Annotated in this window: 105 protein-coding genes and 1 pseudogene (1 of these 106 running past the window's edge); 62 read left to right on the top strand and 44 right to left on the bottom strand. The window is 35.3% G+C overall.

Annotated features, from left to right (window positions below):
- Positions 1–174 precede the first annotated feature (174 nt).
- On the bottom strand, positions 175–2,013 hold the full coding sequence (locus OXQ85_RS07685; protein ID WP_267403265.1) for a M1 family metallopeptidase: 1,839 nt from the start codon (positions 2,011–2,013) through the stop codon (positions 175–177).
- 273 nt (positions 2,014–2,286) lie between these two features.
- Between OXQ85_RS07685 and OXQ85_RS07690 the strand changes: the two genes are divergently transcribed.
- Complete coding sequence (locus OXQ85_RS07690) at positions 2,287–2,925, top strand: GldM family protein (protein ID WP_267403267.1); 639 nt, start codon at positions 2,287–2,289, stop codon at positions 2,923–2,925.
- A gap of 79 nt (positions 2,926–3,004) precedes the next feature.
- Here OXQ85_RS07690 and OXQ85_RS07695 read toward each other — a convergent pair whose 3' ends face one another.
- A complete protein-coding gene (locus OXQ85_RS07695) occupies positions 3,005–4,696 on the bottom strand; it encodes a hypothetical protein (protein WP_267403269.1) in 1,692 nt (563 codons plus the stop codon).
- 313 nt (positions 4,697–5,009) lie between these two features.
- Between OXQ85_RS07695 and OXQ85_RS07700 the strand changes: the two genes are divergently transcribed.
- On the top strand, positions 5,010–7,205 hold the full coding sequence (locus OXQ85_RS07700; RefSeq protein ID WP_267403271.1) for a glutamine synthetase III: 2,196 nt from the start codon (positions 5,010–5,012) through the stop codon (positions 7,203–7,205).
- Between the two features lie 340 nt (positions 7,206–7,545).
- Positions 7,546–8,259 (top strand): C40 family peptidase, encoded by a 714-nt coding sequence (locus OXQ85_RS07705; RefSeq protein WP_267403273.1) that lies wholly within the window; start codon positions 7,546–7,548, stop codon positions 8,257–8,259.
- Between the two features lie 511 nt (positions 8,260–8,770).
- Here the strand turns inward: OXQ85_RS07705 and OXQ85_RS07710 are convergent.
- The 6 genes from OXQ85_RS07710 to OXQ85_RS07735 form a co-directional block, all read right to left on the bottom strand.
- Positions 8,771–9,352: a pentapeptide repeat-containing protein gene (locus tag OXQ85_RS07710; protein WP_267403275.1), complete on the bottom strand. Its 582-nt coding sequence runs from the start codon at positions 9,350–9,352 to the stop codon at positions 8,771–8,773.
- Between the two features lie 123 nt (positions 9,353–9,475).
- A complete protein-coding gene (gene rodA / locus OXQ85_RS07715; protein WP_267403277.1) occupies positions 9,476–10,705 on the bottom strand; it encodes a rod shape-determining protein RodA in 1,230 nt (409 codons plus the stop codon).
- Entirely contained in the window at positions 10,702–12,747 is a 2,046-nt protein-coding gene (locus tag OXQ85_RS07720) for a penicillin-binding transpeptidase domain-containing protein (protein WP_267403279.1), read from the bottom strand. The genes rodA and OXQ85_RS07720 overlap by 4 nt, the downstream gene beginning before the upstream one ends.
- Positions 12,748–12,757: 10 nt before the next feature.
- Positions 12,758–13,264, bottom strand: coding sequence for a rod shape-determining protein MreD (locus OXQ85_RS07725; RefSeq protein WP_267403281.1), 507 nt, complete (start codon positions 13,262–13,264; stop codon positions 12,758–12,760).
- Entirely contained in the window at positions 13,257–14,111 is an 855-nt protein-coding gene (gene mreC / locus OXQ85_RS07730; RefSeq protein ID WP_267403283.1) for a rod shape-determining protein MreC, read from the bottom strand. Before mreC ends, OXQ85_RS07725 begins: the two co-directional genes overlap by 8 nt.
- A gap of 27 nt (positions 14,112–14,138) precedes the next feature.
- Positions 14,139–15,164: a rod shape-determining protein gene (locus OXQ85_RS07735; RefSeq protein ID WP_027381028.1), complete on the bottom strand. Its 1,026-nt coding sequence runs from the start codon at positions 15,162–15,164 to the stop codon at positions 14,139–14,141.
- A gap of 394 nt (positions 15,165–15,558) precedes the next feature.
- On the opposite strand from OXQ85_RS07735, the gene hemA reads away from it, so the two are divergent.
- The 6 genes from hemA to hemE are packed head-to-tail and all read left to right on the top strand — an operon-like array spanning position 15,559 to position 20,758.
- Positions 15,559–16,833, top strand: a complete 1,275-nt coding sequence (hemA, locus tag OXQ85_RS07740) for a glutamyl-tRNA reductase (protein ID WP_267403301.1) — start codon at positions 15,559–15,561, stop codon at positions 16,831–16,833.
- The gene (gene hemC / locus OXQ85_RS07745; RefSeq protein ID WP_267403303.1) at positions 16,820–17,728 is read left to right on the top strand and encodes a hydroxymethylbilane synthase; all 909 of its coding nucleotides are present in this window, start codon (positions 16,820–16,822) and stop codon (positions 17,726–17,728) included. The genes hemA and hemC overlap by 14 nt, the downstream gene beginning before the upstream one ends.
- A gap of 23 nt (positions 17,729–17,751) precedes the next feature.
- Positions 17,752–18,333: a DUF1287 domain-containing protein gene (locus OXQ85_RS07750; RefSeq protein WP_267403305.1), complete on the top strand. Its 582-nt coding sequence runs from the start codon at positions 17,752–17,754 to the stop codon at positions 18,331–18,333.
- A gap of 4 nt (positions 18,334–18,337) precedes the next feature.
- Positions 18,338–18,994 (top strand): peptidoglycan recognition family protein, encoded by a 657-nt coding sequence (locus OXQ85_RS07755; RefSeq protein ID WP_267403307.1) that lies wholly within the window; start codon positions 18,338–18,340, stop codon positions 18,992–18,994.
- Positions 18,994–19,677 carry a uroporphyrinogen-III synthase gene (locus OXQ85_RS07760; RefSeq protein ID WP_267403309.1) on the top strand — a complete coding sequence of 228 codons (684 nt, stop codon included), beginning with the start codon at positions 18,994–18,996 and terminating at the stop codon, positions 19,675–19,677. Before OXQ85_RS07755 ends, OXQ85_RS07760 begins: the two co-directional genes overlap by 1 nt.
- 43 nt (positions 19,678–19,720) lie before the next feature.
- Positions 19,721–20,758, top strand: a complete 1,038-nt coding sequence (hemE, locus tag OXQ85_RS07765) for a uroporphyrinogen decarboxylase (RefSeq protein WP_267403311.1) — start codon at positions 19,721–19,723, stop codon at positions 20,756–20,758.
- Positions 20,759–20,863: 105 nt separating this feature from the next.
- Here the strand turns inward: hemE and OXQ85_RS07770 are convergent, their stop codons facing one another.
- The 6 genes from OXQ85_RS07770 to OXQ85_RS07795 form a co-directional block, all read right to left on the bottom strand.
- Entirely contained in the window at positions 20,864–21,496 is a 633-nt protein-coding gene (locus OXQ85_RS07770) for a nitroreductase family protein (protein ID WP_267403313.1), read from the bottom strand.
- A 164-nt stretch (positions 21,497–21,660) separates the two neighbouring features.
- Positions 21,661–22,881, bottom strand: a complete 1,221-nt coding sequence (locus OXQ85_RS07775; RefSeq protein ID WP_267403315.1) for a cysteine desulfurase — start codon at positions 22,879–22,881, stop codon at positions 21,661–21,663.
- Positions 22,882–23,291: 410 nt separating this feature from the next.
- Entirely contained in the window at positions 23,292–23,933 is a 642-nt protein-coding gene (locus OXQ85_RS07780; RefSeq protein WP_267403317.1) for a 50S ribosomal protein L25/general stress protein Ctc, read from the bottom strand.
- Positions 23,934–23,989: 56 nt separating this feature from the next.
- Positions 23,990–24,928, bottom strand: a complete 939-nt coding sequence (locus OXQ85_RS07785; RefSeq protein WP_267403319.1) for a ribose-phosphate pyrophosphokinase — start codon at positions 24,926–24,928, stop codon at positions 23,990–23,992.
- A gap of 85 nt (positions 24,929–25,013) precedes the next feature.
- A complete protein-coding gene (locus OXQ85_RS07790) occupies positions 25,014–26,558 on the bottom strand; it encodes an SGNH/GDSL hydrolase family protein (protein WP_267403320.1) in 1,545 nt (514 codons plus the stop codon).
- Between the two features lie 10 nt (positions 26,559–26,568).
- On the bottom strand, positions 26,569–27,804 hold the full coding sequence (locus OXQ85_RS07795; protein ID WP_267403321.1) for an outer membrane protein transport protein: 1,236 nt from the start codon (positions 27,802–27,804) through the stop codon (positions 26,569–26,571).
- Between the two features lie 274 nt (positions 27,805–28,078).
- On the opposite strand from OXQ85_RS07795, the gene ricT reads away from it, so the two are divergent.
- The 6 genes from ricT (at position 28,079) to OXQ85_RS07825 (ending at position 36,309) form a co-directional block, all read left to right on the top strand.
- Positions 28,079–29,560 (top strand): regulatory iron-sulfur-containing complex subunit RicT, encoded by a 1,482-nt coding sequence (ricT, locus tag OXQ85_RS07800; protein ID WP_267403323.1) that lies wholly within the window; start codon positions 28,079–28,081, stop codon positions 29,558–29,560.
- On the top strand, positions 29,553–30,017 hold the full coding sequence (locus OXQ85_RS07805) for a gliding motility lipoprotein GldH (protein WP_267403325.1): 465 nt from the start codon (positions 29,553–29,555) through the stop codon (positions 30,015–30,017). Before ricT ends, OXQ85_RS07805 begins: the two co-directional genes overlap by 8 nt.
- Positions 30,018–30,023: 6 nt before the next feature.
- Positions 30,024–32,402: a transglycosylase domain-containing protein gene (locus OXQ85_RS07810; RefSeq protein WP_267403327.1), complete on the top strand. Its 2,379-nt coding sequence runs from the start codon at positions 30,024–30,026 to the stop codon at positions 32,400–32,402.
- Positions 32,403–32,477: 75 nt separating this feature from the next.
- Complete coding sequence (locus tag OXQ85_RS07815) at positions 32,478–34,019, top strand: protein adenylyltransferase SelO family protein (RefSeq protein WP_267403329.1); 1,542 nt, start codon at positions 32,478–32,480, stop codon at positions 34,017–34,019.
- An 84-nt stretch (positions 34,020–34,103) separates the two neighbouring features.
- Complete coding sequence (locus OXQ85_RS07820; protein WP_267403331.1) at positions 34,104–34,949, top strand: T9SS type A sorting domain-containing protein; 846 nt, start codon at positions 34,104–34,106, stop codon at positions 34,947–34,949.
- Between the two features lie 76 nt (positions 34,950–35,025).
- Positions 35,026–36,309, top strand: coding sequence for a DUF6080 domain-containing protein (locus OXQ85_RS07825; RefSeq protein ID WP_267403333.1), 1,284 nt, complete (start codon positions 35,026–35,028; stop codon positions 36,307–36,309).
- A gap of 56 nt (positions 36,310–36,365) precedes the next feature.
- Here OXQ85_RS07825 and OXQ85_RS07830 read toward each other — a convergent pair whose 3' ends face one another.
- Positions 36,366–36,905 (bottom strand): SPOR domain-containing protein, encoded by a 540-nt coding sequence (locus OXQ85_RS07830; protein WP_267403334.1) that lies wholly within the window; start codon positions 36,903–36,905, stop codon positions 36,366–36,368.
- Positions 36,906–37,090: 185 nt separating this feature from the next.
- On the opposite strand from OXQ85_RS07830, the gene OXQ85_RS07835 reads away from it, so the two are divergent.
- From OXQ85_RS07835 to OXQ85_RS07895, 13 genes are all read left to right on the top strand, one after another.
- Positions 37,091–38,458 (top strand): c-type cytochrome, encoded by a 1,368-nt coding sequence (locus tag OXQ85_RS07835; protein ID WP_267403336.1) that lies wholly within the window; start codon positions 37,091–37,093, stop codon positions 38,456–38,458.
- Between the two features lie 23 nt (positions 38,459–38,481).
- Positions 38,482–41,550, top strand: coding sequence for a TAT-variant-translocated molybdopterin oxidoreductase (locus OXQ85_RS07840; protein ID WP_267403337.1), 3,069 nt, complete (start codon positions 38,482–38,484; stop codon positions 41,548–41,550).
- 25 nt (positions 41,551–41,575) lie between these two features.
- Entirely contained in the window at positions 41,576–42,973 is a 1,398-nt protein-coding gene (nrfD, locus tag OXQ85_RS07845; protein ID WP_267403339.1) for an NrfD/PsrC family molybdoenzyme membrane anchor subunit, read from the top strand.
- Entirely contained in the window at positions 42,960–43,481 is a 522-nt protein-coding gene (locus OXQ85_RS07850) for a DUF3341 domain-containing protein (RefSeq protein WP_267403341.1), read from the top strand. The genes nrfD and OXQ85_RS07850 overlap by 14 nt, the downstream gene beginning before the upstream one ends.
- Positions 43,474–44,163, top strand: coding sequence for a cytochrome c (locus OXQ85_RS07855; protein WP_267403343.1), 690 nt, complete (start codon positions 43,474–43,476; stop codon positions 44,161–44,163). Before OXQ85_RS07850 ends, OXQ85_RS07855 begins: the two co-directional genes overlap by 8 nt.
- 8 nt (positions 44,164–44,171) lie before the next feature.
- Positions 44,172–45,503, top strand: coding sequence for a quinol:cytochrome C oxidoreductase (locus tag OXQ85_RS07860; RefSeq protein WP_267403345.1), 1,332 nt, complete (start codon positions 44,172–44,174; stop codon positions 45,501–45,503).
- 102 nt (positions 45,504–45,605) lie between these two features.
- The gene (locus tag OXQ85_RS07865; protein ID WP_267403347.1) at positions 45,606–46,625 is read left to right on the top strand and encodes a hypothetical protein; all 1,020 of its coding nucleotides are present in this window, start codon (positions 45,606–45,608) and stop codon (positions 46,623–46,625) included.
- Positions 46,626–46,676: 51 nt separating this feature from the next.
- On the top strand, positions 46,677–47,873 hold the full coding sequence (locus OXQ85_RS07870) for a hypothetical protein (RefSeq protein ID WP_267403349.1): 1,197 nt from the start codon (positions 46,677–46,679) through the stop codon (positions 47,871–47,873).
- Positions 47,873–48,409 (top strand): adenine phosphoribosyltransferase, encoded by a 537-nt coding sequence (locus OXQ85_RS07875; RefSeq protein ID WP_267403351.1) that lies wholly within the window; start codon positions 47,873–47,875, stop codon positions 48,407–48,409. The genes OXQ85_RS07870 and OXQ85_RS07875 overlap by 1 nt, the downstream gene beginning before the upstream one ends.
- Before the next feature lie 247 nt (positions 48,410–48,656).
- Positions 48,657–49,352: a tetratricopeptide repeat protein gene (locus OXQ85_RS07880; protein ID WP_267403352.1), complete on the top strand. Its 696-nt coding sequence runs from the start codon at positions 48,657–48,659 to the stop codon at positions 49,350–49,352.
- Between the two features lie 3 nt (positions 49,353–49,355).
- Complete coding sequence (gene ribH, locus OXQ85_RS07885) at positions 49,356–49,871, top strand: 6,7-dimethyl-8-ribityllumazine synthase (RefSeq protein ID WP_267403353.1); 516 nt, start codon at positions 49,356–49,358, stop codon at positions 49,869–49,871.
- A gap of 124 nt (positions 49,872–49,995) precedes the next feature.
- Complete coding sequence (locus tag OXQ85_RS07890; protein ID WP_267403354.1) at positions 49,996–52,074, top strand: alkaline phosphatase family protein; 2,079 nt, start codon at positions 49,996–49,998, stop codon at positions 52,072–52,074.
- Between the two features lie 116 nt (positions 52,075–52,190).
- Positions 52,191–53,048 carry a neutral zinc metallopeptidase gene (locus OXQ85_RS07895; protein WP_267403356.1) on the top strand — a complete coding sequence of 286 codons (858 nt, stop codon included), beginning with the start codon at positions 52,191–52,193 and terminating at the stop codon, positions 53,046–53,048.
- A gap of 62 nt (positions 53,049–53,110) precedes the next feature.
- Here OXQ85_RS07895 and OXQ85_RS07900 read toward each other — a convergent pair whose 3' ends face one another.
- Both OXQ85_RS07900 and OXQ85_RS07905 read right to left on the bottom strand, forming a co-directional pair.
- Positions 53,111–53,983 carry a GLPGLI family protein gene (locus tag OXQ85_RS07900; RefSeq protein ID WP_267403357.1) on the bottom strand — a complete coding sequence of 291 codons (873 nt, stop codon included), beginning with the start codon at positions 53,981–53,983 and terminating at the stop codon, positions 53,111–53,113.
- A 17-nt stretch (positions 53,984–54,000) separates the two neighbouring features.
- Positions 54,001–54,918 (bottom strand): GLPGLI family protein, encoded by a 918-nt coding sequence (locus OXQ85_RS07905; protein WP_267403358.1) that lies wholly within the window; start codon positions 54,916–54,918, stop codon positions 54,001–54,003.
- 197 nt (positions 54,919–55,115) lie between these two features.
- On the opposite strand from OXQ85_RS07905, the gene OXQ85_RS07910 reads away from it, so the two are divergent.
- The 6 genes from OXQ85_RS07910 (at position 55,116) to sufD (ending at position 60,641) form a co-directional block, all read left to right on the top strand.
- Positions 55,116–55,445 (top strand): iron-sulfur cluster assembly accessory protein, encoded by a 330-nt coding sequence (locus tag OXQ85_RS07910; RefSeq protein WP_267403359.1) that lies wholly within the window; start codon positions 55,116–55,118, stop codon positions 55,443–55,445.
- A gap of 72 nt (positions 55,446–55,517) precedes the next feature.
- Positions 55,518–56,966, top strand: a complete 1,449-nt coding sequence (gene sufB, locus OXQ85_RS07915) for a Fe-S cluster assembly protein SufB (RefSeq protein ID WP_267403360.1) — start codon at positions 55,518–55,520, stop codon at positions 56,964–56,966.
- A 20-nt stretch (positions 56,967–56,986) separates the two neighbouring features.
- A complete protein-coding gene (gene uraH, locus OXQ85_RS07920) occupies positions 56,987–57,400 on the top strand; it encodes a hydroxyisourate hydrolase (protein WP_267403361.1) in 414 nt (137 codons plus the stop codon).
- Between the two features lie 24 nt (positions 57,401–57,424).
- Positions 57,425–58,396 (top strand): S8 family serine peptidase, encoded by a 972-nt coding sequence (locus OXQ85_RS07925; RefSeq protein WP_267403362.1) that lies wholly within the window; start codon positions 57,425–57,427, stop codon positions 58,394–58,396.
- Between the two features lie 64 nt (positions 58,397–58,460).
- Positions 58,461–59,204 (top strand): Fe-S cluster assembly ATPase SufC, encoded by a 744-nt coding sequence (gene sufC, locus OXQ85_RS07930; protein ID WP_267403363.1) that lies wholly within the window; start codon positions 58,461–58,463, stop codon positions 59,202–59,204.
- Positions 59,205–59,333: 129 nt separating this feature from the next.
- On the top strand, positions 59,334–60,641 hold the full coding sequence (gene sufD, locus OXQ85_RS07935) for a Fe-S cluster assembly protein SufD (protein WP_267403868.1): 1,308 nt from the start codon (positions 59,334–59,336) through the stop codon (positions 60,639–60,641).
- Between the two features lie 443 nt (positions 60,642–61,084).
- Here the strand turns inward: sufD and OXQ85_RS07940 are convergent, their stop codons facing one another.
- Positions 61,085–62,014 carry a DUF3078 domain-containing protein gene (locus OXQ85_RS07940; RefSeq protein WP_267403365.1) on the bottom strand — a complete coding sequence of 310 codons (930 nt, stop codon included), beginning with the start codon at positions 62,012–62,014 and terminating at the stop codon, positions 61,085–61,087.
- 283 nt (positions 62,015–62,297) lie between these two features.
- On the opposite strand from OXQ85_RS07940, the gene OXQ85_RS07945 reads away from it, so the two are divergent.
- From OXQ85_RS07945 to OXQ85_RS07970, 6 genes are all read left to right on the top strand, one after another.
- The gene (locus OXQ85_RS07945) at positions 62,298–63,065 is read left to right on the top strand and encodes a rhomboid family intramembrane serine protease (protein ID WP_267403367.1); all 768 of its coding nucleotides are present in this window, start codon (positions 62,298–62,300) and stop codon (positions 63,063–63,065) included.
- A gap of 36 nt (positions 63,066–63,101) precedes the next feature.
- Positions 63,102–64,211, top strand: a complete 1,110-nt coding sequence (dprA, locus tag OXQ85_RS07950) for a DNA-processing protein DprA (protein ID WP_267403368.1) — start codon at positions 63,102–63,104, stop codon at positions 64,209–64,211.
- Positions 64,212–64,401: 190 nt separating this feature from the next.
- Entirely contained in the window at positions 64,402–65,760 is a 1,359-nt protein-coding gene (gdhA, locus tag OXQ85_RS07955) for an NADP-specific glutamate dehydrogenase (protein ID WP_267403370.1), read from the top strand.
- Positions 65,761–66,258: 498 nt separating this feature from the next.
- Positions 66,259–67,794, top strand: coding sequence for a YifB family Mg chelatase-like AAA ATPase (locus tag OXQ85_RS07960; protein WP_267403372.1), 1,536 nt, complete (start codon positions 66,259–66,261; stop codon positions 67,792–67,794).
- A gap of 420 nt (positions 67,795–68,214) precedes the next feature.
- Entirely contained in the window at positions 68,215–71,307 is a 3,093-nt protein-coding gene (locus OXQ85_RS07965; protein ID WP_267403374.1) for an amino acid adenylation domain-containing protein, read from the top strand.
- Positions 71,308–71,432: 125 nt separating this feature from the next.
- A complete protein-coding gene (locus OXQ85_RS07970) occupies positions 71,433–71,738 on the top strand; it encodes a hypothetical protein (RefSeq protein WP_267403377.1) in 306 nt (101 codons plus the stop codon).
- 17 nt (positions 71,739–71,755) lie between these two features.
- Here OXQ85_RS07970 and OXQ85_RS07975 read toward each other — a convergent pair whose 3' ends face one another.
- The 10 genes from OXQ85_RS07975 to OXQ85_RS08020 form a co-directional block, all read right to left on the bottom strand.
- Entirely contained in the window at positions 71,756–72,232 is a 477-nt protein-coding gene (locus tag OXQ85_RS07975; protein ID WP_267403379.1) for a YdeI/OmpD-associated family protein, read from the bottom strand.
- Positions 72,233–72,432: 200 nt separating this feature from the next.
- Positions 72,433–72,684: a hypothetical protein gene (locus OXQ85_RS07980; RefSeq protein WP_267403381.1), complete on the bottom strand. Its 252-nt coding sequence runs from the start codon at positions 72,682–72,684 to the stop codon at positions 72,433–72,435.
- A gap of 1 nt (position 72,685) precedes the next feature.
- The gene (locus OXQ85_RS07985; RefSeq protein WP_267403382.1) at positions 72,686–73,315 is read right to left on the bottom strand and encodes a hypothetical protein; all 630 of its coding nucleotides are present in this window, start codon (positions 73,313–73,315) and stop codon (positions 72,686–72,688) included.
- A 1-nt stretch (position 73,316) separates the two neighbouring features.
- Complete coding sequence (locus OXQ85_RS07990) at positions 73,317–73,934, bottom strand: hypothetical protein (RefSeq protein WP_267403383.1); 618 nt, start codon at positions 73,932–73,934, stop codon at positions 73,317–73,319.
- Between the two features lies 1 nt (position 73,935).
- Positions 73,936–75,093: a hypothetical protein gene (locus OXQ85_RS07995; RefSeq protein WP_267403385.1), complete on the bottom strand. Its 1,158-nt coding sequence runs from the start codon at positions 75,091–75,093 to the stop codon at positions 73,936–73,938.
- Positions 75,094–75,125: 32 nt separating this feature from the next.
- Positions 75,126–75,734 (bottom strand): hypothetical protein, encoded by a 609-nt coding sequence (locus OXQ85_RS08000; protein WP_267403387.1) that lies wholly within the window; start codon positions 75,732–75,734, stop codon positions 75,126–75,128.
- Positions 75,735–75,740: 6 nt separating this feature from the next.
- A complete protein-coding gene (locus tag OXQ85_RS08005) occupies positions 75,741–77,138 on the bottom strand; it encodes a hypothetical protein (RefSeq protein ID WP_267403389.1) in 1,398 nt (465 codons plus the stop codon).
- A gap of 2 nt (positions 77,139–77,140) precedes the next feature.
- A complete protein-coding gene (vgrG, locus tag OXQ85_RS08010) occupies positions 77,141–79,090 on the bottom strand; it encodes a type VI secretion system tip protein VgrG (RefSeq protein WP_267403391.1) in 1,950 nt (649 codons plus the stop codon).
- A gap of 31 nt (positions 79,091–79,121) precedes the next feature.
- The gene (locus OXQ85_RS08015; RefSeq protein WP_267403393.1) at positions 79,122–79,523 is read right to left on the bottom strand and encodes a hypothetical protein; all 402 of its coding nucleotides are present in this window, start codon (positions 79,521–79,523) and stop codon (positions 79,122–79,124) included.
- Between the two features lie 344 nt (positions 79,524–79,867).
- Positions 79,868–82,060 carry a S46 family peptidase gene (locus tag OXQ85_RS08020; RefSeq protein ID WP_267403395.1) on the bottom strand — a complete coding sequence of 731 codons (2,193 nt, stop codon included), beginning with the start codon at positions 82,058–82,060 and terminating at the stop codon, positions 79,868–79,870.
- Positions 82,061–82,145: 85 nt separating this feature from the next.
- Here OXQ85_RS08020 and OXQ85_RS08025 point away from each other — a divergent pair, with 85 nt between their 5' ends.
- Positions 82,146–82,601: an META domain-containing protein gene (locus OXQ85_RS08025; RefSeq protein WP_267403398.1), complete on the top strand. Its 456-nt coding sequence runs from the start codon at positions 82,146–82,148 to the stop codon at positions 82,599–82,601.
- Between the two features lie 103 nt (positions 82,602–82,704).
- Here OXQ85_RS08025 and OXQ85_RS08030 read toward each other — a convergent pair whose 3' ends face one another.
- The 4 genes from OXQ85_RS08030 to OXQ85_RS08045 all read right to left on the bottom strand — a co-directional run bounded on the left by OXQ85_RS08030 (position 82,705) and on the right by OXQ85_RS08045 (position 87,084).
- Entirely contained in the window at positions 82,705–83,133 is a 429-nt protein-coding gene (locus OXQ85_RS08030; protein ID WP_267403400.1) for a hypothetical protein, read from the bottom strand.
- A gap of 9 nt (positions 83,134–83,142) precedes the next feature.
- The gene (locus OXQ85_RS08035) at positions 83,143–85,689 is read right to left on the bottom strand and encodes a collagen-like protein (RefSeq protein WP_267403402.1); all 2,547 of its coding nucleotides are present in this window, start codon (positions 85,687–85,689) and stop codon (positions 83,143–83,145) included.
- 5 nt (positions 85,690–85,694) lie between these two features.
- The gene (locus OXQ85_RS08040; RefSeq protein ID WP_267403404.1) at positions 85,695–86,177 is read right to left on the bottom strand and encodes a T9SS type A sorting domain-containing protein; all 483 of its coding nucleotides are present in this window, start codon (positions 86,175–86,177) and stop codon (positions 85,695–85,697) included.
- A 187-nt stretch (positions 86,178–86,364) separates the two neighbouring features.
- On the bottom strand, positions 86,365–87,084 hold the full coding sequence (locus OXQ85_RS08045) for a LytTR family DNA-binding domain-containing protein (RefSeq protein WP_267403406.1): 720 nt from the start codon (positions 87,082–87,084) through the stop codon (positions 86,365–86,367).
- Between the two features lie 196 nt (positions 87,085–87,280).
- On the opposite strand from OXQ85_RS08045, the gene hflX reads away from it, so the two are divergent.
- The 6 genes and pseudogenes from hflX (at position 87,281) to OXQ85_RS08075 (ending at position 92,907) form a co-directional block, all read left to right on the top strand.
- Positions 87,281–88,507 (top strand): GTPase HflX, encoded by a 1,227-nt coding sequence (hflX, locus tag OXQ85_RS08050; RefSeq protein WP_267403408.1) that lies wholly within the window; start codon positions 87,281–87,283, stop codon positions 88,505–88,507.
- Positions 88,507–89,136, top strand: a complete 630-nt coding sequence (locus tag OXQ85_RS08055) for a DUF4919 domain-containing protein (protein WP_267403410.1) — start codon at positions 88,507–88,509, stop codon at positions 89,134–89,136. Before hflX ends, OXQ85_RS08055 begins: the two co-directional genes overlap by 1 nt.
- A 22-nt stretch (positions 89,137–89,158) precedes the next feature.
- The gene (locus OXQ85_RS08060) at positions 89,159–90,439 is read left to right on the top strand and encodes a sodium:proton antiporter (RefSeq protein ID WP_267403412.1); all 1,281 of its coding nucleotides are present in this window, start codon (positions 89,159–89,161) and stop codon (positions 90,437–90,439) included.
- Positions 90,440–90,725: 286 nt separating this feature from the next.
- Positions 90,726–91,441 (top strand): annotated as a pseudogene (locus OXQ85_RS08065) (DNA alkylation repair protein).
- The gene (locus tag OXQ85_RS08070; protein ID WP_267403414.1) at positions 91,441–91,770 is read left to right on the top strand and encodes a DUF6122 family protein; all 330 of its coding nucleotides are present in this window, start codon (positions 91,441–91,443) and stop codon (positions 91,768–91,770) included. The pseudogene OXQ85_RS08065 and the gene OXQ85_RS08070 overlap by 1 nt, the downstream one beginning before the upstream one ends.
- Before the next feature lie 66 nt (positions 91,771–91,836).
- Entirely contained in the window at positions 91,837–92,907 is a 1,071-nt protein-coding gene (locus tag OXQ85_RS08075; RefSeq protein WP_267403416.1) for an ionic transporter y4hA, read from the top strand.
- A gap of 37 nt (positions 92,908–92,944) precedes the next feature.
- On the opposite strand, the gene OXQ85_RS08080 is transcribed toward OXQ85_RS08075, so the two are convergent.
- A complete protein-coding gene (locus OXQ85_RS08080; RefSeq protein WP_267403418.1) occupies positions 92,945–93,325 on the bottom strand; it encodes a group III truncated hemoglobin in 381 nt (126 codons plus the stop codon).
- Between the two features lie 166 nt (positions 93,326–93,491).
- Between OXQ85_RS08080 and OXQ85_RS20695 the strand changes: the two genes are divergently transcribed.
- The 5 genes from OXQ85_RS20695 to OXQ85_RS08100 all read left to right on the top strand — a co-directional run bounded on the left by OXQ85_RS20695 (position 93,492) and on the right by OXQ85_RS08100 (position 97,663).
- Positions 93,492–93,989 (top strand): ion channel, encoded by a 498-nt coding sequence (locus OXQ85_RS20695; protein WP_346659711.1) that lies wholly within the window; start codon positions 93,492–93,494, stop codon positions 93,987–93,989.
- Complete coding sequence (locus OXQ85_RS20700) at positions 93,929–94,459, top strand: hypothetical protein (RefSeq protein WP_346659712.1); 531 nt, start codon at positions 93,929–93,931, stop codon at positions 94,457–94,459. Before OXQ85_RS20695 ends, OXQ85_RS20700 begins: the two co-directional genes overlap by 61 nt.
- Entirely contained in the window at positions 94,459–94,947 is a 489-nt protein-coding gene (locus OXQ85_RS08090) for a YkgJ family cysteine cluster protein (RefSeq protein ID WP_267403420.1), read from the top strand. The genes OXQ85_RS20700 and OXQ85_RS08090 overlap by 1 nt, the downstream gene beginning before the upstream one ends.
- Before the next feature lie 114 nt (positions 94,948–95,061).
- Complete coding sequence (locus OXQ85_RS08095; RefSeq protein ID WP_267403421.1) at positions 95,062–95,361, top strand: hypothetical protein; 300 nt, start codon at positions 95,062–95,064, stop codon at positions 95,359–95,361.
- A 310-nt stretch (positions 95,362–95,671) separates the two neighbouring features.
- Positions 95,672–97,663 (top strand): M4 family metallopeptidase, encoded by a 1,992-nt coding sequence (locus OXQ85_RS08100; protein ID WP_267403423.1) that lies wholly within the window; start codon positions 95,672–95,674, stop codon positions 97,661–97,663.
- 125 nt (positions 97,664–97,788) lie between these two features.
- Here OXQ85_RS08100 and OXQ85_RS08105 read toward each other — a convergent pair whose 3' ends face one another.
- The 4 genes from OXQ85_RS08105 to OXQ85_RS08120 all read right to left on the bottom strand — a co-directional run bounded on the left by OXQ85_RS08105 (position 97,789) and on the right by OXQ85_RS08120 (position 101,499).
- Positions 97,789–98,757 (bottom strand): T9SS type A sorting domain-containing protein, encoded by a 969-nt coding sequence (locus tag OXQ85_RS08105; RefSeq protein ID WP_267403425.1) that lies wholly within the window; start codon positions 98,755–98,757, stop codon positions 97,789–97,791.
- 118 nt (positions 98,758–98,875) lie between these two features.
- Positions 98,876–100,258, bottom strand: coding sequence for an outer membrane beta-barrel protein (locus OXQ85_RS08110; protein WP_267403427.1), 1,383 nt, complete (start codon positions 100,256–100,258; stop codon positions 98,876–98,878).
- Positions 100,251–100,817 (bottom strand): sigma-70 family RNA polymerase sigma factor, encoded by a 567-nt coding sequence (locus tag OXQ85_RS08115; RefSeq protein ID WP_267403429.1) that lies wholly within the window; start codon positions 100,815–100,817, stop codon positions 100,251–100,253. Before OXQ85_RS08115 ends, OXQ85_RS08110 begins: the two co-directional genes overlap by 8 nt.
- 106 nt (positions 100,818–100,923) lie before the next feature.
- Entirely contained in the window at positions 100,924–101,499 is a 576-nt protein-coding gene (locus OXQ85_RS08120) for a DUF4840 domain-containing protein (protein ID WP_267403432.1), read from the bottom strand.
- A 332-nt stretch (positions 101,500–101,831) separates the two neighbouring features.
- Here OXQ85_RS08120 and OXQ85_RS08125 point away from each other — a divergent pair, with 332 nt between their 5' ends.
- The 3 genes from OXQ85_RS08125 to OXQ85_RS08135 are packed head-to-tail and all read left to right on the top strand — an operon-like array spanning position 101,832 to position 103,230.
- Positions 101,832–102,179, top strand: a complete 348-nt coding sequence (locus OXQ85_RS08125; RefSeq protein WP_267403433.1) for a tRNA-binding protein — start codon at positions 101,832–101,834, stop codon at positions 102,177–102,179.
- A 16-nt stretch (positions 102,180–102,195) separates the two neighbouring features.
- Positions 102,196–102,900, top strand: a complete 705-nt coding sequence (locus tag OXQ85_RS08130) for a 3'-5' exonuclease (protein ID WP_267403435.1) — start codon at positions 102,196–102,198, stop codon at positions 102,898–102,900.
- Between the two features lie 3 nt (positions 102,901–102,903).
- Positions 102,904–103,230: an SUF system Fe-S cluster assembly protein gene (locus OXQ85_RS08135; protein WP_267403437.1), complete on the top strand. Its 327-nt coding sequence runs from the start codon at positions 102,904–102,906 to the stop codon at positions 103,228–103,230.
- A gap of 216 nt (positions 103,231–103,446) precedes the next feature.
- On the opposite strand, the gene OXQ85_RS08140 is transcribed toward OXQ85_RS08135, so the two are convergent.
- The 3 genes from OXQ85_RS08140 to OXQ85_RS08150 all read right to left on the bottom strand — a co-directional run bounded on the left by OXQ85_RS08140 (position 103,447) and on the right by OXQ85_RS08150 (position 105,637).
- Entirely contained in the window at positions 103,447–104,283 is an 837-nt protein-coding gene (locus tag OXQ85_RS08140) for a sulfurtransferase (RefSeq protein WP_267403439.1), read from the bottom strand.
- A gap of 75 nt (positions 104,284–104,358) precedes the next feature.
- On the bottom strand, positions 104,359–104,760 hold the full coding sequence (locus OXQ85_RS08145; protein WP_267403441.1) for an OsmC family protein: 402 nt from the start codon (positions 104,758–104,760) through the stop codon (positions 104,359–104,361).
- 28 nt (positions 104,761–104,788) lie between these two features.
- A complete protein-coding gene (locus OXQ85_RS08150; protein ID WP_267403443.1) occupies positions 104,789–105,637 on the bottom strand; it encodes a hydroxymethylglutaryl-CoA lyase in 849 nt (282 codons plus the stop codon).
- A gap of 320 nt (positions 105,638–105,957) precedes the next feature.
- Here OXQ85_RS08150 and OXQ85_RS08155 point away from each other — a divergent pair, with 320 nt between their 5' ends.
- The 3 genes from OXQ85_RS08155 (at position 105,958) to OXQ85_RS08165 (ending at position 108,005) form a co-directional block, all read left to right on the top strand.
- Positions 105,958–106,179, top strand: coding sequence for a hypothetical protein (locus tag OXQ85_RS08155; RefSeq protein ID WP_267403445.1), 222 nt, complete (start codon positions 105,958–105,960; stop codon positions 106,177–106,179).
- A 111-nt stretch (positions 106,180–106,290) separates the two neighbouring features.
- Complete coding sequence (gene pepT / locus OXQ85_RS08160; RefSeq protein WP_267403447.1) at positions 106,291–107,538, top strand: peptidase T; 1,248 nt, start codon at positions 106,291–106,293, stop codon at positions 107,536–107,538.
- Between the two features lie 179 nt (positions 107,539–107,717).
- On the top strand, positions 107,718–108,005 hold the full coding sequence (locus tag OXQ85_RS08165; protein ID WP_267403449.1) for a hypothetical protein: 288 nt from the start codon (positions 107,718–107,720) through the stop codon (positions 108,003–108,005).
- Positions 108,006–108,049: 44 nt separating this feature from the next.
- On the opposite strand, the gene OXQ85_RS08170 is transcribed toward OXQ85_RS08165, so the two are convergent.
- Positions 108,050–108,478 (bottom strand): hypothetical protein, encoded by a 429-nt coding sequence (locus tag OXQ85_RS08170; protein WP_267403451.1) that lies wholly within the window; start codon positions 108,476–108,478, stop codon positions 108,050–108,052.
- Between the two features lie 229 nt (positions 108,479–108,707).
- Between OXQ85_RS08170 and OXQ85_RS08175 the strand changes: the two genes are divergently transcribed.
- Positions 108,708–110,258, top strand: a complete 1,551-nt coding sequence (locus tag OXQ85_RS08175; protein ID WP_267403453.1) for a DUF3472 domain-containing protein — start codon at positions 108,708–108,710, stop codon at positions 110,256–110,258.
- A 67-nt stretch (positions 110,259–110,325) separates the two neighbouring features.
- Here the strand turns inward: OXQ85_RS08175 and thiL are convergent, their stop codons facing one another.
- Together thiL and OXQ85_RS08185 are read right to left on the bottom strand one after the other, a co-directional pair.
- The gene (gene thiL, locus OXQ85_RS08180; protein ID WP_267403454.1) at positions 110,326–111,387 is read right to left on the bottom strand and encodes a thiamine-phosphate kinase; all 1,062 of its coding nucleotides are present in this window, start codon (positions 111,385–111,387) and stop codon (positions 110,326–110,328) included.
- Positions 111,388–111,468: 81 nt separating this feature from the next.
- Positions 111,469–111,960 carry an acyl-CoA thioesterase gene (locus OXQ85_RS08185; protein ID WP_267403456.1) on the bottom strand — a complete coding sequence of 164 codons (492 nt, stop codon included), beginning with the start codon at positions 111,958–111,960 and terminating at the stop codon, positions 111,469–111,471.
- A gap of 137 nt (positions 111,961–112,097) precedes the next feature.
- Here OXQ85_RS08185 and OXQ85_RS08190 point away from each other — a divergent pair, with 137 nt between their 5' ends.
- From OXQ85_RS08190 to OXQ85_RS08200, 3 genes are all read left to right on the top strand, one after another.
- On the top strand, positions 112,098–113,300 hold the full coding sequence (locus tag OXQ85_RS08190; protein ID WP_267403458.1) for an NAD(P)/FAD-dependent oxidoreductase: 1,203 nt from the start codon (positions 112,098–112,100) through the stop codon (positions 113,298–113,300).
- 109 nt (positions 113,301–113,409) lie between these two features.
- Positions 113,410–114,048, top strand: coding sequence for a DUF2306 domain-containing protein (locus OXQ85_RS08195; RefSeq protein ID WP_267403460.1), 639 nt, complete (start codon positions 113,410–113,412; stop codon positions 114,046–114,048).
- Between the two features lie 49 nt (positions 114,049–114,097).
- Positions 114,098–115,015: a YARHG domain-containing protein gene (locus tag OXQ85_RS08200; RefSeq protein ID WP_267403462.1), complete on the top strand. Its 918-nt coding sequence runs from the start codon at positions 114,098–114,100 to the stop codon at positions 115,013–115,015.
- On the opposite strand, the gene OXQ85_RS08205 is transcribed toward OXQ85_RS08200, so the two are convergent.
- On the bottom strand, positions 115,016–115,343 hold the 3' portion of the coding sequence (locus OXQ85_RS08205; RefSeq protein ID WP_267403464.1) for a DUF2809 domain-containing protein. It continues 65 nt past the right edge of the window; the window shows 328 of its 393 coding nt (coding positions 66–393); the start codon falls outside the window, past its right edge; it ends in the stop codon at positions 115,016–115,018.

A 115,343-nucleotide genomic window follows, 5' to 3' on the forward strand; every position in this document is an offset into this window, starting at 1 on the left:
TAATTAAGTAATGTTAATTCTTATTTAATAAATAATTTTTGAACATATAAAGTGTAGAATCTGCAAATAATATTTTTTTAATCTGTCTTTTGCCGTAATTAAGTCAAAGAGAATTTAAAGAAACAAAAAAATCCCACAGCTAACTGCGGGATTCTATATATTTTAAAAGATCAATTACTTCACTTCTACAAAATTATCTTCCATATTCACATCTGCCAATCGTTGGCTGAAATCAATGCCTAAAACAGATAATTGAGATTTTGTATAAGGAACCGTTACCATATATTCCTTCTGAGTCCAAGGCCAATACGGCATCGTTTTAAACTCACCATACATATCTTTTTCTTTCCAAGTATGCGTCATGTTTAAAGGAATCTGATACGTTACAATTTTCTTATCAGTAGTCATAATACTGAAATCGATCGGCATCGGAACCTGACCTTTATTAATCAATGTAATCGTCGTAGATTTTGCATCATATTTCACATCTTTAATACCATAATCGATGGTTTTTGTGGTGTTGATCCAATAGTTTTGGAACCATTTCAAATCCATTCCTGAAACCTTCTGAGCGATGTGCAAAAAGTCTCTGTCAGACGGATGTTTCATTGCCCACTGATCGTAATATTGCTTTAAAGTTTCAGCTAAATTCTGCTCACCCATAATGTAACCCAACTGCACCAAATACAATTCTCCTTTCACATAAGAAGCATACGTATAAGATGTTCCGTTGTCGTGGTGATCGCCTAACCAAACAGCCGGCTCTTCAATTCCTTTTTTAATGAAACTTCTGTAAGCATTTAATCTTTCCATAAAAGGATTCGGAAGCTCTTCTGGAAACAACTGGTACATCACATATCCTTCCGCATAACTTGTAAAGCCTTCATCCATCCACGGGCGCATCGATTCATTGGTGGCCAACATTTGTTGATACCAAGAGTGAGAACCTTCATGAGCCATCAATCCCATTAAATCTTTAATATTTTTAGATTCACCAAGAATCATGGTACACATTCCGTACTCCATTCCGCCGTCTCCACCTTGGATAAACGCGTATGTTGGATATACATATTTACCAAAATGAGAATTCATAATCTGGAAATATTTCGTCACATACGGTTGAGCTTCCTCCCAAACTTTTGTTTTATCATTGGGTTGATATACAAAGAAAACTTTCGGGCCTTGTGGAACATCAAAACTTTTTACGATATAATCTCTGTCGGCACTCCAAGCGAAATCAAGAATGTTTTTCGCATTCCATTTCCAGGTTGCTTTTTTATTTTTTTCGGCTTTGATCTTTGCATTCGCATCGTAACCTTTTACTTCTGTAGGATTTTCAAGAATTCCTCCCGCTCCCACAACATAATCTTTATTGATTTTAATTGTCACATCAAAATCTGAAAACGGTGCATGAAACTCTCTTCCCATATAATCGAAAGTCGCCCAGCCATCGTAATCGTATTCTGCAATTTTCGGATACCATTGCGTCATCGTCATATCAACGCCTTCTCTATTATTTCTTCCGCTTCTACGGATTTGCTGAGGAATCACCGCATCCCAATCCATCGTGAAAGTAGTGGTTGAATTTGGCTTGATAGGTTCTGCCAAATACACTTTCATAATGGTTTCCTGAACTTCAAATTTCAGGTCTTTTCCGTTTTGCTTAATCCAGTGAATATTTTGTGCTCCTTCCTGATCTTTCGGAATAGAAGCTAATCTTGAAATTCCATCTTTTTGCAATCTCGAATCCCCATTTTTTCCCTGACTGGCCACTCTTTGATCCATCATCGAGTTTGGTTTAAATGCATTCCAATACAAATGGAAATAAACAACATTAAGCTCGTCCGGAGAATTATTAGTATATTCTAAAGTCTGATTTCCTTGATAAGTAAATTTTTCAGCGTTCACATCAATATCCATCTTGTACTTCGCACTCTGCTGATAATAAGGGCTCTGCTGAGCCTGAAACTGAGAAATTATAAACGCAAACAGGATTGCAACCGATTTTTTCATTTAAAATTTTTTATTTTTCTAAAGGTAGTTAATTTAAACAAGAACCTCAAATGTGGAGTTATTGTTGAGGTTTTATCTGTTTATTATAGGTTTAGATGAATTTTTATAACGTTTGTTAAAATTTTATTTTGCATATCTTTTTAAACACTAATATCACAAATATTTACACAATTTTAAAACACAAATAAATTCGTATCGCTCGTAAAAGATTAGCACAAAATATATTTAGTTTAAAAATTAATAATTTATATATTTAACTACAAAGAAATTATCTTGAAAAAAATCACTTATTATATGATTATCTTGCTTCTTTATAACAGCTGTGCATCAAGTAAGATTATAACATCTGATTCAAATATTAAACCTATTATAGAAAATAAACAACTCAACATTCTGTATAGAGGCATTAAAAATTATTTGACAATTTATGTTCCCAAATCCGACAGCATAAAAGTAGATGGAATGGGTGTCCAAAAAGAGAGTGAAAACAACTATTCCATTACTCCTTCCTTAGGTTCTTCATTAGAAATTACAATTACTTCGTTTTTTAATAGAAAAAAAGTCATTGACAAAAGAGAATTTCGAATATTGAATATTGACAAACCTTTTGCAAGTATTGGAAATAGAATAGAGCTCATTTCATTATCAAAAGAAGAACTTGCTAATTCTGTAATAAAATATGTTATCCCTCAATTTGTCATTAATTTGGAAAAGATCGGAAAATTTCGATATCAAATTAATGGTGGAGCATCAGAGATTAACTATGGGGAAGAATTTAGTACCATTGCCAAAGAAAAAATTTATAAAATGAAATCTGGTGACTCTATAGTTATTGATGATCTTCGTTTTAATTTAGAACCACCAAATACTGATTTAAAAAAAATGACAGAATTAAAAGTTTTGATTAAATAAAACCGTTTTTAAAGTATAAAAAAATCCTTCAAGGTTTTTGAAACCTTAAAGGATGGTATTGTTTTGTAAGAATTAAAAATTATTTCTTAGCAGCAACTTCTTTTTTTCCGCTTTGTAAGATCTTTTCTAAGATTCTTAATGTGATCAGATAAGTTGGTTTCACACCCGTCAATCCCAAACCACCTGAAGAAAGCGTGCTTCCCGTTTCCAAAGGATTATCCGAAGCATAATAAGCATACATCACAAAAAGATCCGGTGAGATATGATGTCTGATTTTAGACGCCACCTGAATTGCTTTTTGGTAGTGTGCACCTTCCATTTCAAGCCCAATCGCCTTCCACGAAGTATTCATGAAATAAGAAAGAATATCTCTGTTTTGAAGTGACGTTCCCAAAACGGTAATCATCGGACCTTCGAAAGCTTTCAATTCATCATCATGAAAATCTTCTTTTTTCAAAGCGTTTTCAAAAGGATAATTATCTGCCGTTCCTTCAAAAATATGTGAAGTCGGGATCATAATATCACCTTTTCCACCTTCCAGAATTCCAGCTTTACCCATGATGGAAACAGATTTTACTTTCATCATATAAACTTCTCCTTTATGCTCGTAAGGTCTTAATAATTCATCCATTACCTCATAAGCCTGTTCGCCGAAAGCGTAATCAAAAACCATAATTACATCGTCTCCACCAAATTTAATATCGTGGAAAGGCGTATTTTTAAGGTTTGTTTTGCTTAAATCAATGATCTGAACATCAATATTACTTCCGCTTTTATCATTAATATAAATTAAACCTTCTTCCAAAGCGAATTTTGAAACTTTGTCGCGAAGTTCTTTTTTATCAGAAATTTCTCCGTAAAGCTTATAATCAACCTCTTTGTTATCTTTTTTCTTTAATGCATCGTTGGCGTACAGCATATTTTTCACCGAGTGCATGTTGGCAGAAATAATGTGTAACGGACGCATGTGAAGATTGTTTTCAAATAAAACTTCTTTCACTTTGTCTGCCCATTTTTCACCAAAATAATGGTGCCCTACTCTTTCCTTTAAAATAGCACTGAAATGTATTTCTCTCTCTCTCGTCTGTTTTGCATCTTCCAGACTTACTTTTCCTAAGTTGTAGATGATTTTAAATAAACGGTCAGGATTTGTATCATCACCGAAAGTATTATAAGCGGTTAATGTTTCATCAAAAGTTCTTCCGATTAAAGAAGACAAGTGAATTAAAGCAACTTCTTTTTCTTTTCTGCTGAATTTCTTTTCACCTTTTACTACTTCTTCAATAATTTTAAAAGCACGTGTCGGTTTCCAGTTTTCATCCTGGATGAAAGCCAGATTTCTGATTTTATCGGCTTCTATAAATAAAAATGTAAGGTGAGTAAGAATATCATAAATTTCAGAACGTCCCAAAAGAACTTCAATATTCATTTGGTGTTCGTCGATTCTGTAACAGTTTCTTCTTCTCTTTTTGGGAACGATCGGCTCAAAGCTTCCTTTATCAAAACCTTCGTCTGAAGTTAAATGAATGAAAGCACATTCTTCAATACCTTCTGGAAGTCTGTCTAAAACATACATCAAACCATCCAATTCCAACTTGCTTGGAATGCTCATGGTACCGTAAATTTCCGGATTGATCGTCTTCAACAAACTTCTAATGCTTTCTCCTGAAACTCCGCTCGGCTTGAAAAAACCTCTATAAAACAAATGTCTCATAGATATGTATAGTCTTTCAATTGCTTCGGTAGTTTCTCTTGCTCTAGAATTTGTCATATATTAAAATTTTTATAAAAAGTCTGCTAAGTTACGAAAATATATTTAATATTTTAAATCGTTAAAAATCAATTACATAATTCTTGACCATTAAATAATGATAGGTTTCTAAAAGTACTATATATTAAGGTATCGAGAAAGAAATTCAGAATAATTTTTCTTCACATTAGAAACAATAATTTCGTTTACCCCTATCAAAAATCAAATCATTGTTTAAAATTTAGTTAAAATTCAAAATACCCCTTAAATTTTTGGGGTAAAAATATTTTCAATTCATTTTTTTTGTAAATTTGCCCCGTAAAAATTAACCTATATGTCAACTTTAAGATTCAAAGCGTTAGAAACTTTACCATTTAAGGACTTTAGAAGAGATAACTCTGTGGAAGTTCCTGTAAAATTATCAGAATTATTCTGCCAAAATGTTTTCTCAGAAGAAACAATGAGAGAATATTTAACGAAAGAAGCATTCCAGTCTATTATGGATGCGGTAAAAAAAGGAACTAAAATCCAGAGACACATTGCAGATCAGGTAGCAGTAGCTATGAAAGACTGGGCAATGAGCAAAGGAGTAACTCACTACACACACTGGTTTCAACCTTTGACAGGGACAACTGCGGAAAAGCACGATTCTTTCTTCACGCCAATCGAAGGAGGAAGAGCGATTGAAAGATTCAGCGGAAACTTATTGATTCAGCAGGAGCCAGATGCTTCTTCTTTCCCGAACGGAGGAATCAGAAACACTTTCGAAGCAAGAGGTTATACAGCTTGGGACCCTACTTCTCCGGCTTTCATTATGGGAACTACACTTTGTATTCCTTCCATTTTCATCTCTTATACAGGAGAAACTTTAGATTATAAAGCACCTCTTTTAAGAGCTTTGAACGCTGTAGACGAAGCTGCAACCAACGTAATGCAGTATTTCGACAAAAACGTAACAAAAGTAACTCCTACTTTAGGTTGGGAGCAAGAATATTTCCTGGTTGATTCAGCATTGTATCAATCTCGTCCGGACCTTGTATTAACAGGGAAAACTTTGTTAGGGCATTCTCCGGCAAAAGGACAGCAGTTAGATGACCACTATTTCGGTTCAATTCCTACAAGAGTAATGAACTTCATGAAAGAGTTGGAAATCGAATGTATGAAATTGGGTATTCCTGTAACAACAAGACATAACGAGGTGGCTCCAAACCAATTCGAGCTGGCTCCAATGTTTGAAGAAGTGAACGTTGCAGTAGACCACAACTCTTTGTTGATGGACGTAATGGCAAGAATTGCTCACAGACACCATTTCCACATTTTATTCCACGAAAAACCATTCGCAGGGGTAAACGGAAGCGGAAAGCACAACAACTGGTCTTTAGCAACTGATACAGGTGAAAACCTTTTAAGCCCGGGAAAAAACCCTAAGAAAAACTTACAATTCTTAACGTTCTTCGTTAACACAATTAAAGCGGTTTACGAATATGCTGACCTTTTAAGAGCAAGTATCGCTTCTGCAAGTAACGACCATAGATTAGGTGCAAACGAAGCTCCACCAGCAATTATTTCTGTATTTATCGGAAGCCAATTGTTCAGAGTTTTGGAAGAGCTTGAAAAAGTAACAGAAGGAAAACTTTCACCAGACGAAAAAACAGACCTTAAATTAAATGTAGTTGGAAAAATTCCTGAAATTTTGTTGGATAACACTGACAGAAACAGAACTTCTCCTTTTGCATTTACAGGAAATAAATTCGAGATCAGAGCGGTAGGTTCTGCAGCAAACTGTGCTGAATCTATGACGGTAATGAACACGATTGCTGCAAAACAATTAAGCGATTTCAAAAAAGAAGTTGATGCTTTAATTGAAACTGGTCTTAAGAAAGATGAAGCGATCTTCAATATTTTAAGAGAATACATCAAGCAGTGTAAAAACATTATGTTTGAAGGTGACGGATATTCTGATGATTGGGCAAAAGAAGCTGAAAAAAGAGGATTGAATAACTGGAAAACAACTCCTGAAGCACTTAAGCAGGAAATGAACCAAAAATTCCTTGATTTATATGAAGAAATCGGAGTTTTTAACCACAGAGAAGTTGAAGCCAGAAACGAGATTAAATTAGAAAAATATTCAACAGTTATCGATATTGAAGCAAGAGTTTTAAGTGATATCGCAAGAAACCACATCATTCCTTCTGCTTTAAACTATCAGAACAGATTAATTGAGAACGTAAAAGGTCTTAAAGAGATCTTCGGAGATAAAGAATTCAAATCATTGGCGAAAGAGCAAATGAGCTTAATAACAAGCATTTCTGAAAACGTTGCTACGATTAAACTGGGCGTTGAAGATTTAATTAAAGCAAGAGAAGCAGCAAAAGCTGTATCAGAAAGTCAGAAGCAGGCAGAAGAATATTGCAACAAAGTAAAACCTTTATTTGATGTGATCAGAGAAGCGTCTGATGCACTAGAAATGATGGTGGATGATGAACTTTGGCCAATGACGAAATATAGAGAAATGTTATTTACAAAGTAACATCTGTAAAGTTCCATATTAGTTAAGCTCCCCGGTATTTCCGGGGAGTTTTTTTATCTATTTTTAACAGTAGTGAAAATTAGAGTTTTATATCTTAAACCTCGATTTGTAGAAGAATATCTACAGGTTTTGTTAAAGAATCTTAATAAAAAAAACCGTACACTCACCTAAAATAGGCGGTTACGGTTTATTTTTCTTTAACATACTTAAATAATATGTTAAAATGTGTTAAAAACCAAACCTGACAATAATCATATCAAGGCTCTTTTGGCTGGAATACATACTTTTGTAATGCTTTTGAAAATAAATATTCCTTTTTAACACGGATAATCAAATATATATGAAGAAAAGAGTTTTGTTTTATTTAGTTGCTTTAGTTACTACAGTGTCTTTGCAATCGTGTGCTACTAATTATGTAGTTTCAAAACCAGCAACTTACACAAAAGAATACAAAACAGATGCCAAACTTGCTTCTCTTGATACAAAGAAAGCTGAGCTTGATAAGCAGAGATTAATTGATTCTTTCCTTGCTGAAAAAGCAGCATCTATCGCCAACGCGAAAAACGCAGTTAAAAATTCTGAGATTGCAAAGGCAATCAAACACAATAAAACAATCGACAACATCCTTACGGAAGCAGCAACATACCTTGGAACTCCTTACAGATACGGAGGAACTACAAGAAACGGTATAGATTGTTCAGCTTTCGTTCTTTCTGTTTTCGGTGCAGCAGCAGGGCTTAGCTTACCAAGAGTAGCAGCTTCTCAGGCTCAGGAAGGTGAAAAGATTGAAAAATCTGAACTTCAGAAAGGAGATTTGATCTTCTTTTCTCACGGTAGAAGAATTTCTCACGTAGGAATTGTAGAAAGCGTAGAAGAAGACGGAGAAGTGAAGTTTATTCACGCAGCCACGTCGAAAGGAGTAATGGTTTCTTCACTGAATGATTCTTATTGGGGACCAAAATACAGATTCGGAAAAAGAATGATCAATGAAAACGGAGAATCTTTAAACAATCTGGCTGCAACAACTCCAGCATCAAACGGAACAAGTTTTTAATTTTAAATAATTGATTTAAATAATGAAACCATCAAAATTTTTGATGGTTTTTTTATTGTTCATAATTTTTAACGCTATTAGAATATTTTGGATTAAGCCCAAAACTTGGGGACTACCAAAAAGTTTATATCCGTAAAGTTTGTCGTCCCGTAGGGATCTAAGCATCGTTTTAGAAAAACAAGACTGAAACAATTTTTTATTTTTTAACGCTATCGATCGCTAAAGCTTTGCATCTCATTTTAAATATTTTCAATCGCAATGGCGTTCTACTCAGCAAATGATAGCAATACTTAGCTCGCTTAACTATAAAATTTAAAGTGATCGATTTTGAACACTAAGCTCACAAAGTTTTTTTGAATACTATTTACTTTTAGTTTCACAAAGCCGTTTCACTTATATAAGTTTGAGGGATTGAATTGTCTTTAAATTTTTTCACCGCAAGCTAATAACTAATAACTAATAACTAATAACTAATAACTAATAACTAATAACTAATAACCAGCAACCAGAATCACCCGTTCTTATCAATTTCAATATCGAATTTATATAACAGACCATAGATTTGAGAAAGTGAAAATTTGGCCTTTTTAAGCCTGTTTTGAGACGGATCTATAGAATAGTTGACCGATGTTCTTAAATCTGCTTTTTCGAGGTTTGTTCTATCGAAAACAGCTCCGGAAAAATCACAGTTATTAAATACGGAATTTGATACATCACATTCAGAGAAATCGACTTCTATTAATTTTGAATCTTTAAATAAAGTTTTCTTGATTGAGGTTTGATAAAATATAGAATTGTTTAGCGAACATCCATCAAATCTGAAAGACATTCCAAACTCATTACAGTTATTGAACTGAAGTCCAAACATTTTAGATTCCTTAAAACTCACATCGCGAAAACCTGTAGAAACAAGTTTTACCATGCTTAGATTACAGCCAATAAATTCGCAGTCATTAAAATTAAAACCGGAAAGGTCTTCATATTCAAAATTACAGTTTAGGAAAGTACAGTTTTCGTACTCCCCTTTTTCTATTGGATTTTGAGTAAAGTCTACATTTTCGAAAGTTTGATCCAGAACGTATGCTTCCTTCATAAGATTTTATGATTTAATTACAATTTTTCTCGCTGATTTTGCAGATTTTGCAGATTTTTTGTCTAAAAACTTTAAAACAGAATGATTGTAAACATCCATCATCCCGTTTACACTTCAAGCCTTTTAAACCAAACTATTTTTATCCGAATAATTCAGTTTAAAGAAAATAAAAGTCATCATCGAGAAGGCAAGCAAAGAACTTCCACCATAACTAAAATACGGCAACGGAATACCAACGGTCGGGAAAAGCCCCATTACCATTCCTAAATTGATGGAAAAGTGCATGAGAAGGATCGAAGCAAAGCAATATCCAAAAACGCGATTAAAAGCGGATTTCTGTTTTTCTGCGAGGTAATAAATTCTGCCAATGAAGATCATATAGCAAAGAATCAAAACAGCGCTTCCTACAAAACCCCATTCTTCACCCACGGTACAGAAAATATAATCGGTTTCCTGCTCAGGAACGAATTTTCCTTGTGTAACGGAGCCTTCACGATATCCTTTACCTAGAAGTCCACCAGAACCGATGGCTGTTTTAGAATACAATAAGTTATAACCAGAAGTATCTCTAAACGCCTTTTCACCTTTATAAAGAACCTCAATTCTTTCTCTTTGGTGCTTAGGCAGTTTTTCTAAAATAAATGGAGAGCCGAAAGCCAAGCCACAAAGAATTAAAATAGAACCTGCAATACTTGAAATAGAAATAACATTCCAGGACATTTTATAATAATTCATCGCGATCCAACCGCCTGCAATCACTAAAATCGTAAGCACAACATAAATTGGAGGAACCGCCAAAGAAACAAGGAAAACGCCTGCAAAAAGGAATCCGATTCCAAATAGCAAACCATTTAATCCCTCTCGATATAAGGCGATAAAAAATGCAATGAAAACCAACATAGAACCCACATCGGGAATTGCCAATACAACGGCCGCCGGAATTCCTACAATCGCTAATGTTGTTAAAAGAGATTTGTTATTTTTTAAATTAAATTCCGGGCCTGAAACATAATTCGCCAACATTAAAGCCGTCCCGATTTTAGCAAACTCAACAGGCTGCATGGTAAAACTTCCGAATTTGTACCAGTTTTTCTGTCCGAGAATTTCTTTACCAAAAGGGAAAAGCCCAATCAGAAGCAGAACACCTCCGATATAAATAATTCCCGACATATTTTCGAAGAACTTACTTCTTCCGACAAAAATAATCAGCCCGACAAAAACAGAAATGCAAAAGAAAATCAATTGTTTTTCTCCTAATTTCTGGTCTACACTATAAATATTTGCAATCGCAAAAATGCAAAGCACGAAATAAAGACCGAGACCTAATTTATCTATTCCTTCCGTCCATTTCATTTCTTAGCAGGTTTTGTAGTGTTTTTGGTATTCTTAGTTTCCTCGTCTATTTTTTTCTGCAGTTTAGCTTTTTGTTCTTTGATGAATTTTAAGCTATCCTGTATTCTTTTCAGTTTAATAGAATCCGGTTTCGGATCTACATACAAACCTTTACGTTTCAAATCGAAGATCCACTGTCTTTTGTATTCAGGCATGAAACTCGAAGTAATCATTTTTTTGTAAAGATTCTCACGTTTCAGATCTCCGGTAATATATTTTTCAGCAATTACTGTACACGCCGGACCTGCCCAAGTGGCTCCAAATCCCGCATGTTCCATCACGGCAACGACAACAATTTTCGGTTTTTCGGCAGGAGCAATCAATACAAAAATAGAGTTATCTTTTCCTTGCGGAACCTGTGCAGTACCCGTTTTTGCCAACTGAGTAAAGTCGTTAGATTTCAATCCTCTTGCTGTTCCTCTTAACACTACGGCTTCCATACCTTTTAAAACAGGTTCAAAATATTTTGGATCTACCAGTGTTTGATGTTTAACTTTAAATCTCGGATCAGGATTTGGTTTTCCATCAATTGATTTTACGATGTGAGGGGTATAATACCAACCTCGGTTAGCAATTGCTCCAACATAATTGGCCAACTGAATAGGCGTTACCAAAACGTCACCCTGCCCCATTCCGTTGTAAATAGCTCCGGTTGACATTTCGTCCCAGTCTTTAAAATCTTTTCTTTGCGATCCGCTCGCTTTCATGATGGCTTTAAACCTTTTCTCATAAAAATCACCCGAAGGAATTCTTCCTTTTGCTCCTACCGCGAAGTCGTTATTTAAAAACTCACCAACGCCAAAGCTGCTCATGATCTTTTTCCATTCATCTACCCCTTTGGAAGGATTTCCGGGATATTTTTTAATGATCGCGATAAATGCATAAGTGAAGAAACAATTACTGGAAACCTGAATTGAAGGAATCAAAGGATCTGCACCCCCGTGACCTTTAATTCTTTTTCCTTTATAGAAAAATCCGCCGCCGCAAGGAAAAATAGTTTTATCCGTCATTACTCCCATTTGCATCGCCGCCAAAGCCGTCAACAATTTGAAGGTAGATCCCGGAGGATAACCCGCCTGCAAAGAACGGTCGAAAGTAGGTTTATTCTCGTAAATGGTATCTTTTGATAAAGCGTATAGATTTTTTGATTTGTTCGGACCTGTGAAAAGATTGGGATCAATATCCGGACCGGTTGCCGCAACCAAAACTTCACCATTATTAGGATCTAAAGCGACAATAGCGCCATGCTTATTCACCAACATTTCTTCAGCGGTTCTCTGAAGATCGTAATCAATGGTTAACGTAATATCTTTTCCGGTAATAACATCTTTATCTAATGTTCCGTTTTTATAAGGACCAACATTTCTAAGCTTGATATCTTTCTGAATATACTTTACTCCTTTTACACCACGAAGGTCTTTTTCGTAAGCCTTTTCAATTCCTGTTTTACCGATGAGGTCACCTGGAAGATAATAAGTTGAATCTTTTTTAATTTCTCTTTCATTCACTTCACTCGTATATCCCAAAAGGTTACCTGAAGTTGAAACTTCATATTCCCTTTGCGGACGCTGAACTATGCTAAATGCAGGATATTTAAATATAATTTCCTGAACTCTCGCAATATCTTCTCTGCTTAGATCTTTCAGAAAAGTCATCGGAGTCAGTTTAGAATAATATTTTTCTTTTTTAATAAGATCGATTTTCTTAATAAAATCAGGTTTTGAGATTTTCATTAAACTACAAAAAGCCAATGTATCAAAATCAGGTTTCATCAAGGCCTGAGTGAAAGAAATTTCGTAAGCAGGCTGATTTCCAACCATAATTTTACCATTTCTGTCGAAAATAACTCCACGTTGCGGAATTACATATTCGGTTTTAATGGATGTATTGGCCGCGTTTAAGGCATATCGGTCTGTCAATAATTGTAAATACGCAAGCCTCGCCACAAAAATAAGGGCGATGACAACGAGAACGGAGAAAACTTTTAAATAACGTGTGTTCAAACTCTTCTTTTCAAACTTTTTGTTTGATTTTAAATATTAATGCGTAAATAATGATAAATATAAAGGAAATTATACTAGTCACCAACACATTAAGTAATATTTCAAAAAATCGGCTAAACTTGAAGAATTCGATGTACTGCACCAACAGCTGATGCAGGAAGATACTCGAAAAGAGGAACAGTAAAAACTGCGACCACTGTAAAGACTGAAATGAAAAGAAGTCTGTAGAAGTATCTGTAGATGTCCTGAAGATCAATGTTCTGAAATAAGCAATAAGAGTTGTCGCAAATGCATTGATTCCCCATGAATAAAGGAATGAATCCACCGCTAAACCGATTAAAAAGCTTAATGCCAAAAATTGAAATTTGTTCCTAAAAAAAGGATAAAACATTACAAACACAGGATACAGCACCGGAGTATATTTTCCGAAAAGGGTAATCTTGTACAAAACAAAAACTTGTAATGCCACCAAGAAAATCATGATCAATATGTCGGTAAATAATGTTCTACTAATCATTCTCCTTTTTTATTACAGCCTGCATTGTATCTTGAATCTTTTGAACCTCAGCCTTTTTAAGATTTTTAACAACGAAAACCTTGTTCAAAGCTCCCATTTTTTCACTCAATTCCACTGAAATATCCCAGAAACCTGTTTTATTATCAACGGAATATCCAGCAATTGTTCCAATCATTACACCTTTCGGGAAAATAGCAGATTTACCGTCTGTTTCTACGGTATCTCCTACTTTCAAAGCCACATATTTAGGAATATCAGCCAAGTGCATTACTCTGGAATTATCTCCATTCCAAGTTAACGTTCCAAAATAACCAGAGTTTTTAAGCGCTGCATTAATTCTGATTTTATTTACACTTAAAACCGACTGAACCAATGCATAGCTATCGGTAGAATTAATAACGATACCCGCAATTCCTCGTGGCGCCATAACACCCATCTGAGGAAATACACCGTCTCTCCTACCTCTGTTTATCGTAAAATAATTGTTTCTTCTATTGATACTGTTGAAAACGATCTCTCCATCTACAAATGTATAAATTTGCCCTCCTCCTAATGTATCATGAACTTTTCTGAATTGAGGATCTGCAGCACCTTGCTTTCCGTAAAGCTTCACCATAAGATCTTTGTTTTGAGCAACAAGATCTTCGTTTATTTGCTTTAGCTTAAGGTACGAAACCCCTTCATCAATATATCCCGAAACCCATGAATTCACCGCAGCCGATTGGCCCGCAATCCATGATTTCTGCATAGAGTTTTTAGAGAATATCAGAACAAGAGCAATAATTTGCAGGAATATAAAGAAGACAAATAACGCATTCTTTGAAAATAATCTCAGCAAAAATCCCATTCAGATGTGTATTCGTAAAAGTTAGTATTATTTAATTAAGAAATTGAATTTATCCATATTCTTAAGTGCGATACCTGTTCCGCGAACTACAGCTCTCAACGGATCTTCTGCAACAAATACAGGAAGACCAGTTTTTTTGTGTAATCTATCCGCAAGACCTCTCAATAAAGCACCACCACCAGCAAGATAAATACCTGTTTTGTAAATATCGGCTGCCAATTCCGGAGGCGTAAGAGAAAGTGTTTCCATTACCGCATCTTCAATTCTGATGATCGATTTGTCTAATGCTCTTGCAATCTCTTTGTACCCAACCATAATTTCTTTTGGCTTCCCAGTAATAAGGTCTCTACCTTGTACCGGAATATCTTCGATATCTACATCAAGATCTTCAACAGCAGAACCTACTTCGATTTTAATTCTCTCAGCCGTTCTTTCTCCGATGTATAAGTTGTGATGAGTTCTCAAGTAATAAGCGATGTCATTTGTAAACACGTCACCTGCAATTTTCACAGATTTGTCACAAACGATACCTCCCAAAGCTACCACAGCAATTTCTGTAGTACCACCACCTATGTCGATGATCATGTTCCCTTCAGGTTTCTGAACGTCGATACCAACTCCTATTGCCGCAGCCATTGGTTCGTAGATCAAACGCACTTCTTTAGCGTTTACTTTTTGAGCAGAATCTCTTACCGCTCTCTTTTCAACCTCAGTGATACCAGAAGGAATACAGATAACAATTCTCAACGCAGGTTGAATAAATTTACCTTTAATTCCAGGAATTTTTTTGATAAATTCTTTAATCATGTGCTCAGAAGCGTGGAAATCTGCAATTACCCCATCTTTCAACGGGCGAATCGTTTTAATATCCTCGTGAGTTTTACCCTGCATATGCTTCGCCTGCTCCCCGACGGCAATCGGCCTACCCGTAGAACGCTCAATTGCAACAATTGACGGCTGATCTATAACAATTTTATTATTATGGATAATTAGGGTGTTGGCAGTACCAAGGTCTATCGCAATTTCTTGCGTAAACATATCGAATAAACTCATATTTTCCTTCTGATTTTTTAAAGATTTACAAAGATATAAATTTAAGGCTACTAAAGAAATTCCACAAGCATATAATTTGGTTAAAATTTTATTAAAATTTCTAATATTCTATTAACTTTTACTTTAGATATTTACGAACTTTGATTTAAACTAAATTTAACATTCGCCCTGTAGAGAATTAAATCTGCTAAAAAGCAGGTAAATTTAATGATAAGATAACGCCTTTATCCTTAAAATTTTTAACAAAAACTAATAAAAATTGCGATGCTTAAATATCAAAAATGAAATTGCGCTTTCCGCTATTTAGAACCATCCCAAAATAGTTTTTTACGATAATTATCATATACAGTATCAGAAAATAATTTATTAAAAAAGATGTAAATTTGCCCCGCTTATGTTACAGTATTCCAACATACATCAAACGTCGAATTTTGCCGTACTTTCTATTAGCTACGAAAAAGCTGATGTAGAAACGAGAGGTAAATTTGCTTTCTTTGATGAAAACATCAAAAACTTTGTTACCCGAATTCATAATGAAGATTTAGGGGATGCATTCGTGGTTTCCACATGTAACAGAACCGAAATTTACACCACTACCTCCAATTACCTTTTGGTTGCCGAAGAATATTGTAAAACCATTGGCGTAAATCTGATGGATTTTTTACAGTTTGCCAATATTTTGACCAAAGAAGAAGCGTTGACGCATCTATTCAGAGTGGCGGCAGGTCTGGAAAGCCAGATCATCGGAGATTTCGAAATTATAGGGCAGATAAAAAAAGCATACGCACGTTTTAAAAAGGAAAGAAAAAATTCTAACCCTTATTTGGAGCGATCTATAAATTCTGCAATTCAGATTTCAAAAAGAATAAAAAACGAAACAGGAATTTCCAATGGAGCAGCTTCTGTTTCTTACGCAGCTGTTCATTATATTTTAAATAGCCAGAAAAGAATTGCCGAGAAAAACATTCTTTTATTAGGCGTTGGGGAAATCGGACAAAATACGGTTGAAAATTTGGTAAAACATGTTTATCAGCCAAAAATTAAAATTGCCAACAGAACTCAGGAGACGGCGGCCAAGATATCTGAAAAGTACAATATTCCGAATATTAATTATGCAGATTTTGATCAGGAATTAAAAAGCACCGATATTCTTATTGTAGCTACCGGAGCTAAACACCCGATTGTTAACAAATCTCACTTCCCGAACGGAAAAGAAACTTTGGTAATTGATCTTTCAATTCCGAATAACGTTGAAAAAAATGTAACGGAAAATGAAAATGTAACTTTGATTGATGTTGATGAACTTTCAAAACAAATTCAGGAAACCATTCAGCAAAGAGAAAAAGAAATTCCGAAAGCAGAGAAGATCATCAAGGAAATGACGAAAGACTTTCTGGAATGGGAGAAAAAAAGAAAGCTGGCACCAAATATTCATCATTTCAAAGCGGTTTTAAAGAATATGGAACGCAACGAAATGCACAATTTTTACAGAAAAAATAAATACATAAACATCACGGATATGGAACTTTCCGACAAAATGATTCAGAAAATCACCAACCGTTTTGCAAAATATATAATAGATAATCCGTTAAAAGCCGAAGAAATTAGTAAATTAATGCACGAAATATTAGTTGAACAACCAAACAACGAATTCAATGAAAAGCATTAGAATCGGAACCAGAAATTCCGCACTTGCCCTTTGGCAGGCGAGAGAAGTTGCGAGGCATCTTCAAAATAATAATTATTTAACGGAAATTGTTCCTATTGTATCTTCGGGTGATAAAAATCTTACTCAGCCGCTTTACTCTTTAGGAATCACGGGAGTTTTCACAAGAGATCTTGATATCGCATTACTGAATGACGAGATCGACATTGCTGTGCATTCTCTAAAAGACGTACCTACCTTACTTCCCGAAAAAATAGAACTGATTGCTTATCTGGAAAGAGATTTCCCTCAGGATGTTCTCATCAGAAAAGAATCTGCAAAAAATAAAGAATTCCACGAGCTTAAACTGGCAACTAGCAGCTTGAGAAGAAGAGCATTTTGGCTGAAGAACTTTCCGAATGCTGAATTTTCTGATATCCGTGGAAATATACAGACGCGTCTTCAGAAGCTTGAAGATGGCGATTTTGATGCAACCATCTTATCTTTGGCGGGTATCAAAAGAATGAAAATGGACATTGATCATGAGATGCTTCCGTTTTTAATTCCGGCGCCTTCACAAGGAGTAATCACAGTTGCAGGGCATTCAGACAAACCTGAAATCAACGAGATCCTTAGCTCAATCAATCATAAGCCTACCCAAATTTGTGTAGAAATGGAAAGAAATTTCCTGAATACGCTGGAAGGCGGTTGTACAGCACCAATTGGGGCTTTTGCTGAGATCTTTGAAGATCAGATTCGCTTCAAGGCGGCACTTTGCTCATTAGACGGTAAAAACTGCATCGCGACCGATGAAAGTTTCGTTTATAATGAAGAAGAAAATTTCGGGAAAAAGTTTGCAAAAATTGTTCTTGAAAATGGCGGGAAAGAATTAATGGCTGAGATTAAAAGCCAGATTTAATTAATCCTAAAATTTCGTGCATAATGAGAAAGTATTTCACTATTCTTATCATTATATATTGTGCTTTTACTGCTAAAGCGCAAAATCAGTTTGCTCAGAAATTGTCTGCCGCAGCGTTAAGCTTAACAAAAGACAAGGTTTCATACGATCCTGCTTATTTCGTCATTAATTATCCGAACGGAGATGTTCCGAAAGATAAAGGCGTTTGCACCGATGTTGTGATTCGGGCATATCGAAAATTAGGAATTGATCTTCAGAAGGAAGTGCATGAAGATATGGCGAAAAATTTTTCAGCCTATCCGAAAACCTGGGGACTGAAAAAGCCTGACACGAACATCGATCATCGCCGAGTTCCGAATTTGAGAATTTTCTTTGCTAAATTTGGAAAATCAAAGTCAATAGAAACCAACCCTGAGCTTTATGTTCCGGGAGACATCATAACCTGGCTTTTACCTGGAAATTTAACCCACATCGGAATTGTGGTGAATAAGAAATCGGCGGACGGGAAAAGATATTTAATCGTACATAATATCGGCGCCGGACAAGTGATAGAAGATTGCCTATTTAAATTCACCATTACCGGGCATTATCAATATCCTAAATAAGTTTATGAAGAATATTATTTGCTTTTTGTTTTTATCGATCGTAGGTTTTACATACGCTCAGAAAGGTGATCCCGAAATTATTAAAAAGCCAATAAATTATTCTTCCGAAAGGGTAAATTTAAGCATCGATTACCTTAAATCTCACTATAATATTACCCAAAATACAGCAACCATTTCGCCAAAAATGATCGTTCTTCATTACACAGCGGGCGGAACGGTGGAAACTAATTTTAAATACTTTAATAAAACCCATCTGGAAAGTGCCAGAAATACTTTGAAGAAACAAAGTACGCTGAATGTTTCCTCACAATATATTATCGACAGAGACGGAACGATTTATCAGCTGATGGAACCCAACATGTTTGCGAGACATACCATTGGTTTAAATTATTGCGCCATCGGGATTGAAAACATCGGAAGTAAAAAACAACCGCTCACCGAACAGCAAATTACCGCTAATGCGCAATTGGTAAGATATTTAACAAAAAAATACAATATAGAATATCTCATCGGGCATTCGGAATACGGAGCCTTCAGAAATTCCAAGCTTTGGAAGGAAGTAGATCCTAATTATTTCACCATAAAAGAAGATCCCGGAAAAGATTTCATGAATAAGGTAAGACTCTTAGTCTCCGATTTACATTTAAAAGACAAACCATAATGAAGATTTTATTTACCAAAAACATAGACCAAGCTGTTATCTCTAAATCTTTAGGAGAAGAAGTTTCGATTGATTGTGTTGAGGTAATTAAAACCACTCCTATGCAAGTGGATTCATTTGATCTGAAGAACCATTCTCTAATCTTTACCAGCGTGAACGGAATTATTTCTTTTTTCAAAAACGGATTTCAGCCCAATGAAGATTTTACTGCAAAAAATTACAATAAAATCTATTGCGTTGGCGAAAAAACAAAACGTGAACTCAGAAAACACGGTTTCGGAACTTTTAAAGTGTTGAAAAACGCTGAAACACTTTCGAAATTTATCATCGGAAACTGCCAGCACGAAAGCTTTATTCACTTTTGCGGAAACTTAGCGATTAACGTGCTGGATAATGACCTTCCACTGCAAAACATTCAATATAAAAAAGTTACCGTTTATAATACCGAAGAAACCAATCCTGTAATAACTGAAAAATATCATGCTGCTGTATTTTTTAGTCCGAGCGGAGTTCGTAGTTTTGCAAAACAAAATTCCCTACAGGATATGATGCTTTTTTCGATTGGCGAAACCACTTCCCGAGAGCTGAGAAAGCATACTTCAAAACCTGTTTTTACTTCAGAAGGAAATAATTTGATTTCCGTTCTTGATGTAATAAAAAAGGAAATTATAAACAAAAATTGATATATTTTAATTGTCATTCTTGGCAATATTAGTCTAATAAATTATGATTAAAAACGACCTGTATTTAAAAGCACTTCGCGGAGAAACCGTAGAAAGACCACCCGTTTGGATGATGAGACAAGCCGGAAGATATTTGCCGGAATTCATTGCGCTACGCGATAAATATGATTTCTTCACAAGATGTCAGACTCCGGAACTGGCTTCCGAAATCACGGTACAACCCATCAGAAGATACCCTTTGGATGCTGCGATTTTGTTCTCTGATATTTTGGTGGTTCCGCAAGCGATGGGGATTGATTTCAAAATGAAGGAAAACGTGGGTCCTTGGTTGGATAATCCGATCAGAACAATGGAAGATGTGCAAAATGTTGCAGTTCCGGATGTGAATGATACTTTAGGCTACGTTTTTGATGCGATTGAACTGACTTTACAGAAATTAGACAACGAAATTCCATTGATCGGTTTTGCAGGTTCACCTTGGACGATTCTTTGCTATTGCGTAGAAGGAAAAGGAAGTAAAGCTTTTGATATTGCAAAATCTTTCTGTTTCCAACAACCGGAAGCGGCACATTTATTACTTCAGAAAATTACAGATACTACGATTGCTTATTTGAAGAGAAAAGTTGAAAAAGGCGTTTCTGCCGTTCAGGTTTTCGATTCTTGGGGCGGAATGCTTTCTCCGGCGGATTATCAGGAATTCTCTTGGAAATACATCCATCAAATTGTTGAAGCTTTAAGCCCGTTGACACACGTTGTGGTTTTCGGAAAAGGATGTTGGTTTGCTTTGGAAGATATGGTACAATCTCCGGTTTCAGCTTTAGGTGTTGACTGGACGATTAAGCCGGAATTTGCAAGAACACTGACGAATCATACGATGACGCTTCAGGGAAATTTTGATCCTGCAAGATTGCATTCGACCCCTGAAACCATTAAAAAAATGGTGACTGAAATGATTAACCGTTTTGGAAAAGACCGATATATTGCAAATTTAGGACATGGAATTTTACCAAATATTCCTTTGGAAAATGCAGAAGCATTTATCCGAGCGGTGGTAGATTGGAAGCCGACTGTTGAGTTTTGATTCTCGCAAATTTTGCAGATGACGCAGATTTCTTTTTCTTACATAAAATACAACCACCCTTTCAGTAATTGAAAGGGTGGTTTCTATATGTAAATTAATTAATAATTAGTTGATTTCAGTAATGAAATCTTCTTTCGGTTTTCTCACTTTCGTAAGGTTTACCAGCCAGTCATTCGAAGCGTCTCTGTAACCAATTGGCAACAACAGAACACTTTTCAGACCTTTTTCTTTTAAGTTTAAAATAACATCCACTTCTTCAGGTACGAATCCTTCCATTGGCGTTGTATCTACCTCTTCGAAAGCTGCTGCGATAATTGCTGCTCCAAATCCGATATACGCTTGTTTTGCCGCGTGTGTGAAGTTTTCTTCAGCCGATCTTTGAGGATACATTCCCAATAACATTTGTCTGTAATTTTCCCAGCCTTCATTTTTGAAACCTCTGATATCATTGGTTAAATCAAACATTTTATTGATTCTTTCTTCCGTATAATTATCCCAAGCGGCAAAAACCAAAAGATGTGAGCAATCCGTGATTTGTGGCTGATTCCAAGCGTGAGGCCTGATCTGCTCTTTGATCTCCTGATTAGTCACTACAATGATTTCGAAAGGTTGAAGTCCGCTTGATGTAGGTGCTAATCTTGCCGCTTCCAATATTTTATCCACTTTTTCCTGTGGTACTTTTTGACCGTTCATTGCTTTGGTGGCAAATCTCCAGTTTAGTTTTTCAATTAATTCCATGTGTTATATTTAGACCAGACAAAATTAAATCAAGTCTTACAACTACAGAGAAAGAATTTTCAAATTTGATTAATTGTTAATATCTATTATTTAAAATCAATCTAAACAACATATTAAAACAAAAAACTCTAAATATCAGGAGGTCAATTTATATAATCATTGTTTTATGATAACATTTTCTGAGCTTTTTTCACACCTTCCACCAGCAAATCAATTTCATTGAAAGTATTATAAACCGCAAAACTTGCTCTTACCGTTCCTGCAATATTAAAGAAATCCATAATTGGCTGTGTACAGTGATGCCCGGTTCTTACAGCGATACCTAGTTTATCTAAAATCATTCCCACGTCAGAAGCAATTCCGATGCCTTCAAGATTGAAAGAAACAACACCTGTTCTTTTTGCTTTTTCACCGTAAATTTTAATTCCTTCAATTTCTAAAAGTTGTCTTTGGGCATATTCCAATAAGGCATTTTCATGATTTTGGATATTTTCCTGCCCTACTTTCTGAATGAAATCAATTGCAGCTCCTAAAGCGATATTTCCCCCTACATTTGGTGTTCCTGCTTCGAATTTGAAAGGAAGTCCTGCATACGTTGTTCCATCAAAAGAACACGTTGCAATCATCTCTCCTCCTCCATGGAAAGGCGGCAAATCTTCAAGAATTTCCTGTTTTCCGTATAAAATCCCGGTTCCCATCGGAGCGTACATTTTATGCCCTGAAAACACGAAGAAATCGCAATCCATTTTTTGAACATCAATGGTAAAGTGAGGCGCAGACTGAGCGCCATCGATTACGATATAAGCGTTTGTATTTTTTCTTGTTTTTGAAATAATTTCCTCGATTGGATTTACAATTCCCAAAGCATTTGAAACCTGATTAACAGAAACAACTTTTGTTTTTTCACTTAAAAACTCATCAAATTTATCTAATTGAAGAATTCCGTTTTCGTCGATGGGGATTACCCTAAGTTTTGCTCCGGTTCTTTCACAAAGCATTTGCCACGGAACGATATTCGAGTGATGTTCAAGGTAAGAAATGATGATTTCATCGTCTTTTTTTAATTTCTGCGTTAAAATATAAGCAATGAGGTTTAATCCTTCTGTTGTTCCTTTCGTAAAAATGACTTCGAAATCATGTTTAGCATTAATGAATTTCTGAATCTTTCTTCTTGAAAGTTCCATTTCTTCGGTTGCCAATTGGCTCAAAGTATGAATTCCTCTATGAACATTAGCATTAAGCTCTGTATAATATTGATTCCAAACTTCTAAAACGGAGTTCGGTTTTTGCGATGTTGCTGCATTGTCTAGATAAACCAACGGCTTACCGTTCACCTTCTGATCTAATATAGAAAACTGACTTCTGATTTCCTGAATGTCAAACATTTATTATAATTTTAAATTAAAACGCTCTTATTTAGAACACTTCAAATTTACGGCTTTTTTTCGGATTGTGGTTGAGAGTTGCTTGTTGTAAGTTGATAGAAAGATTCGATGTGAAATATACTTTATATATTTAACACTAAAGGTTGCTAGGAATGGATAATTTTATTGTGAATACTTACGTTCGCAAGGGCATTTTACTTAGCGAATGATAGCTATGAATTTTTTTTAACTGAAATTGTTATTTTGAACACTCAGAGCACAAAGATTTTGATTACTTTATGTTTTTTAGTTCACAAAGGCGTTTCACTTATAAAAGGGTTCGTATTTTTTTGAAGTGAAATATTTAATTTTTAATCATAAAAAAACCTGCCAAAAAATTGACAGGTTTCATATTTTTAAATAAGTAATTCTTATTCTGCTGCAGTTTCTTCTGCTGCAGGAGCTTCTCCTTCAGCTGCAACTTCATCTTCATCCTCATCATCCTGAGCTGCTGCTCCACCTTTCATTGCATTTCTAGACATCTTAACAGCTACAACAACTGCATTGTCTGGGTGCATGAAAGAATATCCTTCAGTTTTGATACCTCCGATGTAAAGTTTGTTACCAATTCTTAATGGAGTAACATCTACAACTACCTCATCTGGCAAGTTTGCAGGAATAGCTTTTACTTTCAATTTTCTGAAAGACTGACGTAAAACACCACCAGCTACAACACCTTTAGAACGACCAGTGATTCTTACAGGAACTTCCATAACAACTGGCTTATCGTCAGCTAATTGATAGAAATCAACGTGAAGAATTCTGTCTGTAATTGGGTGGAACTGAATATCTTGAAGAACAGCAGGAATTACCTGTCCGTCGATTTCAATAGATACCGTGTGTGCTTCTGGAGTATATACCAAACCTTTGAAAGCTCTCTCTTCAGCAGAGAAGTTCAATGGTTCTGCACCTCCGTAAACAACACAAGGAACTAATTCAGCATCACGTAAAGCTTTTGTAGACTTTTTGCCCACGCTTTCTCTTTTTGTACCTTGAATTGTAATAGATTTCATTTATAAAAAATTTAAAAAATTGTTTCAAATTAAATTTGCAAACTTCTAAATATCAATTAAATAACAAATTTACTGCTAATTGATTGATGCTCATGAACCATCTTCATAACGTCCGCAAATAATGGGGCGCAAGATAGCACTTTTATTTTAGATGACAAATTATTTTTCACAGGAATTGAGTCAGTTACAATAACTTCCAATAATTTTGAGTTCTCAATATTATCATAAGCCTTCCCTGAAAGCACTCCGTGAGTAGCCATTGCTCTTACCGATTTTGCTCCTTTTTCCATTAAGATATCTGCAGCTTTGCACAATGTACCCGCCGTATCAATCATATCATCAATAAGGATTACGTTCTTTCCAACTACATCCCCGATAAGGAACATTTCTTCAACTACATTTGCCTTTTTTCTTTCTTTGTAAGCAATTACTACGTCTGCACCAAGGTGACCTGCATAGTTTTTTGCTCTTTTCGCACCTCCCATATCCGGAGAAGCGATAGTAAGATTTTCAAGATTCAGATCTCTGATGTAGTCTACGAAAATTGTAGATGCATATAAATGATCTACCGGAATTTCGAAAAATCCTTGGATTTGGTCTGCGTGAAGATCCATCGTCATTACTCTTGTTGCACCTGCAGCAGTCAGAAGATTTGCCACCAATTTCGCTCCGATTGGGGCTCTTGGCTTGTCTTTTCTGTCTTGTCTTGCAAGTCCGAAGTAAGGAAGTACTACCGTAATGCTTTTTGCAGAAGCTCTTTTCGCTGCATCAATCATTAAAAGAAGTTCTAACAAATTGTCTGCTGGAGGGAATGTAGATCCGATTAGGAATACTCTTCCACCTCTTACAGATTCGTCTAAAACGGGTTCAAATTCACCGTCGCTGAACGTCTGAAAGTTGATTTTTCCTAATTCTTTCCCATAGTGATGGGCAATTTTTTCTGCCAAGTCCTTACTCGTTCTTGTGCAAAATAGATAACTTAACTGATCGGCCATTTTTACTTTTTAAAAGATTTTGCAAATTTAAAAAAAAACCACAAGAATCTATCCTGTGGTTTCTAAGTTTTTATTTTATCAATTATTACGGGAATTTTATACCTGAATAATTGTTCGCATTTACCTGTGGCAATGTAGATTTATAAGTCGCGTTGATTGATTTTATAAATTCATTGGCAATAATAGCATATCCTCTACCAGTAAGGTGAACTCCATCTAAAGAGAATGCACCACCAGTTACGAAGCTAGCCGTATATTTCACACCATCCCAATAAACTCCAGACTTAGAGCCAAGCTCGTTCATTTTCTTATTAGCATCTACAAAAGCATATCCTTTTGAAGCCGCCGCAGCCTTGATAGTCACATTATAAGCATCAATAGTCGTATTGATATCTGCAATTTCAGAAGGAATCAAAATGTATTTATCGGCAAACGGATAAGCAACTCCTTTTGCAGAAAGCGCGGCTAAAGCGGTAGGTTCAGCTTTTCCGATTTCTGCTTTTGTTGTTAAAGGAACCAAATCTCCAGCTTTTGCCTGTCTTGCCTGCCCGTAAGTATTCCCAAGATAAGTAGCCAAAGCCACCAACTGAGCATTTCCTGAAGCAGCCGCAGCAGCCGTAATCTGAACTTTAAGATCTGGCAACGTTTCATCTTTAATCAACAGAGGATTTGCTGCTGTTTTAGAAAGAGGTTTAATTCTATCTCCAGCTCCAAATGCTGTTAAAATTTGATTTAAAGGCCCATATAAACTTGCATTTAAATTATCAATATTCGCTTCTCCAGCAGCAACATTTCCGTTTCCTAAAACTGCAGCAGTTAAAGGGTTTGTAGGAATTGTAGTTAATGAAGGAATAGACGTTACACTCGGAATATTAGCAATGACACCTTTCGCATTTGTTGTTGCAATTTCAGCAATTAATGCATTATAATATTGTGCAAACATCGCCGGAGGTGTTAATGTTTCAACCGAAGGATCTGCACCTGCCAAAGCATATAACAAAGCATCATTATTCCCGATCCATAAAGAAAAGAATGTAGGACTCTGCGCTTTAAAATCTTTAATAACAGAAGTTGTAGGGCTGGATGCAAATCTTACAAAATAAGGGTTTGCCGTTTTAGGAATTACTCCTGCCACATTTCCATAATTATCTGCTAATAAGTGCGCTACTTTTGCCCCCGGAACTCCAAGATTATTAAACGGACCAGGAAGAACAGTATTTGTTAAAGTAGTTGCTACACCTCCATTGGCATTTTTCAGATCTGGAGAACCATTAATAAAACTATCAATATAAAGTTTTGTGTTTGCAATCTGAAGATTGGTGCTTCCACCAACATTTAAAAGCAAACCTCCGTTATTATCCGGCATCATAGGCTGCTTGAAATCTCCACCGCCTACTAGTTTCATCTGCTGGGCAATCATGGAAGGGTAAGATTCATTCTGCCCGTCTGCATAGAGCGCTCCGTCTCTGTAACCTGACGTCAAAGAGTTTCCTAATGCTACATAGGTTTTAAAATCTGCTTCACCCTTACTTACAACAACATCTTTTACGTCTGTATCAAAATCATGCTCGCAACTCGTTGTGAATAGTAACGCAGAAACAGCGATTGTAGAAATTATAATTTTTTTCATAGTCTTTCAATTAAAAAGGGTTATAAGATAAACCTAAACCTACATAAAATGCAGTCGCTGTGGATTGTCCGTAAAATCCTAAGTTCGCATTTTTCACATCTCTTGCCTGAGGCATTGCATATCCTCCTGCTAAATCTACTCCGAATTGTTTCAATTTAAATCCAACACCACCAGTAATTACATAAGTATTGTAAGAAGGTGTTTCTGGAATGAAATTCTCTTCGGTGTACGGAGCTTCATCATAATAAGCACCTAAACGACCATAGATCATATCTGTGAATGCATACTGCGTTCCTAATCTGAATGTTTTAGAATTTTTAAAGTTTTTAGGAGAAATAGACTTCGTAGGATCTGATGGTGAATTTCCAACAGGAGCCTGACCAAAATCTAACGTCAACTGACTGTATCTTTCCCAACCGTGGTAATTAAAATCTGCCGAAACCAACCATTTTGGTGTAATTTTATAGGTTAAACCTACCGTATATTCTTCTACCAAAGGCAAAGTTGCGGTAAAACTATCTTTCCCTGATGCATCTAAACCTAATAATGGATAAATTGTAGATGTCGGGAAGCTGAAGGTAGCCTTTCCGTCTTTAGCCTTCATATCAACTGGTGAACGGTAAGCAATACTTACATCCAATTTAGGATCTGGTCTGAAGTAGAAACCGAATCCATAACCGTGTCCGCTGGCTTTACTGTCAAGATTCAGCTGTCCTCCGAATTGAGTAATAGCCTTATCCCATTTCACATCTCCTCTTGCATAGATATAGCTTGCCCCAAACGCAAACCATTCATTGAATCTATAAGAGATCATTGGCTGGAAGAAGAAACTTTTAAGCTCTAGCTTCTGCACCATTTCTTTTCCTTCCCAATCTGATGGATATTGTATTGTACTACCAAAAGGTGTAGAAAAACTAAAACCAACAGATAATTTGTCTACTGGTCTGTAGGCAATTGCAGCGTAAAGCGGAGTTCCGATAGGATTATCCGTTTCTGTACTTTGTAGCGTATTCGTATTTTGGAAAGTCACTTTGTTACCTGCCGCAAAACCTCCTACCGCGATACTAAACTTGGAAGGAATGAAAGACATACCCGCCGGGTTGAAGAATGCTACACTCGCATCCTCAGCATGCGCACTCGTGTGTGCCATTGCCAATTGCTTTACCCCTTGCAAAGACACTCTGAAGCCTCCCGCGTAAGATAAAACACCCGCCAATAATGCAGTTGATACTAAGATTTTTTTCATAGACTATTATTATATAACCCAAATATAAAATTATTTTAGTTACACCTGTTAATAAATCTTAAATTTTTAAACATTATAGCCAAAGAAAATTATGTTTAAAATAATATCTACGCTTGAATTACACCTAAAACAATCATTATTAAATATTTAATAAAAATTAAGTTAATACCCTTATCATTTGTTTAATATTAAACAATCGAGTTTCTTAATATTTGATTATTTTAGACCTCATAAAGATAAAAATCATAAATTTGCAAGATTAAATATATAATATATGAGTTGTGGATGTAAAACATCCGGCGATTCTGCACATTCTTGCGGTCCCAAGAAAACCGCGAATGGCTGTGAAAATGTAAATACCTGTGGTAATAGTTATAAATTAAGTGTTTTTGACTGGCTTTCTAACATCAACAATCCCGCATCGAACAGGTGTGATTTTGTGGAAGTTAGATTTAAAAATGACAGAAAATCGTTTTATAAAAATGTAAACAATATCCCATTACATATAGGTAGTGTAATAACAGTAGAATCTAGTCCCGGACATGATGTAGGTGTGGTAAGTCTCACCGGCGAATTGGTAAAGATTCAGATGAAAAAGAAGAAATTTTCTGAAGAATCTGCCCTTAAAATATACAGACAGGCCAACCAAAAAGATCTTGAGGTATGGCAGGAAGCAAGAAAAAAAGAAGACAACGTAAAGATCGACGCAAGAAAGATTGCTCACAGGCTGGGTCTTGAAATGAAGATCACAGATGTTGAATATCAAGGTGATGCCTCTAAAGTTACGTTTTATTATACCGCTGATAATCGTGTAGATTTCAGAATGTTGATTAAAGAATATGCGGGTGCCTTCCGTACGAAGATCGATATGAAACAGATCGGTTTCAGACAGGAAGCAGCGAAAGTAGGCGGAATCGGATCTTGCGGAAGAGAACTTTGCTGTTCTACATGGTTAACAGATTTCAGATCGGTAAATACCAATGTGGCAAGATATCAGCAATTGAGCATCAATCCTCAAAAATTGGCTGGGCAATGTGGTAAATTGAAATGTTGTCTAAACTACGAATTAGACAGCTATTTGGATGCTTTAAGCAACTTCCCGTCTTCATCCACTATGTTGGATACTGAGAAAGGAAGAGCTTTTTGTATTAAAATCGACGTTTTCAAAAAGAAAATGTGGTTTGCCTATGTAGATAGCTCTATGGCTTGGTATGACTTTGATATTGATTTGGTTAAAAAACTGATTGCTAAAAATAAAAGAGGCGAGAAAACGCTTCCTCTTGAAGATTTAAAGCAACCGGATATTCCTTTGGCAACCATCGATTTGATTCAGGAAAACAGTGTTGACCGATTCGAAAAGAAAAACAGAGGGAATAACAAAAACAGAAATCAGAACAGACCGAGTAATAATCAGAACAATCAAGGTCAGCAACAAGGTCAAAATAGAAATACAAGACCTAATAACCGACCTGAAAGACAAGAACGTTCAGAAAAAACCGATCGTCCTGAGAGAGCTGAAAGAACGGAAAGATCCGACAGACCGACGAAACAACCTCGCCCGGAAAGACAGGAGAAACAGGACAGACCGAATGCAAATGCTCAATCTAACAATCAACCACGACAGCAAAAGCCTCAACAGCCAAAAGCTCAAGTGGAAAAGGTAGAAACAGCATTTTCTGATTCTGAGAAAAAACCAAACCCAAACAAGAAAAAATTCAAAAAGAAGTTTCCTCCAAAAAAAGATAATAATGCGTAAAATTTTAGGATTATTTACCCTTATCCTTTTCTTTAGCTGTAATTCTTCCTCAGAAGGAGAAGTAACGATGAATTCCGTTGATAATAAATGGAATAAGAAGAGTGAACAAAAATTTAATCTTGAAATTTCAGATCCGCAGAATCCTAAAAATATTATATTTGTTGTAAGAAATAACAATGAATATCCTTACAGCAATATAAGATTCATTGTAAATTTCACGAATCTTCAAACGAAGAAAAAAGAGACCGATACAATGAACTATGTTTTGGCTAAGCCCAACGGAGAGTGGCTTGGTACAGGATTTGGTGACACGAAGGAAACTCTTTTTCAGTATAAACTGAATTATAAATTTCCGGCAAAAGGAAAGTATGAAATTGGCTTGGTACAGGCCATGAGAAACGATAACCTTCCCGGAATTGAAGATATTGGAGTAAAAATAGAAACGGCTAAACCGTAACCCTACATGGAAGTAAACAAACAAAATGCCGGAAGCAAAGGAAAAAAATTTCCGCTTCCTCCTAAAAAAAAGAAAGACAGCTCCTGGAAAAAGTGGGTAAGGCTTGTATGGCTTGGGCTCATTGTTGTAGTTTTAGGAATTTCAGGACTTTTCTTTGCGGTTTCCCAAGGTTTTCTTGGAGAAATGCCCGATGTAAAGGAACTTGAAAATCCGGACATCTACGTTGCCTCGGAGATCATTTCGTCAGACGGTGTATTACTGGGTAAATTTGAGAAAGAAAAGACTCAGCCAATCACCTATAAACAACTTCCTCCTTATCTTATTTATGCTTTACAAGCTAAAGAAGATGAGCGATTCAAAGAGCATTCGGGGATTGATTTAAAATCTATTTTGAGAGCTCTTAGATATGGTGGAGACAGAGGTGGAGGTTCTACAATTACTCAACAGCTAGCTAAACTTTTATTTACAAAGGAACCATCCAAAAATCCAGTAAAAAGAGTTATTCAAAAGCTAAAAGAATGGTCTGTTGCAGTGAGCCTTGAAAAACTGTACACCAAAGAAGAAATTATTACTTTGTATTTCAATAAATTCGATTTTACATATAATGCGAATGGTATTGAAATGGCATCTAAAATATACTTCAATAAGACAACTTCCGAATTGACTCTTCCGGAAGCCTCTATGTTTGTCGCAATGCTTGAAGCACCTATTGCTAATAATCCCATGAGAAATCCTGAAAGAGCAAAAAGAAGAAGAGATGTTGTTTTAACTCAGATGCTTGAAACAGGTTATATTGACAATGCAACATACGAAAAAGCAGTATCAACTCCTGTAGTGGTAGATTATCACCCGATCAAAAATATCAGTGATGATTATTCTGCTTATTATAAGTTTTATCTGAGAAAAGAGATTGATAATTATCTTAAAGATTACGAAAAACAAACCGGTAAAAAATTAAACCTTTACAAAGACGGTTTAAAAATATATGTGACGCTTGATTCTAAAATGCAAAAGTATGCAGAAGAAGCAATCCGTGAACATTTAACAGATCTTCAGAAAAGATTTGATGCCGAACAAAGAGGCAGAAAAAACAGACCTTTCTATTACCTAACCAATAAACAGGTAAACGATGTAATGACTCAGGCGATGAAAAGAACCGGGCGTTACAAGCAGTTGAAAGCGGCAGGAGTTTCTGAAGATTCAATCTTACTGGAATTCCATAAGCCGATCAAAACATCTCGTTTCACTTGGGGCGGAGAAGAAGAGGTAGAAATGTCTCCTTGGGACTCTATCAGATATCACAAACAAATTGCTCAGGCAGGTTTGATGTCTATGGTTCCGGGAACTGGTGAAATTAAAGCTTGGGTTGGAGGTATCGACTGGCAACATTTTCAATACGATCACATTAAACAAGGAAAAAGACAGGTTGGTTCCACATTCAAGCCTTTCGTATATGCTACGGCTATTATGAAATTAGGAATGACACCTTGTTCAGCAGTTTCTAACGCAACGTATGATCATAAAGGATGGCACGTTCCGGGAAGAGGGGGAATGTTAACTTTAAAAGATGGTTTAGCACACTCTCAAAACCCGATCGCAGCAAGGCTTATCGAAATGACAGGTGTTGATGCAGTAATTCAAACGGCAAGAGATTTAGGAGTAACGGAAGACATCCCTAGAAACAATACAATTGCATTAGGTTCGTCAGATATTACAATTTTTGAAATGCTTGGTGCTTACAGTACATTTGCCAACTATGGTAACCACAATAAACCGGAAATGATCTGGAGAATTGAAGATGCCAATGGTAGAGTAATTAAAGAAGTAAATGTAGAACCGAAAGAAGTGATGAATCCTCTGTATGCTTACACGATGATCGAATTGATGAAGGGTGTGGCACAATATGGAACAGCTTCCGGAGAATTGGGAAGAAGGGGAATTTCAAAAGCAGTGGAAATTGCAGCAAAAACAGGTACTACGCAGAACAACTCCGATGGTTGGTTTATGGGGATTACTCCAAAACTGGCAACAGGAGCTTGGGTAGGCTGGGAAGACAGAGCAACCCACTTCTTTGGAACCGGTGAAGGTCAGGGTGCGAAAATGGCACTACCAATCTGGGCGATCTACATGAAAAAAGTCTGGGCAGATAAAACACTAGGCGTTTCACCAGACGATAAATTCACCAAACCATCTGAATGGAAAGACGGCTGTTCAGGATTAAAAGGAATTGGCGGAGGTTATGGAGACGATGGAGGTCTTCAGACAATCGACGAGATCAAAAATCCGAGACCTGTAGATCCTACTCCGAAAAATAATTCAGGTAAAAAAGAAGACAACGTAAACGAGAATTTAAACACTTCTGAAGAAATAGATTTTAATAAATAAATTCTCTTTTAGAAATACATCAGACCTTTCAAACAAATTGAAAGGTCTTTTTTTATTATCACTATCTTTGAGATTATGAAAATTGAAAACATTCAACAACCCTTTATAAAAATATTTCCGGGAGATTTTTCAGGAAATACCCTGCAGAGAAATACGCCAAAAGTTTTATTTTCCACCGTTTCACCTGTTGGTTTTGATCAGCCTAAACTGATTGCTTTTAATGAAAAACTTTCAGAAGAAATCGGATTGGGACAATTTGAAGAAAAAGACCTTGACTTTTTAGTTGGAAACAATTTACCTGAAAATATAAAAACCTATGCAACAGCCTATGCCGGACATCAGTTTGGAAACTGGGCAGGACAATTGGGTGACGGAAGAGCTATTTTAGCTGGAGAAATCACCAATAACTTAGGTCAGAAAAACGAAATCCAATGGAAAGGCGCCGGAGCAACTCCTTACTCACGACACGCTGACGGAAGAGCCGTGTTGAGGTCTTCAGTTCGCGAATACTTGATGAGTGAAGCCATGTTTCATTTAGGAATTCCAACCACGAGAGGATTAAGTTTATCATTCACGGGAGAAAACGTGATAAGAGACATCATGTACAGCGGAGATCCAAAAGCGGAAAAAGGAGCCGTTGTTGTAAGAACCGCAGAAAGTTTTCTTCGTTTCGGACATTTTGAATTGATGTCTGCGCAAAGAGAGCTCAATACTTTGATGGATTTGGTTGATTTTACCATTGAAAATTACTTTAAAGAAATAACTTCCGAGGGAACTCAAAAATACAAAGACTTCTTTTCAGACATTTGTAAAAGAACCGCCGATCTTATGGTGGAATGGTATCGCGTAGGATTTGTGCATGGCGTAATGAATACCGATAATATGTCAATTTTGGGATTAACGATCGATTACGGCCCATATTCAATGATGGATGAATATGATCTGAATTTTACTCCAAATACAACCGATCTGCCTGGCAGAAGATACGCTTTCGGAAAACAAGGGCAAATCGCACAATGGAATCTTTGGCAGCTTGCCAATGCACTTCATCCAATTATTAAAGATGAACAGTTTTTAGAGAAAACATTAAACGATTTCGGAGATTATTTCTGGAAAGCTCACGATCAAATGCTTTGTAAAAAATTCGGTTTTGATACTCTTTTAAAGGATGATGAAGATTTCTTCACCAATTGGCAAGGCCTGATGCAGGAATTGCAGTTGGATTACACTTTATTTTTCACTCAACTGGAAAGATTTGATCATACAGCTGATTTAAAATCTCAGTTTGAAAATGTTTCTTATCTATTATTGGATGAGGAAAAACTTTCCAAGCTAGATCATTTTTTAACAGCATATCAAAAACGACTTGAAAAGAATGCAATCTCAAAAGAAGAATCTCTGGAATTGATGAAAGAGACAAATCCGAAATTCATCCTGAGAAATTACTTACTTTTTGAATGTATTGAAGAAATTACTATCGGAAAAACAGAACTTTTAGAAAAGCTAACAAAAGCATTGGAAAATCCATACCAAGAAATCTACCCTGAATTTTCTAAAAAACGCCCTTCAAAATATGATGATGTTTCGGGATGTTCTATGCTTTCTTGTAGTTCATAGATCAAAAAATCAATTTTAACACTCTTTTTTCACCAAATCACAATATTAAATCAATATTTTTTATTAATTTTATAAAAAAATATTATGAAAAGAATTCTACTATCTTTAACATTACTATCTTCTTTCTTTGGTAGCGCACAAACATTGCTAAATGAAAATTTTGAAGGAACAACTTTTCCACCTACAGGATGGACTAGATCTTCAACAGTATCAACAAGACCATGGGACTTCACAACAGTTAACTTCAATGCAGCTGGTCAAGCAGAATATACAATTGCCGGAACCAAATCAGCATCTGTCAACTGGACAGCAGCATCTAATACTGCAGATTTAGTAAGCCCAGCATTTAGCTTAGTAGGAACAGCCAGCCCTGTTTTAAGATTTAAAGCAGTTGTGGGTTACTCTTATATGATTGCTCAGGATGCCGGAGACCTATTAGCTCAGATTTCAACTGATGGAGGAACAACTTGGACAACCGTTTGGAATGAAGATGATGAAACAGGATTTATAGATGATGGAGATGGAGATGAAGACACTGATCTTTACAACCTAAACATTGTACAAGTACAGGTAAGTCTTTCAGCATACAGTACACAGTCAAATGTAAGAGTTAGATTCCGTTATGTTGCTGCGGACGCTGATATTGTTTCTATTGATGATGTACAAGTTTTAGGTTCAGTTCTTGCTACCAATGAAATTTCAAAATCAAAATCAGAAGTTTCTGTTTATCCTAATCCAACAAAAGGAGAAGTAAATATTAAAACAGATAAAAAAGTTAAATCTTCTACAATTGTTGATATGACAGGAAGATCTGTATTAAAATCAGATACTGCAAAAGCTGACTTATCTGCGCTTCCAAAAGGAACCTATTTATTACAGGTAGAATTTGCAGATGGAACGAAAACTTCAGAAAAAGTTATCAAGCAATAATTTCAATTATTATAATCTTACAAACTCACCAATTTTTGGTGAGTTTTTTATTTTACTTTTGTAAAAATTTTCGAAGGTGTTTATTCCGACTATAAAATCAAAATTCAACAGCTTTTTCAGGCTTATTCTTCCCGCTTCTTATTCGGAGCTCGGGGTATTCACGTTTTTTCTTATTATGTACGGAATTTTAGGCTGGTATATCGCGTTAGATTATCGAATTATTTATGACGAAAGAATTCCTTGGGATGCCTATTTCAGCTTTGACAATAAAGCGATTGTGATGACCGGTGGAAGCTTTGAAAGACATCCACTATCCTATTATTTTTTTAATTGGATCCGAGAAATTGCTTTATATCTTTCCGACGATAAAACAAATGCTATTTTTAGACTCGCATTAGCCTGGATAAGCAATTTAATGGTCAGTTTAAGTATTTTACAGGTTTTTAAATATTTAAAAAACATTATTAACCTCCCCAATTACATCAGGCTCTTATTGATTATATTTTTCGGAGTTTTCTCAACTAATATTTTACTTTCATTTACTCCGGAAAACTTTACCTACACGTTTTTTTTATTAACATTGTTTAATCACTATGCTGCCTCGAAAATTAAAGCAGATAAAAAAATCCCAGCCATACCTTTAGCATTTGCAGGAGTTACCATTGGAGGATTAACTGTCACCAACATTGTAAAAGTTTTCATTCCCATACTATTTGAAAAAGACCTTTTTAAAAACTGGAAAAAGTTATTGAATGCAGCCATAAGAGTGCTCATCACGTGCATTTGCTTTATTTTATTGTATCTGAATAGAATTGATTTTAAGTACAAAACAATTTTCAGCAAAACAAGTCAGCAGTACGAAAAATTTTCAAATGTAAAAAGCACTCCGACTTGGGATATGATTTCTTCTTACTTTTTTGGTGGAAATATTTTATTTTCAGATTTAATTATCAGAAATAAGCACAATATGAAAGGTTTTCATTTTAAAGCCATACTTATGGATGTGTATTCATCATGGATTCCTTATATTTTTATTGCCATTTTATTAGCTTTAATAAGTTGGAGTTATTATAAAAACTTTAAGAATAAATTGGTACAGATGTTAATGATTTCTTTTTTTGTAGACATCATTATCCATTGCTTTATGAAATTCGGACTTCACACCGCATTTATCTACGGCGGACACTTTGTTTTTGTATATCCTTTATTGATTGGCTGGCTATTTTTCACCTACCGATCATCTGTTAAAATAACTTCTATTTTAGTGGCAGTAACAGGAATATTATTTACCTATTTAGTCTTCAACAATTACTTTAGAATGACCGAATTTTTTTGGTTTTTAAATCAATATTATCAATAAAATAAAAAAGCTGAGAATCGATGTTCTCAGCTTTATTTTTTTATGTTTTGTTGAAACTATTTTGCCTCTGCGCAGAAAATTCTATACTGAACAGCAACTGCAGATTTAAAATATTCTCGGATTCTTGATAAGTCTGAAGATGCACTTTGTTTCGTGAAATAACTTCCTGCCAAAATTTTATAATTCGGCCTCAAAGAAGCATCCGTCTCTACTTTCAGATTCGGAAATCTTTTTCTGAAATACGCCTTTACTTCATTGGCTTCATCATTACTTTTCACCGTCGTGATCTGAATTTTATATCCTAAAATTCTAGGATTTTTTCTACAAATTTCCGCATTCGTAAGTTCTCTGCTCGGAACATAGATTTTGGTAGGTTTCGTATAGTCATTATCACTATCTGTATCTCTTGAAGGCGTACTCACAGCCACTCTGGAGCATTTATCTTCAATGCTTCCCAAGGCAGCATCTACCTTTGGATCCATAGAAATAATAAGCTCTGTTCCACTTAAAGTATCTCTCTTTACAACCTGTTGTGCATCAATATGATAAAAACCTAATAATGATACTACTGAAAATATTTTGATTAAATTTTTCATTTAAACTTGTTTCCGCAAATTTATACAAATTAAAAAATTATACCAAACACAGTTATTTAGAATAATTACAAATTAAACAGAAATGACATATTCACCTTTCCATAAGCCGTTAAATTCCTGTTAAAAATATTATTTTTGCGGGATTGATTGAATGTTCAATATTTTACTAACATAAGATAATTTAAATGATTAGTTGGAGAAAGCATTATAGACAAACGTTGATCGCAATAGGCTTATTGCTATCAACCAGTGCTTCAATTTACGGGCAAGACGGCGATCCTAAGAATGGAGAGAAACTTTTCAAGGCAAATTGTACGGCATGTCACGCTTTAGACAAACAAGTTGTAGGACCACCTTTGAAAGGGGTTGTAGAGCGAGTGAAAACTGAAGGTGGCGTAGATACAGATTGGTTGCATAAGTGGATCAAAGACAACAAAGCTCTTAGAGCTTCTGGGGACAAATACGCCAATGAGATTTTTGAAAAGTATAACAAAACTGAGATGCAGGTGTTTCCTAACCTTACGGATAAGGACATCGATGATATCTTAGCTTTTACAACTAATCCACCGGAGCCGGCACCTACTGACGATAAAAAAGCAGGTGCAGAAGCTGGAGCAGGTACCGCACAAGCAGCTCCTGCAGACAAAACTACTACAAACGTAGTAATCATTTCACTTTTAGCAATCGCAGGTTTATTAGTTTGGATCTTGTTAAAACTAAGACAATTAGTAAAACTAGGACAATCTGAAGACTTAGCGGGATTAAACGAAACAAGAGTAAAATCTTTCAGCGAAATCTATGCTAAATACCACTATGTAGGTAAAGGATTAATCGCAATCTTAGCGCTTTTGGCAACATACGGAATTTGGAACTGGATCATGTGGATCGGCGTTTACAAAGGATACAAGCCAGAGCAGCCTATTTACTTCTCACACAAAATTCACGCTGGAGAACAGAAGATTGACTGTCAACTTTGTCACTCTAGTGCTAAATACGGTAAAGTATCTGAAATCCCATCAATGAACGTATGTATGAACTGTCACAGAACTATTTCTGAATACAACGCAGATCATTACATGGAGCCTGGAAAAGACAAGGCATTCTACGATGGAGAGATCCAGAAAATTTACGCAGCTACAGGTTGGGATCCTGCTAAACAACAGTACACAGGAAAAACACAACCGGTAGAATGGACAAGAATTCACAACATGCCAGACTTCGTGTACTTCAACCACTCTCAGCACGTTGTAGCAGGTGAGCAAGCAATCATCAGTTCTTTCAACAAAAAGAACCCAGACAACAAAATTGATGTTGTATGTAAAGCTTGTCACGGAAAAATTGACACAATGAATGTTGTTCAAATGGCTAATGACTTCACTATGGGATGGTGTATTGAGTGCCACAGAACTACTGAAGTTGATATGAACAACGGTTATAATAAAGAATACTTCAAGAATCTACATGACAAGCTTAAGAAGCAATACCCTAAAGATGGTGGTAAGATTACTGTAGACGCAATTGGAGGTCTTGAGTGTGGTAAATGTCATTATTAATAACTAAAAAATTAGAAGTATAAATGGCTTCAAACAAAATACAATTTAGAAGTATTCATGAACTTAAAGACCCAGCTTTAAACAATAAGCTGGCTCAGAAAGAGTTTCAGGAAGAAATTCCGGTAGAAGATTTCCTTGGAGATGCTGAACAGAACGGATCTAGTACTTCAAGAAGAGATTTCTTAAAATTATTAGGATTTTCTACAGCAGCGGTTACACTTGCTGCTTGTGAGGCTCCGGTAATTAAAACGATTCCTTACGTAGTAAAACCTCATGATATTATTCCTGGAGTTCCTAATTACTACGCTTCAACATATTTTGATGGATTCGACTTTGCTAGTGTTTTAGTAAAAACTAGAGAAGGTAGACCAATCAAAATTGATCCGAACCCAGCAGCTGGTGATTTAGGTAAAACTAACGCAAGAGCTCAGGCAGCAGTACTTTCTCTTTATGATAATGATAAAGTAAAGCAGCCTAAATTTGAAGGGAAAGACGAAACTTTCGATAAAGTAGATAGTTTTGTTATTAAAGGATTAGAAGAAGCTAAGGCAGGAAACAAAAGAATCGTATTATTATCACAATCTTTTGCTTCACCTACATTCAAAAAATTATTTGCTGATTTTAAAGCTAAATATCCTACAGCAGAATTAGTAACTTATGATGCTTATCCTCATGCAGCAGCATTGGATGCAGCTCAGGAAGTATTCGGAACAAGAGCATTACCTGTTTATAACCTGAAAGGGACAGAATTGGTAGTTTCTTTCCAGGCTGATTTCTTAGGAGATTACAACGCAGCAAGTTTAGAAACATCTTATGCAGAGGCTAGAAAACCGGGAGCAAACATGTTGAGACACATTCAAGTGGAATCTAACATGTCTTTAACGGGTGCTAACTCAGATTCAAGATACAGACTAAAACCAAGTGATGTAAACAAAGCTTTAGTAGATGTTTACAACGCAATCGTTACAGGAGCAGCTCCTACAAACAAAGCTGCTGCTGAGATAGTAAAAGAGTTACAGGCTAAAGGAAGCAAAGCGGTAGTATTCGCTGATGGTTCTAAAGGTGCTCAGGTTTTAGCTCACTTAATCAACCAAAAATTAGGTTCAGTTGCTTTCACTGGTAAAGCAAACTTCCTAAAAGAGTTTGATAAAGTAAGATATCAGGAATTTTTAGGATGGGTAAATGCAGGACAGGTTGGTGTATTGATTACAAACAACGTAGACCCTATTTACTCTCACTACAAAGGAGCTGAGTTTGAAAAAGCGATTAAAAACGTTCCTTATGTAATTGCAGTTGCTGATAAGAAAAATGCAATGTATAAAGCAGCGAAAGCTGTAATTCCTGTAGCTAACTGGCTAGAATCTTGGGGAGATATGCAACCTCAGAGCGGAGTTTATGCATTAATGCAGCCTACGATCCAAAAGATCTACAAATCTAGACAGATTGAAGAATCTCTATTGGTTTGGAAAAACGGTAAAAACAATTCTGCTAACAACTACTACGATTATTTAAAAGCTAATGCTGCTTCTCTTTTAGGAGGAACTTCATTCAACAAAGCTTTATATAATGGCATCGTAACTACTGAAGGTGGTTCTACTCTAGCTTACGCTGGTGGAAACGCTGCTCAGGCTGTTGCAGAATTAGGAAGTTTCAAAGCTTCTGATTTAGAATTGGTATTATACACTAAGACTTCTATTGGTGACGGAACACAGGCAAACAACCCTTGGTTACAAGAATTGCCGGATCCAATCACGAGAATGGCTTGGGATAATTATTTAACGATTTCTCCTAAAGATGCAGAAAGATTAGGTATTGAAAACGATCTTAACGCAAGAATGCAGTTAGACGGTTCTATCGTAAATCTTACTGTAAACGGAGTAACAATAAAAGATGTTCCTGTATTCATCCAGCCAGGTCAGGCAGACGGTTCTGTAGGTCTTGCACTTGGATATGGTAAAAAAGATTCTGGAGCTACTGCAGATACTGGTGTTAATGCTTATCCTTTATTTGACGGATCTAACCTTGTTGTTTCAGGGGCTAAGATCGAGAAAACAGGAGAAGATCATGAGTTTGCAGGTATTCAGCTTCAAAATACTTTGATGGGACGTTATGAGATCGCTAAAGAAGTTCCTTTGGCAGATTACTTAAACGTAGCATTCGATGATGAGCACAAAGGATGGAACAAACCTTTGGAATATCACACGATCAGCGGAGCTCTTCCTGCAAGAAAGATTGACCTTTGGGATGCTTTCGATGATACAGATGGGCCTCACTTCAACTTATCAATCGACTTGAACTCTTGTACTGGTTGTGGAGCATGTATCATTGCTTGTCAGGCAGAAAACAACGTTCCTGTTGTAGGTAAAGAAGAGATCAGAATGTCTAGAGATATGTATTGGTTAAGAATTGACCGTTACTACTCTTCGACTCAAAAAGTAGAGGTTTACGAAGGATTAAAAGAAGGAATGGCAGTTCCTGAATTATACGGAACAGCATTTGGTGGTGAAGGAGCATTAAACAATCCTGCTGAAAACCCAGATGTGATCTTCCAGCCGGTAATGTGTCAGCACTGTAACCATGCTCCTTGTGAAACTGTATGTCCGGTAGCGGCTACTTCACACGGTAAGCAAGGTCAAAACCACATGGCTTACAACAGATGTATCGGTACTAGATATTGTGCAAACAACTGTCCTTACAAAGTAAGACGTTTCAACTGGTTTACTTATAACCTAAACGACAAGTTCGATTTTAACATGAATAACGACCTTGGGAGAATGGTTCTAAACCCAGATGTAGTTGTAAGAACGAGAGGGGTAATGGAGAAATGCTCTATGTGTATCCAGGAAACTCAAGCTACAATTTTAGCTGCTAAGAGAGAAAACAGAAAAGTAACAGACAATGAATTCAAAAATTCTTGTGCTTGTGCTGCTGCTTGTTCTACCGGAGCAATGACGTTTGGAGACATGAATGACAAAGAATCTGAAGTAAGAGAATTATACTCTAGCAACAGAAGATATTATTTACTTGAAGAGATCGGAACAAAACCAAATGTGTTCTATCACGCTAAAGTAAGAAACAGAGTAGAAAAATAAAGTTTAAATAATAAATAGGTAAAAAATGTCAGGACATTACGAAGCTCCGATAAGGGAACCTCTAATTATTGGTCACAAAACTTATCACGATATTACGGAAGATATCGCACGACCTATCGAAGAAAGAGCAGGAAAATTATGGTGGGTATCACTATATGCAGCCTTAGTTCTATTCATCTATGGATTCGGGTGTATTGCCTATACTGTCGGAACAGGTATTGGAGCATGGGGGCTTAACAGAACTATTAACTGGGGTTGGGATATTACCAACTTCGTATGGTGGGTAGGTATCGGTCACGCCGGAACCTTAATCTCAGCGGTATTATTATTATTTAGACAGAGATGGAGAATGTCTGTAAACAGATCTGCAGAGGCGATGACGATCTTTGCGGTTGTACAGGCTGCAATCTTCCCTGTAATCCACATGGGTAGAGTTTGGGTAGGATATTGGGTATTCCCTCTTCCTAACCAGTTTGGTTCTCTTTGGGGGAACTTCAACTCTCCTCTACTTTGGGATGTATTTGCAATCTCTACGTATTTCTCAGTATCTACAGTATTCTGGTTCATGGGTCTTATCCCTGACTTTGCAATGATCAGAGATAGAGCAAAAACTCCTTGGACTAAGAAAATTTATACATTCCTTGCATTCGGTTGGGGTGGTAAAGCAAAACACTGGCAAAGATTCGAAGAACTTTCTTTGGTTCTTGCAGGTTTAGCAACTCCACTTGTATTCTCGGTACACACCACCGTATCTTTTGACTTCGCAACTTCGGTTATTAAAGGATGGCACTCTACAATCTACCCTCCTTACTTCGTTGCCGGTGCGATCTTCTCAGGATTCGCGATGGTACAGACTCTATTGTTAATCGCAAGAAAAGTTTGTCACCTAGAAGACTATATTACAATGTATCATATCGAAATTATGAACATCGTAATCATCTTAACAGGAGGTATGGTAACTGTAGCTTACGCAACTGAATATTTCATCGGATGGTATTCTGGATCTAGATTCGAAGACTTTACTTATCTTTCTCCGGGTGCTGCTGTTGGACCTTACTGGTGGGCTTTCTGGTCACTAATTATTTGTAACTTGGTAATCCCTGCATTATTCTGGTTCAAAAGAATTAGAACAAACATCATCGCAACATTTATCATTGCTTTGATCATCAACATCGGTATGTGGTTTGAGCGTTTTGATATCATCGTTATCAACCTTTCTAGAGACTACTTACCAGGATCTTGGACTATGTTTAAGCCAACGATCATTGATGTGGGTGTATACTTAGGAACAATCGGGTTCTTCTCTGTATTATTCTTATTATACGCAAGAACATTCCCTGTAATTGCACAGGCAGAATTAAAATCGATTTTGAAAATCTCAGGTGAAACTTATAAAGCAAAAGAAGGAGATGAGCACCACTAAAATTGTATACGGACTTTATGCTGACGACGACGATTTAATGAACGGCGTTAAAGCATTCAACGATAAAGGAATCGCTATAAACGAGGTTTATACTCCGTTTCCGGTTCACGGACTTGATAAAGCTTTAGGTTTAAAGAAAACTAGAATTTCTGATGCTGCTTTCATCTACGCTCTTTACGGTGTTACGATAGGTGCTACGGTAACTTGGTATGTGATGAATCACGACTGGCCTCAGAACATCGGTGGTAAACCAGCTTTCGACTGGGCACACAACATGCCGGCGTTCGTGGTACCAATGTTTGAGCTTATGGTATTCTGTGCTGCTCACATGATGTCATTAACTTTCTTAGTAAGAAACAAAATGTATCCTGGAGCTCCTGCACAAAATCCTGATCCAAGAACAACGGATGATAAGTTCCTAATGGAATTCGTAACTGAAGATGTAGAATCTGTAAAACAGTTGCTAATTGAAACTGGAGTTGAAGAAATAACTGTTAAAGATGCTTAAAATGAAAAAGAATGTATTAAGAATTACAGCAGTTTTAGGTTTAACTACAGTGTTACTTAATTCTTGCGGACCGAAAGAAAATGCACCATTGGTATATTTCCCAGATATGTATTTTCCGGTAGCTTATGATCCTTTGATGAAAGCTCAAGATGCTTATTCAGATCATGAGAACGAAATTCCTGCTTTTGTTAAAAATAGTTTTGCAACAGGTCTTTCTCCTGTAGAAGGATCAGTAGCTCAAAATAAAGACGGTATTTTTGAAGAAGGTTTACTTCCTAAAACTCCGGATGAGTACAACGCAGGTTATGATGCTTCTAAGAAGTTAACTGTTTCTCCTTTGAACCCTGCTAATGCTGAAAAAGATATTGAAAGAGGTAAAATGCTTTTCGATAAAACTTGTGCAGCATGCCACGGAACTGGAGGTGATGGACAAGGACCAATTGTACAAACAGGTGCTTTCTCTGGTGTACCAAACTACGCTGATAGAGAAATTACTGTAGGATCTGTTCATTATGTATTAACAAACGGTAGAAACGCGATGGGGTCTTATGCGGGACAACTGAACGCAGGAGATAGATGGAGAGTGGCAATGTATGTGATGAATGCCTTCAAAAAAGGAGCAGCAGCACCTGCAGCCGCAGCAGCGACAGCAACAACTGAGACTACCGAAACTAAAAAATAAGAAAAGAAATGTATAGTTTTTCACCAAAATTAAAATCAACTTCTATAATACTTCTTGTTGTAGGTTTAGTTCTATTTGCTATTGGTTTCTTTATGAACAAAGGAATTTCTAGCGAGAGAATAGAGCACATGATGGAAGCAGTACATTCTGCAGGTCATAATGCTCCTACACACTCAAGTGAAATGGTAGGACCTCAGGATCACGCTGCACATTTAGAACACGCTACTATGCAGGTTCATAATTCGCCGTTAGCATCAATACATTTTGTAGCTGTATTTTTCTTCGGAATCAGTTGTGCAGTATTGTTTTTCTACTGTATTCAGCATGCTGCTCACGCAGGATGGCCAATTATCATTACGAGAGTTATGGAAGCAATTGCTTCTTACATCCCTTACGGAGGGGTAATTTTAGTAATCATCATGTTATTAAATATCCTTCACCAAGGTCACCTTTTCCACTGGATGGATCCGGATCTTACAGATCCTAACTCTGCTCATTTTGATGTGATCTTGTTTGAAAAGAAAAGATTCTTAAATATTCCTTTCTATGCAATCAGAACTTTCATTTATGTAATTGGAGCTTCTTTCTTTGCTTGGAAACTGAAAGCACAATCTAAAAAAGTAGATGATACAAAATCTTTGGTAGAGTATCAGTTCCTTTACAGATGGGCTGTTGGATATATCGCATTCTTCGGGTTTGCTTCTGCAGCTTGGGCTTGGGATTGGTTGATGTCTATTGACCCTCACTGGTATTCTACAATGTATATCTGGTATTCAATGGTTAGCTGCCTTTCAAGTGGTATCGCAGTAATCATCCTTTTAAGTGTTTACTTAAAGAAAAACGGATTCTTACCTCAGTTCAATGACAATCACTTACATGATTTAGGAGTATTCCTTTTCGCTACAAGTATGCTTTGGACATATACATGGTTTGCTCAGTTTATGCTTTATTGGTATGCAAACGTACCGGAAGAGGTAAACTACTTCTTTGGAAGATTCCAACACTACGGTGTTACTTTCTTACCAATGTTAATCGTGAACTTCTTATTACCACTATTGGTATTAGTAAGTAGCAGCATCAAGAGAAACTATAAAGTGGTTACAACAATGGCTGTAGTAGTTATCTTAGGTCACCTTTTAGATTACTTCAACATGGTAATGCCGGGAACAGTAGGACCATTCTGGAACACTCCAGAAGTATTCATCTTAGTGCTTGGAGCTGTGTTATTCGTAGTTGGATTATTTATGTTTACAGTGCTTTCAGCATTATCTAAACTGAAATTGATTCCTACAGGTAACCCATTCTTACACGAATCTGAAATTTATGAGTATCCTTTCTAAGGACTTGTAACAAAATAATATTGAAAAAGACTGATTGTAATGATCAGTCTTTTTTGTTTTTAATGCAGATCAAAAGATTTAAAACACATAAAAAAATTTACAATGAAAAAGAAACTTCTCATTTTAATCGTATTCTTATTAGGATTAAATTTTGCTTATTCCCAAGCCATCACGTTCGTTTCAGAAAAAACGAATAAACCTTTACCTAAAGTTTCTGTATTTGGCAAAGACGGAAACATTGTTGCTTTTTCAGACATTGATGGTAAAATTGATAGAAAAACTATAAAACCCGAACAGGAAAAATTCCAGTTGGTGTATGATAACTTTCCGGTGGCCACACTCTCCTATTCTGATTTTGATAAAGAAATCATTACAATCAATGATCGCGTAAAAGACATCGAAACCGTTGTCATTAAAAGTAAAAAACCTGCAAAATATGTTTTTATAAAAGGGAACTTCAACACGTATGTTACCGTGAACAACAAATTGAACTGTTATGCCGACGGAATTATTACTTATGTATTCGACAATAAATCAAAAAAATTAAAGAGAACTAAAGTTGAACAATATCGAATCTTCCGTTTAGAAAATCCTGAAATGGATCGAAAGAAAATGTCTTCCTGGGATTATGATCAGTTTTTAGAAATTCCAAAAATAAAAGATGTCGGAAATGTAGATGAATATAAAAAAAATAAAAATACTGTTTTCAAAGAATTAAAAGGAGATCGAAAAGATGAAGTAGAAGTAACCGGAGAATTTTTGCAAAAACAGGAATTCGCTTTGTTCGGCTATCGATTTTTCGATTTCAGAACCATCTTAAATATAGCTTATGAACAGAACTCAAAAAAAACATTGCAGGATCTTTTAGAATACAATGAAATTGAATTTTTAAAAATGAAGCATAAAAGCGAAGCCGAATTTAATTCCATCGCAACTTACAGTAATTTTTATCCAACAGAATTAGATTTAGGAAACGATGATTCGGTTGAAAAAGTAAAATTCAACACCGATAACAGCAATTATACTTCAAAATATTGGGAAAACAAAGACTTCCCGAATATGCAGCAGATTTTCAGTTCATTTTTTAAGGATGATCTAAAAGAACAACAAAATAAAAAATAAAAAACGGCTATTAATAAAGGTTTTATTAAATTTGTACCAAACAGAATAAAAATGAGAAAGTTATCTTTTCTTCTAGTTTTCAGCTTGTTGCTTTTCACCGCTTGTAAAAAAGACTCGGTGGATGCTACCAGTACCAAAACTTTACAGTCAAGTATCAACGATATGACGTCTAGTTTGCCAACCATTAAGCAGATCAAGTTTAATGAAGCGCTTTACATTCTAAAAACATTTGGAGTGGAAGCCGATGGCGACGTTGCAGAATTAAAAGCACTCGGACAGCTTGTCAACGGGAAAAAAGTTCCTGAAATTATGGCAATGGCTGACGAAGTCGCACAAAAAAACGGAATTGAATGGGCAAGTACAGCTCCACCTTCATTAGGTGAAATGAATATCTTCGGCGACGAAAAAGCCAAAGAAAGTGACCCGAATGATGTAAAAGCAAACTCGCTTTCTATTATCACAAGACCATCTGCAGACGACGGAAACGGCGCAACGGCAATTCAGATTATTCCAAGGCTTGTGGATAACGCTGGAAACCCTGTTTCGTTTACAGGTGCTGGTTTAGAAACAACATTAGAAGTTTTCAGTAATGGAGTGAAGCTTTCAACCGCTAAAAACTTAATGACGGATAACAATTTTAAAGGATTCAATTTAAAATTCTCTTCTATTCTTGCTGAAAAAGTGGTTGATAATAAAATTGACATCACTGTTTCAGTAAAAACAACAGCTAAAACTTTCAAAATGTCTAAAATCGGGTTGGATGTAAATCCTTCTGCATTGAAAGTTCCTGCTCCGCCAAAAGTAGATTCTACAGCGGTTATTCAGGATCCAAGCGCAGTAGATCCGAATAGCCCGGTAAATACAACAAATCCTTCTACATCTACAGATCCAAATGCTACAACAACTCCTGCAACGCCAAAACAACCGGCAGCAGATCCAAAAGCTACGGTAAGCAAGTTTTTAAATAATGTAAGTTCTCAGAATTTAAAAGCGGCATTTGATGCATCCAACAACCCAAGTTGGGGAAGCTATGAATCTTTCTCTAACCCGACTTCAGGTTTTGGTTCTGTGAAAAATGTAAGTGTGAAAAACATCAACAGTAATGCAACAAACGCTAACAGCGCAAGTGTAAATGCAACATACGATGTAACAGATAAATCTGGAAAAACAACTTCTTTGAAGGTAACTTTCGGACTTAAAAATGTAAACGGAGACTGGAAAATTTCCAGCTACAAAATAAACCCTTAATGGCTTCACAAGAACTTATCAAAAAACTGCAGGAGACGATTGAAAATATCCCTGATTTTCCGATTCCGGGAATTCAGTTCAAAGACATCTCGCCTATTTTTCTTAATCCAAAATTATACGAAGAAGTAATCGAGGATCTGGTAGCTTTCAGCAAAGGAAAAGTAGATGCAGTTTGCGGAATCGAAAGCCGTGGCTATCTCTTCGGGATTGCCATTGCCGTTGCTTTGGAAGTTCCTTTTATCTTAATCAGAAAAGCGGGAAAACTTCCTCCCCCCGTTATTTCCGAAGAATATGACTTAGAATACGGAAGTGCCATCATCGAAACCCGTGAAGAACAAATAAAATCAGGACAAAGAATTCTTATTCACGATGATTTGTTAGCCACAGGAGGAACAACTGAAGCCGCAGCAAAATTGGTGGAAAAACAAGGTGCAACCGTTACTCAGTTTAGCTTCTTAACCGCTTTAAAGGGTTTACATGGTGATGAAAAACTGAAGAAATTCAATGCGGAAATTTATCACATTTTAGAATATTAAACTTTTCATTCAAAATAAATGCTTCGACTCCGCTCAGCATGACACGTTTAAAACAGTCTGTTTTATTTCATTGTAAAATGAAACAAATAGTATTAGAAATGTCATGTTGAGCGGAGTCGAAGCATGTTTTTTTAAGAAATTCATCAATCACGATTAATAATTCTCAATATTTCGTCAATAATACTCACAAAGTATTTTGTAAATCATTCAGAAACAATTAAATTTGCATTTCAATTTTTAAGAATTTATGGCAAAACTTACAAACGATCAAGAAGGTAAAGAAACAGTTGAGTTTTTTAAAGATCTTGACAGAGAGGCTTTAAACACAGAAAGATTCCTTGAAAAATATTCTAAGCAATTAGGGATAGTTTTCGGTGCTTTGGTATTGGGAGTTTTAGGCTTTTTCGCATATAAGCAATTCGTAGTGGCTCCTAAAAACGCCGAAGCGGTAAAAAGTTTCCTTGCAGCACAGAAAAATCTTACCGCTGGTAAAGATAAAGAAGCCCTTGGTGGAAATTCTGCTGCAAACCCAGGTTTTATCGGGACAGCTAACGAATATTCTTCTACTTCTATCGGTAAATTGTCTGCTTATAACGCAGGTTTATTGAAGTTTAAGGAAGGAAAATTCCAGGAGGCATTTGATCTTTTAGACAAGTTTTCATCAGACAACAAAACAATGATGGCAATGAAATACGGAGCTATGGCTGATGCTAAATCAGGTCTTAACAAAAATGATGAGGCTTTACAATTATTAGACAAAGCTTCTACCGCTTCTGATGATCCGTATACTACTTATTATTTTACAAGAAAAGCAGGTATTTTAGCTTTAGGTTTAAAGAAAAATGCAGATGCTAAGAAATATTTTGCTGCAATCAGCGAAAAATATCAGGACTACGACAACGGAATGTCTGATTCTTATATTGAAATGACTAAATATTATTAAAAAATGGCAACAGTTAATCTTTCAGATTACAAGCCACTGAATATAACGAATGCCGAAGATTTTTCTATCGGCATTGTTTTTTCTGAGTGGAATGATTTTGTAACCTACAATCTTCGCGACGCAGCTCTGGAAATCCTTGAAAAAGAAGGCGTAAAAAAGGAAAACATTAAACTTTTCCCGGTTCCCGGAGCATTTGAACTGAACTATGCAAGCATGCAACTTTGTAAAGAAAGAAAGTATGATGCAGTGATCTCAATCGGATGTGTGATTCGTGGAGAAACTCCTCACTTCGATTATGTTTGTTCCGCGGTAGCACAAGGAATCAAAGATTGTAATATCTTAACAGATACACCTACGATCTTCTGTGTTCTTACGGATGATACCAAAGAGCAATCTATCGCGAGAAGCGGTGGTGATCAGGGAAATAAAGGTGTAGAAGCAGCCGTAACCGCTTTAAGAATGATTGATTTCAGAAGAAATCTTTCAGGAAAAAAAGGAAATATCGGTTTCGGACAATAATCCCGGAATTCAAAAAAATATTGAAAAGGATCATCTCAGGATGGTCTTTTTTCATATATAAACATTTCATACCCGATAGTAAATAAAAACTATCTTTGCAGTAAATTAATACACAGTTAATAAAATGTTTACGCAAAAAATTAAACCTTTTCTGTACTTAGGAATTTTCTATCTTATTATTTCATTATTAGTAAGAATTGTATTTTTCTTTCATCCGATAACGAATGTAAGTTTTGGATTTTTTGAAGTAATAAAAGTTTTATCCATCGGGCTTGTGAATGATATTTTCGTTTTCATTCTGGCTAGTTCTATTTTAGCGCTTTACTTTTTATTTCTGTCAAACTCAAAATACAATAAACCTTACGGATACATCATTTTCGGGGTTCTTTTGCTTTTTTTCCTGTATATTTTAGTGATTCCGAATAATATTTTCAAACAATACGGAGGCTCGGTGACAAAGATTGCCTTAATTTTTGTTGGTTTGAAAACCCTTCTTTTTGGTTTGATGCTTTTCTTGCCTTCAAAGAGAATAAAAATTCGTAATACCTTATATTTTATTACCATTTTTCTCTATGTTTTATCCATTGTTTTCAATGCAGTAAGCGAATATTTCTTCTATAACGAATTCGGATTGAGATACAATTTCATTGCAGTAGATTATCTTATTTACACCAACGAAGTCATCGGGAATATCATGGAAAGTTACCCTGTTGTTCCGTTGTTTTTAGCCATTTTTGCCGTTACTTTTGGGATTACATGGTTTATCTTTAAAAAGACAAAAGAAGAGCTTTTAACGCTTCCAAATTTCAAACAAAAATTAGTTCTGTTGGGAACATTTGTTGTTTTGGTTGGCGCAAGTTTATTGGTGATTCCGGCGATGATGCAGATAAAATCATCCAATGTTTTTGCCGAAGAAATTGAAGCCAATGGAGTTCCTAAATTCTATTGGGCATTTACCCATAATGAGCTTGATTTTTTTCAGTTCTATTCTCAAATCGATCAAAATCAGGCTGAGAAAAACTTTTTAAGCCAATATCCTCAACAGACTTTAACCAGAAATATCGTTGCTGAGCAGCCTGAGCAAAAGAAAAATGTAGTTTTAATCTCTATTGAAAGTTTATCTGCAGATTTTCTTGAACATTACGGAAATACCCAGAAAATAACGCCGTTTTTGGATAGCTTAGCAGACAAATCAATGATGTTTACCAATCTTTATGCAACCGGAAACAGAACGGTTCGCGGACTGGAAGCTTTAACACTTTGCATTCCTCCGACTGCCGGAGAAAGCATCATCAAAAGAGAAAACAACAAAAATAAATTCACTACAGGAAGCGTATTTAAATCAAAAGGTTACGATGTGAAATTCCTATACGGTGGTTACAGCTATTTCGATAATATGCAGGATTTCTTTGAAGGAAACGGCTATGGAATTGTAGACCGAAATAATTTTAAGCCTGAAGAAATCTCATTCGCCAACGTTTGGGGTGTTGCCGATGAAGATATGGCGAAAAAAGCCATTCAAACCATGAATGCCGAAGCAAAATCTGGAAAACCATTTTTCAATCACTGGATGACAGTTTCTAACCACAGACCTTTCACGTATCCTGACGGAAGAATTGATATTCCGGGAGATGCAAAATCCAGAGAAGGGGGTGTAAAATATACCGACTACTCCATCAAAAAATTCTTTGAAATGGCTAAAAAACAGGATTGGTATAAAAATACTATTTTTGTGATTGTTGCCGACCACTGTGCTTCAAGTGCCGGAGGAACAGAATTACCGATGGATAAATACAGAATTCCGGCGATGATTTTTTCTGAAGGATTCGTTCAGCCACAGAAATTTGATAAGCTGATGTCTCAGATCGATTTAATGCCTACCCTTTTCGGATTGTTGAACTTTAATTATCAATCTAAATTTTTAGGTCAGGATGTTTTGAAAGACTATTTCCAGCCGAAAGCTTATATTGCCACTTATCAGGATTTAGGTTTTGTAAAAGATGATCATTTAACTATTATTTCACCCGTAAGAAAGGTTAAGCAATACACACTTAAGCAGCAGGAAAGCAAACTGGCTCCAGAATTTAATATTTACTACGACGAAAATGCGGTAAAAACGCCACAACAAAATTTGGTAGACCAAACCATTTCAGCATATCAATCGACTTCTTACTGGTTGAAAACAAATAAGCTTAATCGTTGATTAATAAATCATTTTTACAATAAGTTTTAAATTTTTATCAATTCACATTAAATTTTCAACCAAAAAATCAATTAGCTTTAATATTAATTTTAAATTTACTTACAAAATTTATTATTATGAAATGGACAGACGACAGAGGTGGTAATGTGGAAGACCGAAGAGGTTCTGGCGGTGGCGGAGGTGCCCTCGTTGGGGGTGGTTTGGGTACCCTTATTATTGCTGCGATTATATTTTTCTTAGGCGGAGACCCTTCTTCTATTCTTTCTTCAGGAGCTGGAAATAACGCTCCCAGAACGGAACAGAGACAACTGACTGCCAATGAGCAGAAAATTGGAGAAATGGTAGATATGATGGGAAAATGGAATATTGAAACCTGGGATAAAATCTTCCAACAAAACGGAATGACCTACAGAGCTCCTAAGATTATTCTTTTTGAAAATACCACCCAATCTGGCTGCGGTATTGCACAATCTGCTATGGGACCATTTTACTGTCCGGCCGACCAAAGTGTATATATGGATATGAGCTTTTTTAATGAACTACAATCCAGATTTGGTGCAAAAGTTACGGAATTTACCATTGCTTATGTATTGGCGCATGAAGTTGGGCATCACGTTCAAACGCTGTTGGGAACTACGCAGGAAGTTGATAATATGAGAAGAAGCGGAAGATTTTCTGAAGCAAAAATGAATCAGGTTTCTGTTGCGACAGAGCTTCAGGCAGATTTTTTTGCAGGAGTTTGGGCAAAACAAACCGATAGTCGAGAACATATTTTAGAGCCGGGCGACATTCAATCAGCGATTGAAGCTGCAGAAGCTGTGGGTGATGATAATATTCAAAAAAGATCACAAGGTTATGTGAATCAGGAAAGCTTTACGCACGGTTCTTCTGCTCAACGTAAAGAATGGTTTATGAAAGGCTATAACACCGGAGACATCAAGCAAGGTGATACTTTTAATCAACTTTTGAGATAATTTAAATTATTTAAAAATCAAATAGAAAAAATCCCTGAAGAGCTGCTTCAGGGATTTCTTTGCTATTTTAATTCAATCGGATTGCTATTATTTTTGGCTTCCTCTTTCACTCGGTCTTCCATTCTTTTTCTGAAATCTCCGCCATTTCCACCACGGTTTCCTCCGCCACCACCGGATCTTGGAGGAGCAATTCCACCGCCGCCACCGCCCATTCGGGTTTGGCTAAATCCACCTCCTTGATTACTCATAAATGAGACAGGATCTGATTTAAATTTTTCCTGCTGCTTTACAAAATCTGTTCTTTTTACTTTAATGGTATTTCCAAACTGATTCATCGATGGAAAATCTGAAATTTTATAGTTTTTCATCAAGTCAAAAGAATATTCTCCCTGAGCATCTTCTACTTTTACGATCAGTCCCGGAAGCCCACCGAATTTATACGGACCGTCCTGATAAGGTAAATCTGTGGTAAACCAAGCCGTCCACTTTCTGCCACCGAAATCAGTTTCTGCTTTTTGTACTTTATAATCACCAATTTTCATCGTTTCAGATAAAATTTTCCAGCTGATCGGGCGATCTTCTTCATATTGATATACATCTCGACCCAATCTATCTTTAAAGAACGTTTTTTGGTTTGCTTTATCTTTTTCAACCGTATAATTGATATTCGATCTTAAACTTTCCATTTGATCTCTGTTGAAACCTCTCGCTCCCCCACTTTGGAAATTCTGCTGCATGATAGAATCTCTTTTAATTCTGTTTTCAGAGTAAAAAAGTGATTTCTCTGCCGAAATATCTAAATATGCATTCTCCGTTTTCACGTCGTTTTTATCTGCTGCATTAGGTTTCATAGTTACCTGATACACAAATCTGTTCGTTTGTGCAAAAATGGTCTGCATGAACAGCCCCAAAACAATAATTCCTATTTTTTTCATTTTATGTATAAATCTTGTTATTTTAATTCAATGGGATTTTGGCTTATTTCATTATTAAAAGCCGCCGGAGCTCCTAAATTGGCATTTGGCATTTGCATCATTCCATCACCGTCATTTCCTGGGGGCATTCCCATTCCGTTAGGAGGCCCATTTCCTCTCATACCGCCACCTGGCATTCCGCCACCGCGTTTTCCTGCCCGATCACTTGAAGAGAAAGCTTTTCTGTTACTTTTTGCTTCCAACTCTAAAGCGGCTATATCTCCTTTAAAATCAATCCTTGTGCTTACTTTTGCATCAGAATTCACAGGCTCTTCAAAGGCGTTTTTAATCATGATTTTTTTAATTAAATCAAACTTATAATCTCCTTTATCATCTTCCAGTTTCACAATCAATCCCTGTAAACCAGAAAATTTATACGGGCCGTCAGAAATAGGAATATCTTTTGTAAACCAAGCCGTCCAGATTCTTCCTCCGAAATTTGCGGTTGCTTTTTGAGACTGATATCCGTTTTGCTTTTGAATATCATTCGTTACCTCCCATTTTATCGGTCTATCTTCCTGATAATAAATTTGTTTATTAAACACTTTCTCATGATAATACACTTTTTGATCTGATATATTTTTGGTAATATAATAATCAAAAAATGTTTGCTCCAAGTCTTTTTTAGCTCCTTGCTTTGAAAGTTCTTTCTTCTCTTTTTTATTTTCTTTTTCTTCAGGTTTGAAAGCAGCAAAGAGAGAATCTTTAATTAATTTATTTTCACTAATAAATAATGATCGATTTTCTTTAACATCCAGAAATGTTTTTTCACTCTTCAAACTCACCAGATTAATCGAATCCGGATTAACCGAAGTCTCATAGACGAATCTTGTGGTTTGCCCATAAACCGCCGTCACCAAAAGCAACGCAAAAAAGAAATGTAGCTTTTTTTTCATTTATACTTTATAGATAAAAATTGTAATTCAAAGTTAAATCAAAAACAGAATCACAATATTTACAAAAAAGAATTTATAGAATTTTTAACACTCATAAACTTATCTGAACGTAAAATCGTTAAAATAGACATCATCGATTTGAGATTGCGGAAATTAGTTTGTATTTTTGCATCATTAAATCATTCTAAATAAATACAATGATAAAAGTATCAGATCAAGCAAAAGTAAAAGCAATCCAGCTGATGACAGAGGATGGCTTCAACGCTGCTGAAGATTATATAAGAGTTGGAGTAAAAAGCGGAGGATGTTCTGGTTTAGAATATGTTTTGGGGTTTGACAATAAAAAGTCTGATGCAGATCAGATTTTTGAAGATAACGATATCAAAATTGTTGTAGATAAAAAATCCATCCTTTATTTAGCAGGAACAACTCTTGAATATTCAGGAGGTTTGAACGGAAAAGGGTTTGTTTTTAACAATCCTAACGCATCCAGAACATGTGGGTGTGGAGAAAGTTTTTCTTTGTAAGAAAAAGACATTAGAAGCTAAATATCAGATGATAAACTTGGTATTTAGCTTCTGAAATCTTAAAAAAAAATAATGAGCAAATATACAGAGGACGATTTACGCGTCGACTTAGAAAATAAAAAATATGAATTCGGTTGGGAAACCAAAATCGATTACGAAGATTTCCCGACGGGTTTAAATGAAGATATCGTCCGTGCGATTTCTGCAAAAAAAGAAGAGCCGGAATGGATGACAGAATGGCGTTTGGAATCTTTCAGAATCTGGCTGAAAATGGTGGAGCCAGAATGGGCAAACATTAAATACGAAAAGCCAGATTTTCAAGCGATTAAATATTACGCTGCGCCGAAAGCAAAACCGGAACTGGAAAGCTTAGACGAGGTTGATCCTGAATTATTGAAAACCTTTGAGAAATTAGGAATCAATATAGAGGAACAGAAAAGACTTTCAGGAGTTGCGGTAGATATCGTAATAGATTCAGTTTCTGTAAAAACTACTTTTCAGGAAACCTTGATGGAAAAAGGAATTATTTTCTGTTCTATCTCTGAAGCGATTAAAAATCATCCTGATTTGGTAAGAAAATATCTTGGAAAAGTAGTTCCGAGAGGAGATAATTTTTATTCAGCATTGAATTCCGCAGTTTTCTCTGACGGAAGTTTCTGCTATATTCCAAAAGGGGTAAAATGTCCAATGGAATTATCTACGTATTTCCGTATCAATCAAGCCGGTACAGGTCAGTTTGAAAGAACACTTGTAATTGCAGATGAAGGAAGTTATGTATCTTATTTGGAAGGCTGTACAGCACCCTCAAGAGATGAAAACCAGCTTCACGCAGCAGTTGTTGAGTTGATCGCAATGGATAATGCTGAAATTAAATATTCAACCGTTCAGAACTGGTATCCTGGAAATGAAGAAGGAAAAGGTGGAGTTTTCAATTTTGTAACGAAAAGAGGACTTTGCGAAAAGAATGCAAAAATCTCTTGGACTCAGGTTGAAACAGGTTCTGCTGTAACTTGGAAATATCCTTCTTGTATTTTGAAAGGTGACAACTCAATCGGTGAGTTCTACTCCATTGCCGTGACGAATAATCATCAATATGCAGATACAGGAACAAAGATGATTCACATCGGAAAAAATACGAAATCTACGATTATTTCTAAAGGTATTTCTGCAGGAAAATCTCAGAATTCTTACAGAGGTTTGGTAAAAGTAATGCCAACTGCAAAAGGAGCGAGAAACTTCTCTCAGTGTGACTCTTTATTGATGGGTAACGAATGTGGAGCACACACTTTCCCTTACATTGAGATTAAAGATCCTACTGCACAATTGGAGCATGAAGCAACGACTTCAAAAATTGGAGAGGATCAAATTTTCTACTGTAACCAAAGAGGTATCGATACGGAAAGAGCTATCGCTTTGATCGTAAATGGTTTCAGTAAGGAAGTTCTTAATAAATTACCAATGGAATTTGCTATTGAAGCTCAGAAATTATTGGAGATTTCATTAGAAGGTTCAGTAGGATAAAATTGACAATACATAACTCGATGAGAAAGTTTTTATTCATATTTTTTTGTGTTTTATGTTTGAGTCTTTCGGCTCAGGAGAAAAATGGTTTTCAGGTTTCCAGTCATATTTTAGATATTTCACAGGGGCATCCCGCAGGAAATGTAGATGTTGCATTGGAAAAGTTTAATGAAAATACCAAACAATGGATTCCTGTAAGTAAAAAACAAACGGACAGCAATGGCAGAATCAGTGATTTTTTACCTTATGCCAAAGGAACCGAAAACAACGGAAAATACAAATTGATTTTCTCAACAGGAGATTATTATAAAAGTAAAAAAATAGAGACCTTCTATCCGTATATTGAAATTATATTCCAGATTAAAGATAATGAGCATTATCATGTTCCGATTACTTTATCACCGTTTGGATATTCAACATACAGAGGAAGTTAGTATAAAAATTGGAAGTTTTTTTAAATGAATTACAAAAGCTTTTTCTTATTATTTGCTGTAAAGGGTAGCCTACTTTTATCACAAAAGGTAAAAATAGGAATTTGGGAAAGATTTGATGTTAATTCACTTCCGAAAAATAGTGTTTATATAAACACAAAAGAAAACATTAATGCTAAAGATGATGATGGAAACGGTTATGTAGACGATATTCACGGAATTGGCTTTAATGAGTTTGAAAAATTGGTTCCGGAAACATTTGTGGCCAACGAAGGAAATCAGGAGGATTATGATCATGGAACGGCAATCGCCTCGGTAATTCTTCAGCAAAACCCAAATGTAGAATTATACGGAGTGGGCTTTGTTTACACAACGGAAAGACTTGAGAAATCAGGTTTGCTACAACTTTCGGTTGAAGAAAGAATAAAACAGTTGCCACAGGAGCTGGAAAGAATGGATCAGTTTATTCAACAGTCTATTGACTATTTTAGTAAAAATAAAGTACAGCTTGTGAACATCAGTTTTGGGCAGACCCTTGAAGGAATTATAGAAAAGAATCCTAATTTTGGAAAAAATTTGGAAGAACGAACTCAGAATTCCCAAAAGTGGATCAACAGTTTTAAAAACTCTTTAGAAAAGAATTTTAAGAAACATCCCGAAATAACGTTTGTTGTAGCTTGCGGAAATGACGGAAAAAATATAGAAACATCTCAGGATGTGCCTGCCAATATTGTGCTGCCCAACGTAATTGTGGTCGGCGGTCTTGATAAAGATCTGAAACAAAAAGCAGACTTTTCCAACGAAGGAAAAAACATAGACCTCTATGCACCTTCTGAAGATATTGCCGTAACAATGGCACTTAATAAAAAAGAAACGGTTTCCGGAGTGTCTGTAGCGGCACCTTATATTACTGGGAAACTTTCAAAACTTATTGTAAAAAATAAGGTAAATAAACAGAATGTGAAGAAGATCTTGGAAAAAGAGACTTCTGATCATTAAAGAATTGAAGTGAAACATAGACGCATTGAAGGTTTAGCTTTGCGATAATTTTATATAAATTAAAATGTTAGAGATAAAAAACTTGCACGCCAAAATTGAAGATGGCGCAGAAATTTTAAAAGGAATCAATCTTGAAATAAAACCGGGTGAAGTTCATGCGATTATGGGGCCGAACGGAGCCGGAAAATCTACTCTTTCTTCTGTAATCGCGGGGAAAGAAGATTATGAAGTAACAGACGGAGAAATCATTTTCAGAGGTGAAGATATCATCGAAGATGCTCCTGAAGACAGAGCGCACAAAGGTATTTTCTTATCTTTCCAGTATCCGGTAGAAATTCCGGGGGTTTCTGTAACTAACTTCATCAAAGCAGCGATGAACGAAAACAGAAAAGCAAACGGTTTGGAAGATATGCCTGCAAAAGAAATGTTGGCTTTAATCCGCGAAAAATCTGAGCAATTGGGTATTAAAAAAGATTTCCTTTCAAGATCATTGAACGAAGGTTTTTCGGGAGGTGAAAAGAAAAGAAACGAGATCTTCCAGATGATGATGCTTGATCCGAAATTGGCTATTCTTGATGAAACAGATTCAGGATTAGATATTGATGCATTGAGAATTGTTGCAGATGGTGTAAATGCTTTCAAAAATGAAGGAAATGCAGTTCTTTTGATTACTCACTATCAGAGATTGCTCAATTATATTCAACCTGACTTCGTTCACGTTTTAGCAAACGGAAAAATCATCAAAACTGGTGACAAATCTCTTGCTTTAGAGCTTGAAGAAAAAGGGTACGACTGGCTTCTTAATTAATTACAAAATTAAGATATTCAGAGATTTAGATATTATTTAAATTTCAACCTTGAAAATTTCGTTCTTCGGAATGATAGATTTCAGCCAAACAAAAAAGAAAAAATGGTGCAAACCACAGATATACCAGTAATGGCATTACAACAACAGATTATTGAAAACCATAACGAATTTTTGGAGAGTCTTCGTCACAGATTTCTGGATGATGATAGAAAAGCTGCTCTTCAAAGATTTGAAAACGTTGGTTTTCCTACCAGAAAAGACGAAGAATATAAATATACCAACTTAAAGGAGATTACTGAAAAAGGATATAATTTTTTCCCGAAAGAAAGTCACAACATCACCAAAGAGCAGTTGGATCAGTTGCATTTAGGTGAAGAAAATTTTGACTGGATTACTTTCGTGAACGGTAAACTTCATAAAGAATTATCAAAAGTTTCGATTGAAAATGTTGAATTTCTTTCATTTAATTATGCATTAAATGACGAGAAACACAGAGATGTTTTCGAAAAATATTTCAATACAATTGCTGCGGACAAATCGGCTTTCACGAATTTGAATCAGGCTTATTGCAAGTATGGTTTCTTTTTGAAAGTTCCTAAAAATGTTGTGATTGAAAAGCCAATCCACATCTTCTATATTTCTCAAAATCAAGAAGAAAACACGTTCTACAACACGAGAAATTTATTAATCGTAGAAGAAGGTGCAAAAGTGGAAATCATTGAAAGTCACCACAATTTTGACAATACGTATGTGTTGACAAACTCTGTGACGGAAATTTTCACATATCCGAATGCAAAAGCAGATTGGCATAAATTGCAGAACGATAACGATACTTCTTATTTAGTTGATAATACTTTCGCGAAACAGGAAAAAGACAGTTTAACGACTGTAAATACATTCTCTTTCGGAGGTAAATTGGTAAGAAATAACTTAGATTTCATTCAAAACGGATCGAATATCAATTCATTCATGAACGGAATCACGATTATCGGGAAAGATCAGTTGGTAGATCACCACACGGCGGTTCACCACAATCAGCCGAATTGTGAAAGTTATCAGAACTACAAAGGTATTTTCAGCGGAAAATCTCACGGGGTTTTCAACGGGAAAGTATTTGTAGATAAAATTGCTCAGAAAACGAATGCTTATCAGCAAAATAACAACGTTTTATTAAGCGAAGGTGCAACAATTGATACAAAACCTCAGTTGGAGATTTTTGCAGACGATGTGAAGTGTTCTCACGGTTGTACGGTTGGGCAATTGAACGAAGATGCATTATTCTATTTAAGAGCAAGAGGTATTTCTAAAAAAGAAGCTCAGGCATTGCTTTTATATGCATTTGCTAATGATGCGATGCAGAATATCGATATTGAGCCTTTAAAAGAGAAAATTTCAAAGCTTTTGGCGGAGAAACTTGAAGTAGATATAGAGTTCTAACAATATATAATTGATAATAAAAAAGCACTTCTTTTGAGGTGCTTTTTGTTTTTTCGTGGTGTTTTCCATTTTTTGACGCTAAAGATTGCTAGGATTTTTTTGAAATGATTGAGAATATTTTTTGTTCGCAAGGGCGTTTTACTCAGCGAATGATAGCTGAAAATAGGATAATAAACTTAAGTTTTTGAACACGGAGGTCACTGAGTTTTTTTTACTGCTAAAATATTTTTGGTTTCACAAAGCCGTTTCACTTATAAAAGCGTGATAAAAATCAATCGTGTTATTAATTTAAATATTTGTCCTATTTGTGTTTAGAAAATATTTAAGTTTTGGCTAAAGCCGAGATTATTAATCATAAAAAAAGCGGACTAATGTCCGCGGCTATTGATATATTGATATTTTCAATTTACTATTTAAAATTATTGAGCTTACCACTTAAATAATTATTTTTTCAACCACCATTGGCTGTCTTTTCTATCAGAACGTTTTACACCGTTATTCAAAGTATAGGCTAAACCAACTCCAAGCGTTTGTTTAAGCTGCGTTTTCTGGATCTGATTATGATCATACAAAACATCCACCGTAATATTGGAAGAAATGAATCTGTTTACCTTTAAATTCAGAACCATTCCGTATGCTAAAACTAATCTATCAGGATGATCCAAATAATTAGAGAAAACAGAAGCCGTATTCGTCATGTTTACATTTTCCATGATCTTCAATTTATAAGAAGCCGTTCCCAAGAAACCGAACTGCAATAGAGAAGTATCTCCGTCAGCCTTTAAACCATAGCTTCCTGCTGTTTGAAGGTCTTTATCCAATACAAACGTCCATCTGGCGTTGGTAGGTCGTAAAGAGACGTTAATATTATCATTTGGTCTGTACGTAATACCGAGACCGAGATTCAGATATCCCGGAGCCATAAAATTAGATAGCTTTTTAGCAGCCGGATTGTTACCATCTTCATATCCTACCGCAAACTGGGACTGAAAACCCGCTCCTGCAGAAAGATACCAGCTTTTTGCAATTTTTCTACCGTAGTTGGTAGAAACGTTGATAACATCCTGAGTTTTTCTTACCCCAATTCCTTTCGTATCATTTTGACCATAATTTAAAAGGATAATATTTTCCCAAAGATCTTTGTCGTTTTCATAGGTGATATTATAATCAATCGCAGCAAGCCAACCCACGTTGTTTGCTCCACCCCCTACCCAATTCGAGAAGGCAGCCTGATTAATCATTACTGATTGTTTTCCTAAAACCGACCAATGTTTTATTGTATCAATTTTTACAGATCCGGTATCAATGATTACCACCTGAGCACTGGCAAAAATTCCCAACGCAAGGGAAAGAATAAATAAAAACTTCTTCATAAGACTAAAAGATTATCAATTACAAAAGTATAAATATAATTTTTGTTTGAAAGAAAGAACAACTACTGTAAATATTAAATTATTAGTAAACTTTTCTTTAACCAGCTAAAAACAAGCCACTTTAGTCAATCTGAATGCCAAAATATTGATTAAAAATTTAAAACTAATAAAAATCATTACCTTTTGTCTGAAAATAAAATTTCGTAAAGGAAATTCATCGCCAAATTTTCCGAAATTTATCATTGGCTTTTGATTTGTGATCTTCTAAGCCAATATATAAACTATGTTTAAAAATATAATATCCAAAAAAGCGATCCTCAACCCGGTGCTTATGTTAGCAGCGATGTGGTTCGGGTATTTTCTGCAAACGCAGGGCTTTTTTGATAGTTGTTTCGGCGCCATCATTCCTTTAGTTCCTGAAGGCTTGCTAGGTATCGTCACATCTCCCCTTTTACACGGAAATTTAGATCATATCATCGGAAATTCTATCCCGATTGCAGCGTTAATGTTTCTGCTTTACCAGTTTTATCCTTTAGTGGCCAATAAGGTATTTATTCTCGGCTGGCTGGCAACAGGTTTATTGGTTTGGATGCTTCCGCCTATTGATATTCATACCGGAGAATATATGTACACGTGTACCATCGGAGCCAGTGGTGTAGTCTACGTTTTAGCCTTTTTCCTTTTTTTTAGTGGTGTTTTTAAATGGAATATGAAACTTCTTACCATTTCGTTACTTGTCGTTTTGTATTACGGAAGTTTGGTTTGGGGAATGTTTCCTGAAGAACTTTTCTATAATTTACAGGAACCAAGTAAAATTTCATGGCAGGCTCACCTTTCGGGTGCAGTCGTGGGAAGTATTCTTGCTTTTATGTTTAAAAATGTAGGTGATAAAAAGAAAAAATACATCTGGGAATTTCCTAATTATTATAGCGAAAGAGACGATAAACTTTGGCAGGAATACAAGGAAAATCATCCGGAAGATTTTATGGAATTACCTTACAAAAAACGAGACGATATTTGGGATCATTTGGAAGAATTGAGAAGAAAATAAAACTAAATTGCTACATTTGTTAAAAACAGAACACAAATGTATTCCGAAGAACATCTTTACTCCATCGCCTTGCGAGAATGCAATCTTATCGGTGATATTAATTTCTATAAACTTCTAAACACCTTCAAAAGTGCAAAAGAAGTCTGGGATCACGCTAAAAAAGAATACAGCAAAGTAGACGGCATCGGCAGAAAAACCGTTTCCGATATCGGAAATCCTGAACATCTGAAATTTGCAGAAAAGGAATTAGAATTTTGCGAAAAGAATAATATCCAAATCAATCTTCGACACCTCGGAAACCTTCCGAATTTGCTTAAAGAATGCGATGATGCACCCGCAATTCTCTATCAAAAAGGAAATTTTGATGATAACCTAACCGCCGTAAGTATTGTAGGTACAAGAAACATTACGCCTTACGGAAAACAATTCATCGATGATTTTTTTGAAGAAACACAACATTCAAACTTCATATCTATAAGCGGTTTGGCATTGGGAGCCGACAAAGAGGTTCACGAACAATCTCTTCATTATCAAATTCCTACAACCGGAGTTTTAGCGCATGGCTTCCATACTTTTTATCCTTCAAAAAATAGAAAGCTGGCAGAAAAAATGCTTGAAAACGGAGGTGCTTTATTCACCGAATTCAATTCATCTCAAAAACCGGATCGCGAAAATTTTATCCAAAGAAATAGAATTGTAGCAGGCATTTCTCCGGCAACCATTGTTGTAGAAACCGCATTTGGAGGAGGCTCCATCAGCACAGCGACGTTTGCAAACAATTATAACAGAGAAGTTTTTGCCCTTCCCGGAAAAATAACGGATAAATATAGTCAAGGCTGCAATCAATTGATCTATCAAAATAAAGCGACTGCCATTTCAACGATCAAAGATTTAGTCGATTCTTTGGGATTTAATAAACCTAAAGATAAAATAGAAGAATTATTTCCTCGAAGCGAAATTACCGTTCAATTCACTGAAAATCAAAAACTAATATATACCACCATTGCAGCTCATCCGCAGATCAGTTTAGACGATTTGGCGGAGAAAATTTCAATGCCTTCTCACAAAATTTTACCGATAATTTTAGAGTTGGAACTTTTGGGGAAAGTAAAATCATTTTCCGGGAGGCAATTTGCGGCAATTTGACAATTAACGATTTCTTAATATTGCATTATTTGAGAGATAACTTTTAATTTTTAATAAAATTTGTATAAAAATTATCAATTTAATAATATTTCGAAACATTATTATTAAATTTTTAATAAAGTTTAAATAAGGTATTGTGAATTTTGAAAAAAAAATTAAATTTGTTGACAATAATATTCAACCCTAATATATGGAACAATATAATATTGACCAGAAAATACAAGAGTTTATTGCAAAAATTGAGGCAAAAAACCCGAACGAACCGGAATTTTTACAGGCCGTAAAAGAAGTTGCCGTTACCGTAATTCCGTTCATCATGACAAGAAAGGAATATACCGGCATGAAGCTTCTTGAGAGAATGGCTGAAGCTGAAAGAATTATTATTTTCAGAGTTCCATGGGTTGACGATAAAGGAGAGATCCAGGTAAACAGAGGTTTCAGAATTCAGATGAACTCTGCCATTGGACCTTACAAAGGAGGAATTCGTTTCCATCCTACGGTAAACCTTTCAGTTCTTAAATTCTTAGCTTTCGAGCAGGTGTTTAAAAACTCGTTGACTACGCTACCAATGGGTGGTGGTAAAGGAGGTTCAGACTTCGATCCGCAAGGTAAATCTGATATGGAAGTTATGCGTTTTTGCCAAGCTTTCATGACGGAACTATGCAAGCATGTAGGTCCTGAAACAGACGTTCCTGCAGGAGATATCGGTGTTGGTGCAAGAGAGATCGGATATTTATTCGGGCAATACAAGAAAATCAGAAATGAATTTACGGGAGTTCTTACAGGAAAAGGATTGGCGTACGGAGGTTCATTAATTCGTCCTGAAGCTACTGGCTACGGAGTTGTTTACTTCGCTGAGCAGATGCTTAAAACAATCGGACAAACGTTCAAAGATAAAACAGTAACTGTTTCAGGTTTCGGAAACGTAGCTTGGGGAGTTATTAAGAAAGTATCTGAGCTAGGCGGTAAAGTGGTAACACTTTCTGGACCAGACGGATATATTTATGATAAAGATGGTATCGATGGTGAAAAAATCGATTATTTATTAGAGCTTAGAGCTTCTGGAAACAACAGAGCTGAAGATTATGCTAAGAAATATCCATCTGCAGAATTCCACGCTGGAAAACGCCCTTGGGAAGTGAAGTGTGATGTTGCCATCCCTTCTGCAACTCAAAATGAGCTTGATCTTGAAGATGCTAAAATCTTGGTAGAAAACGGATGTGTTTGTGTAACTGAAGCTGCAAATATGCCTTCAACTTTAGATGCCATCAACTATTTCCTAGACAACAAAGTATTGTTCTCTCCAGGAAAAGCGTCTAACGCAGGTGGTGTAGCTACTTCAGGTCTTGAAATGACACAAAACTCTATCCGTCTGAACTGGACTTCTGAGGAAGTTGATGCAAGATTGAAAGAGATCATGATCGGAATTCACAAAGCATGCAGAGACTACGGAAAAGAGGAAGATGGCTATGTAAACTACGTAAAAGGCGCCAATATCGCCGGATTCGTGAAAGTTGCAGAAGCAATGTTAGCTCAAGGAGTCGTATAAAAATACAAAGGTTGGGAAATCCCCGACCTTTTTTGATACAGCCTGTTCCCGGGATTTATAAATGGGATAAAAGTAAAAAGTGAAAGGAGAAAGCGTTGATTATTCAACGCTTTTTTTATTTTTTAGACCCTGTTTAAAATTTTATCTAAAATTTTTTGTGTCATTCTGAAAGGAATTTTGCGCAGCATTATGAAATGAAGAATCTTTTAAAATTCAGATATTTGAGATTTTTCGACTCCACTGCGTTTCGCTCAAAATGACACTGTGTAAAATTGAAATTAGAAATTTAAAACAGACTCTTAGACTTTTGTAAAAGTTTAATATAATCTAGAAAACAAATTTTTTACGCCAATTAGTTATTTCTAAATTATGTTTAAATACTTTAAGCTTAAAATTAAAAATATTTTAAATTAAATTCTACAAAATTAAGATTATCAAACACTTGCAAATTCAAATCAAATAAAAAAAAATAAATTACATTTACATTAAAACACAATCATGTTAATAAAAATTTACGGAAGTGCCATCTTCGGAGTTTCAGCGCAAACGATCACGATTGAAGTAAATGTAGATACCGGCGGCGTAGGCTATCATCTCGTAGGCTTACCCGATAATGCCATTAAAGAAAGTAGCTACAGAATTTCTGCTGCATTAAAAAACGTAGGTTACAAAATACCCGGAAAGAAAATTACCATTAATATGGCTCCCGCAGATTTGCGAAAAGAAGGAGCGGCTTATGACCTGAGCATTGCTATGGGAATTTTGGTAGCTTCTGACCAGATTATCGCGGAAAATATTAATGAATATATCATCATGGGCGAACTTTCTCTTGATGGAAGTTTGCAGCCGATAAAAGGCGTTTTGCCGATTGCCATTCAGGCGCGGGAAGAAGGCTTCAAAGGTATTATTTTGCCCAAACAGAATACACGGGAAGCCGCTATTGTAAATAATCTTGACGTTTACGGAGTTGAAAATATTAAAGAAGTGATCGATTTTTTTAATGAAGGAAAACCATTACAAAAAACGATTTTAGACACGAGAAAAGAATTTCAGGAAAGAATCAATGATTTTCCGTTTGATTTTTCAGAAGTTAAAGGTCAGGAAACCGCAAAACGGGCGATGGAAGTAGCCGCAGCCGGAGGTCACAATATCATTTTGATTGGCCCTCCAGGCAGTGGAAAAACTATGCTTGCAAAAAGAGTTCCGAGTATTTTGCCTCCGTTGACATTGAAAGAGGCACTGGAAACCACCAAAATTCATTCGGTGGCGGGAAAAATGGGAACCAATACGTCACTCATGACCATAAGGCCTTTTAGAAATCCGCATCATACGATATCTGACGTAGCCTTAGTCGGCGGTGGGGGCTATCCGCAACCTGGTGAAATTTCGCTTGCTCATAATGGGGTTTTATTTCTAGATGAAATGCCGGAATTTAAAAGAACCGTTCTCGAAGTGATGCGTCAACCGTTGGAAGACCGTGAAGTTACGATTTCACGAGCACGATTTACGGTAAATTATCCTGCAAGTTTTATGCTCGTTGCCTCGATGAATCCTAGTCCGAGCGGTTATTTTCCAGACGATCCGAATAATACTTCATCAACTTTTGAAATGCAAAGGTATATGAATAAACTTTCTGGGCCACTACTCGACCGAATTGATATTCATATTGAAGTTCAGAAAGTTGAATTTGAACAACTGGCAGAACGAAGAAAAGGTGAAAAAAGTGAGGATATCAGAAATCGTGTTTTAAAGGCTCGCGACATTCAACAGGAACGATATAAAGATTTAAAAATCAGCTATAATGCTCAAATCGGGCCTAAAGAAATTGAGAAATATTGTAATTTAAATCAAGCTTCTTTTTATTTGATAAAAATGGCAATGGAAAAATTAAACCTCTCTGCAAGAGCCTACGACCGAATTTTGAAAGTTGCCAGAACCATTGCTGATCTTGAAGATTCTGAAAATATCCAGTCCGAGCATATTTCTGAGGCAATACAGTATCGAAGTCTGGATCGTGAGTTCTGGAATGTGTAAGAAGATCTATGGGAATTAATAGTATAAGATTCTGAATTATATTGAAAATTTAAAAAATCTTTAATATAAATTCTTGTTTGTGTTATATTATTATGTTAAATTTGAAATACTGAATTGATTAATATTTAAAAATAAAATCATTATACTATTGACAGTTGTTTATTTTTACCTTAAATTTAATTAAAAACCAATAAAAATACTTATTTATTAAATGTCATTTATTTGTGACAATTTAATAAAGTGCTTTACACAAAACTAAAACTAATATGAAAACACACATAGAAATCTCCCACACCTACCCTTGATTTAGATCTTTTTCTTTATAAAGAAAATCAAACTTTTTAGATCTTTTACTTTCGCTATTATTTTGTGAAAGACTATCTCTTATGATCATTTTTAACAATCAAAATATTAATTAAAATGCCAAACACAACTTCATCAGAACTGTCATTTAGTTCTGCCATTTCGCTATCTCAGCAAGACAGAGAAAAACTATTACAAGAGTTTAATAATACTTCATGGAACTATCCTCATGAGAGTACAATAATTTCGCTTTTTTACGCACAGGTAGGTTTATATAAAACTAATGAAGCTGCCGTTTTTAAAGATCAGAAAATAACGTATCAGGAATTGGATGAAATGAGCAATCAGATTGCCAATGCCCTTATTGTGAAAGGGGTTCAGGAAGGTTCCTTTGTTCCGGTATGGCTCGATCGCTCGTTGGAGTGGATTGTTGCCATCGTTGGAATTTTGAAAACCGGAGCCGCCTATGTTCCGATAGATCCGGCTTATCCTGTAAAACGTGTAGAATTTATTCTTTCGGATACCCAAGCAGAACTTATTATTACGAACGAAAACTTAGGCCGACAATTATCGCCACTTACTCCGAAATTTTTTTTCAATACATTCGATGATGTAAAAGATTATTCAACGTTACGTCCGGAGCCGATTATTCATAATGATGCGTTGGCGTATACCATTTACACCTCAGGTTCTACGGGAAATCCGAAAGGGGTGATGGTCACCCATCATAGCATTCAGCATTTGGTGACTTGGCATAATGATTATTTTAAGGTAAATCATCAATCAAAATTAACCTTAATCGCAGGTTTAGCATTCGATATTTCCGTTTGGGAAGTTTGGTCTGCCCTTACTTCGGGAGCAACGCTTTTTATTGCAGACAGTGAAGAGCGCATTGAAGTAACTGCTTTAATCGATTTTTATCGTAAAAACAAAATTACTCATGGTTTTGTGCCCACTGTTTTGGCACCAGCTTTTGTGGAGGCAACCAGAAAATATGATGATCTTCCATTACAATATCTTTTCACGGCAGGAGAAAAATTAAAACCCGTTCTTACAGACGGATTAAGCTATGAATTAGTCGATTATTATGGCCCCACCGAATGCACGGTTTATTCCACTTTCAAAAAAATAAAAGATGTAAACGGTGAATATGTTTCTACCATAGGAAAACCTATTGCGAATGCGCAAGCTTATATTTTAGGTGAAAAAATGGAACTTTTGCCTATTGGTGCTACGGGAGAATTGTTTATTGGAGGTACTTTGCTGGCTAAAGGTTATCTGAATAATGATGAACTGACATCCGCGAAATTTGTTGTCAATCCTTTTAACGAGAATGAAAAAATTTACCGCACAGGAGATTTGGTACGATGGTCTGCCAACGGAGATATTGAATTCTTGGGAAGAATCGACAATCAGGTGAAAATTAGAGGTTTCAGAGTTGAATTGGGTGAAGTGGAACGTACGATTTCTCAATTAAATGAAGTGAAAGACGCTGCGGTAATCACCAAAGATTATTCGGGAAATAAATACTTGGTGGCTTTTGTTGTGTTAAAAGAAGGGGTAGAAAAAGACATTACCATCATAAGAAATCAATTAAAAGAAGAACTGCCAGGATATATGATTCCTGCACAAATTGTTTTCATTGAAAAAATTCCACTTACAGCGAACGGAAAAACAGACGTTCAGATGCTGAAAAATTTGGCAGATCAGCAAGCTAAAGAACTTGTTTCCCACGAACCTCCGACTAATGAAACCGAAAGAATTATCGCTGATATTTGGGCTGAAGAACTGGAACGGCCTGTTATTAATATTTCAGATAATTTTTTTGATATTGGCGGAAATTCATTGTATGTAGCCATTGTTGCCACTGCAATGCAGGAAAAGCTGGATGTAAAAGTTTATATGAGAGATATTTATCAATATCCTGTGCTTCAGCATTTATCTGATTTATTAATTGCCCGAGCAAAAGAAGAAAGAGAAGCACTTCCTGTAGAAGATATGGAACCGTATGTAGAACTTCAAAATGATGTTTATCTGAATCCGGGAACGGTTTTCGCCGGAGGTTTCGATCCTGAGCAGCTCGAAAATCCTAAAGTGATATTCTTAACGGGTGTTACAGGTTTTGTGGGAATTCATTTAGTTCAGGAGCTTTTAGATACTACCAGTGCAGATATTTACTGTTTGGTAAGAGCTCAGGATGAATTTCACGCATTAGAAAAAATTGAAAAATGCTACGTTCAATATAATATTTCTCAAAATCCTTCGCAAAAATCGAGAATCATTCCGGTGTTGGGAGATTTGTCATTGCCTTCTCTTGGATTTTCGAATGAACAGTTTAAAAATTTAGCCCAAACCATTGATCTCATTTATCATTCAGGAAGTTCTGTGAATTTTATTGAACCTTATTCTTATATGAAAGCTCCCAATGTGGAAGGATTACGTGAAATTATCCGTTTGGCAGGCGCTGAAAGAACAAAATGTTTAGCTCTGCTTTCCACGATTTCTGTTTATAGTTGGGGACATATTTTTACCGGTAAAAAGGTAATGCTGGAATCTGATGATATTGAACAAAATATTATTTCTGTGAGTAAAGATATTGGATATGTACGAAGTAAATATGTGATGGAAGCAATCGCTGATCTGGCGGCAAAAGAAGGATTACCGCTTATCACGTACCGTTTGGGCTATGCTATGTGCCACAGTAAAACGGGAGCCAGCGCGCCTTACCAATGGTGGTCTGGTTTGGTGAAAAACTGTATTGAGTTTAAATCTTATCCTGCTTTAACGGAGTTGAGAGAAGGTTTGATCACCGTAGATTATATGACGAAATCGATGGCACATATCACCAAAAATAAAGACGCTATCGGAAAGAAATTTAATTTAATTGCGAGTCCGGAAACGAATCTAACATTGGAAGAATTTTTTGCGTTGCTTAAGGAATATTATCCACATGAACTGCAGCCACTTTCGTACAAAGACTGGAGAAAACAATGGGAACACGACAGTAAAAACCGTTTGTATCCGCTGACGAGTTTGTTTAAAGATAATATGCATGAAGGATTGTCTACCGTTGAGCTTTATCAGCATACGTATGTCTGGGATTGCTCCAATGTTATTGAATTTTTGAAGGGTTCGGGAATTGAAGAACCTGTATTTGATAAAAACTTGCTGGATTCTTATTTGGAATATTTGGGTATTCCTATTTCTTAACAGATTTTTTATTGATGGGTTTCGGGGCAGCTTCGCTGCCCCGAAACTTTTTATTTTTAAATATTCCATTTTAATACGACGAGTTTTGTCGCATTAAAGAAAGATTTTTGTGAAAAACCAAAGTCTTGAATACAATCAATACCAATCAGCCCATTCAGATTCTCAGAAAAACATTTACTGCTCATGAAAGCTTTATCGTTAATATCGAGGAGTTTGACTTTAACAATACCCTAAAATCTCTAACGATCGAAAGCAGCACAGGATTATGGGCAGAATTTCTATGGCAAAGAAATGAGAGTTACGAATCTAAAGGATATTTTAAAGAGTCCCGAAATGATTTAGGTGCTACGATTGCGCATCACGACGGCATAATTGCTATTACAAACGGCGGCGTTCAGCAGGATCTTGAAGTAGATTTACGACTTTTATAAACAGCTATTTATTGTTTTTAAATTCCTTTTTTTCCATCCAAAATCATTTGGATCATTTTTGTTTTCCTATTTTCTCTGGTTTCAGGTTTTTTAGCTTCTTCAATCCAGCGGATATATTCTTTTCTGTGCGTGTAGCTCATTTTGTCGAATAGCGCTTTTGCTTCAGGATTTTCATTAAAAATAAATTGAATATCATCCGAAATTTCAACAATTCTTTCTTCTGTATCCTCAATAACGCTTACCGAAACCTCATCACCAAATGTTTTTCCCAATTGCTTTCTGACATCCTGCGTTAAGCCTAAAATATGACATTCTGATTTCATTTTGGCTAAACTTCCCCGATATTCAACCGTGTTATCAAATAACGCTTTAATTTTTACTTGCCCTTTCTTCCCAAATAATTCTTCTGTAGAAAAAGGAAATTCTACAAACGCAGCATTGATTTCTCCGTTTTGTTGGATGATGGCTTGGAAATTAACTGGTTGAGGTTTCATTTTTTTATAGTGTTTAAATTTAATATTTTTATAACTAACTAATAAACAATGATTTGTATTTTTTAGTACAAAATAACCTATTAAATATTATTGTAAGCCAACCCTCTAATCTTTCACCTGGTTGTATTTAATTTGTAGGATTTATTTTTTTAATATTTAAAAATTTCTCCACATGCTCATTAATACCTTATTAGTAAAACTTAAAAACTAAATACTCTAGCTGGAATAACTTTATTATACATTAATTGCTCTTCTTTTTGTTCTCTAGACATATTTTCTAATTTTAGGTCTGACATTCCTCTTGGAGAATAAAAATACCACTTCCAAGTAGGATAGCTTTTAATGAAAAAATATTTTTCGTCAAATTCATCATCTTCGTAGATTCCAGTGAATAATCTTACAAGAATTAAAGATGTTATTATTACACTAGAATATTTTAATATCTTTTTCATATTAATAACTATCGTAAGGAAATTCTTCTCTCTTAATTACCTTTCCCGTCTGCCCATCCAAAGTAAGCTTTACTTCTTTTTCCTGCTTATTGAAAGAAATGAGATAAGAGATTTTCCAGACTTTTTTGCCGTTGAGCTCACTTTTATACACACTGGTTTGATAGCCTTCGCTTTCATGATATCCTTTAGAAAGTTCAATATTATTCTTTTTACAATATTTTACAAGATCTTCGGGAGTAAAAGTGTAACCTTTGTCTGTATTTTCTTCTTTTATCAATTTTCCGGCTTCATCAAAGTGATACCAAATTCCAATCGGTGAACCTTCGTTAAAAGAAATACCTTTATCTTTTATATTTTTATTGTGATAATATTTTTTGATAAGTGTAAAGTATGTTTTTTGATAAAATACCCTATCAATAAATCCGTAGCTTTGATCTTGTAATTGTCTTACAATTGTACTCTCGTTATTATATGAAAGAAAAAATGTATCAAGTCTATTTTTCTGTTTTAGAATTTTAATATCAAATTTTTCAGAAGAACTATTGACTACAGGAATTGCAAAACTATCTTTTTCCTGAACCTGGCATTGTATAAATATACTTAACCAAATAAATATTAATATCTTTTTCATATTAATAACTATCGTAAGGAAACTCTTCTCTTTTAATCACCTTTCCTGTCTGTCCATCCAAAATAAGTTCTACTTCCTTTTCCTGTTTATTTAAAGAAATAAGATGAGAGATTTTCCAGACTTTTTTGCCGTTGAGGTCATTTTTATACACACTGGTGTGATAACCATCACCTTCATGATAACCTTTGGCAAGTTCAATGTTATTTTTTTTACAATATTTTACAAGATCTTCGGGAGTAAAAATGTAACCTTCGTCAGTATTTTCTTCTTTTATAAGATTTCCGGCTTCATCAAAGTGATACCAAATTCCAATTGCTGAACCCTTATTAAAGGAAATACCTTTTTTACTAATATTACCATTTTCATAAAAAAACTTATCTAATATAAAATAATCATCGTTTTTATATAACTCTTCTAAATAGCCGGGATTTTGTGAGTCTTTCCGAATAATAAAATTTTCTCCTTTAACAACATAACTTCCTCTAATTGATTCTTTTTTAAATTTTTCAATATCAAACTTCTCAAACTTATTATCTACTATTGGTATAATTTTATTTGTATTTTGCGTTTTACATTGAATAAATATACTTAACCACAGAAACATCAATATCTTTTTCATATTATTTTTGTATTGAATTATTTATTATTTTCCATTGCCAATAGTAAAGAGAATGACGCTTATTTTTAGATTCATATTCCGCATAATCCATAAGGTTATCAGTCATTTGATACATATAAGTGAATAATGCTTTAGAATCGGTATATTTATTGGTAAAGGTATGTCCTAGTCCCATTGAATGAAGAAACTCATGGACTGCCGTTTGATTATCTCTACTACCAAAAGCTATTACAAAGTCTGCATTTTCTGCAGAATATCCTCCCAAAGATTCTCCTCTACCTTTATGCCCTGTTTCAGCAAAATAGAAAGCTTTAAAGTGATTATTGTATTTATCTCCATACTGCAATTTTAATTTGGTTTTCAAATAGATCTCCAAATCTAATCCTCCGAACCGCTTTTCTTTATCAATTTCGTTATTTGTCACAAAATTGTAAAAATCTTTATCTGTTGATATGTCTAATTCTACTATATCAGATTGATCAGATAATTTTATATAAGCTTGTCTTAAATAATGATTAATATTTACTTTTTCATTATCTACAATGGGTTTATTTTTTTTACCATTTATTTCAGGCGTTTTTATCTCTATAAAAACCACATCCTTTTCTTTCTGTTTAGAAATATCATTAGCCCAAACACTTATATTTCCAGCTATGGCTTCCATGGTTTCTCCTTTAGCATTGTTTTTAAAAGCCTTTAGCTCTATCGCCTGGTCATTTTCAAATTCTTTTATACATTTTATGATAATGTTTTCTTCATCTAAAGCTACACTTTTTTTGCCCTTAATATCTATTCTGTTGGGAGTAAATGTAAAATAATCTGATGGAGAAAACTCTAAATAATCGGCCTCTTCCTTCATCTCAGCGATAAAGGTAATTTTCACCTCTTTATCTTTTAAAATGCTTAACCACGGAATGAAATATTCTTCGGCTTTTGCCTTTCCCGTTTTAGGATTTTTAGTAGTTTTCCATGGGATGGTATAAGGCTTATAAAGTGCTTTCAGTTCATTCAGCATTTTTTCATCCGGCTTGAACTGTCCGCTATGCATATTCAGATTATCCGGTTTTGAATTATCTACAATTTTAGTGAATTCGTAATCACTATACTGATAAGCGACAATTCTTGTGAAAAGTACATATATGAGCCAGTCCCATAGCATGTAAAAACTTATGAACAAATGTCTGAATAAGCTTAATTATTAATATAGGGGGTCTGTTTTTTACGAATAAGTTTTCCAGTTTTTCCATCCAGAATTATTTCCTCAATGAAATCTTCTCTCTCTACAGTAGTTGAATAAGAAATTGCCCACACTTTTTTACCGTCGAGTTCTCTTTTTTGAACGCTTGTTTGATAACCAGAATCTTGATATCCTTTTGGAAGCTTTATTTTATGAATTTCACAGTATTTGATCACATCTTCTGGTTTAAAGTCATACCCTTCATCTGTATTTTCTTCTTTGATTAATTTACCAGATTCGTCAAAATAATACCAAACTCCAATTTGGGAACCTTCATTAAAAAGAAGGCCTTTTTTTTCAATATTTCCATTATTATAAAAGAATTTGTAAACTTTAAAATAAGAACTTGCCTTATAACTTCTTTCTCTATACCCAGGTGATTGATCATCTTGAAGAATAATACCAGTATTACTTGTAATTAAATATGTTTTATCAGAAGAATTTTTATTAAATCTTGAAACATCAAATCTTTCAAACCATTTATCTGTCATAAGTGTAATTTTTTTTTGAGATTGACATTGTGTAAAAATATTTAGTAGTGATAAAATAATTAGCTTTTTCATATTGATTTATTTTATAGATTCATTAGCAATTTTCCACTGCCAATAGTAAAGAGAAGCGCGTTTATTTTTCTCTATATCGGGTACATAATCCATCAAATTATCTGTTCTTTCATAATCATAAGTAAATAATGCATTATGATCACTGTTTTTATTGGTAAATGTATGAGCCAATCCCAATGAATGTAAAAACTCATGAACAACAGTTTGGTTATCTTTGGTAGAAAATGCAACTACAAAATCTGAATTAGGTCTTGAGTATCCGTTGAGGTTAGATAATGCTCCTCCATATCCTTTTTCGGCAAAATAGAATGCTTTAAAATGGGATGTATATTTTTTAGGATAGCTCTCCTCCAGTTTCATTTTTAAATAATCATCCAAATCTCTGTAAAGGCTTTTTTTATTATAATCTATGCAGCCATTCGTTATAAAATTAAGAAAATCTTTATCTTTTGTTAAATCTAACAATACAATATCTGAATTCTCTGATAACTTTATATATGCTTGACCTAAGTATTGATCGATTACTTGTTTTTCATCATTTATATTTGGTGTATTTGTACCTGTACCTAGAATTATCTCAGGGGTTTTTATTTTAACAAACACCACATTTTTTTCCTTTTGCTTAGAAGCGTCATTTGCCCACACATTTATTTTTCCTACAATGGCCTCTGTATCTCCTTTTTCTGTTTTTTTGTGGGCTTTTAGCTCAATAGTCTGGTCATTTTCAAATTCTTTAATACATTTAATGGTAATATCAAAGTCGTTTAAAGAGAGTTTCTTTTTTCCTTTTAGGGCTATTTTGTTGGGTGTAAAAGTAAAATAATCAGACGGAGGAAATTCTATATAATCGGCTTCTTCTTTTATATCTGCAAAAAAAGTAATTTTAGCTTCCTTATCTTTCAAAATCGACATCCAAGGGATAAAATACTCTTCTGAAACCAATTTTCCTGATGCGTTTTTTGTTTGTTTCCAAGGGATGGTAAAAGGTTTGTACAGTTTTTTTAACTCTTGAAGCATTTCATTACTCGTCTTGAAATAGCCATTGTGCTTATTCACATTTTTAGAATCTGAATTATCCACAAGTTTGGTTAATTGGTAGTCTGAGTACTGATACGCTACCACATCTTTAAATGCGACATCATGAAAAAGCATGGTATCTCCCAATCTAAACCAGTCAAAACCAAACTCTCCTTTCCAGTCTTTATGCGGTCTGAACTGTACGATAATCTTAATGGGCTGTTCAGACATGGGCGGAAACTCCGGCTCCCCATAGCTAATCCCTTCTTTCGCATTAAAAATAATCTCTTTCCCTGACGTTATTTCATAGCCCTCTTTGGCGAAAATCTTGTAAGACCCGCCTATTTCTTCAATCAGATTACCTCCGATGTATGTAATTTTACTCATGATTAATGGTTTTTAGATTGTTCGGCAGAATTATGCTGAATTTCTTTCTGAGAATGAAACTCATGGTTTTGAGATGATTGAGTACTCCCTTTACCATTGATTGTCGTCTGCTTGTCTTTCTCTACCTTACTCTCCTTATTTCCAGTGATATATTCAACCATTTTGCCCATCACGTTGGTTATAAAATCTGTTCCTATGGTCATCATACTCATCATCCCAACTCCCACAGATTTGTTCATTCCTATTGTCTCTGAAGAGTTCATTCCCACATTCGTATTCATATTCTGTCCTACATTAATATTCATATTTTTTCCAGCCGTGAAAGTAATATCATTCGGTGCATTCACCTCAATATTTCCCTGTCCGTCCATCAAATACGTATTCCCGCTCGGGTCTTCAATAAAAACACTTCCTTCACCATCATTCAGGATAATTTTCGTTCCTGATCTTGTGTGAATTACCTTTTTATCGTTTCCGGAAGTATGATAAGAACTCGTTTCCTTTCCATTATAATGCGTGCCCACTACGAAAGGTTTTTCTGCGTTTTGAGATTCAAAACCAACCATCACTTCCTCTCCAATTTCAGGGATAAAATGAAAACCTTTTCCACTTCCCGAATGCGGCTGAATGAGCCTTATCCACGGCGATTTCTCACCCTTTCTTTCCTGCCACTGAAACTGCACCCTCACCCTTCCCATGCCCGAAGGATCGTTATTATCAACCACTCTGGCCGACTGCTCCTCCCCAAAAGGAACCGCGTCTGAATCCTGATACGGCGCGTTTTCCAGATCCGGAATGCCCACAAATTCATTATAATATTCATTGCCGTCGTGATAATGCTTAAGCTCAATGATGCGGTAGGTTTCCATCGGATTATCATTAATGTCGATCAGCTTCGCCAAACCTCCGATTTTCAATAAAGGATCCCTACTTTTCCCTTTAATCATAATTAAATTTTCACGGTTTTCGCGCTCTCTTCTCACCGAATCTTTCAGCTCTCTCGAGGTATTATTCGAAATTCCGGTATGATTGTAAAACATTTCGGATCTCTTTTTATAAACACTTTCCGAAGCATTGATCGCCACCGCCTGAAACGGATTTTCTTTATATTGATGTTGAACAGCATTCGACTGATAATCAATATTTTCACCCGCCTGAACATCATACGCAGAATAGCTGAAATGCTGTGGTTTGATATTCATTTGAAACTCAACTTCAATCAAATTTTTATTTTCCTCCAAATCCAACATATCCTGCACTTTATTGCCGAATAAAAGCTGCTGACCGTTGTAATAAAAATATTCACCAAACCTCGTTGCGAGCCTTTTAATAAACTGATAATCTGACTCTTTGTACTGAACCGTGTATGGAAGCGAATACTCCGTATTGGGATGATGCACCAAAATATGGGCTTCATCGGGATATTCCGAAACGATTTCCTTGATGATCTGCTCCAGCGATTTTCCTTCAAAGCTGCGGCATTTTTTTCCACTTTCCATCAGCACCGTCGGAGAATATCCGGTGATATAAAGCTCTCCGTAACCATTTTCTTTTCGGTTTCTAATATTCGCGATAATGCCCACAAAAACCTGACGGATATTGCCATACCGATGAATATTAATGGTGATGGTTTTGCCTAAAATATTCTTAGAATTTTCCATCACATAGCCTTTGAAACTATCCAAAGCATCGTCGGGAACGGTGATCGTGAAAGTATCGTGCTCGTTGGTAAACTGGTTCAGCTCAACGGAAAAGGAAGATTTTTCCAGAAAAGGCTTTCCATCCATGCTTAAGGTTGTATAGACAATCGGGTTGGTAGGATCATTGAGAAAATCCTGAAAACTCCGCATCGAAAAGTATTTTTTTAGATCATCGGGATGGTTCAGCCTTCCAAAATCGGAGTTATAATATTTTTCGCTGTCTTCTTCGTGATTGTTGTTGTTTTCTTCCATGTGTGTCGTTTTTTATGGGTTAGTTAAATAGTTACCATTTTAGTAAAAGTAATTCGTCTTTGATGAAATCATAAAACCGAGGTTGATGAGGAAGAAAGAAGCATGCTTCGAGTAATTCTCTAAGATCTTTTTCTTCCAACATCATAGCAATACTACCATCATCATAATTAATTGAATCTCCTACATACCGTAAGGGATAGCGCTTCCCGGTCAGTTGACAGGTAGAATTCTGCCCTTTATTGGTGATGATATTAGGACCATCACAAAAGATGAGGTGCCTACTCTGCATATAATAGGAGAAGTGTTTGTTGGCGAAATGATTATTAATAAAAATTTGCGCACCATTATACGCCTGAATATTAATTTCAGGACCTTCATATAATTTGTTCTTTCTATTGGGATTGTGCCATTGAAATTCTTTATCGTCAGTCATCGTAAGTGTTTTTAATAGGTAGTAAATAAGAAAGCTAAAGTCTGTATCGTCTAAGAACTGACAACTGAAATCAGACTAATTAATTGATTGAATGTCATTTGGTTTTATCATTTGGTTAATATCCCAAATATAGGAAATACATTAATTGAAAATTTGCTTTACGTAAAACTTTTCGACATACATTCGCTTTTAAGTGCTTATTAATGAAATAAATATTAATAAACTGAATTTTAAATTATTATTTTATTGTAAACGATAAAACTTATTGAAATTATTTTACAACAACATACAAAAAAACCGCGAAAGTAAACTTTCGCGGCTCTTGAAATATCAATAAAGATTTTTTATTTCTTTTTAGGCTCAGCTTTTGGAGCTTTAGATTTTGTATCAGCAGGAGTATTTTCATCTCTTACTAATTTCAACTCATCAACGATTCTTCTTGCACCTGCATATTTATCGATTGTCCAAAGAACAAAACGAATATCTACGTTGATCGTTTTTTGCCATTCCGGTTCGAAAACGATATCACCGCTTAATGCTTCGCTGTTTCCGTCGAATGCGATACCGATAAGGTTTCCGTCTCCATCGATTACCGGAGAACCAGAGTTACCTCCTGTAATATCGTTGTTTGAAAGAAAATTAACCGGCATATATCCTTTAGCATCAGCATACTGACCGAAATCTTTCATATTATAAAGATCAATTACTCTCTGAGGAAGATCAAACTCTTCATCACCTTTCTTGTATTTTCCAACAAGACCAGTCATATCTGTATAATAATTATCTGTAACTCCGAAGTAGTTTCTATCATTTCTGATTGGTAATTTATCTACAGTTCCGTACGTTAACCTCATCGTAGAGTTAGCATCCGGATAGAATTTTTTCTCAGGCATTGCTTTCATTAAACCAGCTAAGAAAAGACGGCTGTTTTTAGCAAAATTATCATCGATTTTTACAAATCTTTCGTTAGATCCTTTTTGATCGGCAACAATTCCGTTAGCGATTTTTAAAAGCGGATCAGCATCTAATTTTAAACGGTCTGGGTTTAAAATAAAGTTAGTAACCGAAGTTTTATTAGCGAAAATAGATGAGTAAGCTACGTTTGAAAGATTTTTAGCATCTAATCCCATAATTGTAGCAGAACCTACATCTTTAGCAACTTTAGACTGATAAAGACCAACCATAGAATTCATCATTTCACCTTCAAGGTTGGTATTGATGTTTTCATAAGCCGCTTTTACAGCTGCATCTACTTTTGGTTTCATAGCCAGTCTTCCAGCCATATCCTGCTCTGCATAAGATTTAAGAACCGAACCAACCTGTAATGCTAAAGAGAAATACTTAGAATTTCTCATCAATTGAGAATAATAGTTTCTTTCTACATTTCTGTCAGATGATTGCTTGTAATACGTTGCAATATCATCTAAAACCATCTCATACTGAGCAATATTTTCCGGTTGTACTGCCCAGGTTCTGAATTTGTCTTCAAGTTGCTGCTTATCCGTAATTGTTCCGTTTTTGATAACAGCATCAATAGTTCCCTGTCTGTTTTTCCAGTAGTTAGCCACTGAAGCGTATTGAGAAGCATAGTTCAATTGAGTTCCTTTGTCTTTATCCATGTACTTCTTCATTACATCCATTGCTAATTTAGAAGCCTGAACCCAAGCCGGATAATCTTTACCTACCATTTGCTGAATTCCATAAGAAGTCAAATAACGGTTTGTTCTTCCAGGATAACCCATGATCATAGAGAAATCACCAGGTTTAATTCCTTTTAAAGAAACAGGTAAGAAATGCTTAGGCTTTAATGGTTTGTTTGCAGGAGAATATTCAGCAGGATTTCCTGCAGCATCAGCATATACTCTGAAAACAGTGAAGTCAGCTGTATGTCTTGGCCACTCCCAGTTATCTGTATCGCCACCGAATTTTCCTAATGATGAAGGCGGTGCACCTACCAATCTGATATCTTTATAATCTTGGTAAACGAAATAATAGAATTCGTTTCCGTTGAAGAAATCTCTTACTACTACTGTATATTTTCCGTTTTCAGAATTTTCTGTCTGGATAGCTTTCGATTCAGCTTCAATAACAGCTTTTCTCTCGTCAGCAGACATCGTATTGTTTAGTTTAGAATTGATTCTCTGCGTAGCATCATCCATTCTTACTAAAAATCTTACATAAAGATCTTTTGCGTTGAATTCATCTTTTTGTTTCATTGCCCAGAAACCATTCTTCAAATAGTCTTTTTCAGGTGTAGAAGCCGCCGCCACAGCACCGTAACCACAGTGGTGATTGGTAAAGATCAATCCTTGGTCAGAAACGATCTCTCCCGTACAGAAACCACCGAAACTTACGATAGCATCTTTCATACTGGAGTTGTTTACGGAATAAATTTCCTCAGGCGTCAGGTGCAAACCTTCTTTTTGCATGTCGACACCGTTAAGTCTTTTGATGAGCATTAACAGCCACATCCCCTCATCCGCCCTCATCTGAGCGAAGCCCAATAGAAAAGTGAATAGTAGAAATAGTCTTTTCATTTTATAAAAAATTTTTGTGTCGCTAATTTACTAATTTTTACGATATTCTGTTTTCAAGTGGTACAAAAATGGAATACTGTGACTTATGAAAAAACTGCTTTTATCAATTTTTACGATTTTAGTTTTACAACTGTTGCTAAACTGCTCTTCATTGATGAATGGAAACTCAGTAAGCAAGGCAAAAAATCCTCATATTCAACGGGAATGGATGATGATTTCTTTCGAAAATTTTGCTAAGGCTGATTTAATTAAAATGAATGCTAAAATAAATTTAACCGAATCCGCGAAAGATGGAAAAATTAATGGAAAAGCATTGATGGGGTGTAATGAAATCTTTTTTAGTTCTGAATTTAAAAATAACGGAAAAGTGAAAATTTCAGAAATTAGCTCAACAGAAAAAGCTTGCCCGGATATGAAACTGGAAGATGATTTTTCAAAAACATTTAAAAACATAACAAATTTTAAAGTGGAAGGTCACTTTTTAACATTAAATGACAATCAGGGAAATTCAATGAAATTTATTGCTGCAGATTGGGATTAATTTAAGCTAAAAAATGTTTCGTCTTGGCTCAAATAATAAAACAAAAAAAGTCCGCGCTCTTGCGGACTTTCTCTTAATTGAAAAATCTAGTTGGTTTCGGTTATTAGTTTTTAGGAATTGTTCTTTTTATGTCTTGTATTGTTAATTCAGGAGTGGATACCAACCCCTGTGTTGTGCCTGGTGTGTTTTTAGAAATCGTGGCTTTACGTGATTTTCTTCCGGGAACTGTTGCTAAAATTTCATCAAGACTTGCGGTATTGGGAAGTAATTTTCCCGAATTAGTTGAGGCTTCCTGTTTGGGAGCTTGCATTTGTTTTACCTCAAGACCTTGTTCTGAAGCCAACGTTACGGTAGAAGGCTTTTGCGCAGTTCTTTCCTGAGCTTCCTTCATCATTTTAGCTTCCAATTCTTTTGATTCTTTATAATTGGTGGCTTCCTGTACGTTTTCTTTTGTTTCAGAAACTTTCTTGTCCTGCTGAGCATACATATTGATGCTTACTACTAAAAAAGCGATGATATATAATGATTTCATGGTTGTTTATTATTTAATGTTAACTAATACTTTAATCTTTCCGATTTCGTTTTGATCATAATCCTGAAGCGCTTTTCCGATAACCTGACCAATTTTCACCTTTTTGATATTGGCTTTCATCGCAACTCCTGATTTTGATGAAGTCACCAAAAGATCACCTCTTTTAATTTTCCCTCCTTCTAGGCAAACTTTAGTAGGAATTACCCCGATTACTCCCATCGGCACTTTCCCGATTAATTCTGAATCTATATTTTCTTCCGTTAAAAGAACTCCCGGTTTTGTCGCGTAAACACCGGCTACCAAATTAGAATATGGTTTTGAAGATTTTTCTACTGTTCTGTCGGAATCCGTTGAAATAATTAAAATATCTCCCGGCTCGTATTCAGAAGTATTTCCTTCCACATCGAATGCTTCGGCAACGTCGGCTCCACTATTTTGAGTTCCACCATTGAAAAATCCTGTTCCAGATTTGTTAATTCTTGCCACATTGGTACTTGCACTTTGATAAACCGCAATGTTTCCTGATGGCCCTTGATGATTAACAAGCAAAGTAGATCCCGTTCCCGTAGTTGTTATATGAACCACAGGCTGACCATTAGAATTATTAAAGTTTCTGAAATATCCCGCTTTCCCTGTTCCAAAATTAGGAACCCAGCCATAAACAGCCGCACCAGATCCGTCTACGGATGCTTCAATACCATCTCCGGTGCCTCCGGCATTGGCGGTAATTGCATTGCCATTACCGTCAGTAAGAGCAAGTAAGGCAGGCCCGTTTCCGCTGGCGTTACTGGAATAAAATAAACCTGCATATCCTCCCGTTCCAACAGATTCGCCATAGATACCCGCCGTTCCGAAATTGGCAAAAATAGAATTTACTTTACCGTGCACTGCAGCAGATGTTCCGTTGGTATTATCTACAAAAAAATCTCCTGCCATACCGTTTCCGATTGTTTTTGCAGTTACTACAGTATTTGTATTGGATGTGTTAAAATTTTGAAATTCAGCTGCTTTTCCTAAACTGAATGAAGGCGTCCAGCCATAAATCGCACGACCGGCTCCATCCACATTGGCTTCAACAGCGTCACCATCTTTTCCGGCATTGGCTGTTATTGCATCACCATTACCGTCTGTTAAAGCTACCAAAGCGCGTCCGTTTCCGGAAGTATTTGATGAATAAAACAACCCTCCAAAACCACCTGTTCCGGAAGAAACGCCAAAAATGCCCGCCGCTCCGAAGTTTCCAAAAATGGTTTTTACTTCACCTCTTACGGCTGCACTCACGCTGTTTGTATTATTTGAAAGGAAAGATGAAACGTTTCCTAGTGTATTATCCGGAATATTTCCGTTTCCATTAGATTCTACTTCGAAAGTATTTCTATCATTTGATGCATTGAAGTTTTCAAAGCGTCCGGCTCTACCTTTACTATTGTTAATACCAACTTGCCCTAAAACACCCACAGAAGTTCCCGTTGTATTTGTTGCAACAAAACCTCTTACTCCGTAACCGCCGCCATCGTTTCTACCGACAACAGCTCCGGCAATGTCACTTGTATTTCTTCCGACTATTGCTTCACCAGCTCCGTTATTGTCGCCAACTATTCCGGCAGAAGATTGTGAGCTTGTTACCCCTTGCACCCCAAATCCTCCTGCTGTAGAACTAAAAACCCCAGCTCCGTTTCCTGTTGTGGAAACATTTATTACTGTTCCGTTTCCTACGGTGTTGGCATTGAGAACATTATTATTGTTAGCATTATTAAATATGGCAATATTTGCCGCAATACCATTGGTACTGGTTGCGTTTAGACCTGTTCCGGTATTACTATTTGCATAGACTCCATATCCGGCAGCTGATGCATTTCCGTAGACACCAAGGCCTGCAGGAGTAACTCCATAAATGCCCCATCCACTTCCATTTTGGCTTCCCCAGACACCGACACCTAAACCTCCGGTTCCATTGTTGACCCCTCTTACACCCGAAGAAAATCCTCCCGGAGCTGTGCTGTTTACAATACCTCTTACTGAAGCGATGCTTGATGTAGTTGTATTATTTACACCTTCGACTGAAGTTCCGTCGCCGTCATTTGTTAAAGAAAATAAATTTCCAGCATTATTTACGGTATTAGTATAAGGAATAGTAAAGTTTCCTCCTGTTCCGCCAGCAGATTTGGCATACATGGCAAAGGGAACGCTTAAAAGCTGGCTTGTTCCTGTAATCGTATAATTCGTTCCTCCCGAAGGATCTGTTTCAGTTTTTAAATAATAGTTTCCTGAGGCCCAGTTGATGGTATTGAATGTTCCTGAAAGTACGGTTCCGGCTCCTAGTTCTAAAGTAATCAACCCGTTGACATTTGTACTTCCTGTTAATCTTTCAGAATACACAGACGTTCCAGCCGGAGATCCCTGAAGAATACTTACCCGTACTCCTACACTTTGATTAGCCAAAACTTGTCCGCCCGCATTTCGAACAATAGCCTGATAGCTCATTTTTTCAGGAACCTGTGCAAAGGCTGAAAATGTGCCTAGCAGAATTCCCATCGATAGTAATATTTTTTTCATGGTGATTATTTTTTAATGATTTTGAATGTTTTGATGTTTTCTCCTTTCTGATTAATGCGAATGATATACATCGCTGAAGGCAGATCCGAGAAGTTGAATTCTGATTTAGATTCGGTGATCTTGCCCGATTTTACTAATTTACCTTGAGAATCAAAGAGCTGATATTCAGAATTTCGGTAATCGTTGCTGGTAAAATCCAGATATAAAAAATCTTTAAACGGATTAGGATACAGTAAAATATCCTTTTGATTGTCAGTGATTTCTCCTGTTGCCAGAACCACGGTAATTTCATAAGGTTGCTGTATTCCTTCCAGAATCTGGTTGCTTCCCTTCACAAGATAGGCGACCTGGCCTACGCTGTAAGAAACCGAACCATTGCTTCCCGTGGCATTGCCTCCGGAGGTCATTACAGCACTTTGGGCATGCAATACACCGGGGACAAAACCGAGCACAATAAGGAAGAAACATGGAATAGATCTTCTTTTCATGTCAAGTAATTTTGCGGTTATTAATTGGTGAATTCCCAACTGAATTCTCTTCTTTTTGGGAAGACTAAATTACCACAAATGCCAATCTGAAATTTTTAAAATAGATAAACGACAAAAAAAATCGACTAACGACAAAAAGTAGAGTTATTATGAAATATGAATTGAAAATCCTTTGTTTAAGATTAAATTATATGTTAGGATTAGGATTAAAAAAATCTAAATTTTCTTTAAACGTTCGCCCAATGGGAAGCTTTATTTGATGAACAAGTTCCACTTCATGTGTATTTTTACTTCGGATAAGATGTCGCGGAACTGCATAGCTTTTATGAATTCTCACAAAAGATCCAAAGGAAGTTTTATGCAGAAGATTTCCAATAGAATCTAAAATGCAGTGCCTTTTTTCGGAAGTGATGATTCGGGTATAATCTTTCAGAGCTTCAAGATAAAGAATATTGGAGATTTTAATCTGATGAATATTGCCGCCTTCTTTTATTTTGATGCTGTTTTCACCAAAAAGAGCATCAAACGACTCACATTTTTCTTTCATTTCAAAAAAATCTGAGAGTTTTTGCATCGAATAATGAAAACGTTCAGGCTTAAATGGTTTTTTAATGAAATCTAATGTATCTAATTCAAAAGCCTGAATCGCAAATTCGGGATGAGAACTCACAAAAATACAAGCCGGAATTTTATGGGCTAACTTCCTGTATTCTACGCCGCTCATCTGAGGAAGATTGGCTTCGATGAATAAAAGATCAACAGGAAAGTCAAGAAAAGGAATTGCTTTTTCCGCAGAATCAAAAGACGCCACGACCTCAATATTTTTATATTGTTTGATGTGATGATGAAGCACAAGCCTGTCGAGCTCATTATCATCGATAATCATACATTTTATATTAGCAATCATGGTGTGTATTTTAAGCAAATTTTAAAATTTAAGACTTAAAACTTTGAAATTCACTGTATAAAGTTATTAATTTTCTATAAATAGAAACTATGATGAACTTAAATTAACATTAAAATATTTTGTTTCATAAAATTTGATTTTGATTTTTCTTTCTAAAATGTTAACTTGTAAAAATCACAAACATAGATAGAATTTAATGCTAGAAAAGAAAGAACATAATTACGAGAAAGCAGTCTTGGTAGGTGTTGTTACCCAGCATCAGGACGAAGACAAGCTTACCGAATATATGGATGAACTGGAGTTTTTGGCCTTCACGGCAGGAGCTACGGTAGACAGACGTTTTACTCAAAAATTAACTCAGCCAGATTCCAAGACGTTTATCGGGAGCGGAAAAGCTCAGGAAATAAAAGAATATGTAAAGGAGCATGCAATCGGAACGGTAATCTTCGATGATGAATTATCTCCTTCCCAGCTTAAAAATCTGGAGCGAGAAATGGAAGTGAAGATTCTCGACAGAACCAACCTTATCCTTGATATTTTTGCCCAAAGAGCAACGACTTCTTATGCAAGAACACAGGTAGAATTGGCTCAATATCAATATCTTTTGCCTCGACTGACGAGAATGTGGACTCACTTGGAGCGTCAGAAAGGGGGAATCGGGATGAGAGGTCCCGGAGAAACGGAAATTGAAACGGATAGACGTATCATTCGTGACCGAATTACTTTATTGAAAGAAAAACTGAAAACCATCGATAAGCAAATGGCGACCCAGCGAAACAATCGTGGAAAAGTGGTGCGTGCAGCTTTGGTGGGATATACCAATGTGGGAAAATCTACGTTGATGAACTCTCTTTCGAAATCGGAAGTTTTTGCTGAAAATAAGCTTTTCGCAACGCTTGATACAACCGTAAGAAAAGTAGTGATCGGAAATCTTCCGTTTTTGCTGACGGATACGGTAGGGTTTATCAGAAAATTGCCGACGCAATTGGTAGAATCATTTAAATCTACTTTGGATGAGGTTCGTGAGGCGGATTTGTTGATTCACGTGGTAGATATTTCTCATGAGAGTTTTGAAGATCATATAGATTCTGTGAATCAGATTTTAATGGAAATCAATGCGCATCAAAAACCGATGATCATGGTTTTCAACAAAATTGATGATTTTAGTTATGAGAAAAAGGATGAAGACGATCTTACGCCTTCTACCAAGAAAAATATTTCTCTTGAAGAATGGAAAAATACATGGATGGCAAAATCTAAGTACCCAACTGTATTTATTTCTGCTCTTACGAAAGAAAACTTCCCGGAAATGAAGAAAATGATCTACGATGAGGTAATGAAAATACATATTTCAAGATTTCCTTACAACGATTTCCTTTTCGAATATTTCGACAACGATGAGGAAGATAACAACAAAGAGTAATGAAAAAATACCTTTTCTTTTTGCTGCTTTTTATTTCGGTTTTGAGTTTTGCTCAGAAACTGAAGCCGGATTTTAAAAGTATAGAGAAAAATCTTACCAACAAGCAGTCTCCTTATAATTATGATAAGCTGATTTTCAAATATAAAGCGTATCCGAAATCTTTGGATAGTCTTGAAGCCCAATATCTGTATTACGGAAGAAACTTTCAGGAAAATAAAGTTTCAACCTTGGATGATGATTTCAAAAAACTGGCCGAAGCTTTCAAAGAAAAAAATGCTGATGAATGTGTGAAACTGGGAACTGCTTTGTATCAAAAAGATCCTACCAATCTCGATGTTTTACTCATTTTGCTTCGTGCCTATGATTCGAAGCAGGATGCAAGTAATTTTGCTCATCATGTGAGCCAGTTTCGATTGCTGACGGATGCCATTAAAAAATCTGGTGACGGAAAAAGTGATAAAACTGCTTATTTGGTAAACTCTGTAGGCGATGAGTATATTTTACTTAATATCTTACAAATTGGAGAAGATTTTACAAGAGAATCTAAACCGCAGAAAGATGGGATGATGGACGTCTGGGAAAAAGACGGTAACAAAGTATATATCAAAGTCCTTTATTTGGATTTTTAACCATAAATTAAAAAACACTTTAGTGGAATTATATTATTCATTTTCAGCCTTAATCGTTTTAGCATCCATATTCGCCTATCTCAATTACAGATTTCTTAAGCTTCCGAGCACCATCGGGATTATGGTGATTGCCATTGTAGTTTCTATCATTTTGGTGTCTTTCGGAGAAACTTTTTTGCCAAGAACTTTCGGGCATCTTCATAATTTGATGAGCAGCATCGATTTTACAGAAGTTCTGATGGGCGCCATGCTTAATTTTCTTCTCTTTGCGGGAGGAATCCATATTAACATTGATGATCTCAAAGAACAGCTCAGGCCTGTGGTTATTTTTTCTACGTTAGGAGTTGTTATTTCCACTTTTGTGGTCGGCTTCGGAATGTTTTACCTGCTGCCGTTATTTGGGATTAAATTACCCTTTATTTACTGTCTTCTTTTCGGAGCTTTAATTTCGCCAACCGATCCTGTTGCGGTTTTAAGTATACTAAAGCAGGCTAATGTTTCAAAATCATTAGAAACAAAAGTGGCTGGAGAATCTTTGTTTAACGACGGTATGGCGGTTGTAGTTTTCTCGGTTGTTTTACAATTGGCAATCGGAAAAGAGATCGACCTTGGAATAGAAAATATCGGGCTTTTATTATTGAAAGAAGCCGGTGGAGGATTATTCCTTGGAGTCGTTCTGGGTTGGATTACATCGAGATTGATGCGTGAGGTAGACGACTATATTATTTCAGTTTTAGTAACACTTTCTGTGGTAATGGGCGGTTACCTGATTGCCAGACAAATGCATATTTCAGGACCACTAACGATGGTGGCAGCGGGATTATTCATGGGTAATTTTAATGTTAAATTTAAAATGAAATCTATCACTCAGGATTATTTAATTAAATTCTGGGAATTGATCGATGAAATCCTAAATGCTGTTTTATTCTTATTCATTGGTTTTGAATTATTAATGATTAAAGATCTAAAGCATTTTGTAGTTCCGGGATTGGCAGCGATCGTTATCGTTTTATTGGCGAGAGTAATTTCCATTTGGGGACCAACGAAATTTATGAGAACTACTTTCAGTCCGCAAACTGTAAAAGTTTTGGTTTGGGGAGGTATTCGTGGCGGTGTTTCCATTGCCTTGGCGATGTCGATTCCTAAAAGTGAATACAGCGAAATTATTTTAAGTATCACTTATTGTGTGGTTGTATTCTCAATTATTGTTCAAGGACTTACGATTGCGAAAGTAGCGAATCCTAATAAGATTGCAAAAGAAGAACAGGAGCTGGAAAATATTGTTGCTGAAGAAGGACATTAAATTGAGTTAATTAATAGGTCTATTTAAAATAGTTTTAAATTTAACCGCAAAAGAGACAAAAGACTTTGGATTTATTTAAAGGAGTTCAAAAATCTGCAAAAAGAAAAAATCTTTGATTTTTTAACTTATGTGCTCTTTTTACATTTAATTATTTAACTTAAAATAACTAAAGTGTAAAAATCTTTTGCTTCTTTTGTGGTAAGAAAGTTTAAACAAGTTTAATGATAAAATAAATAGAGTGAGCGAAATGTTTGCTCTATTTTTTCTTAGTTTTAAAAGCATTTAGATGAGCATAATTAAAGAAATTCACGAAGCATTAGCTGTTTTATCCATTCCTGAGAAAGCCGCATTTTTTCCTAAATTTTTTAAAACAGGAAAAGGAGAATATGGTGAAGGCGATCTGTTTCTTGGCGTAAAAGTTCCGGATCAACGATCTGCGGCGAAAGAATATTATGTTAAAATTTCATTAGAAGAATTAAGCGAATTGCTTTCTTCAAAATATCACGAACATCGTTTAACAGCTTTATTTATTTTAATTTATAAGTTTGAAAAAACGAAAGACAAAGCTGTAAAAGATGAAATTGTAGAATTTTATTTAAACCATTTGCATTATGTAAATAATTGGGATTTAGTAGACTCCAGCTGTTACAAAATCTTGGGAAGATATGCTTTTGAAAATCAAAGAGAAGATTTGCTTAAAAACTTATCAGATTCCGAAGAAATGTGGCATAAAAGAATTGCCGTGTCGGAACGATGCATTACGTAAAGAAAAATTCATTCTATTTAACTAAAGAATTTGTGACGAAAAATTTAAAACATTCTCACGATTTGATGCACAAGGCAAACGGCTGGCTGTTGAGAGAAATGGGACAGAAAAACGAGGAAGAACTCATCAATTATTTAAATCAATATTACAAAGAAATGCCAAGAACATGTTTGCGATATGCGATTGAAAAGCTGGATGAAGAAGTGCGTCAGGATTATTTAAAAGGTAGAATATAATGGATTGTTTCTTCTGGAAAACCGTAACGCACTATTTTCTACATTTAGGGTTTCCTCTATTTATCGCATTGATTTTTTACCGTGAAAATTGGAAAAAAACGTATTTTATTCTTTTGGCAACGATGTTGGTAGATCTCGATCATTTATTTGCTAATCCTATTTTTGATCCGAATCGAGGAAGCATAGGTTTTCATTTTTTACATTCTTATTATGCCATTGCGGTGTATTTTTTGCTGCTCTTTTTTAAAGGAAATATCAGAATTATTGGCATCGGACTTTTGTTTCATATGTTGACGGATTTTCAGGATTTTCATCTTTGGTGTCATTAAAATATTATTAATATTTTCTTTTAAAATTGTAAATCTCATAGATTTTTTGTATTTTAGAGACGCTTTATGAAATTAAAAGAATTCCTACATTACACGTACATTTTCCCCGTTCTGGCGGTAATTTATTACTTCTCCGGATTTATGGGAAATGGCGTAGTGTCTGATGTAATCGCAGGGCTTTTACTTACAGGAAGCGTACTTTCAGCAGTTCATCACGCGGAAGTAGTTGCCCATAAAGTAGGCGAACCGTTCGGAACAATCATTTTAGCATTATGTATCACGATCATTGAGGTCGCTTTAATTATCTCGCTGATGGTCGCCGGCGGAGATCAGGCAATCACGCTGGCCAGAGATACTGTTTTTGCAGCAGTAATGCTTATTCTCAACGGAATTTTAGGAATCTGTATTTTGGTAGGCGGAGTGAAATATTATGAGCAGTTTTTTGCACGAACTTCGGCTACAACTTATTTGGTGAGTATTGTTTCTATCCTGATACTAACGTTGGTTCTTCCCAATTTTACTTCAAGTGTAAATGGGCCTTTCTATAATCAGGCGCAGTTGATCTTTGTTTCGATTGCCTGTTTGGTGATTTACGGTGTATTTTTAATGGTTCAAACCATTCGACATAGAAATTATTTCATCGTTCCGGATGAGCATCCAGAGGAAAGTTATATTCCGAATATGACGAAAACTTTTGTAAGTTTTGGTTTTCTGATCGTTTGTTTGGCAATTGTGGTGATGATGGCGAAAGGACTTTCAACAACTATCGAAAATATGGTTCAGAGTTTTGGAGCACCCAAATCTTTGGTTGGCGTCATTATTGCGGCGGTGGTATTACTTCCTGAAGGGGTTGCAGCAATTCGCGCGGCGAGAAGCAATCAGATTCAATCGAGTTTAAATTTAGCCTTAGGATCAGCCTTAGCGAGTATTGGGTTGACGATTCCTGCCGTTTCCGTGGTTTGTATCATGTATGATATTCCGTTGGTGCTAGGTTTGGATAAGAAAGATATTATTCTGCTTTCGCTTTCGGTGTTTATCGTGATGCTTTCTTTAAGCCGTGGAAAAACAAATGTACTTTACGGAACTGTTTTATTGGTGAATCTTGCCGCTTATATTTTCACAGTTATCGTTCCGTAGTTAAAACTTTAAACATTAAATTCAGAACTTTAAACCATTAAAGTCTTCTTGCCAAATCCATTTTAAAAGCCATCAGTTTAGCAATGTTTTCGGCTTTATAAATGGCTAAATCTGCATTTTCGCCCACGAAATTTTCTTCAACAGTTGAAGTCCACATTTCAAGCCATTTGTCAAAATGTTTCTGCTCCATTGCCTGTATTTCATTGATCGGGAAATGAACGCCCATCGGATTTCCTTTATACGTCATCTGTCCGAAAAGAATAGATTCCCAAAAAGAATACATTTTAGGCAAATGTTGGCTCCAGTCAACTTTGGCAATATCATTAAAGAAAAACCCAATAGTCTCATCTTTAATTACTTTGTCGTAAAAGGCGTTGACAAGGGTTTCAATATCTTCTCGTGTTTCCAGCTTTTTCATATTTCAAATTTAGCTTAAAATCAATTTAAAAATTCAATAGCGAAGTTGATAAATTTCATGAAAACAATATTTTATCTTTGTATGTTTTTTTGAACATAAAAAAGAATATTCATACGTTTTGAATATTCTCAACATTTCATACGAAAACAAACAAATGAGATAAAAAATGGCAAGAGGTTTAAGAAAAAGAATTCGACAGAAAAATTCTGAAAACAGTGGCTTTGGAACGAATGCTTCCGGAAGATTCATTAAAAAAGATGGTCTTCCGAACGTTGAAAGAAAAGGGGTGAATATTTTTAATAGATTCAGTTGGTATCATACAATGCTGAATCTTTCTACTTTTCAGTTTCTTTCTTATTTAGTTACGGCTTATATTTTGGTGAATTTATTTTTTGCTTTAATTTATTATGTAATTGGTGTAGAACATCTTACAGGAATTGATAAAAGTGATCCTCTGAACGAATTTATTGATGTATTTTTCTTTAGTTCGCAGACTTTTACCACAGTTGGATACGGAAGAATCGCTCCGGTAGGCTTTATGGCAAGTTTGGTAGCGACTTTTGAAGCTTTTTTAGGATTGCTTACCTTTGCCTTGCAACAGGTTTGTTTTATGGGAGATTTTCCCGACCGCGAGCGTATCTTAAATTTTCAGACATCGCTGTAATTGCTCCTTTTCAGGATGTTACAGGATTGATGTTTAGGCTGGCTCCTTTTAAAAATAATGCATTAACCAATGCCGATGTTGTAGTTTCAACAGCGATTGAAGTAAGTGAAAATGGTGAGACGAAGACGAATTTTTATACTCTAAAAACTCACTTGAGCCATATTAATACATTAGCTTTAAACTGGACAGTTGTTCATAAGATTGATGAAAATTCGCCGTTTTTTGGTTTTACAAAAGATGATTTTTACAATACACCCATCGAAATTATTGTGCATGTGCGCGCTTTTGATGAAGTATTTTCAAATACCGTAGTGCAGAGAGCATCTTATGTTTCAAAGGAAATTGTTTACGGGGTGAAATTTGTTCCGATGTATTATCCTGCAAAGAATAAGGAGTTTACGCTGCTGGATTTAGATAAAATAAATGATTATATGGCTGTTGATATGCCAAATATAGTGGAGGAAGTATAATGAACTTAGAATCATACAAAAAACAGGCTTTACAAAAGCAAAAAGAGCATAAAAAATTTCTGGACGGATTGAAGAAAAAACCGCCCAAAAATCTCGATTATATTGTTCAGGAAACACATGATGAAGTTTTTGAGGAAATTGATTGCCTTCAATGCGCGAATTGCTGTAAAACGACAGGACCTTTATACACCGAAAAGGATATTGAGCGTATTTCTAAACATCTTCGCATGAAAGCCTCTGATTTTGAAGCGAAATTTCTTCGTGTAGATGAAGATAACGACAAAGTGTTGCAAAATCTTCCCTGCTACTTTTTGAATACAGATAATACATGTTCGATTTACGAGGTTCGCCCGAAAGCATGTAGAGAATATCCTCATACAGATCGAAAAAAAATCTATCAGATTAATAATTTGATGGTAAAAAATACCGTGATTTGTCCAGCAGCTTATGAATTTGTAGAGAAAATTATGAAGAATTTGGCAAAATAATTTACAATTCCAAAATCGTCTTAAAAGATTATAAAGTACGTTAAATTAGACATTTACATATACTATTCGATAAAGTGGCGGCGTTTTACTTAAACAACCATTTAAAATATTATCATGAAAAAGTTAATTTTCACAGCAGCGTTCTCATTAGTCGGAGTAATCGCGGTATCGGCGCAGACAACAACACAAAGTCCTGCAGAAACTACTAACCAGACCACTCAAAATCAAACTCAGAATCAACAGTTGCAGACAACAGATCCTAACGTTGTTTCAACGCAACAAAATACGCAGACTCTGGATCCTTCGGTGCAAAATCAAACCACTGTAACCACTACAGATCCTAATCAGGATGCCACAAAACCACAAGAAGTAACAAAAGAAGAGCGAAAATCTAAAAAGAAAAAATCGAATTAGAGAGAACTAATCTAAATGTTTAAAGTAGAAATGAGATCCTGAAACGTTATGTTTCAGGATTTTTTTAAATAATTTAAATTATATTTCTTTTCAACAGAAAATCGTTTGCTTGTTATTTTTTTTCATTTAATAAGAAGTTTTAATTAATAAAACCAGATTTAATAAATATTAAAATAAAAAAATATCATCTTAAGAAAATGGAAAACAACTATTTAACATAATAATTCGGCATCGTTTTTGATAATAATCTGAAAATCATTTAGCATGATAATCATGCGGATAATTGATTAAGATTAATTCAACACAAATTATGACAAAAAAAATTACTCTAAGCATTCTGCTTACGGCTGCTGTTAGTTTTTACTTTCAGCCTGCTCTTATTAAAGCACAAGAAAGAACTCCTAACGAACAGACATCTTCAACCAAAAATCTACCAAAATTCTCAACAGATTCTTCTCTGGGAACGTTCCACTTCGATTTTAACGGTAGAAATGTTACTCCTAACTATCTTGTTACTCATTTTAACGAATGGTTTGGGGCAGACAATGATCATTCTTTAAAATTAGTCAATGAAAATACTGATGAACTGGGAATAAAGCATTCTGTTTATCAACATTTTTATAAAAATACCAAAGTACAGGACGAACTTGTACTTCTGCATGAGAAAAATGGCTATCTCACTTCTGTAAATGGTGAATTTACGAATACCATTAATCTTACGCCTACACAATTGTCAGAAAGAGAAGCACAAAACGCTATTTCAAAAGATTTTCCAAAAAATACTCAGATTAAATTTTCTACTTTGGAAACTGTAGTGGCTAAAGTAAGAAAGGGAGATGAAGTAAAAACATACTATACTTCGAAAATTGGAGTAACCGCTATGAGCCCGATGAAAGCTGCAACTTATTATGTTGATAATTCTTCCAGAAAAATAGTTAAAAAACTTTCTAAAATTTATAAATCAGATACGCCTTCTACCAGTGCTACTCTTAATAGAGGAAACCAGCAAATAACCGTAGACTCTTATAATGGAGGCTATCGTTTAAGAGATAATGCAAGAAAAATACAGACTTTCAACGGTACCAATATCAGCAGTGCTAATACGAATGCAGACGGAACCTTAGAAGGATACACAGAATATACAAATAGCAGCGCAAATTATACCTCTAATGCCACTAAGCCATCAGTAGAAGCACATTGGGGGATATCAAAAACGTATGATTACTATTTATCAAGACACAATCGTAACAGCTATGATAATAATGGCTCTGTTATCCGAAATTATTATAATGTAAATATGAATGCTCTAAGCGGAGATTCTGGCTATGATGGAACCAATGCCATGGCAATAGATGAAGATGGTCTTGTGGCAATGGTTTATGGAAACGGGAAATATAATAACACACAGATACTTAACCCTATCGTAATGCTTGATGTCGCAGGTCATGAATTTTCTCATTTAGTTATTGGCAGAAACTCCCATGGAGGTTTAAATTACGAAGGAGAATCTGGCGCATTAAACGAATCCATCGCTGATATGATGGGTACTTCAATAGAATTCTATACAGGATTAAACCCAAATTGGACATTGGGTGAAGGAGTATTTGTAACTCCCCCATCCAACGCTCCAAACTATTTTAGAAATATGGCAAATCCAAATTCGGCTTTCCAACCTCAACCAGACACTTATATGGGAACTTATTGGGCATCTACCAGTAATCCATCAGAATCAAACGATCAAGGAGGTGTACACACCAATAGTGGTGTAGGAAATTATTGGTTTTACTTACTATCACAAGGAGGATCGGGAACTAACGATATTGGAAATGCATATTCTGTAAGTGGAATCGGAATACAAAAAGCAGAGAAGATTATTTACAGAGCATTAATGAACTATTTCACACCCAACATGACGTATATGGATGCTTATAATGCTACTAAAACGGCTATTAATGATCTTTACGGAGCCAATAGTAATGAAGCTATTCAAAATGCAAAAGCATGGTATGCGGTAGGTTTCGGAAACGGAAATCTGGCAACCAGCGAAACTGTGAAAGCCTCAGAAAATGATTTCAGAGTATATCCAAATCCTGTTTCTCAAGGGTATTTCACGATAGAAACAAAAGCTAAAGGAGATTCTAAATACGAATTGTATGATCTTTCCGGAAAACTTTTAATTCCTTCTCAAAAATTGAATTCAGGAGTGAATAAAGTTCAGGTAAATGGCGTACAAAGCGGAGTTTATTTACTGAAAATCAATTCAAACGGAGAGACACTTTCCAAAAAAATCATCATTAAATAATCAACTTTTCAATAAATTTTCTTGCAGTCCGTAATTCACTTTACGGGCTGTTTTTTATTAAAAGAAACCGGCACAGAAAAACATTCTGCACCGGCACTCCATATCAAATAACATTTATAATGCTATTATTTTTTAATCAATTTATTTTTATAAACTTTCCCGTCAACACTTTTAGAAACAATAAGATACGTTCCGGTTGTTAATCCACTCACATCAATGGCTTCTTTATATTGATGATCTTTCTTCTGAAGAACCAACTTTCCTGTCATATCAATAATAGAAACTTCTGCATATTTTTTATCAGCTTCTTTTCCGATATATAAAAACTGTGTGGTCGGATTTGGATAAATACTTAAACTATTATCCTTCGGTTTCGTTTCGCCTGTTGCCAATGTACAACTACTCCACTGTCCGAAATTCAGGGTTAAAAATGCATTAATACTTAACATTTCGCACATATCCGGGCAATATTCTGTGCAGGCATAGAAGCCATACGTTCCCGACTCACTCGCAATAAAAGTATCATCTGCCGCTCCCGGAATAATACAAGGATCGGTTGATGAAGGCGGATTGCTGCTCGGAAGACATTTAAACCAAGTATGCTCACCATAAACCAAAGGGAAACCATCGTCAAGCTTTACCGTTGCTCCTTCACAAACATTGTATTCGCCAGGACCGATCTCCTCAAAAGTTCCGGGTGTAAAATCAGCCATCATAAAAGGTAAACCATACGCGTAACCATCTGCCAAAATCGGAGTACTTTCTGCAGAACAATCTGCCTGCGTAACGGCAACTTTAAAATAATACAGCATATCATCTGTACCATTGATCGTTAAAGTCTGTGACGTAGCATTTGGAATAGCAACCCAAGGATTTGTATTGGGAGTTTGCCAGTCCCACTCCTGTTTGTACCACTGATAACTGTCATAAGTTTGTGTAGTAGAAAGCGTTTCAGTTTCTGAAGTACAAAAAACGATCTTGTCTTGAAACATCGTTCCCAATCTGGGGCTCGTAATGGTGGGATTGCATTGTGCATCAATTTTTAAAAGGTTTAAAAATAAATAGCACACTAAAAAAATTAGTTTTGTTTTCATATAAAATAATTATTTATTGGTTGTTTTGTAAGTTTTTATTTAAAAATTAGGACGTATTTATCCTGAAGACTGTTCTATAACCTTCTAAAATGTTGATCTCTAATTAATGTTTTAAGCTTTAATCAATCTGCACCCTGATCCCGAATTTTACGTTAAAATTGAATGGTTTTTCTTTATAAATCGTATTCAGCTGACTGTCATCTTTGAAATGATATGCAACTCCCGGTTCCGCATAAACTCCAATATTATTAATGATCTTAAATTGAACGCCAACCGCACTGTTCACAGAAAACTGCAATGGTTTTACATCAACTTTTTCTGTAAACTCTTCTTTCACCTCGTTATTTACCACATATTGCGTTTTTTGCTTTCCTGAAACTGCTTTTTCCGCCAAAGCACCCGCGGTCACATATCCTGTAAGACGCCCTTTTTTCACCACATTATAATTCACCTGAACCGGCACCCCTATATAATGAACCGATTGATCTGTTTTAATGAAATTATCATCACTTCCCGAATGAATTTCAGAAGATAATTTCGTGTAATTAACCCCCATTCCGATGCCCCATCTTTTTCCTAAATTGTAATACATCGACAAACCGAAACTCACCGGAGTTTTATGTCTCACTCTTGCTTCAATTTCTTTATTTTGATTCGCTAAAAGCACTTCCACAAAAGGATTCCCTTCCGAACTCTGATAAACTTCACTCACGCTCATCGGTTTTCCCATAGCCGTTGCATATCCCGGAAACTGTTCTGCGGCACCAGAAGAGGCATTCCCGGTTAACATACTCAGCATCCATTTTTTAGAAGGCTGTTTTTTAAGTTTCTTTTCAGCAATCGTTGAAGTACTTGAAAGTATTTGATTATCCGCAATAAGTTCCTGAATTTCCTCTTTTTCTTCAGAAGATTTTTTGTTTTCAGAAGTCACCTCTTCATTTTTCTGAGCAATAATTTGATTTTGATTGAATAAATCTGTCGTTTTAAACTCGTTTTGACCTTTAAAAAATATCTTGTCGTTGTTTTCTTCTCTATTTTTTTGACCTAAACTATTTTTTATTGTATTTTGAGTTAATTTATTATTATTCAATTGAATATTTACATCAAATAAACTTTCAGAATTCGTATTTTCATTCACTCCTGAAGTTGATTGATTTTCAGAAACTTGATCGCCAGATTTTACTTTATGATTAGAATATGTATTTTGATGGGAAGGTTTGTTTTGTTCTGAATGATTGGTATTTAATAATTCTTTAGCCACAAAAAAGAATACAGCAATCGCCGCCGCAACTCCCACAGCACGGTAAATTTTCGTCTTAAAATTGATTGGGATTACTTGTTCCTGCGCCTTCGTTTCATTTCCCAAAACCAATCCCGCACTTTTATTTTCATCATCTCCACGGAATAATTCATCGCTGATGTCATCCCACAATCCGTCCGGAACATCCTCTGAGTGATCTTCCATCTTATTGCGCAGATTATTTAACCATTGATCATCCATATTGCGCTTTTTTTGACATTTTATATTCTTTTACTTTCTGAACGAGCATTGCCTTTGCTCTGTGAAATTGTGAGGCTGAAGAATTTTCAGCAATTCCTAAAGTCTCTGCAATTTCTTTATGACTTTTTCTTTCAAACACAAAAAGATTAAAAACCGTTCGATAGCCGTCCGGAAGCCCCCGAATCATATCCATAATTACAGATTTTGGGATTTCTTCAAGATTAGGTTCTTCTTCATTCGCCAAATCCGGAATTTCCTCTACATCTGCAAAATTTCGGCTGTCTGTATTTTGTTTGATGTGTTTCAAAGATTCATTCACCACAATTCTTGTACTCCAAGCTTTCAAAGATCCTTCGCCACGATATTCAAAAGAGTCGATTGATTTGAACATTTTGATAAAGCTATTCTGAAGCACATCATGCACATCTTCCCGATCGATAATATACCGCGAACAAACATAGGTAAGGTTACCTGAATAGGCTCCAAAAAGCTCTTTCCAAGCAGTTTCGTCCTTTTTCAAAAGACGGTTTACCAAAATTTGTTCTTTACTGATCTCCATGTATAACTTTCAGGAAACTATTTACTTAACGATTTTTATTTAATTAAAATACAAAAATAGGTTGCCTTTTTGCAAAGCACAACCTATTTGGGGCTATAAACATTAATTAATACTTTAAACTGTATGGAAAATCATATTTTATTTTTTCATAAGGAGTCAAATCCGTACCGTCTACCGTAATTTTATCTGCTACAAAACCAAATCTTAAAGACCAGTCTTGTCCTACAAAGTATCCCTTGTCTACTGCTGCGAAAGTTACCACAGCATTTTTTGTTTGTCCGTCTACCGGGATCTGCAGCGCTAGTGTCTTTGGGGCAAATGTAAATTCAATCACATTTTGCTCAGGCATTAATTTGGGGGTAAAATTCAGTTTATATTCAATTTTTCCCATGGCTGTCATCGCGGCATCCGTTTTTGCGGCATCTTTCACCACCGATTTTACAATTTCTTTAATTGGAAACTCTTTGTAAGTAATCACAGAATCTTTCACGGTAAAATCCATTATTTTTTCTGTTCTACTATTGCCTTGTGTTGTAATCAGTTTTGTTCTGTAAGTTCCGTTTTCATCTCCTTTTTTTACAGGAATTGGTTCGTAGGTATCATTATTACAAGAAGTTAACGACAATCCTAAAACGGCGATAAAAGCAACTATAAAAGCTTTAAGTACTGTTAATTTTTTCATTAGTTCAAATTCAATTCATTATACATTTAGTTATTGTGAGTACTCATTGATATAAATCCACTTTTTGCAGAATCTTGCATCAATTTTTAAAAATTTTTAACTAATTTTTTATAACTAATTGATTTTAAATGAGAAAAATTTCAAGCTCATAAAAGCATTTTGAAGTTTTTATTATTTTAATACATTTGTTACAACCTATTTTTGAAGGAATTTTGAAGAAATCAATTGATACATCAAAAGCTTTTCAAATATTATCTTAGAACAGATAAATTTGAGTTTCAACAAAATATGTAAAGAAAAAAAGAATTAAAACAACTAATCATCACATTATCATGAATATAAAACCCGATATTTCCTGGGCTGATTTTGAAAAAATAGACATCCGATGCGGAACCATCATTTCAGTAAACGATTTTGAAAAGGCAAGAAACCCGTCTTATCAACTGGAAATCGATTTTGGAGATTTAGGAATCAGAAAATCTTCCGCACAAATTACTTCACTATACGAAAAAGAAGAATTAATCGGCAAACAAATTATGGCAATCGTGAATTTTCCTAAAAAACAAATCGCTAATTTTTTCAGCGAATGTCTTGTTTTGGGAGTTTATGGCGAAGATAAAAAAGATGTAACGCTCTTAACGCCTTCATTACCAACAAAAAACGGAATGCAGGTTGGCTAACTTTTAATAAAAACACATGATACAAAATATTCCTTTAGAAAAGATTTTATTCATTGATATTGAGACGGTTCCGGGGGCAGGAAACTGGGACGATCTTACAGAAACAGAGCAAATGCTTTGGGACAAAAAAACCAGATTTCAGCGAAAAGATGATTATTCTGCAGAAGAATTTTACCCCGAAAGAGCCGGAATTATGGCTGAATTTGGAAAGATCGTCTGCATCACCATCGGAATGCTTGAAAAAAATGAAACCCTGAAAATTAAAAGTTTCGCCCATCACGATGAAAAAAAATTATTGATGGAGTTTGGCGAAATTTTTAACAGTTCGCGACTTCGTGATGTTATCCTTTGTGCGCATAATGGAAAGGAGTTTGACTTTCCTTGGATCGCCAGAAGATTTTTAATTAACGGAGTTCAACCGCCGGTACCTTTTCAGATGTTTGGAAAAAAACCGTGGGAAATTCCACATATCGACACGATGGAACTTTGGAAATTCGGCGATTATAAAAGTTTTGTTTCACTCGAATTATTGGCTCACCTTTTCGGAATTCCGACTCCGAAAGACGATATCGATGGCTCAATGGTTTCATCAATCTACTACATAGAGAAAGACTTGCAAAGAATAGTTGACTATTGTGAAAAAGATGTCTTAACTTTGGCAAATATTTTCCGACGCATGCGCCAGGAAAATTTGTTGAAAAGGTACATCAATTTAGATTAAAAAATGAAATTTACAGACGATCAGATCGCTGACATTGGTGAGGAAATCATCGGTGTCTTAAAAACCGTGTATGACCCTGAAATTCCGGTAGATATCTACGAATTGGGCTTGGTTTACGACGTACAGATTTCCGATGATGCGGATGTTAAAATCATCATGACACTTACCACACCGAACTGCCCCGTTGCCGAAACACTTCCGCAGGAAGTAAAAGACAAAGTTGCAGAGGTAGAAAACGTGAAAAGTGTAGATTTAGAGCTTACTTTCGAGCCAAGTTGGCACAAAGATATGATGAGTGAAGAAGCGAAATTTGAGCTGGGAATGCTTTAATATTCGGATTAAAATAAATCAGGCTGTCAATTTTGGCAGCCTTTTATTTTGTTTTTCAAGTACTATCTTTATGAAAATTTTGAAATCTACTTTAATTTAACCATTAAGATCAATTAAGTTGTTAAGAATAATAAGATTGTGTCATCTAAAGAATCAAATATTTACTTAAGTAAACTTAACTTCTTAAATCTCCTTAATGGTTCAAGAATATTTCTATTAAATTTCTCTCGCAACTTCTTTTCCTTCCCTTCTACTCCATTCGCTCCAGGAACCGACATATAAATTAGGAATATCAAAACCAGCGTAATGTAGCGCTAAAATTGTATGACAAGCCGTCACTCCAGAACCGCAATGAACGATTAAATTCTGAGGTTTATCTGCTAACAATTTTGAATATTTTTCTTTTAAAATTTCAGGTTTCAGGAAATTTCCATTTTCATCTAAATTTTCAGAGAAAGGAATATTAATCGCTCCCGGAATATGTCCTGCAACCAAATCGATGGGCTCAGATTCTCCGTTATATCGATAAGCATCCCTTACATCGATTACTGTTGAAAAACGGTTTGTTAATTCATTTTCAACAGTTTCCAAAGACGAAGGTGGAAGAAGCCAGTTTCCTTTTTTAATTAATTTTGCTTTTTCAAAATTTTCTTGACCTGAAGAAAATTCTAAACCTTCATTTTCAGCATTTTGAAATCCCCCATCTAAAACCTGAACATTTTTTAACCCAAAAGACCTTAACATCCACCAAGCTCTTGCAGCAGCGTTTGAACCGTTTTTATCATCATAAACAACAATATGAGCGTCTTCCGAAATTCCAAGATTAGAAAGGGTTTCAGCAAATTTTTCAATACTTGGAAGCGGGTGTCTACCTCCAAAAGCTGCGTTTTCTCCAATTTCCGCCAGATCTTTATCTAAATCGATAAATCTTGCACGTTTAATATGTTTACTTAAATAGTTTTGATGAACTTCTTTTCCTACTCTTGCGTCTAAGATGATTAGATTTTCTATGGAAAGATTTTTTAATTCGGAAGGTGAGATTATTGGGGACATATTTAATTCAGTTAAATAATTTTGAAACTCTTAAACAAAATAAAATCTCAGAAAATTCTAAGGTTTTAAAATATTTTACTGATAAATGAAAATCATAGTCTGTACCAAATCCGGATGAAGACTTTTCGCTACCGGACAATTATGTGCTGTTTCCTCAATAAAAGCTTTTTCTTTGTCCGAATATGAATTTGAAAACACAAAATTGCATACAATTTCACCAATTCTTCTTGGCTCACCTTTCATAATTTTTTGAAGATTACAATAAGCTCCATCAATATTAATATTTTTTTCTTTGCCTAAAATGGCAATTGTGGTAAGTGCACATTCGGCTAAAGAAGTCGCACATAGATCTGTGGGAGAAAATTTCTCCCCTTTCCCGTGATTATCTGTCGGAGCATCACTTTCAATAATGGTTCCTGATTGTAAATGTTCCGCTGAACATCTTAAATCGCCTATATAAGTTATTTTTGAAGTCATAATTATAAAAAATAAAAGAGACAATGTCTCAAAAATGAAAAATATCCTTCGCTTTGTTATAAGAACTTTCGAAGTTTAATAAATTCAGTTTGTGGTCTGCTTTTTCTACGCTCATAAAGTTGATGACCTGTTCTGTCGGCATATTCCCAACCAAATCGTCTTTTGCCATCGGACAACCTCCAATTCCTTTGATCGCACTGTCAAATCTTGTACAACCTTGGTCGTAAGCAGCCTTTAACTTTGAATAAGAATCTTCATAACGGTTATGAAAATGTGCTCCGAAATTAATTTCAGCATATTTTGAAGGTATCTTTTCAAATAAAAGAGAGATCGATTGTGGCGTTGCAACTCCCGTTGTATCAGACAGTAAAACATCTTTAACTCCGATTTCTGAAAAACGTTGCGCCCAAAAATCTACATCTTCCCACTTCCACATTTCGCCGTAAGGATTTCCAAAAGCCATTGAAAAATAGATATTTAATTGTCTATTTTCACTTTTTACCAATTCCAACATTCTGATGATTTCTTCAAAAGCCTCCTCTTGATTTTTATTGGTATTTCTATGCTGAAAAGTTTCAGAAATAGAAAACGGAAAACCAATAATATCCACCGATTGATGCTTCAATGCTTTTTCGGCACCTCTGTAATTGGCAACAATCGCAGAAACCTTGGTATTGGAGCGGGATTTATCTATATTTTTGGCAACCTCATCAGAGTCTGCCATTTGGGGAATTGCTTTTGGAGACACAAAACTCAGACAATCTAATACATCAAAACCAACATCCATCAAAGAGTTGATATAATCTATTTTTTTATCAGTGGGGATAAATTCTCCCCAACCCTGCATTGCATCACGCGGACATTCAGTAAGAAACATTTTACTTTTAGATTTTCTCAAATATAATAAAACTAAACAATTTGGAATACGGTATATACAAATCTAACATTATTTTGATTTTCAAAGGATTATATTCAATTTAAAATTTCAATAATAAATATTAAATAACAAATACTTGAAGTACTTCTTATCAAATTCTTTTTCATTAAAAATTAAATCATAACCTGATTCAAAAATTTAATATTAAATTTCATCACCTTTAACACCTTTTAATAAAGGAAAAATAAAAATGTGGTATATTTTTTATTCAAATTGGTAAACAAATTGTATATGCTTCATTGCCAATAAAATTAATTACTATGAATATTTCTTACTATGACTTCAAAAATTTGCCGGATCAGCAGTCTCAATGCAATATGGTAATGACCAACGGGCGCGTGATGAACGAAAGAACCGTAAACACGCTGAAATATGTTCTTTATGAAATTTCATGTTTTACTGTGGAGATCGTTTACAATACGTTTACCAACAAAATGGAAGGAATGACTGTTTTTCAGAATAAAGCGGCTTACGCAGTTTAATATTTACTTTATTTTGATTTTCAGTGAATTATGATTAATGATTTAATTCAAGGATAAATCAATTATTCTCCGCATCAAATTTGCTAACTTTGTTGGAAATTTAATCTAATAATGAGCGCAATAGAATTCAACCAATTGTGGAAAGAAAAGTTACTGAACCGTTTTCTTAGTTATGTAAAAATCTATTCAACCAGTGATGCCGAAAGCGAGGCAACCCCTTCCACAGAGAGACAGTGGGATATCGCCAATTATATCACGGAAGAATTGAAAACGATCGGTCTGGAGAATGTATCGATTGATGAAAACGGTTATATCATGGGCTATGTGCCGTCAAACCTTGAAAGTGATGATAAGCCGACCATTGGATTTATTTCACATTATGATACTTCACCAGACTTTAGTGGTGAAAATGTAAAGCCGCAGGTTTGGGAAAATTATGACGGAAATGATTTGCTTTTAAATCAGTCGACAGGTTTTACCTTATCTCCTTCAAAATTCGAAAGTTTAAAGAAATATATTGGTCAGACGTTGATTACAACAGACGGAACTACGCTTCTTGGAGCTGATGACAAAGCAGGTTGTGCGGAAATCGTGACGGCTGCGGAATATCTGATCGCTCATCCCGAAATTAAACATGCAAGAATTGCTGTAGGATTCACCCCTGACGAAGAAATCGGAAGAGGTGCTCATAAGTTTGATGTAGCAAAATTCGGAGCAGAATTCGCTTATACAATGGATGGCGGTGAAGTTGGAGAATTAGAATATGAAAACTTCAACGCAGCTGGAGCTGTGGTAAAAATCCACGGATTGAGCGTTCACCCAGGTTATGCTTACGGAAAAATGGTAAATGCTGTTCTTTTGGCTTCTGAATTTGCACAATCTCTTCCAGCAAACGAAACGCCGGCTACAACTAAAGGTTTTGACGGATTCTATCACTTAATGGATCTTAATGCTGATATCTCTGAGGCTAAATTGCAATACATCATCCGTGATCATGATGCTGAAAAATTTGAAGCTAGAAAGAAATTCATGGAAGAAAAAATTGCTGAATTTAATCAAAAACACGGTGAAGGAACCGCTGAAATCGAGATTAAAGAGCAATACAGAAACATGAAACAGCAGTTTGAAGGAAAAATGCACATCGTAGATTTAGCTGCTGCTGCTATGAAAGAAGCTGGAATTGAGCCGAAAATCAAAGCTATCAGAGGAGGAACAGACGGCGCGCAGTTATCTTATATGGGACTTCCTTGTCCGAATATTTTTGCAGGAGGAATTAATTTCCACGGACCTTACGAATATGTAGCGTTAGAAAGTATGCAAAAAGCAATGGAAGTAATTTTGAATATTGCTAAAGCGTAATTGCTATTTTTATATATACTAAAGACTGTCTTTGAGGCAGTCTTTTTCTATTCACTTTAGTTTTGCCTACATTTAATAATTATAAAACAATCAAAATCAACGCCTTATTGTTTTAGTTTTATTTTTGAAAATTAATGGTCTGATTTTTGAAAAATACCTTAAAACAAAAAAATTTAAAAATGAAAAAGAGATTATTTTCAGCAGCCGTGATTCTTTTATTGGGAATCGGAGTATCTGCACAACAAAAAGAGACTGTAAAGCAAGAAGTTAAAAAAGATGCTAAGAAAGTAGGAACAGCCGTTAAAGATGGCGCAGAATGGACCGGAAAAACTGCAGAAAAAGGTTACAATGCCACCAAAAACGGTGTAAAAGATGCCGCAAAATGGACGAAGAAAACGGCAAAAAAAGGCGCAAAAGCAGTAGACAAAACCTACCAAGAGGCAAAAGCCGACATTAAGAAAGACTAGAATTATAAATACGTAAAACCACTGTAAACGCAGTGGTTTTTTATTTAGACTTTTCTCCAATTAAAATAAACCTCTGTAGATTCATATTTTTTTCTGACAAAATAAAGAGATTTATTATCTAAAATTTTCATTACTTTTTCCATTATAATTTTAAAATTTTTAATGGATTCATCAGATAATCCCACATCTGAAATCATGATAATGTCATGCTTCATCAATAAAGCATAAGTTACAATTAAGGATTTTTCAAATGCTTCCTTTTCCTCAAATGCCCGTAATTCATCATTAGAAAATTCAATAAGATTTTGAATTTCGTTTGAAAGTTTTTCTATTTCCTTGCTCTTGATCTTATAATAGTAAGAATTAATTTTTATAGCTTTTTTGACAGGAAAATTTATCAATAAAAATCGATCATCCACAATTAATCTACATTCATCCTCAGAAATTTCTGTAAAACCTTTTTTGATAACCATACCTAATTTTTAGTAGCCTTTTATATTTTCAAATTCAAAAATAATTAAATCGTCATCAAATTTACCATAAGGTCATATTATTAACATTTTAAATAATTATTTTCAAAATAAAGAATGGAATTCATAAAAAAACACCTTGGAAATCAAATGTCATTCAAAATTTTAAAAATTAAAAATATATCAGATTATTTGCATTAACAGAATCTATATTTGATTCAAAATTCAAATAATGAAAACAAAACTACTTTTTATTACGGTAATTTCATTTTTCTGCTGTAAGAATTTTAATGCAGCAAAAAAACCGAATTACAAATTAGATCAAGAAGTTCCATTGGCAGGAAATGCATTTGTAACATCTGCTCCACCTGGGGCTCCGGAAGTGATTACCAATAACGGATTGGGTAATTGGATCAATCCTAACACTGTCGTAAGTACTTATTTTAAAGTAGGTAATTCGGGAACTTTAAATTTAAGTTTAAAAGCAAAAGTCCCTTCTGGAACCAGCACGATAAAAATAACGGTGAATGGAGTTTCTCAAAATATTTCTATTACAGGATCTACTTATGCTATTCATCCTGTTGGTAATTTTTCGGTAACTGCGGGTTATGTAAAAGTAGATTTGCAAGGCATCACCCAAACCGGTGGATATTTTGCAGATGTTTCTCATCTTATTTATTCGGGAGACGCTTCTAATGGCACTAATCTTTTCTGTAACGACCCGAATTATTATTACTGGGCAAGAAGAGGTCCGTCGTGTCATTTATCGTATGTTTTACCTTCTAACACAGACACTTCATACTATTATAATGAAGTTACGATTCCGACGGGTGAAGATAAAATAGGCTCATATTTTATGGCCAATGGTTTTGCGGAAGGTTACTTTGGGATTCAGGTAAATTCAGCTACGGAAAGAAGAATTTTGTTCTCGGTTTGGAGCCCTTTTCCGACAGATGATCCCAACAATATTCCTGACGATCATAAAATAAAGCTTAATTGTAAAGGCGAAAATGTAATTACCGGAGAGTTTGGAAATGAAGGCTCTGGTGGTCAAAGCTATTTACAATACAATTGGCAGGCTGGTGTTACTTACAAATTTCTTTTAAAAGGTGAGCCCGACGGAACAGGAAAAACAGATTATACCGCTTGGTTTTTCGCTCCCGAAGTGGGAACCTGGAAATTGATTGCCAGCTGGAAAAGACCTTATACCAATACTTATCTCAAGAGTTTTTATAGTTTTGTTGAAAACTTCCTTCCAGATTATGGCTATTTAGGAAGAAAAGCAGAATATGGTAATCAATGGATCAGAACAAAACAAGGGTTATGGATGCCGCTTTCTCAGGCAAAATTCACTGCAGATGCTACCTATACCGCTAATCAAAGGATTGACGCTTTTGGTGGGACTAATAACAATAAGTTTTATCTAAAAAATGGAGGCTTTTTTAATCAATCGTTGCCATTACATTCAACATTAACAGTTACTACACCTACAACGAGTCCTGCTATTAATTTGAATGACTTACCTGGTTGTAGCAGTTCTTTATCAACTTTTGATATTAAAAAATCGAATGCTTTAAAAGTATTTCCAAATCCGGCGTATAATTCCATCAATATTAAAGGTTTAAATGAAAAAAATTCATCTTATAAAATATTTAATTCTGAAGGACGAATAATGGCTGAAGGAAAAACAAAGGGGGAAAATATCTCAGTTTCACATTTATCAAAAGGAATTTATCTTTTAAGTATCAATAATAAAGAAAATTATAAATTCATTAAAAATTAAAATCATCATCAAACAAAAAACCACTGTTCAAAACAGTGGTTTTCAAATATATAAAGTAAAATATCTTTTATTCCTGATTATTTCCTAAAAAAGCATCCCAACCCTGCGCCGTTAAAGCAATCAACTGATTAGAACCTCTCGCGACCATAAAGTTTCCTTCTTCTTTTTCAACGGCATGACCAATAATCGTGAAATCCGGATGGTTTTTGATTTTATCAAAATCGTTTGGAGAAATCGTGAACAACAATTCATAATCTTCACCACCACTTAAAGCGGTTACAACTGGATTTAAGTTAAATTCATCTGCTGTTTCAATGGTTAGAGTATCCATCGGAACTTTCTCTTCATACAATCTGAAACCAACGTTAGACTGATCAGAAAGGTGAAGAATTTCAGAAGCTAAACCATCAGAAATATCAATCATAGAAGTCGGTTTGATATCCAATTGTTCCAAAATTCCTTTCACGTCGGTTCTTGCTTCCGGCTTCAATTGTCTTTCCAAAATATAGTCGTAACCCTCCATTTCGGGCTGCATATTTGGGTCAGCAAGGAAAACAGCATGTTCTCTTTCCAAAATTTGAAGTCCCATATAAGCACCTCCCAAATCACCGGTTACAACAAGCAAATCGTTTGGTTTTGCAGTACTTCTTTTCACAATATTTTCTTCGTTTTCAATTCCGACAGCGGTAATACTCATCACCAACCCAGCATTAGAACTCGTTGTATCTCCGCCGATTAAGTCAACTTTATACCTTCCGCAAGCCGCCTGAATTCCTGAATAAATTTCTTCCAGTGCTTCTACCGGAAAACGATTAGAAACTGCCAAAGAAACCAAAATCTGAGTCGGAGTTGCATTCATTGCCGCAATATCACTAAGATTCACAACAACAGCTTTATAACCCAAATGTTTCAACGGAACATATCCTAAGTTAAAATGAACGCCTTCTGCCAAAACATCCGTCGTTAAAACAACTTTTTTATTTTCAGGATTAATAACTGCGGCATCATCTCCCACTCCAAGCTCCGAAGAGGCATTAGCCAAAGGAAAATGCTCTGTTAAATGTTTAATTAACCCAAATTCTCCCAATTTCGAAATCGGCGTTAATTCCTGTTCTTTATCTTCAAACATATCTTTTAATTATAAGTAATGAATAATTGGTAATGAGTAATGCTTGAACTTTAAACTCAAAACATTAAACTTAAAACCATTTTAATTAAATACTGCCGGATCTATATTTTCCGGACGGAAAGGTAATTTTTTAAAATCTTCTCTCGTCAACACCACAGTATTCGGGGTTTTATATTTATTGATTGCCTCAACCACATCATCCGGCGGAGTTGTCATTTTTCTCAACATTGTATCGATCCAAACACCTGTTGCTTCAGAAGTTGCACAATGCTCTCCTTCCGGCGTATAGAATTTGTGAACGAAACGGTAAATCGAACAATCATCTGCACAAGCATCAACCTCAAGACTTACAATAACCGTCTGATCAGCAAAAATTTCCTTGAAAAAAGAAAATCTTTCGTGCATAATCACAGGACCAATTCCCCAACGGCTCATTTGCGTAACGCCCATCTTTTCAAGCTTCATGAAAGCCATTCTCGTCTGAGCGCAATATTGAACATAAGATGAATTTGCTAAATGTTTGTTGGCATCAAGATCGCTCCAACGAACTTCGAATTTATGGTAGAATATCATTTAAATTTTGTTTTAAAATAGTTGATAATTTTCACTTTAAAGATGAAAAATTATATTCCTCAAAATTACTCAAATAAGATGGTTTATAAAAATTGTAGTTTTGCAAAAATAATCTTGAGCATAAGATTAATAACATTATGAAACAAATTATCATTATCGGAGGCGGTGCAGCAGGCTTTTTCTGTGCATCCAATCTAGACGAAACCAAATATAAAATTACCATTCTTGAACAAAATTCGGACGTACTTCAGAAAGTGAAAATTTCAGGAGGCGGTCGTTGCAACGTGACTCATGCCTGCTTTGATCCAAGAGAATTGGTTCAGTTTTATCCCCGAGGGAATAAGGAATTATTGAGTGTTTTCACCAAATTTCAAACGGGCGACACGATGGATTGGTTCGATCAGCGAAAAGTTTCATTAAAAATAGAAAATGACAACCGAGTTTTTCCGGAAAGTAATTCTTCACAGACGATTATCAATACTTTTTTGAATGAAATTCAAAAGAAAAATGTTGAAGTAAAAACAAAATGTTCAGTAAAAGAAATTGAAAAACTTGATAAAAAATATCTTGTGAAAACAAGTTTGGGAGATTTTCAAGCAGATTTTGTAATTTATACTACCGGAAGTTCTCCGAAATCGTTGAAGATGATTGAAAATTTAGGTCATAAAATTATTGATCTAGTTCCTTCTTTATTTACTTTTAATATTAAAGATGATTTGCTGAAAGATATCGCCGGAACAAGTTTTGAAATGGCGGAAACCTCGATTCCGAAACTGAAAACTGAAGAAAGCGGACCGATGATGATTACGCATTGGGGACTTTCGGGACCAGCGATTTTGAAGATTTCGGCTTGGGAAGCGATTAATTTGGCGAAAGCGAAATATAATTTTGAAATCGAAGTTAATTTTATTTCAAAAGAGATGGAAGATGCTGAAGAATTATTTCAAAATTTCAAACAATCGAATCCAAAGAAAACGATTGGCCAATCGAAAATATTTGAAATTACAAATCGTTTTTGGCAGAGAATTTTAGACGTTTCAAAAGTTGATTTAAACAAACAGGTTGCACAGATTTCCGGAAAAGAAATGCAGACAATTTTAGAGAATTTATGCAAAAAGAAATTCAATGTAACCGGAAAATCAACTTTCAAGGATGAATTTGTAACAGCAGGAGGTGTTGATTTAAAGGAAATTAATTTTAAAAATATGTCTTCGAAAATTTTGCCTAATTTTTACGTTGCCGGAGAAGTTCTGAATATTGATGCGGTAACGGGTGGATTTAATTTTCAGGCTTGCTGGAGTGAGGCTTGGCTGATTGCACAGGATTTAAACTCGAAATAGTTTAAACACAAATTGCACGAATCTTTTTCACTAATGACACAATTTATTTGTGAATACCTGTGGGAAATTTGTGATATTAGTGGTTTAAAAAAGTTCACAAATTATAACCATGCTTTCAGTCAAAAAAAATATTCCGAATATTCTTAAAATCCTTTTAATCATAGGATTCGGATATTTCTTTTGGCTGATGTTGAAAATCACTTTAGAGTATATTCCTTTAGATACCAATGTCAGTTTTTTGATGATTAAGCAAACAGAAGTTATTGAAAGACCGGAATATCTCTACTTTTTTTACACTCATGTTTACACCAGTATTTTTGTTTTATTGAGTGGATTTTTAGCCATTCTCCGAAAAGATTTTAGATTAAAAAATTTCCATAAAAATATCGGAAAGATTTATATTTTTCTGATTCTACTTTTAGCAGCACCGTCGGGAATTTACATGGGAATTTTTGCCAATGGGGAAATTTTTGCTAAAATTTCTTTCGTAATATTAGGCTGTTTATGGTGGTTCTCAACCTTTAAAGCGTATCAATTAGCTCGACAGAAAAATTTTAAAGAACACAAACAATGGATGTGGCGAAGCTTCGCTTTAACATTATCTGCAGTCACTTTGAGAATGTGGAAAGTAATTATTGTATATTTATTTCACCCAAACCCGATGGATGTTTATCAAATCATTGCATGGCTGGGCTGGATTCCAAATCTTTTATTAATTGAATGTTTAATTGCCAAAAAATATTTGTGAAATTATTATTTTGCCGTTAAATATCACCATAAAATCAAAAACAATAGATATGAAAATTTTAAAATTAACCTTGATCTCTTTATTTACAGTCACTTTAATCGGTTGTAAAAAAGATGGAAAGTCTAACAGCAATTCAAAAGACAGCCTTACTGCTAAAAAAGATTCAACGGTTGCGCCAGAAATCTATAAAGAGTATTACGGAATTTACACCGGAGATTTTGCAGGAAAAGGAATGATTACCTCTGAAGATGGCGAACAATACGAAGGTGAAATTTACAAAAAATTGTCTCTGAAGATCAACAGAATTACTAAAGACAGCGTTTACGGACAAAGTATTGTTGAAGGAAATCAGCGACCTTTTCGTGGAGTTTTTAATGAAACTTCAAAATCTTTTGTGCTTGATGAGCCGGGAAATGATAAAACGGATGGCAGATTTGAAGTAAAATTGAACAGCGATAGTTTAACCGGAAATTGGTCGGCTTTTAATAAATCTGCGGTAAAAGCGCCTGTAAAAATATTAAAACTGACTAAAAAAGAATTCGTTTATAATCCTAATTTCATGTTGAATAAAGACAACGACCTCATCGATTGGGAAAATCCGAAAAATTTTGTCGAAAAATATACGGATGAAGAAACCGGAAAAACAGAAACTTATACGGCTTCTAAAAACAGAATTGCTTCGGATGCAGTTTTCAGTTTAAATGCTTCAAAGCAGAAATTATCTGAAAAAGATTTAAAAAATCTAAGAAAACTGGATATGGAGATCATTAAAAATTCAGTTTTCGCAAGACACGGATATGCCTTTAAAAAAGCGACTTACAGAAACTTTTTTGAACAAACAGATTGGTATATTCCGGTTTCGAATAATGTAGATAAAGATCTTTCACCGATGGAAAAAGATAATGTGGCATTATTAAATCGTTTTATAAAATATGCCGAAGATAAATATGATAGTTTCGGAAGATAACTATTGAACAATTTTCTTTTTTTCTTTGATTTTAACGAAAACAGAAAGTAGCAAACATCCAGCTGTGTAACACAAAATATCGATCCAGGAAAAAGAATTTCCGATTACAATATACATTAGGCTTCCCGGTTGGAAGCCTAGTTTTTCTGCAATATTAAAATATTGCGCAAACTCAACCAAACATGAGAAAATAAAAACCCCCAGAATTAGTTTTTGATTATTCTTTATTTCAAAAAAACTTTTGATGAAAGTGTAGATCAACATCACCACAATAACGTCGCCAAGATAGGCTCTTACAAAGAAAATATCTTTGAGTTTGGTTGCAATT

This window comes from Chryseobacterium sp. GM_Chr_2 (assembly GCF_026540445.1).
In the GTDB taxonomy this organism is placed as follows: domain Bacteria; phylum Bacteroidota; class Bacteroidia; order Flavobacteriales; family Weeksellaceae; genus Chryseobacterium.

What these genes read in the sequence shown, in the direction of transcription:
- OXQ85_RS07685 (WP_267403265.1), bottom strand. Translation starts at nt 2,013, where the DNA reads ATGAAAAAATCGGTTGCAATCCTGTTTGCGTTTATAATTTCTCAGTTT.
- OXQ85_RS07695 (WP_267403269.1), bottom strand. Translation starts at nt 4,696, where the DNA reads ATGACAAATTCTAGAGCAAGAGAAACTACCGAAGCAATTGAAAGACTA.
- OXQ85_RS07700 (WP_267403271.1), top strand. Translation starts at nt 5,010, where the DNA reads ATGTCAACTTTAAGATTCAAAGCGTTAGAAACTTTACCATTTAAGGAC.
- OXQ85_RS07705 (WP_267403273.1), top strand. Translation starts at nt 7,546, where the DNA reads ATGAAGAAAAGAGTTTTGTTTTATTTAGTTGCTTTAGTTACTACAGTG.
- OXQ85_RS07710 (WP_267403275.1), bottom strand. Translation starts at nt 9,352, where the DNA reads ATGAAGGAAGCATACGTTCTGGATCAAACTTTCGAAAATGTAGACTTT.
- rodA (WP_267403277.1), bottom strand. Translation starts at nt 10,705, where the DNA reads ATGAAATGGACGGAAGGAATAGATAAATTAGGTCTCGGTCTTTATTTC.
- OXQ85_RS07725 (WP_267403281.1), bottom strand. Translation starts at nt 13,264, where the DNA reads ATGATTAGTAGAACATTATTTACCGACATATTGATCATGATTTTCTTG.
- mreC (WP_267403283.1), bottom strand. Translation starts at nt 14,111, where the DNA reads ATGGGATTTTTGCTGAGATTATTTTCAAAGAATGCGTTATTTGTCTTC.
- OXQ85_RS07735 (WP_027381028.1), bottom strand. Translation starts at nt 15,164, where the DNA reads ATGAGTTTATTCGATATGTTTACGCAAGAAATTGCGATAGACCTTGGT.
- hemA (WP_267403301.1), top strand. Translation starts at nt 15,559, where the DNA reads ATGTTACAGTATTCCAACATACATCAAACGTCGAATTTTGCCGTACTT.
- hemC (WP_267403303.1), top strand. Translation starts at nt 16,820, where the DNA reads ATGAAAAGCATTAGAATCGGAACCAGAAATTCCGCACTTGCCCTTTGG.
- OXQ85_RS07750 (WP_267403305.1), top strand. Translation starts at nt 17,752, where the DNA reads ATGAGAAAGTATTTCACTATTCTTATCATTATATATTGTGCTTTTACT.
- OXQ85_RS07755 (WP_267403307.1), top strand. Translation starts at nt 18,338, where the DNA reads ATGAAGAATATTATTTGCTTTTTGTTTTTATCGATCGTAGGTTTTACA.
- OXQ85_RS07760 (WP_267403309.1), top strand. Translation starts at nt 18,994, where the DNA reads ATGAAGATTTTATTTACCAAAAACATAGACCAAGCTGTTATCTCTAAA.
- hemE (WP_267403311.1), top strand. Translation starts at nt 19,721, where the DNA reads ATGATTAAAAACGACCTGTATTTAAAAGCACTTCGCGGAGAAACCGTA.
- OXQ85_RS07770 (WP_267403313.1), bottom strand. Translation starts at nt 21,496, where the DNA reads ATGGAATTAATTGAAAAACTAAACTGGAGATTTGCCACCAAAGCAATG.
- OXQ85_RS07775 (WP_267403315.1), bottom strand. Translation starts at nt 22,881, where the DNA reads ATGTTTGACATTCAGGAAATCAGAAGTCAGTTTTCTATATTAGATCAG.
- OXQ85_RS07780 (WP_267403317.1), bottom strand. Translation starts at nt 23,933, where the DNA reads ATGAAATCTATTACAATTCAAGGTACAAAAAGAGAAAGCGTGGGCAAA.
- OXQ85_RS07785 (WP_267403319.1), bottom strand. Translation starts at nt 24,928, where the DNA reads ATGGCCGATCAGTTAAGTTATCTATTTTGCACAAGAACGAGTAAGGAC.
- OXQ85_RS07790 (WP_267403320.1), bottom strand. Translation starts at nt 26,558, where the DNA reads ATGAAAAAAATTATAATTTCTACAATCGCTGTTTCTGCGTTACTATTC.
- OXQ85_RS07795 (WP_267403321.1), bottom strand. Translation starts at nt 27,804, where the DNA reads ATGAAAAAAATCTTAGTATCAACTGCATTATTGGCGGGTGTTTTATCT.
- ricT (WP_267403323.1), top strand. Translation starts at nt 28,079, where the DNA reads ATGAGTTGTGGATGTAAAACATCCGGCGATTCTGCACATTCTTGCGGT.
- OXQ85_RS07805 (WP_267403325.1), top strand. Translation starts at nt 29,553, where the DNA reads ATGCGTAAAATTTTAGGATTATTTACCCTTATCCTTTTCTTTAGCTGT.
- OXQ85_RS07810 (WP_267403327.1), top strand. Translation starts at nt 30,024, where the DNA reads ATGGAAGTAAACAAACAAAATGCCGGAAGCAAAGGAAAAAAATTTCCG.
- OXQ85_RS07815 (WP_267403329.1), top strand. Translation starts at nt 32,478, where the DNA reads ATGAAAATTGAAAACATTCAACAACCCTTTATAAAAATATTTCCGGGA.
- OXQ85_RS07820 (WP_267403331.1), top strand. Translation starts at nt 34,104, where the DNA reads ATGAAAAGAATTCTACTATCTTTAACATTACTATCTTCTTTCTTTGGT.
- OXQ85_RS07830 (WP_267403334.1), bottom strand. Translation starts at nt 36,905, where the DNA reads ATGAAAAATTTAATCAAAATATTTTCAGTAGTATCATTATTAGGTTTT.
- OXQ85_RS07835 (WP_267403336.1), top strand. Translation starts at nt 37,091, where the DNA reads ATGATTAGTTGGAGAAAGCATTATAGACAAACGTTGATCGCAATAGGC.
- OXQ85_RS07840 (WP_267403337.1), top strand. Translation starts at nt 38,482, where the DNA reads ATGGCTTCAAACAAAATACAATTTAGAAGTATTCATGAACTTAAAGAC.
- nrfD (WP_267403339.1), top strand. Translation starts at nt 41,576, where the DNA reads ATGTCAGGACATTACGAAGCTCCGATAAGGGAACCTCTAATTATTGGT.
- OXQ85_RS07850 (WP_267403341.1), top strand. Translation starts at nt 42,960, where the DNA reads ATGAGCACCACTAAAATTGTATACGGACTTTATGCTGACGACGACGAT.
- OXQ85_RS07855 (WP_267403343.1), top strand. Translation starts at nt 43,474, where the DNA reads ATGCTTAAAATGAAAAAGAATGTATTAAGAATTACAGCAGTTTTAGGT.
- OXQ85_RS07860 (WP_267403345.1), top strand. Translation starts at nt 44,172, where the DNA reads ATGTATAGTTTTTCACCAAAATTAAAATCAACTTCTATAATACTTCTT.
- OXQ85_RS07865 (WP_267403347.1), top strand. Translation starts at nt 45,606, where the DNA reads ATGAAAAAGAAACTTCTCATTTTAATCGTATTCTTATTAGGATTAAAT.
- OXQ85_RS07870 (WP_267403349.1), top strand. Translation starts at nt 46,677, where the DNA reads ATGAGAAAGTTATCTTTTCTTCTAGTTTTCAGCTTGTTGCTTTTCACC.
- OXQ85_RS07875 (WP_267403351.1), top strand. Translation starts at nt 47,873, where the DNA reads ATGGCTTCACAAGAACTTATCAAAAAACTGCAGGAGACGATTGAAAAT.
- OXQ85_RS07880 (WP_267403352.1), top strand. Translation starts at nt 48,657, where the DNA reads ATGGCAAAACTTACAAACGATCAAGAAGGTAAAGAAACAGTTGAGTTT.
- ribH (WP_267403353.1), top strand. Translation starts at nt 49,356, where the DNA reads ATGGCAACAGTTAATCTTTCAGATTACAAGCCACTGAATATAACGAAT.
- OXQ85_RS07890 (WP_267403354.1), top strand. Translation starts at nt 49,996, where the DNA reads ATGTTTACGCAAAAAATTAAACCTTTTCTGTACTTAGGAATTTTCTAT.
- OXQ85_RS07895 (WP_267403356.1), top strand. Translation starts at nt 52,191, where the DNA reads ATGAAATGGACAGACGACAGAGGTGGTAATGTGGAAGACCGAAGAGGT.
- OXQ85_RS07900 (WP_267403357.1), bottom strand. Translation starts at nt 53,983, where the DNA reads ATGAAAAAAATAGGAATTATTGTTTTGGGGCTGTTCATGCAGACCATT.
- OXQ85_RS07905 (WP_267403358.1), bottom strand. Translation starts at nt 54,918, where the DNA reads ATGAAAAAAAAGCTACATTTCTTTTTTGCGTTGCTTTTGGTGACGGCG.
- OXQ85_RS07910 (WP_267403359.1), top strand. Translation starts at nt 55,116, where the DNA reads ATGATAAAAGTATCAGATCAAGCAAAAGTAAAAGCAATCCAGCTGATG.
- sufB (WP_267403360.1), top strand. Translation starts at nt 55,518, where the DNA reads ATGAGCAAATATACAGAGGACGATTTACGCGTCGACTTAGAAAATAAA.
- uraH (WP_267403361.1), top strand. Translation starts at nt 56,987, where the DNA reads ATGAGAAAGTTTTTATTCATATTTTTTTGTGTTTTATGTTTGAGTCTT.
- OXQ85_RS07925 (WP_267403362.1), top strand. Translation starts at nt 57,425, where the DNA reads ATGAATTACAAAAGCTTTTTCTTATTATTTGCTGTAAAGGGTAGCCTA.
- sufC (WP_267403363.1), top strand. Translation starts at nt 58,461, where the DNA reads ATGTTAGAGATAAAAAACTTGCACGCCAAAATTGAAGATGGCGCAGAA.
- sufD (WP_267403868.1), top strand. Translation starts at nt 59,334, where the DNA reads ATGGCATTACAACAACAGATTATTGAAAACCATAACGAATTTTTGGAG.
- OXQ85_RS07940 (WP_267403365.1), bottom strand. Translation starts at nt 62,014, where the DNA reads ATGAAGAAGTTTTTATTTATTCTTTCCCTTGCGTTGGGAATTTTTGCC.
- OXQ85_RS07945 (WP_267403367.1), top strand. Translation starts at nt 62,298, where the DNA reads ATGTTTAAAAATATAATATCCAAAAAAGCGATCCTCAACCCGGTGCTT.
- dprA (WP_267403368.1), top strand. Translation starts at nt 63,102, where the DNA reads ATGTATTCCGAAGAACATCTTTACTCCATCGCCTTGCGAGAATGCAAT.
- gdhA (WP_267403370.1), top strand. Translation starts at nt 64,402, where the DNA reads ATGGAACAATATAATATTGACCAGAAAATACAAGAGTTTATTGCAAAA.
- OXQ85_RS07960 (WP_267403372.1), top strand. Translation starts at nt 66,259, where the DNA reads ATGTTAATAAAAATTTACGGAAGTGCCATCTTCGGAGTTTCAGCGCAA.
- OXQ85_RS07965 (WP_267403374.1), top strand. Translation starts at nt 68,215, where the DNA reads ATGCCAAACACAACTTCATCAGAACTGTCATTTAGTTCTGCCATTTCG.
- OXQ85_RS07975 (WP_267403379.1), bottom strand. Translation starts at nt 72,232, where the DNA reads ATGAAACCTCAACCAGTTAATTTCCAAGCCATCATCCAACAAAACGGA.
- OXQ85_RS07980 (WP_267403381.1), bottom strand. Translation starts at nt 72,684, where the DNA reads ATGAAAAAGATATTAAAATATTCTAGTGTAATAATAACATCTTTAATT.
- OXQ85_RS07985 (WP_267403382.1), bottom strand. Translation starts at nt 73,315, where the DNA reads ATGAAAAAGATATTAATATTTATTTGGTTAAGTATATTTATACAATGC.
- OXQ85_RS07990 (WP_267403383.1), bottom strand. Translation starts at nt 73,934, where the DNA reads ATGAAAAAGATATTGATGTTTCTGTGGTTAAGTATATTTATTCAATGT.
- OXQ85_RS07995 (WP_267403385.1), bottom strand. Translation starts at nt 75,093, where the DNA reads ATGCTATGGGACTGGCTCATATATGTACTTTTCACAAGAATTGTCGCT.
- OXQ85_RS08000 (WP_267403387.1), bottom strand. Translation starts at nt 75,734, where the DNA reads ATGAAAAAGCTAATTATTTTATCACTACTAAATATTTTTACACAATGT.
- OXQ85_RS08005 (WP_267403389.1), bottom strand. Translation starts at nt 77,138, where the DNA reads ATGAGTAAAATTACATACATCGGAGGTAATCTGATTGAAGAAATAGGC.
- vgrG (WP_267403391.1), bottom strand. Translation starts at nt 79,090, where the DNA reads ATGGAAGAAAACAACAACAATCACGAAGAAGACAGCGAAAAATATTAT.
- OXQ85_RS08015 (WP_267403393.1), bottom strand. Translation starts at nt 79,523, where the DNA reads ATGACTGACGATAAAGAATTTCAATGGCACAATCCCAATAGAAAGAAC.
- OXQ85_RS08020 (WP_267403395.1), bottom strand. Translation starts at nt 82,060, where the DNA reads ATGAAAAGACTATTTCTACTATTCACTTTTCTATTGGGCTTCGCTCAG.
- OXQ85_RS08025 (WP_267403398.1), top strand. Translation starts at nt 82,146, where the DNA reads ATGAAAAAACTGCTTTTATCAATTTTTACGATTTTAGTTTTACAACTG.
- OXQ85_RS08030 (WP_267403400.1), bottom strand. Translation starts at nt 83,133, where the DNA reads ATGAAATCATTATATATCATCGCTTTTTTAGTAGTAAGCATCAATATG.
- OXQ85_RS08035 (WP_267403402.1), bottom strand. Translation starts at nt 85,689, where the DNA reads ATGAAAAAAATATTACTATCGATGGGAATTCTGCTAGGCACATTTTCA.
- OXQ85_RS08040 (WP_267403404.1), bottom strand. Translation starts at nt 86,177, where the DNA reads ATGAAAAGAAGATCTATTCCATGTTTCTTCCTTATTGTGCTCGGTTTT.
- OXQ85_RS08045 (WP_267403406.1), bottom strand. Translation starts at nt 87,084, where the DNA reads ATGATTGCTAATATAAAATGTATGATTATCGATGATAATGAGCTCGAC.
- hflX (WP_267403408.1), top strand. Translation starts at nt 87,281, where the DNA reads ATGCTAGAAAAGAAAGAACATAATTACGAGAAAGCAGTCTTGGTAGGT.
- OXQ85_RS08055 (WP_267403410.1), top strand. Translation starts at nt 88,507, where the DNA reads ATGAAAAAATACCTTTTCTTTTTGCTGCTTTTTATTTCGGTTTTGAGT.
- OXQ85_RS08070 (WP_267403414.1), top strand. Translation starts at nt 91,441, where the DNA reads ATGGATTGTTTCTTCTGGAAAACCGTAACGCACTATTTTCTACATTTA.
- OXQ85_RS08075 (WP_267403416.1), top strand. Translation starts at nt 91,837, where the DNA reads ATGAAATTAAAAGAATTCCTACATTACACGTACATTTTCCCCGTTCTG.
- OXQ85_RS08080 (WP_267403418.1), bottom strand. Translation starts at nt 93,325, where the DNA reads ATGAAAAAGCTGGAAACACGAGAAGATATTGAAACCCTTGTCAACGCC.
- OXQ85_RS20695 (WP_346659711.1), top strand. Translation starts at nt 93,492, where the DNA reads ATGGCAAGAGGTTTAAGAAAAAGAATTCGACAGAAAAATTCTGAAAAC.
- OXQ85_RS08090 (WP_267403420.1), top strand. Translation starts at nt 94,459, where the DNA reads ATGAACTTAGAATCATACAAAAAACAGGCTTTACAAAAGCAAAAAGAG.
- OXQ85_RS08095 (WP_267403421.1), top strand. Translation starts at nt 95,062, where the DNA reads ATGAAAAAGTTAATTTTCACAGCAGCGTTCTCATTAGTCGGAGTAATC.
- OXQ85_RS08100 (WP_267403423.1), top strand. Translation starts at nt 95,672, where the DNA reads ATGACAAAAAAAATTACTCTAAGCATTCTGCTTACGGCTGCTGTTAGT.
- OXQ85_RS08105 (WP_267403425.1), bottom strand. Translation starts at nt 98,757, where the DNA reads ATGAAAACAAAACTAATTTTTTTAGTGTGCTATTTATTTTTAAACCTT.
- OXQ85_RS08110 (WP_267403427.1), bottom strand. Translation starts at nt 100,258, where the DNA reads ATGGATGATCAATGGTTAAATAATCTGCGCAATAAGATGGAAGATCAC.
- OXQ85_RS08115 (WP_267403429.1), bottom strand. Translation starts at nt 100,817, where the DNA reads ATGGAGATCAGTAAAGAACAAATTTTGGTAAACCGTCTTTTGAAAAAG.
- OXQ85_RS08120 (WP_267403432.1), bottom strand. Translation starts at nt 101,499, where the DNA reads ATGAAAAAATTAACAGTACTTAAAGCTTTTATAGTTGCTTTTATCGCC.
- OXQ85_RS08125 (WP_267403433.1), top strand. Translation starts at nt 101,832, where the DNA reads ATGAATATAAAACCCGATATTTCCTGGGCTGATTTTGAAAAAATAGAC.
- OXQ85_RS08130 (WP_267403435.1), top strand. Translation starts at nt 102,196, where the DNA reads ATGATACAAAATATTCCTTTAGAAAAGATTTTATTCATTGATATTGAG.
- OXQ85_RS08135 (WP_267403437.1), top strand. Translation starts at nt 102,904, where the DNA reads ATGAAATTTACAGACGATCAGATCGCTGACATTGGTGAGGAAATCATC.
- OXQ85_RS08140 (WP_267403439.1), bottom strand. Translation starts at nt 104,283, where the DNA reads ATGTCCCCAATAATCTCACCTTCCGAATTAAAAAATCTTTCCATAGAA.
- OXQ85_RS08145 (WP_267403441.1), bottom strand. Translation starts at nt 104,760, where the DNA reads ATGACTTCAAAAATAACTTATATAGGCGATTTAAGATGTTCAGCGGAA.
- OXQ85_RS08150 (WP_267403443.1), bottom strand. Translation starts at nt 105,637, where the DNA reads ATGTTTCTTACTGAATGTCCGCGTGATGCAATGCAGGGTTGGGGAGAA.
- OXQ85_RS08155 (WP_267403445.1), top strand. Translation starts at nt 105,958, where the DNA reads ATGAATATTTCTTACTATGACTTCAAAAATTTGCCGGATCAGCAGTCT.
- pepT (WP_267403447.1), top strand. Translation starts at nt 106,291, where the DNA reads ATGAGCGCAATAGAATTCAACCAATTGTGGAAAGAAAAGTTACTGAAC.
- OXQ85_RS08165 (WP_267403449.1), top strand. Translation starts at nt 107,718, where the DNA reads ATGAAAAAGAGATTATTTTCAGCAGCCGTGATTCTTTTATTGGGAATC.
- OXQ85_RS08170 (WP_267403451.1), bottom strand. Translation starts at nt 108,478, where the DNA reads ATGGTTATCAAAAAAGGTTTTACAGAAATTTCTGAGGATGAATGTAGA.
- OXQ85_RS08175 (WP_267403453.1), top strand. Translation starts at nt 108,708, where the DNA reads ATGAAAACAAAACTACTTTTTATTACGGTAATTTCATTTTTCTGCTGT.
- thiL (WP_267403454.1), bottom strand. Translation starts at nt 111,387, where the DNA reads ATGTTTGAAGATAAAGAACAGGAATTAACGCCGATTTCGAAATTGGGA.
- OXQ85_RS08185 (WP_267403456.1), bottom strand. Translation starts at nt 111,960, where the DNA reads ATGATATTCTACCATAAATTCGAAGTTCGTTGGAGCGATCTTGATGCC.
- OXQ85_RS08190 (WP_267403458.1), top strand. Translation starts at nt 112,098, where the DNA reads ATGAAACAAATTATCATTATCGGAGGCGGTGCAGCAGGCTTTTTCTGT.
- OXQ85_RS08195 (WP_267403460.1), top strand. Translation starts at nt 113,410, where the DNA reads ATGCTTTCAGTCAAAAAAAATATTCCGAATATTCTTAAAATCCTTTTA.
- OXQ85_RS08200 (WP_267403462.1), top strand. Translation starts at nt 114,098, where the DNA reads ATGAAAATTTTAAAATTAACCTTGATCTCTTTATTTACAGTCACTTTA.